The 86,271-nt window shown below is 71.8% G+C and carries 75 protein-coding genes, 1 rRNA gene and 1 pseudogene; 38 read left to right on the forward strand and 39 right to left on the reverse strand.

Going from position 1 to position 86,271, the window contains the following annotated elements; all coding sequences use genetic code 11:
- Window positions 1-113: 113 nt before the first annotated feature.
- The 3 genes and pseudogenes from ABD944_RS32160 to ABD944_RS32170 form a co-directional block, all read right to left on the reverse strand.
- Entirely contained in the window at window positions 114-1,763 is a 1,650-nt protein-coding gene (locus ABD944_RS32160) for an RNA polymerase sigma factor (RefSeq protein ID WP_345183063.1), read from the reverse strand.
- 253 nt (window positions 1,764-2,016) lie between these two features.
- A pseudogene (locus ABD944_RS32165) lies at window positions 2,017-4,106 on the reverse strand (SpoIIE family protein phosphatase).
- Window positions 4,107-4,486: 380 nt separating this feature from the next.
- Window positions 4,487-5,068, reverse strand: coding sequence for an HhH-GPD-type base excision DNA repair protein (locus tag ABD944_RS32170; protein ID WP_345183065.1), 582 nt, complete (start codon window positions 5,066-5,068; stop codon window positions 4,487-4,489).
- A gap of 117 nt (window positions 5,069-5,185) precedes the next feature.
- On the opposite strand from ABD944_RS32170, the gene ABD944_RS32175 reads away from it, so the two are divergent.
- The 9 genes from ABD944_RS32175 (at window position 5,186) to ABD944_RS32215 (ending at window position 15,336) form a co-directional block, all read left to right on the forward strand.
- Window positions 5,186-5,890 carry a molybdopterin-dependent oxidoreductase gene (locus ABD944_RS32175; protein ID WP_345183067.1) on the forward strand — a complete coding sequence of 235 codons (705 nt, stop codon included), beginning with the start codon at window positions 5,186-5,188 and terminating at the stop codon, window positions 5,888-5,890.
- Window positions 5,877-6,656, forward strand: coding sequence for a cytochrome b/b6 domain-containing protein (locus ABD944_RS32180; RefSeq protein WP_345183068.1), 780 nt, complete (start codon window positions 5,877-5,879; stop codon window positions 6,654-6,656). Before ABD944_RS32175 ends, ABD944_RS32180 begins: the two co-directional genes overlap by 14 nt.
- 587 nt (window positions 6,657-7,243) lie before the next feature.
- Entirely contained in the window at window positions 7,244-8,782 is a 1,539-nt protein-coding gene (locus tag ABD944_RS32185) for a hypothetical protein (RefSeq protein WP_345183213.1), read from the forward strand.
- Between the two features lie 97 nt (window positions 8,783-8,879).
- The gene (locus ABD944_RS32190; RefSeq protein ID WP_345183070.1) at window positions 8,880-10,553 is read left to right on the forward strand and encodes an SseB family protein; all 1,674 of its coding nucleotides are present in this window, start codon (window positions 8,880-8,882) and stop codon (window positions 10,551-10,553) included.
- Window positions 10,554-10,613: 60 nt separating this feature from the next.
- The gene (locus ABD944_RS32195; RefSeq protein ID WP_345183072.1) at window positions 10,614-12,638 is read left to right on the forward strand and encodes a TY-Chap domain-containing protein; all 2,025 of its coding nucleotides are present in this window, start codon (window positions 10,614-10,616) and stop codon (window positions 12,636-12,638) included.
- Complete coding sequence (locus tag ABD944_RS32200; RefSeq protein ID WP_345183074.1) at window positions 12,635-13,003, forward strand: hypothetical protein; 369 nt, start codon at window positions 12,635-12,637, stop codon at window positions 13,001-13,003. The genes ABD944_RS32195 and ABD944_RS32200 overlap by 4 nt, the downstream gene beginning before the upstream one ends.
- A 124-nt stretch (window positions 13,004-13,127) precedes the next feature.
- Window positions 13,128-13,880: a LamB/YcsF family protein gene (locus tag ABD944_RS32205; protein ID WP_345183077.1), complete on the forward strand. Its 753-nt coding sequence runs from the start codon at window positions 13,128-13,130 to the stop codon at window positions 13,878-13,880.
- Window positions 13,877-14,491: a 5-oxoprolinase subunit PxpB gene (pxpB, locus tag ABD944_RS32210; protein WP_345183079.1), complete on the forward strand. Its 615-nt coding sequence runs from the start codon at window positions 13,877-13,879 to the stop codon at window positions 14,489-14,491. Before ABD944_RS32205 ends, pxpB begins: the two co-directional genes overlap by 4 nt.
- Complete coding sequence (locus ABD944_RS32215; RefSeq protein WP_345183081.1) at window positions 14,488-15,336, forward strand: 5-oxoprolinase subunit C family protein; 849 nt, start codon at window positions 14,488-14,490, stop codon at window positions 15,334-15,336. Before pxpB ends, ABD944_RS32215 begins: the two co-directional genes overlap by 4 nt.
- A gap of 24 nt (window positions 15,337-15,360) precedes the next feature.
- On the opposite strand, the gene ABD944_RS32220 is transcribed toward ABD944_RS32215, so the two are convergent.
- The 3 genes from ABD944_RS32220 to ABD944_RS32230 are packed head-to-tail and all read right to left on the reverse strand — an operon-like array spanning window position 15,361 to window position 19,785.
- Window positions 15,361-16,056 carry a histidine phosphatase family protein gene (locus ABD944_RS32220; protein WP_345183083.1) on the reverse strand — a complete coding sequence of 232 codons (696 nt, stop codon included), beginning with the start codon at window positions 16,054-16,056 and terminating at the stop codon, window positions 15,361-15,363.
- 27 nt (window positions 16,057-16,083) lie between these two features.
- On the reverse strand, window positions 16,084-17,169 hold the full coding sequence (locus tag ABD944_RS32225; RefSeq protein ID WP_345183086.1) for a winged helix DNA-binding domain-containing protein: 1,086 nt from the start codon (window positions 17,167-17,169) through the stop codon (window positions 16,084-16,086).
- A gap of 54 nt (window positions 17,170-17,223) precedes the next feature.
- Entirely contained in the window at window positions 17,224-19,785 is a 2,562-nt protein-coding gene (locus ABD944_RS32230) for an AAA family ATPase (protein WP_345183088.1), read from the reverse strand.
- A gap of 257 nt (window positions 19,786-20,042) precedes the next feature.
- Here ABD944_RS32230 and ABD944_RS32235 point away from each other — a divergent pair, with 257 nt between their 5' ends.
- Together ABD944_RS32235 and ABD944_RS32240 are read left to right on the forward strand one after the other, a co-directional pair.
- Entirely contained in the window at window positions 20,043-20,792 is a 750-nt protein-coding gene (locus ABD944_RS32235; protein ID WP_345183215.1) for a ribonuclease HII, read from the forward strand.
- Window positions 20,793-20,873: 81 nt separating this feature from the next.
- Complete coding sequence (locus ABD944_RS32240) at window positions 20,874-21,506, forward strand: HhH-GDP family DNA glycosylase (protein ID WP_345183090.1); 633 nt, start codon at window positions 20,874-20,876, stop codon at window positions 21,504-21,506.
- A gap of 16 nt (window positions 21,507-21,522) precedes the next feature.
- On the opposite strand, the gene ABD944_RS32245 is transcribed toward ABD944_RS32240, so the two are convergent.
- The 3 genes from ABD944_RS32245 to ABD944_RS32255 form a co-directional block, all read right to left on the reverse strand.
- A complete protein-coding gene (locus tag ABD944_RS32245) occupies window positions 21,523-22,185 on the reverse strand; it encodes a nitroreductase family protein (protein WP_345183092.1) in 663 nt (220 codons plus the stop codon).
- Between the two features lie 96 nt (window positions 22,186-22,281).
- Window positions 22,282-23,799, reverse strand: coding sequence for a TerD family protein (locus tag ABD944_RS32250; protein WP_345183095.1), 1,518 nt, complete (start codon window positions 23,797-23,799; stop codon window positions 22,282-22,284).
- Between the two features lie 119 nt (window positions 23,800-23,918).
- Window positions 23,919-24,554 (reverse strand): TetR/AcrR family transcriptional regulator, encoded by a 636-nt coding sequence (locus tag ABD944_RS32255; RefSeq protein ID WP_345183097.1) that lies wholly within the window; start codon window positions 24,552-24,554, stop codon window positions 23,919-23,921.
- Window positions 24,555-24,674: 120 nt separating this feature from the next.
- On the opposite strand from ABD944_RS32255, the gene ABD944_RS32260 reads away from it, so the two are divergent.
- Window positions 24,675-26,099 carry an MFS transporter gene (locus tag ABD944_RS32260; protein ID WP_345183099.1) on the forward strand — a complete coding sequence of 475 codons (1,425 nt, stop codon included), beginning with the start codon at window positions 24,675-24,677 and terminating at the stop codon, window positions 26,097-26,099.
- 41 nt (window positions 26,100-26,140) lie between these two features.
- Here ABD944_RS32260 and lplAB read toward each other — a convergent pair whose 3' ends face one another.
- Window positions 26,141-27,190: a lipoate-protein ligase LplAB gene (gene lplAB, locus ABD944_RS32265; protein ID WP_345183101.1), complete on the reverse strand. Its 1,050-nt coding sequence runs from the start codon at window positions 27,188-27,190 to the stop codon at window positions 26,141-26,143.
- Window positions 27,191-27,305: 115 nt separating this feature from the next.
- Between lplAB and ABD944_RS32270 the strand changes: the two genes are divergently transcribed.
- The 3 genes from ABD944_RS32270 (at window position 27,306) to ABD944_RS32280 (ending at window position 29,474) form a co-directional block, all read left to right on the forward strand.
- Window positions 27,306-27,641, forward strand: a complete 336-nt coding sequence (locus tag ABD944_RS32270) for a winged helix-turn-helix transcriptional regulator (RefSeq protein ID WP_345183103.1) — start codon at window positions 27,306-27,308, stop codon at window positions 27,639-27,641.
- Between the two features lie 134 nt (window positions 27,642-27,775).
- Window positions 27,776-28,363 carry a carboxymuconolactone decarboxylase family protein gene (locus ABD944_RS32275; RefSeq protein WP_345183105.1) on the forward strand — a complete coding sequence of 196 codons (588 nt, stop codon included), beginning with the start codon at window positions 27,776-27,778 and terminating at the stop codon, window positions 28,361-28,363.
- Between the two features lie 145 nt (window positions 28,364-28,508).
- Window positions 28,509-29,474: a pirin family protein gene (locus ABD944_RS32280; RefSeq protein ID WP_345183107.1), complete on the forward strand. Its 966-nt coding sequence runs from the start codon at window positions 28,509-28,511 to the stop codon at window positions 29,472-29,474.
- Between the two features lie 17 nt (window positions 29,475-29,491).
- On the opposite strand, the gene ABD944_RS32285 is transcribed toward ABD944_RS32280, so the two are convergent.
- The 3 genes from ABD944_RS32285 to ABD944_RS32295 all read right to left on the reverse strand — a co-directional run bounded on the left by ABD944_RS32285 (window position 29,492) and on the right by ABD944_RS32295 (window position 32,963).
- Window positions 29,492-30,634: a hypothetical protein gene (locus ABD944_RS32285; protein WP_345183109.1), complete on the reverse strand. Its 1,143-nt coding sequence runs from the start codon at window positions 30,632-30,634 to the stop codon at window positions 29,492-29,494.
- 83 nt (window positions 30,635-30,717) lie between these two features.
- Window positions 30,718-31,839, reverse strand: a complete 1,122-nt coding sequence (locus tag ABD944_RS32290) for an alpha/beta hydrolase (protein ID WP_345183111.1) — start codon at window positions 31,837-31,839, stop codon at window positions 30,718-30,720.
- Window positions 31,840-32,060: 221 nt separating this feature from the next.
- Window positions 32,061-32,963 carry a LysR family transcriptional regulator gene (locus tag ABD944_RS32295; protein ID WP_345183113.1) on the reverse strand — a complete coding sequence of 301 codons (903 nt, stop codon included), beginning with the start codon at window positions 32,961-32,963 and terminating at the stop codon, window positions 32,061-32,063.
- Window positions 32,964-33,089: 126 nt separating this feature from the next.
- Between ABD944_RS32295 and ABD944_RS32300 the strand changes: the two genes are divergently transcribed.
- Together ABD944_RS32300 and ABD944_RS32305 are read left to right on the forward strand one after the other, a co-directional pair.
- The gene (locus tag ABD944_RS32300; protein ID WP_345183115.1) at window positions 33,090-33,986 is read left to right on the forward strand and encodes a serine hydrolase; all 897 of its coding nucleotides are present in this window, start codon (window positions 33,090-33,092) and stop codon (window positions 33,984-33,986) included.
- Between the two features lie 98 nt (window positions 33,987-34,084).
- Entirely contained in the window at window positions 34,085-34,780 is a 696-nt protein-coding gene (locus ABD944_RS32305; protein ID WP_345183117.1) for a DoxX family protein, read from the forward strand.
- 92 nt (window positions 34,781-34,872) lie between these two features.
- Here the strand turns inward: ABD944_RS32305 and ABD944_RS32310 are convergent, their stop codons facing one another.
- From ABD944_RS32310 to ABD944_RS32320, 3 genes are all read right to left on the reverse strand, one after another.
- Entirely contained in the window at window positions 34,873-35,808 is a 936-nt protein-coding gene (locus ABD944_RS32310) for an NAD-dependent epimerase/dehydratase family protein (protein WP_345183119.1), read from the reverse strand.
- Window positions 35,809-35,894: 86 nt separating this feature from the next.
- Window positions 35,895-36,836, reverse strand: coding sequence for an RNA polymerase sigma factor SigJ (gene sigJ, locus ABD944_RS32315; protein WP_345183122.1), 942 nt, complete (start codon window positions 36,834-36,836; stop codon window positions 35,895-35,897).
- 113 nt (window positions 36,837-36,949) lie between these two features.
- Window positions 36,950-37,537, reverse strand: coding sequence for a TetR/AcrR family transcriptional regulator (locus ABD944_RS32320; RefSeq protein ID WP_345183124.1), 588 nt, complete (start codon window positions 37,535-37,537; stop codon window positions 36,950-36,952).
- Window positions 37,538-37,639: 102 nt separating this feature from the next.
- Between ABD944_RS32320 and ABD944_RS32325 the strand changes: the two genes are divergently transcribed.
- Window positions 37,640-39,112 carry an MFS transporter gene (locus ABD944_RS32325; protein WP_345183126.1) on the forward strand — a complete coding sequence of 491 codons (1,473 nt, stop codon included), beginning with the start codon at window positions 37,640-37,642 and terminating at the stop codon, window positions 39,110-39,112.
- A 177-nt stretch (window positions 39,113-39,289) separates the two neighbouring features.
- Here ABD944_RS32325 and ABD944_RS32330 read toward each other — a convergent pair whose 3' ends face one another.
- From ABD944_RS32330 to ABD944_RS32340, 3 genes are all read right to left on the reverse strand, one after another.
- Window positions 39,290-42,106: a vitamin B12-dependent ribonucleotide reductase gene (locus tag ABD944_RS32330; protein ID WP_345183129.1), complete on the reverse strand. Its 2,817-nt coding sequence runs from the start codon at window positions 42,104-42,106 to the stop codon at window positions 39,290-39,292.
- 118 nt (window positions 42,107-42,224) lie between these two features.
- Window positions 42,225-42,698 carry a transcriptional regulator NrdR gene (gene nrdR, locus ABD944_RS32335; protein ID WP_141583086.1) on the reverse strand — a complete coding sequence of 158 codons (474 nt, stop codon included), beginning with the start codon at window positions 42,696-42,698 and terminating at the stop codon, window positions 42,225-42,227.
- 618 nt (window positions 42,699-43,316) lie between these two features.
- Window positions 43,317-43,652 carry a LysM peptidoglycan-binding domain-containing protein gene (locus ABD944_RS32340; RefSeq protein ID WP_345183131.1) on the reverse strand — a complete coding sequence of 112 codons (336 nt, stop codon included), beginning with the start codon at window positions 43,650-43,652 and terminating at the stop codon, window positions 43,317-43,319.
- Window positions 43,653-43,828: 176 nt separating this feature from the next.
- On the opposite strand from ABD944_RS32340, the gene lexA reads away from it, so the two are divergent.
- The gene (gene lexA / locus ABD944_RS32345) at window positions 43,829-44,515 is read left to right on the forward strand and encodes a transcriptional repressor LexA (protein ID WP_345183135.1); all 687 of its coding nucleotides are present in this window, start codon (window positions 43,829-43,831) and stop codon (window positions 44,513-44,515) included.
- Window positions 44,516-45,460: 945 nt separating this feature from the next.
- Here the strand turns inward: lexA and leuS are convergent.
- Together leuS and ABD944_RS32355 are read right to left on the reverse strand one after the other, a co-directional pair.
- Window positions 45,461-47,923, reverse strand: coding sequence for a leucine--tRNA ligase (gene leuS / locus ABD944_RS32350; protein WP_345183217.1), 2,463 nt, complete (start codon window positions 47,921-47,923; stop codon window positions 45,461-45,463).
- A 228-nt stretch (window positions 47,924-48,151) separates the two neighbouring features.
- Window positions 48,152-48,766, reverse strand: coding sequence for a hypothetical protein (locus ABD944_RS32355; protein ID WP_345183137.1), 615 nt, complete (start codon window positions 48,764-48,766; stop codon window positions 48,152-48,154).
- A gap of 291 nt (window positions 48,767-49,057) precedes the next feature.
- On the opposite strand from ABD944_RS32355, the gene ABD944_RS32360 reads away from it, so the two are divergent.
- Window positions 49,058-50,602 carry a long-chain-fatty-acid--CoA ligase gene (locus ABD944_RS32360; protein WP_345183139.1) on the forward strand — a complete coding sequence of 515 codons (1,545 nt, stop codon included), beginning with the start codon at window positions 49,058-49,060 and terminating at the stop codon, window positions 50,600-50,602.
- 21 nt (window positions 50,603-50,623) lie between these two features.
- Here ABD944_RS32360 and ABD944_RS32365 read toward each other — a convergent pair whose 3' ends face one another.
- On the reverse strand, window positions 50,624-51,466 hold the full coding sequence (locus ABD944_RS32365) for a helix-turn-helix transcriptional regulator (RefSeq protein WP_345183141.1): 843 nt from the start codon (window positions 51,464-51,466) through the stop codon (window positions 50,624-50,626).
- A gap of 114 nt (window positions 51,467-51,580) precedes the next feature.
- On the opposite strand from ABD944_RS32365, the gene ABD944_RS32370 reads away from it, so the two are divergent.
- Entirely contained in the window at window positions 51,581-52,312 is a 732-nt protein-coding gene (locus ABD944_RS32370) for an SDR family oxidoreductase (RefSeq protein WP_345183144.1), read from the forward strand.
- 6 nt (window positions 52,313-52,318) lie between these two features.
- Here the strand turns inward: ABD944_RS32370 and ABD944_RS32375 are convergent, their stop codons facing one another.
- Together ABD944_RS32375 and ABD944_RS32380 are read right to left on the reverse strand one after the other, a co-directional pair.
- Complete coding sequence (locus ABD944_RS32375) at window positions 52,319-53,566, reverse strand: cytochrome P450 (RefSeq protein ID WP_345183146.1); 1,248 nt, start codon at window positions 53,564-53,566, stop codon at window positions 52,319-52,321.
- A gap of 146 nt (window positions 53,567-53,712) precedes the next feature.
- Window positions 53,713-55,104 carry an aspartate aminotransferase family protein gene (locus ABD944_RS32380; RefSeq protein WP_345183148.1) on the reverse strand — a complete coding sequence of 464 codons (1,392 nt, stop codon included), beginning with the start codon at window positions 55,102-55,104 and terminating at the stop codon, window positions 53,713-53,715.
- Between the two features lie 162 nt (window positions 55,105-55,266).
- Here ABD944_RS32380 and ABD944_RS32385 point away from each other — a divergent pair, with 162 nt between their 5' ends.
- Window positions 55,267-56,148 carry an alpha/beta fold hydrolase gene (locus tag ABD944_RS32385; RefSeq protein WP_345183150.1) on the forward strand — a complete coding sequence of 294 codons (882 nt, stop codon included), beginning with the start codon at window positions 55,267-55,269 and terminating at the stop codon, window positions 56,146-56,148.
- Here the strand turns inward: ABD944_RS32385 and ABD944_RS32390 are convergent.
- Complete coding sequence (locus ABD944_RS32390; RefSeq protein ID WP_345183152.1) at window positions 56,129-57,685, reverse strand: GMC family oxidoreductase; 1,557 nt, start codon at window positions 57,683-57,685, stop codon at window positions 56,129-56,131. The genes ABD944_RS32385 and ABD944_RS32390 overlap by 20 nt on opposite strands.
- Before the next feature lie 179 nt (window positions 57,686-57,864).
- On the opposite strand from ABD944_RS32390, the gene ABD944_RS32395 reads away from it, so the two are divergent.
- Window positions 57,865-59,355, forward strand: a complete 1,491-nt coding sequence (locus ABD944_RS32395; protein WP_345183155.1) for a tetratricopeptide repeat protein — start codon at window positions 57,865-57,867, stop codon at window positions 59,353-59,355.
- A gap of 30 nt (window positions 59,356-59,385) precedes the next feature.
- Here ABD944_RS32395 and ABD944_RS32400 read toward each other — a convergent pair whose 3' ends face one another.
- Window positions 59,386-59,958 (reverse strand): TetR/AcrR family transcriptional regulator, encoded by a 573-nt coding sequence (locus ABD944_RS32400; protein ID WP_345183157.1) that lies wholly within the window; start codon window positions 59,956-59,958, stop codon window positions 59,386-59,388.
- Window positions 59,959-60,047: 89 nt separating this feature from the next.
- Here ABD944_RS32400 and ABD944_RS32405 point away from each other — a divergent pair, with 89 nt between their 5' ends.
- Both ABD944_RS32405 and ABD944_RS32410 read left to right on the forward strand, forming a co-directional pair.
- Entirely contained in the window at window positions 60,048-60,419 is a 372-nt protein-coding gene (locus ABD944_RS32405; RefSeq protein ID WP_345183159.1) for a DUF4267 domain-containing protein, read from the forward strand.
- 34 nt (window positions 60,420-60,453) lie between these two features.
- Window positions 60,454-60,948, forward strand: a complete 495-nt coding sequence (locus ABD944_RS32410; RefSeq protein WP_345183161.1) for a cupin domain-containing protein — start codon at window positions 60,454-60,456, stop codon at window positions 60,946-60,948.
- 69 nt (window positions 60,949-61,017) lie between these two features.
- On the opposite strand, the gene ABD944_RS32415 is transcribed toward ABD944_RS32410, so the two are convergent.
- From ABD944_RS32415 to ABD944_RS32430, 4 genes are all read right to left on the reverse strand, one after another.
- The gene (locus tag ABD944_RS32415) at window positions 61,018-62,283 is read right to left on the reverse strand and encodes a class I SAM-dependent methyltransferase (RefSeq protein WP_345183164.1); all 1,266 of its coding nucleotides are present in this window, start codon (window positions 62,281-62,283) and stop codon (window positions 61,018-61,020) included.
- 89 nt (window positions 62,284-62,372) lie between these two features.
- Window positions 62,373-63,740 carry an FAD-binding oxidoreductase gene (locus tag ABD944_RS32420; RefSeq protein WP_345183166.1) on the reverse strand — a complete coding sequence of 456 codons (1,368 nt, stop codon included), beginning with the start codon at window positions 63,738-63,740 and terminating at the stop codon, window positions 62,373-62,375.
- A gap of 228 nt (window positions 63,741-63,968) precedes the next feature.
- Window positions 63,969-64,487, reverse strand: coding sequence for a DUF1707 and DUF4870 domain-containing protein (locus ABD944_RS32425; RefSeq protein ID WP_345183168.1), 519 nt, complete (start codon window positions 64,485-64,487; stop codon window positions 63,969-63,971).
- Between the two features lie 35 nt (window positions 64,488-64,522).
- Window positions 64,523-65,305 (reverse strand): polysaccharide deacetylase family protein, encoded by a 783-nt coding sequence (locus tag ABD944_RS32430; protein ID WP_345183170.1) that lies wholly within the window; start codon window positions 65,303-65,305, stop codon window positions 64,523-64,525.
- Between the two features lie 200 nt (window positions 65,306-65,505).
- On the opposite strand from ABD944_RS32430, the gene ABD944_RS32435 reads away from it, so the two are divergent.
- Together ABD944_RS32435 and ABD944_RS32440 are read left to right on the forward strand one after the other, a co-directional pair.
- Window positions 65,506-65,877: a hypothetical protein gene (locus tag ABD944_RS32435; protein WP_345183172.1), complete on the forward strand. Its 372-nt coding sequence runs from the start codon at window positions 65,506-65,508 to the stop codon at window positions 65,875-65,877.
- Window positions 65,878-66,010: 133 nt separating this feature from the next.
- Window positions 66,011-66,880 carry an alpha/beta fold hydrolase gene (locus ABD944_RS32440; RefSeq protein ID WP_345183174.1) on the forward strand — a complete coding sequence of 290 codons (870 nt, stop codon included), beginning with the start codon at window positions 66,011-66,013 and terminating at the stop codon, window positions 66,878-66,880.
- Between the two features lie 137 nt (window positions 66,881-67,017).
- Here the strand turns inward: ABD944_RS32440 and ABD944_RS32445 are convergent, their stop codons facing one another.
- Window positions 67,018-68,004 (reverse strand): DUF4192 domain-containing protein, encoded by a 987-nt coding sequence (locus ABD944_RS32445; protein ID WP_345183177.1) that lies wholly within the window; start codon window positions 68,002-68,004, stop codon window positions 67,018-67,020.
- 180 nt (window positions 68,005-68,184) lie between these two features.
- On the opposite strand from ABD944_RS32445, the gene ABD944_RS32450 reads away from it, so the two are divergent.
- The gene (locus ABD944_RS32450; RefSeq protein WP_345183219.1) at window positions 68,185-70,236 is read left to right on the forward strand and encodes an ATP-dependent DNA helicase; all 2,052 of its coding nucleotides are present in this window, start codon (window positions 68,185-68,187) and stop codon (window positions 70,234-70,236) included.
- On the opposite strand, the gene ABD944_RS32455 is transcribed toward ABD944_RS32450, so the two are convergent.
- From ABD944_RS32455 to ABD944_RS32465, 3 genes are all read right to left on the reverse strand, one after another.
- Window positions 70,233-71,444, reverse strand: coding sequence for a pyridoxal phosphate-dependent aminotransferase (locus tag ABD944_RS32455; RefSeq protein ID WP_345183179.1), 1,212 nt, complete (start codon window positions 71,442-71,444; stop codon window positions 70,233-70,235). The genes ABD944_RS32450 and ABD944_RS32455 overlap by 4 nt on opposite strands.
- Window positions 71,445-71,592: 148 nt before the next feature.
- Entirely contained in the window at window positions 71,593-74,103 is a 2,511-nt protein-coding gene (locus tag ABD944_RS32460; RefSeq protein ID WP_345183181.1) for an ABC transporter permease, read from the reverse strand.
- Entirely contained in the window at window positions 74,100-74,876 is a 777-nt protein-coding gene (locus ABD944_RS32465) for an ABC transporter ATP-binding protein (protein WP_345183183.1), read from the reverse strand. The genes ABD944_RS32460 and ABD944_RS32465 overlap by 4 nt, the downstream gene beginning before the upstream one ends.
- A 210-nt stretch (window positions 74,877-75,086) precedes the next feature.
- Between ABD944_RS32465 and ABD944_RS32470 the strand changes: the two genes are divergently transcribed.
- From ABD944_RS32470 to ABD944_RS32485, 4 genes are all read left to right on the forward strand, one after another.
- On the forward strand, window positions 75,087-75,761 hold the full coding sequence (locus ABD944_RS32470) for a TetR/AcrR family transcriptional regulator (RefSeq protein ID WP_345183185.1): 675 nt from the start codon (window positions 75,087-75,089) through the stop codon (window positions 75,759-75,761).
- 58 nt (window positions 75,762-75,819) lie between these two features.
- On the forward strand, window positions 75,820-76,821 hold the full coding sequence (locus ABD944_RS32475; RefSeq protein ID WP_345183187.1) for an AurF N-oxygenase family protein: 1,002 nt from the start codon (window positions 75,820-75,822) through the stop codon (window positions 76,819-76,821).
- 200 nt (window positions 76,822-77,021) lie between these two features.
- Entirely contained in the window at window positions 77,022-77,840 is an 819-nt protein-coding gene (locus ABD944_RS32480; RefSeq protein ID WP_345183189.1) for an SDR family NAD(P)-dependent oxidoreductase, read from the forward strand.
- A gap of 123 nt (window positions 77,841-77,963) precedes the next feature.
- Window positions 77,964-78,455: a 2-thiouracil desulfurase family protein gene (locus ABD944_RS32485; protein ID WP_345183191.1), complete on the forward strand. Its 492-nt coding sequence runs from the start codon at window positions 77,964-77,966 to the stop codon at window positions 78,453-78,455.
- Between the two features lie 30 nt (window positions 78,456-78,485).
- Here ABD944_RS32485 and ABD944_RS32490 read toward each other — a convergent pair whose 3' ends face one another.
- Window positions 78,486-79,001, reverse strand: coding sequence for an Lrp/AsnC family transcriptional regulator (locus tag ABD944_RS32490; protein ID WP_345183193.1), 516 nt, complete (start codon window positions 78,999-79,001; stop codon window positions 78,486-78,488).
- A 77-nt stretch (window positions 79,002-79,078) separates the two neighbouring features.
- Here ABD944_RS32490 and ABD944_RS32495 point away from each other — a divergent pair, with 77 nt between their 5' ends.
- Window positions 79,079-80,140: a Glu/Leu/Phe/Val dehydrogenase dimerization domain-containing protein gene (locus tag ABD944_RS32495; RefSeq protein WP_345183195.1), complete on the forward strand. Its 1,062-nt coding sequence runs from the start codon at window positions 79,079-79,081 to the stop codon at window positions 80,138-80,140.
- Between the two features lie 90 nt (window positions 80,141-80,230).
- Window positions 80,231-80,785: a DinB family protein gene (locus ABD944_RS32500; RefSeq protein ID WP_345183197.1), complete on the forward strand. Its 555-nt coding sequence runs from the start codon at window positions 80,231-80,233 to the stop codon at window positions 80,783-80,785.
- A 72-nt stretch (window positions 80,786-80,857) separates the two neighbouring features.
- Here ABD944_RS32500 and ABD944_RS32505 read toward each other — a convergent pair whose 3' ends face one another.
- Window positions 80,858-81,487 carry a TetR/AcrR family transcriptional regulator gene (locus tag ABD944_RS32505; protein WP_345183199.1) on the reverse strand — a complete coding sequence of 210 codons (630 nt, stop codon included), beginning with the start codon at window positions 81,485-81,487 and terminating at the stop codon, window positions 80,858-80,860.
- 78 nt (window positions 81,488-81,565) lie between these two features.
- Here ABD944_RS32505 and ABD944_RS32510 point away from each other — a divergent pair, with 78 nt between their 5' ends.
- Window positions 81,566-82,282: an SDR family NAD(P)-dependent oxidoreductase gene (locus tag ABD944_RS32510; RefSeq protein ID WP_345183201.1), complete on the forward strand. Its 717-nt coding sequence runs from the start codon at window positions 81,566-81,568 to the stop codon at window positions 82,280-82,282.
- A gap of 10 nt (window positions 82,283-82,292) precedes the next feature.
- Here ABD944_RS32510 and ABD944_RS32515 read toward each other — a convergent pair whose 3' ends face one another.
- Both ABD944_RS32515 and ABD944_RS32520 read right to left on the reverse strand, forming a co-directional pair.
- Window positions 82,293-82,631 (reverse strand): STAS domain-containing protein, encoded by a 339-nt coding sequence (locus ABD944_RS32515; RefSeq protein WP_345183203.1) that lies wholly within the window; start codon window positions 82,629-82,631, stop codon window positions 82,293-82,295.
- A gap of 183 nt (window positions 82,632-82,814) precedes the next feature.
- Window positions 82,815-83,723 (reverse strand): helix-turn-helix transcriptional regulator, encoded by a 909-nt coding sequence (locus tag ABD944_RS32520; RefSeq protein WP_345183205.1) that lies wholly within the window; start codon window positions 83,721-83,723, stop codon window positions 82,815-82,817.
- Window positions 83,724-83,890: 167 nt separating this feature from the next.
- On the opposite strand from ABD944_RS32520, the gene ABD944_RS32525 reads away from it, so the two are divergent.
- The 3 genes from ABD944_RS32525 to ABD944_RS32535 all read left to right on the forward strand — a co-directional run bounded on the left by ABD944_RS32525 (window position 83,891) and on the right by ABD944_RS32535 (window position 86,130).
- Window positions 83,891-85,357: an MFS transporter gene (locus tag ABD944_RS32525; RefSeq protein WP_345183207.1), complete on the forward strand. Its 1,467-nt coding sequence runs from the start codon at window positions 83,891-83,893 to the stop codon at window positions 85,355-85,357.
- 67 nt (window positions 85,358-85,424) lie between these two features.
- A complete protein-coding gene (locus ABD944_RS32530; protein WP_378188805.1) occupies window positions 85,425-85,706 on the forward strand; it encodes an ArsR/SmtB family transcription factor in 282 nt (93 codons plus the stop codon).
- Window positions 85,707-85,740: 34 nt separating this feature from the next.
- Window positions 85,741-86,130 carry a VOC family protein gene (locus ABD944_RS32535; RefSeq protein ID WP_345183211.1) on the forward strand — a complete coding sequence of 130 codons (390 nt, stop codon included), beginning with the start codon at window positions 85,741-85,743 and terminating at the stop codon, window positions 86,128-86,130.
- A gap of 62 nt (window positions 86,131-86,192) precedes the next feature.
- Here the strand turns inward: ABD944_RS32535 and rrf are convergent.
- A 5S ribosomal RNA gene (gene rrf / locus ABD944_RS32540) occupies window positions 86,193-86,271 on the reverse strand; the annotation flags it as partial.

Consider the following 86,271-nt stretch of genomic DNA (forward strand, 5'->3'; position numbering starts at 1 on the left):
GGGGGGGCAGAGCGCGGGGGGGCAGAGCGCGGGGGGGGGGGCAGAGCGCGGGGCGGCAGGGCCCCGGCGCGATCGCCGGGGCCCTGCCGTCGGTCGGTCCGCGGTGCGGCCGGTCAGTCCAGGTAGTCGCGCAGGACCTGCGAGCGGGACGGGTGCCGCAGCTTCGACATGGTCTTGGACTCGATCTGCCGGATGCGCTCCCGGGTCACCCCGTACACCTTGCCGATCTCGTCCAGCGTCTTCGGCTGCCCGTCGGTGAGGCCGAACCTCATCGACACCACGCCCGCCTCGCGCTCGCTGAGCGTGTCGAGAACGGAGTGGAGCTGCTCCTGCAGCAGCGTGAAGCTGACCGCGTCGGCCGGGACGATGGCCTCGGAGTCCTCGATGAGGTCGCCGAACTCGCTGTCGCCGTCCTCACCGAGCGGCGTGTGCAGCGAGATGGGCTCGCGGCCGTACTTCTGGACCTCGACGACCTTCTCCGGGGTCATGTCGAGCTCCTTGGCCAGCTCCTCCGGGGTGGGCTCGCGGCCCAGGTCCTGGAGCATCTGCCGCTGCACGCGCGCCAGCTTGTTGATGACCTCGACCATGTGCACCGGGATGCGGATGGTGCGGGCCTGGTCGGCCATGGCGCGGGTGATGGCCTGCCGGATCCACCAGGTGGCGTACGTGGAGAACTTGTAGCCCTTGGTGTAGTCGAACTTCTCGACCGCGCGGATCAGGCCGAGGTTGCCCTCCTGGATCAGGTCGAGGAACAGCATGCCGCGGCCGGTGTAGCGCTTGGCCAGCGAGACCACCAGGCGGAGGTTGGCCTCCAGCAGGTGGTTCTTGGCGCGGCGGCCGTCCTCGGCGATCCACTCGAAGTCCTCGAGGTCCTCTTCGGACATCGAGGGGCCGGTGACGGCGAGGCGCTCCTCGGCGAACAGGCCGGCCTCGATCCGCTTGGCGAGCTCGACCTCCTGCTCGGCGTTCAGCAGCGGCACCTTGCCGATCTGCTTGAGGTAGTCCTTGACCGGGTCGGCGGTGGCGCCGGCGGCCGCGATCTGCTGGGCGGGCGCGTCCTCGTCGTCGTCGCCGAGGGTGAACCCCTCCTCCTCGGAGGTCGGGGTGTCGCCCTTGGCGCCCGGAGCGGCCTTCGCGACGGGCGCGGCGGCGGGCTCCTCCTCGGCCTCGGCCTCGGGCTCCTCGGCCTCGGCCGTGTCGTCCACGAGCTCGGCCTCGAGGTCGGTCAGGTCCTCGTCGAGGTCGACGTCGACCTCGTCGTCGACCTCGGGGTCCTCACCCTTGTCGGCCCTGTCGGACGGGGCGGCCTTGACCGGCTGCGCGCCCTTCTTCGCCGGTCCGGCCTTCTTCGCCTTGGCGCCCTTGGGCGGCGCGGCCTTCTTCGGCGGCGCGGGCTTGGGAGCCGCCGGGCGCGGCGCGGCGGCGGCCTCCTCCGGCGCGTCGTCGCCGACGACGGCGGTCACCGTGTCGGGCTGCTCCTTGGCGGCGGCGGCGGTCTTGGGCCTGCGTGCCGGCGGCGTCGCGCGCTTGCGCGGACGCTTGGGCGCCGCGGAGTCGGCAGCGCTCACCATGACGGTCACACCCTCCTTGCTGAGGCTCCGCAGAATGCTGGAGGCCTTCGACACGGGGATGTCGGCCTCCTCGAACGTACGTCGTACGTCGTCGGCTTCGAGGTAACCCTGGGACCGTCCACGCTCGATCAGTTGCGCGATGACGTGATCGTGCAGATCTGACGCTTTCGAGGTCGAGCTAGCAGGCGACACAAATACCTCTCGAACGAACGTGTGGCTTGGTTGACCCAAGTGCCCTGACGGGCTCGGCCTCACACTGGGTGGGACCACACACGGAGCGGACCTCCCGGTGCGGGACCGCAGCGTACCCGCTCTCTCTGGGTCAAGCATTCTGGCACTGCTGCGCATTCCGCCTTGGAGTCCTACCCGGTAACACTCCACCTTAGAGGGCGCGGGGCGGTCCTTCGAACGTCGCGGACCGTCTCGGCGCCGTCTTCGGCGGGGTTCACTCGGACTTGGGCGGGACGTGCAGCGCAAGCACGGTCACATCGTCTACCTGCTCATATCCGGCAAGCATCCGATCGACCAGGAAGTCGACGAGTCTCTCGGGATCTCCTACCACTTCAGGTGGGGCGTCCGCCGCGACGGCGACGAGCTCCTCAAGCCCGGCGTCCACCCCACGCCTACGGTTCTCCACAAGTCCATCGGAATAGAAGACCACAGTGTTGCCGGTCCTGATGGAAAAACTTGTCTGCTGCCGCTGGCTCGGCCAGCCGAGGGGGGTTCCGGGTTCGCGCTTGCTCACACGCGCGGGCGTGTCGGGCGAGATCAGCAGGGCCGGAGGGTGGCCCGCGTTGCTGAGCTCTCCCTGCCCGGTCTCAGGATCGATGACCGCGTAGACGACGGTGGTGAACTGCTCCTCGTCCTCCGTGGCGCTGAACAGCCGGTCGAGGCCGGCCAGGACCGCGGCGGGGCGCGGGTCGTTCAGCGCGAGGGCGCGCAGGGCGTTGCGCACGCGGCCCATTCCGGCCGCGGCGAGGACGCCCTTGCCCATCACGTCGCCGACGGCCACGGCGAGCCGGTTGTCGGCGAGGCGGAAGACGTCGTACCAGTCGCCGCCCACCTGCACGTGGCGCGTCGCGGGGTTGTAGCGGGCGGCGAGCGCCATGCCCGGCAGCTGCGGCAGGTCGCTGGGCAGCAGGCTCCGCTGGAGCTCCTCGGCGGTCTTGTGCTCGCGCTCGAACAGCAGGGCCCGCTCCACGGCCAGCGCGCACTGGCCCGCGAGCGCCTCCAGGAAGACCCGCTCCTCCTCGGTGATCTCCCTGGGCCGGGTGAAGGAGAAGCGGAGCGCGCCGATCGGGGCGCCGGCCGCGAGCAGCGGCAGGCCCACCCAGGCGCGCTCCTCCGTGTGCTGGGCGAACAGGTCGCGCTCGCCGTGGCCCAGTTGCAGGCGCAGGCTGTCGGGGTGCTCGGCCAGGAACGGCCGGCTCTCGCGCACCGCCACCGACATCACGGTCTGGTCGCTGACCTTGATCCCGTCGCGGGACGGCGACGGCGTCTCGCTCTCCGTCCCCGGCTGGGACGGTGCCACGATGCTGAGCCGCAGCTTGTCGTCGTCCAGCAGCGCCACCGCGGAGTAGTCGGCGCCGATGGCGGACCGCCCGACCTCGGTGATGACCTGGACCACCTGGGAGACGGTCAGGGCCTCGGCGAGCATGGACGTGGCCTGCTGGAGGCGCGCGGTGCGCAGCGCCGCCGCCGAGAGCTGCTCGGTCAGCCGGCCGCGCATCTCCTCGGCCTCGCGCTGCCCGGTGACGTCGGTGTTGGCGCCGACCCACTCGATCACCGCGTCGCCGCGCCAGATGGGCACGGCCCTGACGTCGAAGTGCCGGTAGGTGCCGCTCTTGGTGCGGATGCGGTAGTTGGTCTCGAAGACCCGGTTCTCTGCCACGCAGTCGCGCCAGTGCGCCTCGATGCGGGCCGGTCCTCGGGATGCACGACCGACAGCCAGCCGCCGACCGCGTAGTCGTCCGGCGTCTGGCCGGTGATGGCGCGCCACTCGGGCGCGTCGTCGATCGCCCCGCCGGCCGGCGCGGCGACCCACACCACCTGGGCGCTGGCCTCCACGAGCGAGCGGTAGCGCTGCTCCTTGCGGCGGATGACCTCCTCGGCCCTGCGCCGCTCGGTCACGTCCAGAGCGGTCAGGACGACGCCCGGCCGCTCGTCGCCGCCGCCCTTGGCGGGCAGCCACGTGCACGCCAGGATGCGCTCCTCGACGGCGGTGGCCACGCCGGGCGCATCGCCGGTCGCATCGCCGGGCGCATCGGCATCCCGGACCGGGACGACGAGTTCGAGGTCGGTCACCGGGCGGTCGTCGGCGATCACCTTGCGGAGCGCCGTCTCGAACGCCGCCGCCAGCGCCTCGGGCAGCACCTCCGACGGCCGGCGCTGCTGGAGATCGCGGACGCGCACGTCCAGCAGCTCCGCGAGCGCGTCGTTGGCCCGGCGGCAACGCAGATCGCGATCGAAGAACGCCAGCCCTTCGGGCGCTTCCCGCAGCAAGGTCGCGTACAGCGCGGCGTCGGACGCATCCATGGGCTGCCCCTCCACCCCTGAGACGCGGGGATGCGGAACGGACGTCTCGGTGCTCAACGACAACACCTCCGCCCCAGAGGGTCCCGTACCGCGCGGCAATTATTCATCACTATGAGTGAATGGGAGCAGGTTAACGCTCCCGCCTCCATCACAACACCGGTCGGAGTCAGGTCTTCATCATCCCGATGGTTCGCCGCGTACGGAAGCCCTGATGAACATCCTTGCCCCTTCGGCCCCGGACGAACTCGTCGGTTTCGGACACCGTCGTGGAGGGCGCGCGCGGCGGCCCGGCATGGACGGCAAGTAGGAGATGTTACGGCGTACATGCGTCACGGGGTGTCAACTCGCCCCGTTCGGCGAGTTCCGTCCTGCTCGCGACCTCACCCGGCCGCCTTGGCGGCGGCCTTCATCTCCTGCTTGAAGGCCCGCACCCTGGCGAGGGAGTCGGGTCCGGTGATGTCGGCGACGGACCGGTGCGAGCCCTCCTCGCCGTAGTCGCCGGCGGCCTCGCGCCAGCCCTCCGGCCGTACTCCGTACTGCTTGCCCAGCAGGGCCAGGAAGATCTGCGCCTTCTGCTTGCCGAAGCCCGGGAGGCCGTTCAGCCGCTTGTAGAGCTCCTTGCCGCTGTCGACGCCTGTCCACACCTTCTCGGCGTCACCCTCGTAGTGGTCCACGAGGTACTGGCACAGCTGCTGGACGCGCTTGGCCATCGAGCCGGGATACCGGTGGACGGCCGGCTTCTCCGCCAGGAGCGCCGCGAACCGCTCCGGGTCGTAGGCGGCGATCTCGTAGGCGTCCAGATCGTCCGAACCGAGCCGCTGCGCGATGGTGTAGGGGCCGGAGAACGCCCATTCCATCGGGATCTGCTGGTCGAGCAGCATGCCCACAAGAGCGGCCAGCGGACTGCGTCCGAGCAGTTCGTCGGCCTCTGGACGCTGCGCGAGGTGAACCTTCGTGGCCATGGGGTCAGCTTAGGGCGGCGCCCGGAGCCGGTCGGAGGCGACGCCGGGATCTGTCAGAAGTCTTACGAGGTCCTCCGCCCCCTGGCGAGCCGCAGGCCGGGGTGCTCGAATGGAGCGGTGAGCGAGGACGAACGACTGGAAGGCAGCCCGGTGGGGCGGAGGGTCGTCCTGGGGATGCTCGGCCTCGGCGTGGCGGGGGCCGCCGTGGGCGCGTCCGTCCAGGACAAGGTGAGCCGGACCCTGGCGCCGGTCGGGCCGATCGGGGACGTCCTGCCTGCTGCCGGCGGGTTTCGCTACTACTCGGTCACGCCCGGTGTGAAGCGGCACAGCGCCGCTACGCACCGGGTGACCGTTTCCGGTCTTGTGGACAAGCCGCAATCATTTGGGATGGCCGATCTAGCGCATTTTCCGCAGACAGCGCTCGACAGGGACTTCCAGTGCGTCACGGGCTGGCGGGTGCCGGATGTGCGGTGGGTCGGCGTGGCGCTGCCCGACCTGCTGGACGCGGTCGGAGTATCCGCCCGAGCCCGCGCCGTGCGGTTCACGTCGTTCGACGGCGTCTACACCGAGTCGCTGACGCTAGAACAGGCGCGACGGCGGGACGTCCTGGTCGCGACCCAGATGGACGGCAAGCCCGTCACCCACGATCACGGCGGTCCCACGCGGCTGTACGTCGCGCCCATGTACGGCTACAAGTCGCTGAAATGGCTGGGCGGCATCGAACTGACCGACCGGGTGAAGCCCGGCTACTGGGAGGAACTCGGTTACGACGTGGACGCCTGGGTGGGACGGTCGAACGGACGCAGCGATGCACCGACCTGAGCCGCCGGGACGGCTCGTGCGCTTCACCCGGGCCGAGCGTTCGATCCACCATGTCACCGCATTGCTGATGCTGGTCTGCCTGCTGACCGCCGCCGTGCTCTACCTACCGCCGCTCTCGACGCTGGTGGGCCGCAGGGAGATGGTCAAGACCGTCCATGTCTGGTGCGGGTTCGCCCTGCCCGTGCCGATCGTGCTCGGTCTGCTGTCCCGGGCGTTCAGGACCGACCTTCGCAGGCTGAACAGGTTCGTGCCCGCGGACTGGGAGTGGCTAAGGCGCGGCGACCGCAGGGCCGTCCGGGACGGGCGCGGGGTCCTGCCAGTAGGCAAGTTCAACGCGGGCCAGAAGCTGAACGCGGCGTTCACGGCGGGCGCGATCCTCGTCATGCTCGGCACCGGCGAGATCATGACCTTCCCCGGCCCGTGGGAAGACCGGTGGCGCACGGGCTCCACCTTCGTCCACGACTGGCTCTTCCTCGCCGTCCTCGCGGTGACCGCCGGGCACCTGTGGGAGGCGCTGAGGGATCGCGAGGCGCTGACAGGGATGCTGACCGGGCGGGTGGACCCCGGCTGGGCCGCACGGCATCACGCGAGCTGGGCCGACGCCGCGCGCAGGTCCCCGGACGCGGCTGGACGGCCGACCGCCGCCGAAGCGAACCCGCAGGTGGACGGGGCCGGCGCGGAGACAGGCGAGGCACCGGCCGGTCCTCGGGGAACGCCCGGTGAACGGGGTCCAGAATTTGCGAAACGACCCCCCAGAACGTCTTGACTCTCTCCGCGTCGGGGCCTGGAATGTGACATCGAGGCAGGGTTCTCGCTGAAGCTCCCAGGCATGGGCCGTCCGAGGGAACTCCGTCTCACCGGCGGCGTCCCCGCCCGCCGGTACCCCGTGCGCGGAGGTGTGCGCTGATGCCTGCACTGGCCGATCACCGGAACGAGACACGTGATGCTCTCGCACAGCGGCTTTGCGACGAGTTCGCGTCCTTCCCCTCAGACGCGGTGCACCGGTGTGTGGCCGACGTCCAGGCCTGCATGGCCCATCTGGGTCTGGAGACCACTCCGGACAGAGTCGAGCGGATGGCCCGGGAGCAGCTCACCGGGATCCTGAAATCGCAGCCGCCCTCTAGGCACTCACCCACCGGCGACGTTTCCGGCTGAACAGACCGCTGAGCGGCCGGTCGAGGCGGCGTGGGTTCGGTGGCGGCCCATTCCGGCCTTCGCCGGTGTCCGGGACACCGTACGCGCCGGATCTGAGAGGCTAGAGGGGTGAGTCCCCGCAGCCGCAGCCGCTCCTCCGGGGACCCGGCCCGGGACGGCCCGAAACCCCCGGACGAGGTCTCGGCGATTTTCGACGGCATGCTCCAGCACGCCCGCGAACTGCTGGCGGTGCGCAGTCCCCTGGACGCGGAGCTCATCGTCAGCGAGATCCTCGGCTCCTGGTGGGGGCAGCGCGTCCCGGACGGCGACGTGGAGGAGGTCATCGGCGAGGCCCTGGTCGGCTACGCCGCGGCCGCCGCCACGCCGGCGGCGCTGGCGCTGCTCACCGGCATCGCCTACATGGGCACCCCTCGCCAGGCGGCCAAGGCCGAGCGCGCGGCGCTGCAACTGATGAGCGACGGCGTCGCCAGGCCCGGCTGGGCCGACCGCGTCGGCATGGTCGAGCCCGAGGCGTGCTTCGCGTCCAGGGACGTCTACGGCGACCAAGACTCCATCATCTGCACCTACACCTACGGGGGCTCCGAAAGGCACGCCCTTGTCATCCTGGTCGACCGCAACAGGGCCGGGGTCGTCCAGCCGCGCGTCGGCCCGTTCGCGCCGGCCGCGCCTGCGGGGCGCCCGCCGGCGAGCGGGATGGTCCGGGACGCCTGGGTCTCCTCCCGGGTGGACCGGCTTCTCGACCACTGCCGCCGCGAAGGCCGCGAGAACCCGCTGATGCGGTTCGAGGAGCTCGACCCGCGCGACACCAAGGCATTGCTGCAGAGCGCCCTGGATCTCACCGACGAGACAGACGACCCGCCGGTGAACGAGAACTTCGGCTCCTACCACGCGTTCGTCCGCGCGCGCGTGGACATCCTTCCGCCGGGCGGACGCCTGCCCCAGCCCCCGGTGTACGGCCGCGACCGGCGCGCCACGATCGCGACGCGGTTCCTCGCCTCGGACGAGGCGGGAGAGCTGTCGGACATCTCCGCGGCGATCCGGTGCGTGGACCGGATCATCGACTACGGCTGCGCGCACGACTTCGGACGGCCCCTGCGGGTCAGCCCGATCAAGTGCGAGATGTTCCTGCTCGACTGGCTGCCGCGCAAGGTCCTGCTCTCCCCGTCGGAGCAGGAGGCCGTCCCCCACGTCCTGGCCGCGTGGATCCGCTGGGCCGGACGGCGGACGGGGCTGCCGGAAGAGGGGATCAGGGCGACCCTGGACGCCCTCTGGGACGCCACCGCGAAGTTCTCCGCGGCCTACCGCGATCCGGCCGCCTTCGGCCTCGACCGGGGCCTGGTCGACCGGCTGCTGCCCGACGGCGACCTGGAGGCCCTCCCCCGCCGCGCGTTCGCCCTGCCGTTCCTTTCTGGCACGCACCGGCGGGCGGGGCGCGACGACATCCTCGACCTGTCGGAGCTCGACCCGGCCGACCCGGGCGACCGCCGCGCCCTGCTGGAGTTCGAGCACCCCGGCGGCGACGAGGAGCACCTCGACGCGCACATGCGGCTCGCGGCGATGCTGTGGGACGGCGAGCCGCCCCACCTGTGGGACACCGCGCAGTCGCTGCTGGACGTCGGCTACGAACGCCACGAGATCCTGCACAGGCTCATCGGCGTTCTGGACCGCTGCGGGGGCGACCCTGAGGCCCTCCGGGAGGCCCTGCGTGTGCTTCGTCACGAACCGCCGCCCGACTGAACTCCCGGTTTGCGCGTCGCGCTCCCGGCGACAATCATCGGGTCCCGGGCGCGGTCTCGCGGGGGTCGGCACCGGCCCCTGGTCGTAGGGAGTGATCTTGTTGGAGTGGTCCGAGTTCGCCCGGCGGCTGGGACGTGAGCTGGCAGGTCTCGAACGGGACACGATCCTGATCGTGCGCGAACGCGACGAGAGCCGTCACTACGTCCAGGCCATGCGCGAGCCCGACCGGCTCTACGCCGAGGCCGTCAGCAACAACTTCCTCGAAGGCCCCCTCCTGCTCACCCTGGCCGACGAGGAGGTCATGAGCGAGGTGGGCTGGCGCCCGCCCGCCGACCCCGCGCCGCGCAACTGGTGGACCGAACTGCCCGAGGCGGGCATGCCCGGCGGGATGCTGAGCGTGACCGAGGCCGACTTCTCGCGCCTGGCCGACGTGATGGTCACGGCGCTGCGGGACGTCCAGGGCGTCCGGCGCCCGTCCGACCTCGTGTACGAGTCGTTCCACCGGCACGGGTCGGGCCTCATCGAGCTGCTCGACTTCGGGATCGAGGTGGCCGACCCGTCGCGGGTGAGCAAGCGCCGCGCATCGTCCGGCGGAGCCCGCCCTGGTGTCGACCCCCTGTCCGGCGCCGATCCGCTGTCGGGCGCCGATCCGCTGTCGGGCGCCGATCCTCTTCCGGCGGGCGCCCCTCCGGCGGGGACGCGGCTGCCGCTGCCGGATCAAGCGCTGCCTGGTATGGACGCGGAACTGCTCGAACCACGTCTCGCCGAAGCCAAGGCGAACGGCGACAACACCGCCTACTTCAAGCTCCTGGAGAACGCCGACCTGGTCCTGCCGGCGACCGCCTCCGCCGTGGAGGACCCCGACCGCGCCGAGTTCCCCACCATCACCATCGGCAGCGGCACCTACGTCACGGTCTTCACCTCGCCCGGGGCACTCGCGCGCACCGGCGACCGGCATCCCGGCCTGTACCGGCGCACCTCGTTCGCCCGGCTGGCCGCTGGCTGGCCCGATCCCGCGTGGCGGCTGGCCATCAACTGGGGCCTGCCCAGCGAAGTGCTCCTGGACTCGTCGGTCATCGGGCGGTTGCAGGGCGGCAGAGTCGGAGCGCCCGATCCCCTCCAGTACGACCCTCTGTCGAACGAGCCCAACCCTTACGGAACTGTCGACCCCAACGCGCTCTCTGGGCCGAACCCCGTCGCCGGCGGCTCGACTCCTCCGGTCAACGGTTCGGCCCCTGGAGCGCCCGCTCCGGGCGGGGCGGCTCCGGGCGGGGCGGCGGACGTCCCCCACGACGACGCTCACACGGCGGTCGACCCGTACTCGGCGGCCGATCTGCGGGCGGCCCTGGAAGCGGGCGGCGCACCGCCGAGGGCACCGGAGCCGGCCGCTGCGGCGCCTCTCGGCGCACCGACCGACGACCCGCCGGCCGACATTCCGCCGGTCAAGACCCCTCCGGCCGAGACCCCGCCGGTCAAGGACCCGCTGGCGAGCAACGGCCCTGCCGAAGACCCGCCGGCCCCGCCAACCCCGTCGGTCCCGCCAGCCCCTTCGGTCCCGCCAGCCCCGGCGACCCGGGCGGCGCGGCGGGCACGGCAGGCGCCCGCTCATGCGCCGCGTCCCGCCGGCGTCCCGATGCGGCCGCCGCACGGCACGCGCCTGTGGCGCTCGGCGGGCGAGGGCGGGCAGGAACCGGTCGCGGTCTACGACGCCATCGGCGGCGTCTGGACACCCGTGCGGGCCGACGCGGTCCCGTCTCCCTGGAGCGAGTGACGCGCCCTTCGGCTACCGTCGAGTACGGAATCCCGCCCCGCACGTGAAAGTGGATCCCCAGTGGACTGGAACGACTTCGCCAGACGGCTGACACTGGAGCTTTCACGGCTGCCGGTCACCTCGTTCCTCATCCTGCAAGGTCCGAGCGGTCTGCCCTACGTGCAGGCGATGCGCTCCGAGGGGACGCTCGACGCGGAGGCCGTCGGCAGCGCGTTCCTGCCCCGCCCCCTCGCGTCGCGTCAGGAGCGGCGGCTGAGGGCGCTCGGCTGGGAGCCGCCAGACGAGGAGGACCGCAAGAACTGGTGGGACCGGTTCACCTTCCGCGAGCGCGGCGGCCGCGGCGGGCGCGCCTCCTCGGAGCTGCTGGAAGCGTGCGCCCTGCTCGCCGGGCAGATGACGGGCGCGTTCCGCGACGTCTACGGCATCGAGTCCCCGCTCGAACTCGTCTACCAGGCGAGCAAGGCCGGGTCCGGCGGCGGGCCCCTGGCCCTGCCCGGTCTCGGCATCGCGCTCGCCGTCCCCGAGGACGAGCGTCCCGCCCAGGCCGCGGCGCGTCCGGCACGCCCGTCCGGGTCGGCCCTGGAGGCGGCGCTGGCCGAGGCCCGCGAACGCGGTGACCAGCACGGCTACCTGGAGCTGCTCGCGCGCGCCACGCTGTACCTGCCCGCGCCCGGCGATCCGGAGGGCGGCGAGCACCAGTTCGCCACGGCGCGTTTCGGCGACGGCACGTTCGTGCTCGCCTTCACTTCGCCCGAGGCCATGGACCGCTCTCTGCAGGGGCAGGCGGTCCACCACCGGCAGGCCTCGCTGGCGGAGCTGTCGCGGCGCTGGCCGCACCCGGAGTGGCAGCTCGCGGTGAACCCCGGCCTGCCGAGCGCGTGCTACCTGGACGCCAACGCGCTCCTCGAACCCGAGGAGCCCCGGACGCCCACGCCGCCGGTGCCGACCGACGTCCACGTGGCCGGTCAGTCGTCGCGCCGCTCCTCGCGCCCCTCGGCGTCCCGCGCCGAGGGGCGCGGTGCCCGGCCGGGCGGCCGCCGGGCCTCCAGGCCGCCTCAGCGCCCCGAACCGGCGCGGCCCCGGACCGACGCACCCCCCGCGCCGCCGGCGCCCGCACAGGCGAGCACAGCGCCACCGGACGGTCCGCCCGCGCCCGGGGTCCGCGCGCCCGTCCAGCGTCCGCCCGCTCCGCCCGTCCCGCCCCCGGCCGCGCCCGCCCCGCCGCGGCCCGAGGTCCCCGCCGCCGGGCAGGCCCCGCCGACCAGGGAGACGCCTGTCGCCAGGGAAAGACCGGTCGCGAAGGAACCATCGACGGCCCGGGAGACGCCTGCCGATCCGCAGGGTCTTCCTGTCGCGCCGCTTTACGGCCAGCGCGAGCGGGCACGGGCCGAAGCCCCGCACCCGCGCACAGACCCAAGGCCCCCCAGCACGGATACCCGGAAGCAGAGCGTCCCGGCCGCGGCCGGGACGCCCTCCCCTGGAAGCGCGCAGACCCGCGTAGAGAGAGCACCCAGCATCGTCGAACGCGGGGCCCGGGCCCCGTCAGGCGCCCGGGGCATGGGGCCTCAGACGCAGGGGCCCGCTGACGCGTCCCAGGTCGTGATGATGCAGAAGGTCGTGCGGCCTGAGCATGTGCAGCACTATCTGGAAGGCGGTTACGACCTGGTCGCCGGTTACGTGCACCGCTTCCAGGACGTTCAGGAGCTGAAAACCCCCGCCGCGCTGATCCGGGCTCTGGGGCTGGTGTACGAAGGGTCGCCGTTCGCGCCCGCCGATGAGCAGATCTTCGTGATCCGCTGGCCGGCCGTGAAGCCCGACCTGTTCCGGCGTCCGCTGGGCGGAATCGACGAGTGGAGCATGGGCATCATCGCGGGCGGATGGGTCATCGAGAAGGCGCCGTTCCCCGGGTCGGGGTACGCGCCGGGCGACGGGCCCGCGATCCCCGAGTTCAAGGTCGAGAGCCAGCGCCTGCCCCACAAGGCCGAGATGCATCGGCTCGACGCGCAGGGCAGGGTCTCCCTCGTGGCGAGCTACGACGCCGACCTGCGCAGGTGGCTCGTGAAACTGCCGGGAGGCCAGGGGTGAGCATCCGGCACGGCTACTACGCGGGCTGGCGGGGCGCCGAGTACGAGGCGAGCCCTGACGGCGACCGGGTGCGCATCTACGCCACACGAGACGCGGAGGGGTTCAGGCAGGTCTCCCCTGACCGGTACGTCCAGGTGGTGCCCTTGGCGGACGTCGACCGCCTCCAGTACGTGACCACCCACTGCACGTGGCGCGGCGAGCCGTTCGTGGTCCTCGGCGAGCACGAGGGCTGGCTGCGCGTGGAGTACAGCGGCGGCAAGGTCCCGGTGGCGGAGCGGCTCGGCCTGGAGCCGTTCGACCGGGGCGTGTACCAGGCGTGGGCGTCCCGGCACGAGATCGAGGATCTCCGCGAGGAGACCGTCTGAGCACGGGAATCGGCGGCAGCGGCTCTGACGGGTCGCGGGGCATGAGGTTGCAGAGCATGACGGGTAGTGGGGCATGACGGGTTGTGGGGCATGACGGGTTGTGGGGCATGACGGGTTGTGGGGCATGACGGTCATCGACGTCAACGCCGACCTCGGCGAGGGGTTCGGGGTCTGGAGGCTGGGCGACGACTCGGCACTGCTCGACGTCATCACGAGCGCGAACGTGGCGTGCGGGTTCCACGCGGGCGATCCGCTGATCATGCGCCGGGTGTGCGCGGCGGCCGTCGAGCGCGGGGTGACGATCGGCGCCCAGGTCTCCTACTGGGACCTCGCCGGCTTCGGCCGCCGGGAGATGGACGTGGCCGCCCCGGAACTGACCGCCGAGATCCTGTACCAGCTCTCGGCGCTCGACGGCATCGCGCGCGCGGAAGGCGGGCGCGTGGCGTACGTGAAACCGCACGGCGCCCTCTACAACAGGGTCGCGCGTGACCCCGTCCAGGCGCGCGCCGTGGCCGACGCGGTGCGGGCCTACGATCCGTCACTCCCCCTGCTCACCCTTCCGGGCTCCGCGGTGCATGACGTCGCCGACGGCCTCACCGTCGTCGCCGAGTGCTTCGCCGACCGCGCCTACACGCCGTCCGGCGCACTCGTGTCCCGACGCGAGCCCGGGGCGGTCGTCCACGACCCCGACACGGTCGTGCGGCGCGCTGTGCGGATGGCCGTGGACGGCACCGTCGTCGCGGTGGACGGCACCGAGGTCGCGTTGAAGGCCCGTTCCATATGCGTGCACGGCGACACCCCCGGCGCGGTCGTCCTCGCCAGGTCCGTCCGGTCCGCGCTGTCCGCGGCGGGCGTCATCCTGGAATCGTTCGCGTGAAGGTGAGGCGGGTCGGCGACACCGCCTTGCTCGTGGAGACCGGAGACCTGGCGACCGCCCACCGGATGGACGCCGCCCTCAGGAACGTCCCGCTGCCCGGTGTCGTGGACGTCGTCCCAGGCGAACGGACCGTCCTGGTGGTGGCGGACCGCTCCGCCGACCTGAACGGTCTGGCCGCGCGCCTCCCGCGGCTGCGCCTGGCCGACGACGTGGTGAGCGACGCCGAGCCACTGGAGATACCCGTCGTCTACGACGGTGAGGACCTCGACGAGGTCGCCTCCCTCACCGGGCTGTCGCGCGAGGAGGTCGTGCGGCGGCACTCCGCCGCCTCGTACACGGTCGCCTATCTGGGCTTCTCCCCGGGCTTCGGCTACCTGTCGGGGCTGGATCCGGCGCTGCACGTGCCGCGCCGCGCCTCACCGAGGAAGGCCGTCCCGGCCGGTTCGGTCGCGATGGCAGGTCCGTACGCGGCGGTGTACCCCTCCCGGTCGCCGGGCGGCTGGCGGCTGCTCGGCCACAGCCGCCTGCCGCTGTGGGACGTGTCGCGCGATCCGCCGTCCCTGCTCCGGCCGGGGACGCGGGTGCGGTTCGTCCCCGAGGAGCGTCCTTGATCGAGGTCGTGCGGCCCGGCCCGCTGGCGACCGTCCAGGATCTCGGCAGGCCCGGTCGCGCGCATCTCGGCGTCCCCCGGTCCGGAGCCGCCGACCAGCGCGCGTTCAGGCTGGCCAACCGTCTCGTGGGCAACCCGGAGGGCGCGGCGGGCGTGGAGTTCACCTTCGGCGGCGCCGCCCTGCGCTTCCACCGCCGCGCCTGGATCGCGGTGACCGGCGCTCCGGTGACGCTGCGCATCGACGGCCGCCCTCACGGGATGAACGCGCCCTGCTTCGTGGGGGGAGGCGCCGTCGTCGAACTCGGCGCACCCACGTCCGGGCTCCGTAGCTACGTCGCCGTGCGAGGCGGCATCGCCGTAGACGAAGTGCTGGGCAGCCGTTCGACCGACCTACTGTCCGGCCTTGGGCCGGCGCCGCTCGCGCCAGGTGACCGCCTGCCGGTCGGCTCTGCGGGGGGTCTACGGCACATCAATGTGGATGTCGTGCCCACAGTGGTCATGCCGGAGACCCCGATCCTGCGGATCCTGCCCGGTCCGCGTGACGACTGGTTCGCCCAAGACGCATTGGCCACGCTCACGTCCGCCCTCTACGAGGTGTCGCCGGACAGCAACCGCGTGGGGGTCCGCCTGAACGGGCCGCCCCTCGAACGGGCGCGCGACGGCGAACTCGGCAGCGAGGGCATGGTCATCGGTTCGCTCCAGGTGCCGCCCAGCGGGCTGCCCATCATCTTCCTGGCCGACCATCCGACCACCGGCGGCTACCCGGTGGTCGCGGTGCTCGCTTCGGCCGCCGTGGCCGACGCCGCGCAACTGCGCCCGGGGCAGAGGCTTCGCTTCCGGCTCTAGCCCCGCCTCCGTGTCGCCCGGTGTCTAGGTCAGCGGTGCGGGGACGGACCAGTCCAGGTGCGAGACGTCGTTGAAGCCGCGCAGCGACGACAGGGCGCCGATCCTGACGAGCCGTGAGATCGAGCCGTTGTCCGCGCCGAGGAACGCGAACGGCCTGGCGCCGGTGGCGGCCGCGAGGGCCTGGGCGATGACCCCGCCGTGGGTGAACACGGCGATCCGTCCACCCGCGTGGGCCGCCGCTAGACGGACGAGCCCCTCCTCAATGCGCGCGGCGAACGCCTCGTTCCTCTCCGCCCCAGGGATGACGTCCCAGCGTTCCTCGGCGAACATCCGCTGCGCCACCGGATCGTTCTCGGCGACCATCTTCCGGAAGAGACCGCCCTCCCACTCGCCGAGGTGCACCTCGCGCAGGTTCCGCTCGACCCGGGGCTCCAGCCCGAGGCGGCGGGCCAGCGGCGCCGCCGTCTGGGACGTCCGGCGCAGGGGCGTCACGTAGATGGCGTCGAGGCGCTCGCCGGCGAGCCGCTCACCGACCCGCTCCGCCTGCTCCCGCCCCTCGGGCGCGAGTTCGGGGTCGCCGTGGCCGTCCACGAGCGGGAACGGCCTGTCGGGGCGCGCCGGCGCGGACGCGCCGTGCCTGATGAGAAGGACTTCGGTGGCGCCGTCCGGCGCCTTGTACGGCGTCTGCCGATACTCGGTCGGCTCATCCCGCTGGTCCACTCTGCGCACCCTAGACGGAGACGCTCGTCAGCCCAGCAACGGGGCCAGCCGGTTCAGTTCCTCCTTCAACGGCCCAGCCGGGATGTCCTCGAACGGGGTCACGGTCACGTCGCCTCCGGCGGCTTCCCAGACGCCGGCGACACGGCCCTCGTGCAGGACGACCGGAGAAATCCATCCCGCCGCTCGGCTCACCTGGCTCTTGTGCTCGGGCGGCACCAGGTAGGGCGAACCTGTCCCGGCGCCAAGGATGTACTGGTCGAACCCACCGAGCAGCCGGACGGACGTGGTGGGCGCGGTGTCGAGGAGTTCGTCCCTGTGCTCGTCAAGGACGTACATGGAGACGCCTTCGACCTCGACAGAGGACAACCCATCCTCGGCGGCGGCGAACCACGCCCTGACGTCCTTCTTCCGGCTCTGCTTGCGCATCAGCCAGTTGTCGAACATCTCGGGGGTCGCGGGCCCGTGGGCGCCCAGATAGGCGCGGATCACGGTACGGGCGGCCTCCTCCATGGAGGGCAGACCCGTCCAGCCCGGAAGCCATCGCGCCGGAGAGGTGAAAGTGACCTTGGTGCCCTGGGGCGGCCCGTAACAGAGCACGCCCCACCAGGCCAGCGGCTTGAGCAGCGTGCCCCAGCCGGACCCGAGCACCTCGGCCAGATGCCGTGAGCCCGTCTCGTCCACGACGGCCCGGGTGAGCTCCTCGCGCGTGAGCGCCGCCCCGTCCGACAACGCGTCGGCGGCGGCAGCGGCGATCGCCTCAAGGTCGGCCGGCGTGGCGCCGAAGGTCCGCTGCCAGGTCCCCTTCTCCCAGTTGCGGATGGACGAGCACAGCATGAGATGGGCGGCGGCCTCGTCGGCGGGCAGGAGATGCAGGGTGCCGCGCGCGGCCCACGTCTTGACGAGCGTCCGATCGTCAAGCAGGGCCCGTGTCACCTCGCCGGAGACGGGCGTCCGCCGGCGCACCGCGACGGCGAACTCGGCGGCGGACGCCACCTGCGCCTGCACGCCCGCCAGCCGCCGGGCGATCTCCGGGGCGGGCACGTGCTCCGGCTGCTCGACGAACTGCCGCCGCATCCGCCAGGCGAGGATCTGCTTCCACGTCACCGAGGCCATGCGCCGATTACATCGCGGCTCACCGACATTCCACGAGGCGCCCCCGGCGGTGGGTCAGGCGAGGCGGTGGGACAGCTCGGCGAAGGCGTCCCGGACGTCGTCGGTGGTGAGGAGCGTGAGGTCGGCGGCGGTCGCCGCGGACCCGAGCCGTGCCGCCCGAAGCGCCCGGCACGCGCACGCCTTCTCGTACATGGAGCGGGCGAAGCGTCCGTTGCCCAGTTCGTCGATCCGGCCCGTTCCGCATGCGCGCTGGAACACGAGGGCCAGATCGTCCAGGGCGCGCTCCTCCCACTGGTCGCCGCCCTGCTCGGCCATGAGCTGGGCGATGCGGAGCAGTTCGTCGGGCCCGTAGGAGGGGAAGTCCACGCGCACGTCGAACCGGGAGGCGAGCCCAGGGTTGGAGGCCAGGAACCGGGTCATGTCGGCGTCGTATCCGGCCAGGATGACGACGAGGCGGTCGCGGTCGTCCTCGGCCCGCTTGAGCAGCGTCTGCACCGCCTCCGCCCCGAACGCGTCGCCGCCCGAGTAGCCGGAGTTGCTCAGCGCGTACGCCTCGTCGACGAACAGGACGCCTCCGAGGGCGGAGTCGATGATCTTGTTCGTCTTCAACGCCGTCGCGCCGAGGTGCTCGCCGACGAGGTCGGCGCGCTGTGCCTCGACCACCTCCGGGCGGGCGAGGAGCCCCGACGCGGCGAAGATGCTGCCGAGAACACGCGCGACGGTGGTCTTGCCCGTGCCCGGCGGCCCCGTGAACACGAAGTGGCGGGTCGGCGGGCGCGTGACCAGGCCCTGCTCCTGCCGCATCCGGGCCACCTGCAACTGGGCGGCGATCTCACGGACCTGCCGCTTCACCGGCTCCAGCCCGATCATCGCGTCGAGGGACCCGAGCGCCTCGTCCAGGGTCGGGGTCTCGGCGTAGCCGCGGAACCGCTCGGTGACCTCGGCGAAGGCGGTCTCCACGTCCTCGGCGCGCACGGTGACCAGGTCGTCGGCGGTGGGCCTGGCCGGTGCGCCCGACGACGAGACGGCTTCGACCACGCGCACGTCCCGCGCGCGCGCCGCCGCCTCGGCCAGCGACCTGACGAACCGGCCGTTGCCCAGGTCGTCGATGATGCCGCGCCGTTCGACCTCCTCGAATCGGGCGGCGAGCCTCCGGCGGGCCTCCGGGTCGAGCCTGTCCTCGCGCAGGGCGGTGTGGAAGTCGGCGATCTGCAGCAGTTCCGAGGGGCGGTAGGACGGGAAGAGCACGCGCGTGCCGAAACGGGAGGCCAGCCCAGGGTTGGAGTCGAGGAACTCCGCCATCTGTGTCTCGTACCCCGCCAGGATGATGACGAGGTTGTCGCGGTCGTCCTCAGCTCGCTTGAGCAAGGTCTGGACGGCCTCGTCGCCGAACCGGTCGGGTTGCCCCTCCGCGGAGTTGACCAGGCTGTACGCCTCGTCGATGAACAGGACCCCGCCCAGAGCGGAGTCGACGAGCCGGTTGGTCTTGATGGCCGTCGCACCCAGGAACTCACCGACGAGGTCAGCGCGGTGGGCCTCGACCAGGGCGGGTTCGGGCAGCAGCCCGAACGCGTAGAAGATCTTGGCGAGCACGCGGGCGACGGTGGTCTTGCCCGTGCCGGAGGGCCCCACGAAGACGAAGTGCCGCATGGGCTTCTCGGTGGGGACCCCGGCGGCGGCGCGCATGTGCGCCGCCTCGATGGACGCGGCGATGGAGCGGACCTGCCGCTTGACCGGCTCCAGCCCGATCATGCTCTCCAGCTCCGCGAGCGCGTCCGCCACGGAGATGTCCGGCGACTCCGTCCGGCGCTCGGGCGGCGCCTTGCGCTCGGGGGCGGCGCCCGGGTCGGCGGCCTGCGCCGCGGCGCGCTGGTCGTGTGCCGCCTGCGCGGAGGTGGCGGCGCCCCCGTCCTCGCCGGAACCGCGCCGGTCGGGCCTGCTCGGCTTGTCCGTCCGCTCCCGCTTCTCCGGACCAGAGGAGTTCTTGCGCGGCCCTGCAATGGCGTCCCCCTTCGGGCTCGCCTGCTCCTGCACCCAGCCCGTTTCGTAAGCCTCCGCCGGAACGGCTCGCCTCGCCCGGTCCCAGCGGTAGGCGAGAACGGCCAGTGCCGCGAGCCACCCTGGCGTAACGCTGGCCTGCGGCAGCGGGTGGGCGCACGCCGCGGTCGCCACACCCGCGGCGGCCAACCCCAGAAGCGTCGTGCTCCACGGCGCGTATCCGCGCAGGCGGAAGGCGATGAATGCGACGGGCACGGCGAGCAGGGCGAGAAGCAGCGACGGATTCAGATAGGGCGGGTGCCCATCGTCCGGGTAGAGCCTGCCCAAAGGCACCGACAGCGCCAGCCAGGCCAGAATCACCGTGACGACGGCCATGCCCGTTGGCGAGCGCAGTGTCAGATGGACGACGACCAGCAGGATCACCGTGAACGCTGCCGCGCCGAGGATCGGCCCGTCCAGGAGGACCGTCGCCACCAGCACAAGCGCGATCAGCAGGACCGCCCCCAGAAACCTCAGCCCGGGAGCGACCTGGAAGTAGCGCCATCTCAGGCGCTCGAAAAGATCCCGCGCCGCGGCGTTCTTCGCCGGGCGGGAGCGAGACCTGCCGAACAAAGCCATCAAGAGCGAGTAAAGCGCAGGACCGCCCGGAACGGGACTACCCGCGCCCTGTTCGTTGACTTACATCGACCCCTGCCTGGTGCGAAGCAGAGCCCACGCCGCGCCTGGGAGCAGGACATTCGTCCTGTCCAGAAGTCGATGTTCTGCTCTGCTTCCGCTTCCGGGCGCGCGGGACGGCGCGCCCCTACGATCGGTGGCGCAGTCCGTTCCCGCTCTAAGGAGACCCCTTGACCGACCCCACCGGCGCCCTGCCCGGGCTGGTCCCCTCTCCCGCCGCAGCCCCGAGCGCGGCGCGCGCCGCAGGTTACGAGATCGAAGAGGAGCTGCGGGCAGCGCCGTCCGGAAGCGGCCGCCCGGTCGTGATCGCGGGAGTGGACGAGGTCGGACGAGGCGCGTGGGCGGGGCCCGTCGTGGTGTGCGCGGCAGTGACGGACGCGAGCCCGCCACCCGTCCTGCCTGGGCGCGGGAAGAAGACGGTCGCGCTGACCGATTCCAAGCTCCTCACGCATGCGCATCGCGAGGCATTCGCAGAAATCCTCCCTGACTGGCTGGCCGGGCACGCCATTGGCGCGTCCAGCCCAGAAGAGATCGACGAGCTGGGCATGACCGCCGCTCTGAGGCGCGCCGCCATCCGCGCGTTGGAATCGCTGCCCGTCCAGCCAGATGTGGTCATCCTCGACGGCAAGCACGATTTCCTCAGCCGTCCTTGGCGCGTCCGGTGCGAAATCAAGGCCGACCAGAGATCGGTCACCGTAGCGGCCGCGTCCGTCCTGGCCAAGGTCTATCGAGACCGTCTCATGGCGGATCTGGACGGCGAGTTCCCCGGCTACGGGTTCGCCGACAGTGCCGGGTATCCCTCCCCCGTCCATCAGAAGGCGTTGGAGGAGCATGGGCCCACGCCGCACCACAGGCTGTCGTGGTCGTACCTGGACGACCTCCCACGCTGGCGCCACATGAAGAAGCACCGCGATCCGCTCGCCGGCGAAGGACAGCTCAGCCTGCTGTGATCCCCTGTGAGCCCTCTCGCGCGCGTGCATGAGTCATCCCCGACGGCCCGGGTAGAGCGGCAGACACGGGAGGTGGATGCCATGGACACCGTCGTCAAGAAGCTGCTGCGGGAATCCGGCGGGACGTTCGCCGAGGAGGCCGGCATAACCCTGAAGGACCAGCCGGCCGCGCTGTTCAAGCTGCTCGTCCTGGCCAACCTGCTGAGCGCCCGCATCTCCTCGGACATCGCCCTCGCCGCCGCCCGCGAGCTGTTCGAGGCGGGAGGCGGCACGGCACGCGGCATGGGCCGGCTCACCTGGCAGGAGCGCGTCGACGCGCTCGGCAGGGGCCACTATGTCCGCTACGACGAGAGCACCGCGTCCCGCCTGGGCGACGTGGCGCAGATCGTCGAGGACAGGTACAAGGGCGATCTGCGGCGGCTCGCCATCGAAGCCGGACGCGACCCCGAGAAGGCCGCGGAACTGCTGCGGGAGTTCCCCGGCATCGGCCCCACCGGAGTGGACATCTTCTGCCGCGAGGCGCAGGCCATCTGGCCGTGGCTCCGCCCCTACGTCGACGACCAGGTGAAGAAGGGCGCCGAACGCCTGGGACTGCCCAGCGACGCCGAGAAGCTCGCCTCGCAGGTGCCGGAGAAGGACCTGGCCCGGCTCACCGCGGCGCTTGTCAGGGTGGCCCGGGACAAGAAGCTGGCCGAGCACCTGAAGGCCGCGTAGGCGAGGCGCGCACGCGTCACGTCCAGACGACGACCTCGTCCATGTGCTTGCGGGTGATGTCGGGCACCATCGCGTCGTCCGCCGGGTAGCCGACGGGTATCACGACGTAGGCGCGTTCTTCCCGCGGACGGTCGCACACCTCGTTCAGGAAGCGCATGGGGCTCGGCGTGTGCGTGAGGGTCGCCAGGCCCGCCTGGTGGAGGCCGGCCAGGAGAAACCCCACGGCGATGCCGACCGACTCCTTTACGTAGTACGGTCGCGGCGTCTCAGGGCCTTTGTGGACTTCGAAGACGATGATGACCGCGGGGGCGTCCTCAAGGAACGGCTTGCGCCAGTCGGTGCCGAGCGGAGCCAGCGCGTCCAGCCACTCCTGAGAGGCGCGCTGCTCGTAGAACTCCCGCTCCTCCCGCTCGGCGGCGTCCCGGAGGCGCCTCTTGCGCTCCGGGTCGGTCACCACCACGAAACGCCACGGCTGCAGGTTGGCCCCGCTGGGCGCCGTCGCCGCGGCCCGGATCGCGTGCTCGATGACGGCGCGCGGCACCGGACGGTCGGAGAAGTCCCGGACGGTGCGGCGCAGCGTCATCGTGTCGGCGAACGTCTGGACGCGCTCGACCGACTGCTCGGGCGCGACGTCGAAACGAGGCGCAGGCACGACGGGGTACTGCGGCTGGGTGCTCATGTGACCGTTCCTACCGTCGGCCCCGGGCCCGGGACAATCGGCAGCATCAGCCAACGTTCCCGGGCCCGTTCCGGCACTCCGCGCGTCGTGGGGTGCTCAGTCCTTGCCGCGCGAGGCGACCCACTCCAGGTTCCAGCCGTACGCCTGGTCGACCGTCATCTTGCCCCAGCGCGGACGGCCGGGCGGCGGCAGGACGTACCGGCCCTCACGGCGGACGACCAGTTCCCCGTTCACGTTCTCGATGAGCGCCAGAACCGCGTCACGGGATGCGTCCATGCAGTCGTTCATGTGCATCTCGATCGGCGGCGCGCCCACCGGGAACAGCGTGGCGACCGCGTCCATGCCCCGGAAGTCGTCGGCGCCTTCGTAGATCTCGGCGAACACCAGGATCCGCTTGAACTCCGCCGTGTGGTCGAGGTTGATATGGAGGTTCTCCCCCGTCTCGATCGCGCCGGTGCGGTCGTCCTTGTCGAGCTTGATGTAGGGCGGGCGGTCGAGCGCGCCCATGTCGCCGAGGGCGTGGATGATGCCCTTCCGGCCGTCCTTCAGCTCCCAGAGGCAGCACAGGTCCAGGTCGAGGTCGACGCCGCGGCGGCGCTTGCCGAGGAGCCCCTTGGCCGCGCCCTCGCGCGCCGTCCAGTTGAGGTTGACGCGCATGTGGCCGCCCGTCGCCCCGTGCTTGGTCAGCGACACCGACGGCGCGTTCTTCGTCAGAGAGATCTTGCCGCCCTGCTGTTGCGGCGGCGTGGCCCCGGCGGGAGGCGTGGCCCCGGCGGGGGGCGGCGGCGCGTACTGGCCAGGCGGCGGGTACTGGCCGGCGGGCGGGGCGTACTGCTCCCCGGGCGGCTGGTACTGGCCGGGCGGCGGCGGGGGCGCGTACTGACCGGGCGGCGGCGGATACTGCCCGGGCGGGGGCGCGTACTGCCCGCCGGCAGGCGGCGGCGGAGGCGTGTACTGGCCGCCGGGCGGCGGCGGCACGTACTGCCCGCCGGGAGGCGCGTACTGCTCCTGCGGCGCGGGCTGCTGCGGCTGCGGAGGGGCGGGCGGCGGAGCCTGCGGCTGCGGGGGCGCGGGAGGCGCCGCCTGGCCGGGGTCGTCGACGCTGATGCCGAAGTCGGTGGCCAGCCCGGCGAGCCCGGAGTCGTATCCCTGGCCGATCGCACGGAACTTCCACGCGCCCTGCCTGCGGTAGAGCTCGCCGAGGACGAACGCGGTCTCGGTGGTGGCGCCCGGGCTTTCGAACCGGGCGACCTCGGCCCCGCCCGCGGCGTCCAGCACGCGCACGTAGAGCCCCTGGAACTTGGAGAACGTCCCTCCGTCGGAGGACGCGGCGATGACGATCTTATCGACGGCGGGCTCGACCCTGTTCAGGTCGACCGCCAGGACGTCACGGACGGTCGGCCCCTGCTGCTTGCCCTCGTGCCTGACGGCGCCCGACCCGTGCACGGGCTGGTTGTAGAAGACGAAGTCGTCGTCCGACCGGACCCGGCCGGTCTCCGCCAGCAGGAGCGCAGAGGCGTCCGCGTCGGGCACGCCGGGGCCGCCCTGCCAGCCAAGCTCGACCCGCACCGAAGGAACCGGAACCGCCGTGTTGGCGCCCTTCTGCATCGACATGAACGCTCCTCGTCATCGACCGACTGTCACCAACCTACGGGCAGCCGCCCGGCCCCGCGACTCGCCATGAGAGGAGGACGCTCGGCGCCGCGGGGGAGTTCCGTTTCGCTCGCGCGGCCTCACCCGGACGAGTCGGTGGGCGGCGCCCCCGGCAGCGGCGCGGGCTCGGGCGTGCGCAGACCGTCCAGGACGATCCGCAGATTGCGGTCCCACTGCTGGTCACCCGCTTGCAGGCCCACCGTGTGGTCGCCGGTGGACACGGACACCAGCAGGAACGCGACGTCCTGCCACGTGATGTCGGCGCGCATGGCGCCGGCGCCCTGCGCCCGCTCCACCAGAAGGCGGATGCGCTCGCGCAGTTCCGCGCGCGCGTGGTCGATGCCACCGCCCAGCGCGTAGTTGATGTCGCACAGTTCGTTTCGAAGCCGGGTGTAGGACGCCGCGAAGTCGCAGAAGCCCTCCCAGGGGTCGGGATCGGCGAGGCCCTCGTCGCCCTTGGCGACGATCTCACCGAGCACCTCGGCGAGGACCGCCTCGAGCAGCGTCTCCAGGGTGCTGACGCGCCGGTAGAACGTCCCGACGCCCACCCCGGCGCGGCGCGCGATCTCGTGGGCCGTGACCTCTCCGCCGATCTCGCCGGTCGCCTCGCGCGCCGCCGCGACGAGACGCTCCACGTTGCGCCGGGCGTCGGCCCGCGGGCGGCGGCCCGTGCCGTCGTCCAGCAGCCGGTCCACCGCGCTCCTGGTACCGCTCATGAATCGGATTCTAGCCACAAGCGGACGCTTCCGGTCCGATTTAAGTGGACAGCTCGCGTCCGGTTGCGCTAGCTTCTCCGGAAGCGGACGCGACCCGTCCGCTTGACGAAGGGACTGGTCATGGCATCCGGACACGGAGGCTCCCCCGCCATGAAGATCACCGCGCTCGCCGCGGGCTTCGTGATGGCGAGCGTGGACGCCACGGTCATGCAGATAGCGGGGGCGACCGTGCAGGAGCGCCTCCATGCTCCGCTGAGCCGCCTGACCTGGGCCGTCGACGGCTACGTGCTGACGTTCGCGGCCCTGCTGATGCTGGCGGGCGGCCTCGCCGGCAGGCTCGGGGCCCGGCGCGTCTACCTGGCGGGCATGGCGGTGTTCCTCGCCGCCTCGCTGGCCGCCGCGCTCGCCCCCGCGATCGAGGTCCTCATCGCGGCACGGCTCGTCCAGGGCGCGGGCGCCGCGCTGTTCATGCCGAGCTCGCTCGCCCTGCTGGTCGAGGCCTTCCCCGACCCGCGGCGCCGCACGCGCGTGCTCGGCCTCTGGTCGGCGATCGTGTCGTCCTCGATCGCGCTCGGCCCGACGCTCGGCGGCGTCCTGGTGGGCACGCTCGGCTGGCGCAGCATCTTCCTGCTCAACCTGCCGCTCGCGATCGCGGGCATGGCGCTGGCCCGCCGCCACATCGCCCCCGTCCCCGGCCGTCCCGGCCCGCTCGCCCTCCCCGGCCACGCCGCGCTGGCCGCCGGCCTCGGCGCCCTGAGCTTCGTGCTGATCGAGGGACCGCACCGCGGCTGGACCTCCCTCCCGGTCCTCGCCGCGATCGCCCTGGTGCCGGGCGCCACCGCCCTCCTCCTGCTGCGGGAACGCCGCGCCCCCGCCACCGTGATGCCGTGGGCGCTTTTCCGCGACCCGCGCTTCACCGGCGCCAACACCGTGGGCTTCCTCTTCAACGCCGCCTTCTTCGGGACGCTCTTCCTGGTCGGCCTGTACTTCCAGCACGGCACGGGCGCCGGCCCGATCCGGGCGGGCCTGATGGTCCTCCCGATGACGGTCTTCCTGCCGCTGAGCAATCTGGCGTTCGCGCACCTGTCCGCCCGCATCGCGACCGGCCTTCTGCTGACCGCCTCCCTCGTCCTGGCGGCCGCAGCGGCGTTCGCCCTGACCGCGCTCACCCCGTCGGGCCCCTACTGGACGACCGCGGCGGCCCTGGCGACGACCGGCATCGCGGGCGGCATCGTCTCCCCCGCCATGACGGCGGTCATGGTCGACGCCGCGGGCCCGGGCAACGGCGGCGTCGCGGGCTCCGTCCTCAACACGGGACGCCAGATAGGCACGCTCATCGGCGTAGCGGTCATCGGCGCCGTACTGGGCACGTCCACCGACTGGACGGCCAGCGCGGCCATCGCGTTCTCACTGGTCGGAGCCGCCTACCTCGCCGCGGCCCTGGGGGCCTGGCGCCTCATAGCCCACCCCCAACGAGCCGCCGGGCGCGAGCAGCGGCACCCCGTCCAAGAATCCTCCCCCTGCACTCACACCCAACCCGCCTGACCGCACCAGAAAGGAACGATGTCGTGAGAGGCGTCGGAGTGTCAGGGGACTCGGGCGGTCCAGTCGGGGGTGGCGAACTTGCCGGTCACGTACTTGTCGGCGAGGCGCCGCTCGTCGTCGGTCACGCGGTCGTCGGTGAGGCCGTACCGGCCGCGGAAATGGGCGATCATGCGATCGATGATCTCTTCGCGGGGCAGGCCGGTCTGGCGGCGGAGCGGGTCCACGCGCTTGACCGCGCTGGCGATGCCCTTGTCGGAGATCTTCTCCCGGCCGATGCGGAGGACCTTCAGCATCTTGTCGGCGTCGATGTCGTAGGCCATGGTCACGTGGTGCAGCACGGCGCCGGCGGCCAGCCGCTTCTGCGCGGCCCCGGCGATCTTGCCGTGGTCGGAGGTGATGTCGTTCAGCGGCTGGTACCAGGCCCTGATCCCGAGCTCGCCCAGCGCGCCCAGCACCCAGTCGTCGAGGAAGGCGTAGCTCTCGGCGAAGGACATCCCCGCCACCAGGCTCTCCGGGGCGTAGAGCGAGTAGGTGATGGTGTTGCCCGGCTCGATGAACATCGCGCCGCCGCCGCTGATCCGGCGGACCACCTCCACGCCGTGCCGCTCGGCCTCCGCGGCGTCGACCTCGTTGCGCAGCGACTGGAAGCTGCCGATGACCACCGCCGGCGACGCCCACTCCCACACCCGCAGCGTCGGCGGGCGCCGTCCCGCGCCGACCTCCTCGGCGAGAACCTGGTCGAGGGCCATGTGCAGCGCCGGGTCCTGCGGCGGCTCATGGACGAGCCGCCAGTCGTGCTCGCGCCAGTCGGACGCGCGCGCGACGGCCCGCCGCACCGCGATCCCCACGGCCTCGGCGGTGATGCCGAGCATCACGGTGTCCCGCGGAAGGGCCGCCTGGACGCGGGCCCCGAGCGCCCGGGCGTCGAGCCCGGCCGGCAGCCCGTCCAGGGCCGCATTGATCGTTTCGAGGGCGTCGTCCGGTTCCAGGAAGAAGTCGCCGCTGATCCTCGGGCCGCGCAGCACCCCGTCCACGACGTCGACGTCGGCGACGACCAGCTTGCCGCCGGGGACCTTGTACTCACCGTGCATCACGTAGACCTGAACCCCGCGGACCCGCACCGGATTCCGCCGCGTGCGCGACGACGGCGCGGCGGCGGGCGGCCACTGCGGCTAGTGTTCCGGGAACCCGACCACAGGAGGGGGCATGCCGAAACCGGGAAGGCCGGTGCGCGGCTCGTCCGGGGGCCGCCCGCTGATGGCGGCCCTCGACCTGTTCGGCCGCCGCTGGACCCTGCGCATCGTCTGGGAACTCCAGGACCAGCCCCTCGGCTTCCGCTCCCTCCAGCAGCGCTGCGACGCCATGTCCTCCAGCGTCCTGCGGCAGCGGCTCCTCGAACTGATCGACGCGGGCCTCGTCCGCCAGACGCCCGAGAACCTCTACGCCCTGACCGAGCTGGGCCGCGACGCCCGGGAGGCTCTCCGCCCGCTGTCGCGATGGTCCGACCGATGGGCCGCCGCGCTCGACGAAGGGCCCGGCTGACACCGCGATCCGTCCTGCGGCCGCTGCCGGCCCGGGGCCCCGGCGGCCGCCTCGACGTCCTCCGCACGCTCCCTTGCGTTTCTTTTTCCGAAGCATCAGACTGCTTCTAAAATCGAAGCACTCCGGAGGTCGCCGTGCCCCGCATCGCGCCGCTCGATCCCCCGTACACCCCCGAAGTCGCCGCCGCCCTGGCCAGATGGATGCCGCCGGACGTCGCCCACGACCCTCTGGTGCTGTTCCGCGTCCTGTACCGGAACCCCGAACTGGCGTCCCGCATGCGCGTGCTCGGCGCCGGCCTGCTCGCCCACGGCCGCCTGCCCGCCCGCGACCGGGAGATCATCATCGACCGGACCTGCGCCCGCACCGGCTGCGAGTACGAGTGGGGCGTCCACGCCGCGGCGTTCGGCGAGGCCGCCGGGCTCGGCCGGGAGCACCTCCGGGCGACCGTGTCCGGCGACGGCGCCCCCTGGTCGCCGAAGGAGCGCCTCCTGATGGGCGCGGCCGACGAACTCCACGACTCGGCCCGCATATCCGACCGGACCTGGACCGCCCTCGCCGAGCACTACGAGGAGCCTCAACTGCTCGAGATCCTGGTGCTCGCCGGCTGGTACCGCACCATCGGCCAACTGATCAACACACTGGAGATCGACAACGAACCCTGGGCCCCGCCCTTCCCCGCCCCGCACCCCCCGCCGAAGACGCCCCCGCCCTCCCTCACATAAGGAACCACCACCTCGCCACGACACCCGCTCCCGAGAACCTCGGAACAACTCGCGCACCGGTGCGGTGACGCGCTTCCTGGCAGGTCGGTTCGATGGGCGGGGCGGGGGCGTTGTTGAATGGCGGCGTTGCGGGGAGGGTGGTCTGGTGAGCAATCTTGACGTCAAGCCGAAGCCGGTCGAGTGCGGAGGGCGGGAGGACGTCCCGGGAGGGCCGGTCCATGAGCTGCTGCCGCCCCGGCGGGTGCCGCTCGGCGAGAGCACGGTCGTGCGGCGGCTGCTGCCCAGCCTGGGCCGCCGGATGGTCGGCGCCTGGTGCTTCGTCGACCACTACGGACCGGACGACATCGCCGACGAGCCGGGGATGCAGGTGCCGCCGCATCCGCACATCGGCCTGCAGACGGTGAGCTGGCTGCACGGCGGCGAGGTGCTCCACCGCGACAGCCTGGGCAGTCTGCAGACCGTCCGGCCGAAGGAGCTCGGGCTGATGACGTCCGGTCGGGCGATCTCGCACTCGGAGGAGTCGCCGCGCGGGCACGGCCCCGTCCTGCACGGGGCCCAGCTGTGGGTGGCGCTGCCCGATTCGGACAGGGACACCGACCCGGCCTTCGAGCATCACGCCGACCTGCCCGTCGTCGACGGTCCGGGGTTCGGCGCCACCGTGATCCTCGGGGAGCTGGACGGGGCCGCGTCGCCCGGCACCGTCTTCACGCCCATCGTCGGGGCGGACATCGCCCTGGCGGACGGCGCGGACGTGCGCCTGCCCGTGGAACCGGACTTCGAGTACGCCGTGCTCACGATGTCCGGCGTCACGGAGGTCGACGGCATGCGCGTGGACCCCGGGTCGATGCTGTACCTGGGATCCGGCCGCCGCGAGCTGCCCCTGAGGGCCGACGTGGCGAGCGGGCTCGTGCTGCTCGGCGGCGAACCGTTCGAGGAGAAGCTCGTCATGTGGTGGAACTTCGTCGCCCGGACGGGTGAGGAGATAGCCCGCGCCCGCGACGACTGGATGGGAGGCGACCGCTTCGGCAGCGTGCGCGGCTACGACGGCTCCCCGATCCCGGCCCCCGCCATGCCCGCGACGCCTCTGAAGCCGAGGGGCCGGACTCGCTGAACGACCGCGCGCCGCTCTCAGCCCTCGCCGGCCTGCGCGTTGCCGGTCTGCACGTTGCCGGACTGCACGTTGCCGGACTGCACGTTGCCGGTCTGCACGTTGCCGGTCTGCACGTTGCCGGTCTGCACGTTGCCGGTCTGCACGTTGCCGGTCCGCGCGTTGGCGGGCGGCGCGTTGCCGGTCTGCGCGTTGCCGGTCTGCGCGTTGGCGGGCGGCGCGTTGGCGGGCGGCGCTTCGGAGGCGCGGAGGGAGGCCAGGAGGGTGCTCAGCATCAGCAGGCCTCCTGCGGCGGCGAGGCCGTTGAGGGCGATGGCCGCGATCGGATACTCGGCGGACGTGTAACCGCCCGGGCGAAAGACCGCGACCGCGAGTTTCCAGCCGCCCCAGGCGAAAAGGGAGCCGGACGCGGTGAATCCGATGGCCGTCGGCAGCCAGGCGGGCGTGTTCGGGCGTGCGGAGCTGACGGCCAGGACGCTCCAGACGCCGAGGAGCGCCCACAGGGCCGAGTCGCCCAGGAGGAGGCGGGTGTTCACGTCGACGAGGTCGCGGTGCGCGGGGTCGAGGCCGAGTTCCGCACCCGCCGACCACAGCGTCCAGAAGGCGGCCGGCACGGCGGTGAGCACGGCGGCCGTGCGCGCGCGTCCGACGGCGGTCCGGTTGCGGTCGGAGAGGCGTCCCAGGAAGGCGGCCGGCCATCGTTCCCGCATGTAGATGGGGAGCGCGATGGCGAGGCCGATGGCCATGCCGGTGAATCCGATGCCGATAAAAGTCATCTCCCACGAGGGCGCCGCGTCACCGCCGGTTTCCTCCCCACCGCCGCCCAGGAGGGCACTGACTAGGCTGTAGGGCATGAGGGGGATCAGGAAGCCGCCGCCCACCCAGGTGAGGAAGACCAGAGGCGCGGCCGGGATCCGCCACCGCATGCCCCGCGCCAGGACGAGCCCCAGCGCTATCCCGGTAGCGGACATACCGACCGTCACCACGTTGAGCACGATCCAGTCCGCGCCGCCGAAATGCGCTGGAACGTGGCCGAACGCCGCGGCCGCTACCCACACGACCTTGACCGCCAGATAAAGCGACAGCGACGCGGCGGCGCCGTACCCGCCGAGCCGTCGCGCCGCCGCCCATCTCGTCCCGATCACTCCGGACATTCCCGTCATGATCGAAGCCTGCCGTCCGCCGGGCGGGCGCCCCTCCCCCGCGCGGGGCGTTCGCCTCACCCGGGGGAGGGAGGGCGGCGGCCCTAGCGATCGGCGGGAAGGAACTCGTCGAGGGCTTCGGCGACCAGGTCGGGACGTTCGAGGGTCTGCATGTGCGGCGTGCCGGGAAGCTCCCGGTAGGTCGAGCCCGGGATGCGCCCGGCGATGCCCGACATGATCTCCGGGGTCGTCGAGGCGTCCAGTTCTCCCGCGAGCACCAGGGTCGGGAAGTCCTTCCCTGCCAGCCGGCCCTGGACGTCCAGGCCCTTGAAGGCCCGCCAGGCCGCGGCCCAGTCGGCGGGGTCGAAGCGCTGGATGCGCTCCCGCGCGTACCGGACGCCCCAGGGGTCGGTGGCGAGCGCGGCGGGCGTGAACCAGCGCGTCAGGGTGGGGACGATCTGCGCTTCCATGCCGTCGGCCTCACCGGACCGGGCTCGGTCCTCGAAGGCGTCGAAGGCGTGGTCGGTGGTGGCGAGCAGGGCCAGCGACGCGACGCGTTCGGGTGCGCGGACGGCGGCGGTCTGCGCGATGCCGCCGCCCATCGACAGGCCGACGACGTGCGCCCGGTCCACGTCGAAGGCGTCGAGGACGCCGAGCAGGTCCGCGGCGAGGTCGTCCATGGTGAACGGGCGGGGCGCCCCGGATGCGCCGCCGTGTCCGCGGAAGTCGTAGGCGAAGACCCGCCGGCCGTCCGCCAGCCGCTCCATGACGGGCTCCCACATGCGCCAGTCCACGCCCAGGGAGTGCGAGAGGATCACGGCCGGTCCGCGGTCGCCCTTCTGCGCGACGACGGTCTCATGGTCGGCGAGCGCGATGCGATGCATGCGCGGCGGCTTGTCCATGCCCTGCTCTTCCAGAACGCCGTTGACGACGGCGAGCGCGTCGAGCGCGCGAGGGAAGCCCGCGTAAACCGAGACGTGCTCGCACAGGGCCAGCAGTTCGGACGGTTCGACGCCCTGCCGCAACGCTCCCCGCACATGGATGGCGAGGCGGCGGTCGGCGCCGCCCAGGGCCGCGATGATGGCGACGGAGGCCAGCTCGCGCGCCCGGCGGCCCAGTTCGGGCCGGGCCAGCGCCCCGCCGAACGCCCCCTCCACCACGGCCTCGAACATCTGCGGGGACGTCTGGAGCACCTCACCGAGCGCCTCTTCGGGCCTGCGCCCCATCAACCCTTCATATTCGCGCCGTCCGCGCTCGCCACGGTTCATGTCCTGCTCCTCTGTAGAAGTCCGCGTTCTGTGGGACGCCTCCATGCTCGTGCCGATAGCGGCAAGATGTCCAAGACCTAGCAAAGCTGACCGTCAGATCTCAGCCTTATTACCCTCGGATCGGCCGCCCGCGTCGCGGACGTCTCGCCATGCCGCTCCGGTTCCCCGACGGTCTGCGGTCACGGTCCGATCGAGGCGAGGTCCGGACGGCGCGCCGCGAAGTCGATGAACGCGGCCAGCGCGGGACTCGGACGGCGTCCGGCGGGCCAGGCGAGGGACGGCGCCCAGGTCGGTTCGGGCTCAAGCCGCACGACGCTCACCGGCTGGCCCGGCTCCTCGGCGACCGAGCGGGGGACGACGGCCGCGGCGAGTCCCACGCTCGCCATCGCCCTGGCCGTGCTGTACTCCCGCGTCTCGAACCGGATGCGCGCCGTCGCGCCGGCGGCCGCCAGGGCGGACAGGACGATCTCGCGGATCACCGAGCCCGGCGAGTAGCAGACCAGGTCGACACCGTCCAGCGCGGCGACGGGCACTCTGTACCGGCCCGCGAGCGGCGCCGACTCCGAAGTGATGAGGACGAGCGGCTCCTCGCCGAGGGGGAGGGACTCCAGCCGCCGCCCTTCCTCCTGCGGCGGCATCCGGACGACGGTCGCCGCGTCGAGGCGTCCTCCGCCGAGGCCCGCGACCATCTCCTCGGTGTTCATCTCCCGAAGTTCCACGTCGACCGCCGGGAACTCCCCGGAGAACTCCGCCAGCAGGCGCGCGAGCCGGGCCGTCAGGCCGCGGGCCCCGCCGAGGCGGATCCGGCCCCGCGTCCCCTCCGCCCAGCCGCGCATCTCGTCCTCGACCGCCGCGATGTCGGACAGGATCCGCTCGGCGTGCTCCAGGAGCGCCGACCCGGCCGGTGTCAGCTCGACCCTGTGGTTGTTGCGCTCGAACAGGGTGATGCCGAGCTGCCGCTCCAGCTTGCGGATCTGCTGGGACAGGGCGGGCTGCGCGATCTGCAACGTCTCCGCCGCACGCGTGAAGTGCAGCTCACGCGCCACCGCCCTGAAGTACTCCAGCTGACGAGAACCCATCATGCGTACATGTTCTCACCACGACGTAACTCATGTGCCGCACCTATTACGCCGTCTCAAGTGTTAACGCAGGGGTAACAGCCCGCTCCCGACACTCCCGATCATGGATCCCGACGCAGGACGGCGTCGATGAGACGGGCCGTGCTCCTCGCCGCCGCGGTGCTCGCCGCGACCGCGACCCTCGTGGCCGGTTCGACGGCGTTCGTCTACGAGCCCCCCGCCGTCCCTACGATGGCCCCGACGACCCCGACGGCCCCGGCCCAGAGGCGGCATCCGACGACGCCCACCCTCACCCGATCGCAGCGCGACGAACTCACCCGCGCGCTCCGCCGGTACCTGGACGGCAGGACCGGCGATCTGTCGATCTCGGTGCGCGAGGCGTCCACCGGCCTCTCGTACTCCTACGGCGACGGCCTGCGCACGGCGACGGCCAGCATCGTCAAGGTCGACATCGTCATGGCGCTGCTTCTCCGGGCTCAGCACGAGCGGCGTGCGCTCACGTCCAGCGAGAAGGCCCTCGCCGAGCGGGCCATCAAGGTCAGCGACAACGACGCCGCCAGCGCGTTGTGGCGTTCCGTCGGCGGCGCGCGCGGTCTGGCCTCCGCCAACAGGAGGCTCGGCCTGCGCGACACCGAGCCCGGTCCCGGCGGCGCCTGGGGGTCGACGACGACGAGCGCCGCCGACCAGATCCGGCTGCTGACCGCCCTCACCTCCGCGGACAGCCCGCTGAGTTCCGCGAGCCGCCGCTACGTCCGCCGCCTGATGGGGGACGTGGCGCCAGAGCAGGCATGGGGAGTCAGCGCGGCGGGGACCGGCGCCGAGGTGAAGAACGGCTGGCTGCCCCGCGAAAGGCACGGCGGCGCCTGGACGGTCAACAGCATCGGAATCGTCGCCATCGCGGGCCGCACCTTCCTGCTCGCCGCTCTCTCCGAACGCGACTCCACCCTGCGGGACGGCGTCGAGACCCTGGAGCACGTTTGCGGAACCGTCGCCGCGGCCCTCGTCCGCGCCTCCATCGAAACCTGAGCGGTCCGTTCACCTGCGATGTTCGCGATATCCGCCCCGGGGCCGTCATACTCTCCGTCAACCAGGGCCCGTCCCCCCGCGCCGAAGGAGCCGCTGGCATGCGCACTCGTCCGCTGTACGACGTCGCCGCCGTCCTGGCGCGGCTGGGCGTGGGCATCGTCTTCATGGCACACGGCTGGCAGAAGATCGAGGCGGGGGTCACCGCGACGGGCCGCTCCTTCGACGCCCTCGGCGTGCCGCTGCCGACCGCCGCGGCCGTCTACTCCGCGTTCGTCGAGCTCCTCGGCGGGGCCGCGCTGATCGTCGGGCTCGGCCTGCCGATCGCCGGTGCCCTCCTCTTCGTCGACATGGCCGGCGCGTTCGTCTTCGTCCACGCGGACCAGGGCCTGTTCCTGGTGGACGGCAAGTCCGTCCAGAACGGCTACGAGCTGGTCCTCGCGCTGGGCATGGCCGGCCTGCTGTTCGCGGCGGGCGGCGGCGGCCGCCTGACCCTCGACCAGTGGATCGTCGCGAAGCGCTTCCACCGCCCCCATCAGGGCGACGAGGACGAGGAGGACGCGGCGAGCTTCGTGGAGTCGCTGCGGCAGGCCGAGACGAAGCCCGCGAAGAAGCCGCGCCGCTCCCCCAAGGCGCCCGCGGCTCCCGCCCCGGACCCGTCCGAGAAGCCGGACAAGCCCGCCGACGACCCCGACGACGTGCTGGTGGCCGGACGCCGGAAGCCGTCCCAGCGCCGCCGCGCCTCGTCCACCCAGCCGACCAAGCGCCCCGCCGACGACACCGGCACACCGACCTGAGCCAGGCGAAGGGACCGACCGAGGCCGGTCCCTCGCTCCGTGAGCACCGGCTGCTCCGCTCGCTCGTGGAGGGCGGGGCGGCGATCACCAACTCACGCCTTGACCTGGAGGCCCTGACGCCAGCTGGGGTGCGCCGGGTTCCAGCCCAGTTCGCGCTTGGCCTTGGCGTTGGACGCGCCACGCAGTTCGGTCATGAGCACGACTCCGGCCTCTCCGGCTGCCAGCCGTCCGATGAACCGCGGCACGCGCAGCGGCTTCTTGGCGCCCAGCATCGCCGCCAGTTCCGGCAGCCATTCGGCGACCGGGGCGGGGTCGTCGTCCACGATGTTGTAGACACCGCGGCCGCCGTTCTCCACCGCCGCGACCGTGGCCTCGGCGGCGTCGGCGATGTGGACGAACGACCACACGCCGCCGCCGTCGCCGACGACCGGGAACTTGCGCTTGCGGATCATCTCCAGCTGCTCCGAACCCGGCGCCATGGAGGTGCCGGGTCCGTAGAACGCGCCGTAGCGCAGCACGATGCCCTCGGTCCAGTCGGCGCTCAGCACGGCCTTCTCCAGGTGCCCGACCGCGGCGATCATCGAGGCCATCTGCGCGACCGGTGAGCGGTCCAAGGGGTCGTGCTCGCTCTTGACCCGCCCGCCGGTCCGATCGTAGGTGAACGCGCCGTTGCTCTGGGCGACGAAGCGCCGTACCCCGGTGGCGCGGGCGGCGGCGAGCAGATTGTCGTTGCCCTCGATCCGCAGCCGGTCGGTCGCGGCGAAGCTGCGTTCGAAATGGCGGGTGTCGATGTGCCCGATGGCGGTCAACTGGTTGACGATCACCTCCGGGGCCGCCTCGCGCACGGCCGCCTCGACCTGGGAGCGGTCGAGCGCGTCGGCGATGACCGGTACCGCGCCCAGCCGCGCCGCCCCGGCCTTGCCGGCTTCGCCGCGGACCATGGCGAACACCTCGTGCCCCGCTTCGACCAGACGAGGCACGAGCTCCTTGCCCATCGCTCCGGTCGCTCCTGCCACCAGTACTCTCATCGTCGGCTCCCTTGCTCTCCGGTCCGGGTTCGCCACTTGAACCGGATGGCCCGCCGATTGCTGACAGAAGTCGAACGTGTCCTACGTCACACCGTGAGCAGGGGCTCCCCATGCTCGGCCGCCGCCCATTGCGCGGTCGCGCGTTCGAGCTTGTCGGGGTTCGCCTGAGTACGGCAGGCGGTGATGCCCTCGGCCGTCACCTCCAGGCACATGACGGCGACGACCCGGCCGTCCACGACGGCCACAACGGCGGGCTCGCCATTGGCGACCCAGGCGTAGATCTCGGACGAGCCGCCGACGATGGCGCGTTTGGCCTCCGCGGGCTTGAAGAGCGCCCGCACGAACGTCGCGACCGCGACGGCTCCCTCGAACGCCTTGGTGCGCGCCGGGACCTTCCCTCCGCCGTCGCCGACGGAGACGGCGTCCTTGGTGAGCAGGCGCACGAGCTCATCCGTCCGGCCGCTGGTGGCGGCCGCGAGGAACTCCTCGACGATCCGATGGGCGGCCGCCTCGTCGATCGCGCCGCGGGCCTTCCCGTGCGCGACATGCTTCTTCGCGCGGTGAAAGATCTGCTGGCTGGCGGCCTCGGTGATGTCGAGGATCTCGGCGATCTCCCGGTGCGGGTAGTCGAAGGCCTCCCGCAGCACGTAGACGGCCCGCTCGTTGGGGGTCAGGCGCTCCATGAGGGTGAGGACCGCGTACGACACCGATTCGCGCTGCTCGGCCGTGTCGGCGGGCCCGAGCATCACGTCCCCCGCGAGCAGCGGCTCGGGGAGCCATCGGCCCACGTAGGTCTCGCGGCGCGCCCGCGCGGAGGTGAGCTGGTTCAGGCAGAGGTTGGTGAGCACCTTCGTCAGCCAGGCCTCGGGGACCTCGATGTGGGCGACGTCGGCGGCCTGCCAGCGCAGGAACGTCTCCTGCACGACGTCCTGCGCCTCGTCCGCGGAACCGAGCAGACGGTAGGCGATGGCCTCCAGGCGGGGCCTCGCCAGCTCGAACCGGTCGACGTCCGTCCCCGTCAAAGGCATGATCCGATCCTAGTCTCCCGCAGTTCCACCTGGTCGCGGCCCGTCTCGTGTGCTCGTGCACTAGAGCAGTGCGCTTGTTCGAAGGGTGCGGTATTCCCGCCCGAATCTCTGTCTCAAGCGCCGCCGTCACCACGTACGGGGCCCTCACCGGAGCGAAGTCCGTCGAAGAAGACGGCCAGGATCTGCTCACGGTCTTCAGGTCCTCGTTCCACGGCCCAGGCGACCGCCGCGACGAGCGAGAACAGCGCGGAGGCGTTGACGTCCGGCCGGACGGCTCCGGCCTCCTGAGCGCGCGCCAACAGTTGCGCCCCACCCGCTTTCATGGCCTGGCAACTGGCGTGCAGGTCCGATTCCGGATCGGCGAGGCTGTCAACGAGGGCGTCGACCAGGCCGCGATAGGTCATCGCATGCTCCACCGCGGCCTCGAACCACTCGACCAGTGCGTCGCCAGGCATAGCGGCGGTGAGCAGTGCGTCCGAGCGCACGCGCAGCCCGCGCAGGCTCTCCCCCAGTAGTGCCTCCAGAAGCGCCTGGCGGTTCGGGAAGTGCCGGTAGAGGGTCACGTTCCCGACGCCGGCTCTGCGCGCGATGTCGTTCAAAGACGCGCCGACGCCCTGCTCGGTGAACGCCGCCCGCGCCGCCGTCAGCAGCCGGTCGTAGTTGCGCTGCGCGTCCTTGCGCGGCGCCCGCCCATTCGCCATGAACCCTCCGCCGGTTGCTAAACGAGGAACCTCCTCATATCGTACCGGACTTGAAGCGAGGAGCCTCCTCGTTTAACTCTCATCGCCGCAGCGAGGAGCACCATGACCGAAGAGATCCTGCCCGCGCCGACGACGGGGGCCGCCCGTGTGCCCGATCCGCCCGGACCGCGGCGCCGACCGGGCCTCGTGCTGGCGATCGTGCTGATCTGCCAGACGATGTTCATCCTCGACACCAGCGTGGTGAACATCGCCCTGCCCCACATCCAGCGAGACGTGGGGTTCTCCCCCGCCGATCTGTCGTGGGTGCTGAACGCCTACATGCTGGCGTTCGGCGGGCTGCTCCTGCTCGGCGGACGCGTCGGCGACGTCTTCGGCCAGCGGCGGGCGCTCATCGGCGGAGTCGCCGTGTTCACCGTCGCCTCACTGGCCGGGGGGCTGTCGACGTCGGCCGGGATGCTGCTCGCCGCCCGCGCCGGGCAGGGGATCGGCGCCGCCGTCGCCGCACCGACCGTGCTCGCCCTGATCACTATCGGCTTCCCCGACCAGGCCGCGCGAGGGCGGGCGCTCGGCGCCTACGCGGCCGTTTCCGGCTCCGGCGCCGCGCTCGGTCTGATCGCCGGCGGAATGCTCACCGACTGGATCTCCTGGCGCTGGGTCCTGTTCATCAACGTGCCGGTCGGCGCCGTCCTGCTCATCTCGGCCCCGCTGTTCATTCCCAAGACCGACCGCCGTCCAGGACACTTCGATCTCACCGGCTCGCTGACCTCGACCCTGGGCGTGACCGCACTCGTCTTCGGCTTCATCCGCGCCGCCGAACAGGACTTCGGCGACCCGCTCGCCCTCGGCGCGCTCGGCACGGCCGTCATCCTGCTCGCGCTGTTCGTGGCCGTCGAGGCCCGTGCCCGGCAGCCGATCACTCCGCTGCGGCTGTTCGCCGACCGCAACCGGGCCACCGGCTACCTCGGCCTGCTGTTCGTCATGGCCGCGGGCAACGGCATGTTCTTCTTCCTCACCCAGTTCCTGCAGCAGATCCGCGGCTACGACCCGCTGAAGGCCGGCCTCGCGTTCGTGCCGCTGACCATCTTGATCCTCATCTCCTCCAACGCTTCCGCTCGGCTGCTGCCCCGCCTCGGCGCGAAGACGCTCACCGCCTCCGGTGCCGCGGCCATCACCGTCGGCCTTCTCTGGCTGGCCCGGCTCACACCGTCGGCCGGCTACGCGGGATCGCTGCTCGGCCCGACACTCATCGCCGGCCTCGGCATGGGCACCCTGCTGGTCGGGATCACCACCGTGCTGACCTCCGGCGTACGCGCGGAGGACGCCGGCGCCGCCTCCGGCCTTCTCAACGTCATGCAGCAGATCGGCGGCGCACTGGGGCTGGCCATCCTCGTCACCGCGTTCGGTGCCGCAACCCGCACGGCACACGGAACAGGCCACCACGTCTTCACCAAGGGGGCGACCACGGCCTTCACCGTCGGAGCGGTTTTCACCGCCTGCACCATCCTGCTGGCCCTGACCATGAAGACCCGCCAAGCCCCCACGCGCGAACCCCTGCCTGGCGAGGAGCCCATCTGATGGCGGTCGCATAACCCCGTCGAAGCATCGCCTCTGGCCCCGGCAAAGGCCGGTCACGACAGGCAGCAGGTCGAATGCCGAGTCGCACCGAACGCAACAAACGCTCACGCGAAAGGGAGAGCGGGGTACCGGCTCATCGCCGATACCCCGCTCTGACCAGGCACTACACAGCCGAGATCAGCTGCAGCCGCTGGTGGAGCCGCAGCCCTCGCAGACGTAGCAGCTGCCCGCCGGGCGCATCTTGGTGCCGCAGGTGAGGCAGAGCGGCGCGTCGGCCGTGCGGCCCTGGCGGCTCTCGATGACCTCCATGGACGAGCGCGCCTCGCCGCCCGCGGCCGGGGCGGGTGCCGCCGGCCGGGCGATCTCGGCGGACTGCGCCAGGGACTCGCGGTCGACCTCCTCCTCGACGTGCAGGGCGGCGGGGTCCTCGCCGTTGGCCTGCATCGCGCGCTCCTCGGCGGTGAAGATGCCGAGGCCGGCGCGCTCCTCGTACGGGAGGTGGTCCAGCGCCAGGCGGCGGAAGATGTAGTCCATCACCGAGGTCGCCATGCGGATGTCCGGGTCGTCGGTCATGCCCGCCGGCTCGAACCGCATGTTGGTGAACTTCTCCACCCACGTCTCCAGCGGGACGCCGTACTGGAGGCTGATGGAGATCGCCATGGAGAAGGCGTCCATCACGCCGGCGAGCGTGGAACCCTGCTTGCCGAGCTTGAGGAAGACCTCGCCGACGCCGTCGTCCGGGTAGGACGAGGCGGTCATGTAGCCCTCGGCGCCCGCCACGGAGAAGCGGGTCACGGTCGCGGGACGCTGCTTCGGCAGGCGCCGGCGGACGGGACGCGGCGCCGTCTCGGCGGGCGCCGCCGCCTTCGGCTCCTCCTTCTTGCCCGCGACGGACAGCGGCTGGCCGACCTTGCAGTTGTCGCGGTAGATCGCCAGGGCCTTCAGGCCGAGCCGCCAGCCCTCGAAGTACACCTTCTCGATGTCCTCGATGGTGGCCTGCTCCGGCATGTTGACGGTCTTGGAGATCGCGCCGGACAGGAACGGCTGGACGGCCGCCATCATCCGGACGTGCCCCATCGGGCTGATCGCCCGCTCGCCCATCGCGCAGTCGAACACCTCGTAGTGCTCGGGGCGCAGCCCGGGCGCGTCCACGACGTGGCCGTGCTCGGAGATGTACTCGACGATCGCCTCGATCTGCTCCTGCTGGTAGCCGAGCTGCTTCAGGGCGCGCGGCACCGTGTGGTTGACGATCTGCATGGACCCGCCGCCGACGAGCTTCTTGAACTTCATCAGCGCGAGGTCCGGCTCGATGCCGGTGGTGTCGCAGTCCATCATCAGGCCGATCGTCCCGGTGGGGGCGAGCAGGCTGGCCTGCGCGTTGCGGTAGCCGTTCTTCTCGCCGGCCTTCAGGCAGTCGGTCCACTGCTTGGCCGCGGCGGCGTGGATCGCCTTGCCCATCGCGTCCAGCGTGCGGACGTCGTCGTTGGCGGCGGCGTGCTTGCGCATGACGCGCTTGTGGCCCTCGGCGTTGCGCGCGTAGCCCGCGTACGGCCCGACGACGCCCGCGATCTCGGCCGAGCGCCGGTAGGCGACGCCCGTCATCAGCGACGTGATCGCCGCCGCGAGGGAACGTCCGCCCTCGGAGTCGTAGGCGTGCCCGGTCGCCATCAGCAGCGCGCCCAGGTTGGCGTAGCCGATGCCGAGCTGCCGGTAGTCGCGGGTCGTCTGCGCGATCTTCTCCGTCGGGAAGTCGGCGAACGTGATGGAGATGTCCATCGCCGTGATGATCAGCTCGGTGAGCTTGACGAACCTGGCGACGTCGAAGGCGTCCTCGGGGGTGAGGAACTTGAGCAGGTTGATGCTCGCGAGGTTGCAGGACGAGTTGTCCAGGCTCATGTACTCCGAGCAGGGGTTGGACGCGGTGATCCGCCCGGTCTCGGGGTTGGTGTGCCAGTCGTTGATCGTGTCGTCGTACTGGATGCCCGGGTCGGCGCACTCCCACGCCGCCTTGGCCATCAGCCGGAACAGCTCCTTGGCCTTGATCGTCTCGACGACCTCGCCGGTCATCCGGGCGCGCAGCGCGAACTCGCCGTCCGACTCCACGGCGTGCATGAACTCGTCCGACACCCGGACGGAGTTGTTGGCGTTCTGGTACTGGACGCTGCCGATGTCCTTGCCGCCGAGGTCCATGTCGAACCCGGCGTCCCGCAGCGCGCGGATCTTGTCCTCCTCGCGCGCCTTGGTCTCGATGAACTCCCCGATGTCGGGGTGGTCGACGTCCAGCACGACCATCTTGGCGGCGCGGCGGGTCGCACCGCCCGACTTGATCGTCCCGGCGGACGCGTCGGCGCCGCGCATGAACGACACCGGGCCGCTGGCCGTCCCGCCCGAGGACAGCAGCTCCCGGCTGGAGCGGATGCGGGACAGGTTCAGGCCGGCGCCCGAGCCGCCCTTGAAGATCACGCCCTCTTCCTTGTACCAGTCCAGGATCGACTCCATCGTGTCGTCCACGGACAGGATGAAGCACGCCGAGACCTGCTGCGGGGACTTGGTGCCGACGTTGAACCACACGGGGGAGTTGAAGCTGAACATCTGGTGGACCAGCGCGTACTTCAGCTCGTGGTCGAAGATCTCGGCGTCCTCGTCGGAGGCGAAGTAGCCCTCCTTGAGGCCCGTGTCCACGTACATCCGGACGACGCGGTCGACGAGCTGCTTCAGGCTCCACTCCCGCTGCGGCGTGCCGACCGCCCCGCGGAAGTACTTCGACGTGACGATGTTGACGGCGTTCAGCGACCAGAAGTCGGGGAACTCGACGCCGCGCTGCTCGAAGTTCACCGAGCCGTCGCGCCAGTTGGTCATGACGACGTCACGACGCTCCCAGCGCATCTCGTCGTACGGGTGCACGCCGGGCGTGGTGAAGATGCGCTCGATCTTCAGCCCTTTGCGGCCCCCCTTGCCGCGCCGCGCCGTCGAGCCGCTCACCGTCTCCGTCATGACCTTCCCCCTCTCGGACCCTCCCGCCGGGCCCTGTCCAGGAACAACCACGCCGCCGCGCGAACGATGCCCGCGCGGAGACGCCTTTACTTGTGCTGATGTGTTTCCGGAACCGTCCCTAACGGGACGGGCCGGGCTCCCCCGAGGAACCGGCCTTCCGCAGTGCTTCGATCTCCTTGGCGAAGTCGTCCAGCGACTCGAAGCTCCGGTAGACCGAGGCGAATCGCAGATAGGCGACCTCGTCGAGTTCGCCGAGCGGCCCCAGGATCGCGAGGCCGATCTCGTGCGAGGGGATTTCCGCGGATCCGGACGACCTGATCGCCTCTTCGACCCGCTGTCCCAACTTCGCGAGCGCATCCTCGTCGACCGGGCGGCCCTGGCAGGCCCTGCGCACCCCGGCGATGATCTTTTCCCGGGAGAACGGCTCGGTGACCCCGCTGCGCTTGGCCACCATCACGAGCACATTCTCCTGCGTCGTGAATCGCTTGCCGCATTCCGAGCACGACCGGCGGCGCCTAATGGCGCCGCCGTCATCGGTCGAACGGCTGTCGATGACTTTGGTGTCAGGGTTGCGACAGAACGGGCAGTGCACGTCCAATCCCTCCCCTGTCGTAAACGAGTTACACCGATGGTAGCGCCATATATAGGGAACTACATCGATGTGACTACTAGATGTTGTGGTCAACCGTAGGGCTCGCCGGACTGCTTCGCAACCTGCTCCCGCGTCCCCTCCGTCACATCCGCCGCGTCCGCGCAGGTCATCTCCGAGACCCGGATTTTCCGTCCGGGCGTGTCGTCACCCACCGCCTCCAGCAGGCCCCTCCCGGTAACCCCCATCACGGCAAAGTCCCAGCAAGAGGCCCCTCTCCCCCACCCGCCGCCTCCAGCAAGGCCCACCGCGCTCGGCCGCGCCGACAGTCGTCGCCTCAACCACTCACACGCACGCCCCACCGCCTCTATCCACTACGGGCGCGACCCGCCACCCCCACCCAAGAACAAGGCCCACCCAGGCCGCCATGCCGCACCCGGCGCCCCCTATCGATCGCGACGGGACCCGCGTGACATCCAGAACGGCGGACGACGCGGCGACGGCGCGCATGATCAACAGGAGCCCGGACCGCTCCTGCAGCCGTCGAGCGAGAGGAAGGAACGTTCGACGGGTGTGACGGGTGGCCGCAGCCGTGGTGACCGAGCGTGTCGGGCGCGCCGGTCAACTTGAGGGCAGCCGGAGCTCCTGGCCCGGGTGGACGGTCGCGTCGCCCGCCAAGCCGTTGAGGTCGATTATGCGCTGCACCACGAGGCGAGGATCGCTGCCAGGATCGGCGGCGGAGGCGATGTCCCAAAGGGTCTCGCCGGGCTCGACGACGACCGTTTCAGAGGGACGCGACGGGCCGCCGTGGCTTTCCCGGGAACCGGCGGAGGCGCCCGAGCCCACGTTGAGCCAGAGCAGGATGAGCGTGACGGTGGCGGCGAAGGCGACCAGGACGGCGCGGCCCCGGCGGGTCAGGCGGATCGGGGGATGGTCACTGCGGGGTGAACCCGGCATCTCTCCCCTCCTCGACTTCGAATGCATTTTCGATCGAACGCCTGTACGATGTTCTACCAGGGGCCCTCCCGAAAAAGCGAGCGCATCTTCGAACAATTGTTTGATCATCGGGCCTGGACGCGATAGCGTTCATGACAAGGAGTGACGGATCCGAGGCGCCCGGGAGGCGACGAGCGATGAGCAAGGTCCGGGACCTGCCCGACGGGCCGATGGACGAGACGGGCCTGACCCAGCGACAGCGCATGGTGCTGGAGGTGATCCGTGACTCGGTCCAGCGCCGCGGGTACCCGCCGTCGATGCGCGAGATCGGCGAGGCCGTGGGGCTGACCAGCACCTCCAGCGTGTCGCACCAGCTCCGGGCGCTGCAGCGCAAGGGTTTCCTGCGGCGCGACCCCAACCGGCCGCGCGCGGTCGAGGTGCGGGTGCCGGGCACGACGCCGGTGCGCACGCACGAGGAGACCTACGAGCCGGCCTCGGGGCAGCCCGCGCCCGCCTACGTGCCGCTCGTCGGCCGCATCGCCGCCGGTGGCCCGATCCTCGCCGAGGAGGCCGTCGAGGACGTCTTCACGCTGCCGAAGCAGCTCGTCGGCGAGGGCACCCACTTCCTGCTGAAGGTCACCGGCGACTCGATGATCGACGCCGCGATCGCGGACGGTGACTGGGTGGTCGTGCGGCAGCAGCCGGTGGCCGAGCAGGGCGACATCGTGGCCGCCATGATCGACGGCGAGGCCACGGTCAAGACGTTCAAGCGCCGCGACGACGGCCACATCTGGCTGATGCCCCAGAACCCCGCCTACGAGCCGATCCCCGGCGACGAGGCCTCGGTGCTCGGCCGGGTCGTGGCGGTCCTCCGCAAGATGTGACGCCGGCCCTCAGCGGCCGCCGGACCACCTCCGGCGGCCGCCCACGCACGCCCAGCTCCCCCGCCCCCAGCCGCAGTCACCAACGCCAAGACGGCCCCCCTGGCACCACCCCAGGCACAAGGCACACCCCGAGGCGTCGCATCACCCCGCCGGGCCCACCACCTCCGGCAGCGCACCCAACCCAATCCACGCATCACCCCCAAGCAGCGCACCCACCGCATAGCGCCCAGCTGTGACGCACAACCCGCATGGCGCACCACCCCAGGTGGCACATGACCCGGCAAAGGGCAGGGGCCGAGGCGGCGCATTACCAGCCGACACACCACCTCAGGCAAGGCACCCAGCCAAGCGGCACATGGCCCTCAGTCGGCGCACTACTCGGCATCTCAAGCAGCGCACTACCTGGCTTGACGCACCGTCTCCCATGGCGCACGCCTCCGAGCGGCGCGTGCCCTGGCACAGGACGTGGCCCGGTGAAGTGCGCCTCGCATTGCGCGCCACCTCAGGCAGCGCACCCGACCAAAGCAGCGCATCACCCTCAAGCGGCGCACCACCCGCAGAACGCCCCAACTCTGACGCACAACCCGTATGGCACCCACCCTGAGCAGCCAAGACCGGCAAAGGCCCGGTCCGAGGGAGCGCATTACCCCAGCGGGCACACCACCTCAGGCGAGGTGCCCGGCCAGGCGCACAGCGACCTCAATCGGTGGCTGCACGACCCGCATGGCGCGCCTTTTCTGGAGGCGGGCTGGCTGGGTGGCGCGCCTGGTTCGGGTGGCGCCTCGGGGGCCTGCTAGCTCGTGCCAAGGGGCATTGGGGCCTGTCTCTGGCGCATGAGCCGCAGGGGGCACGAGCGGTGGCTTGGTTGGACGTGGCGGCGCGCCGGCCGGGCACTGCTTGGGGCAGGGTGCAGTGTCCGGGCGGCGTGCTCGTGTCGCGTCGGGGTCAGCGTTTGGGGACGATGTTGACGATCTTGGGGGCGCGGACGATGATCTTGGCGATGTCGGCGCCGGCCAGGGCGTCCTGGACCTTGGGCGAGGCCAGGGCGCGGCGCTCCAGTTCCTCCTCGGCGATGCCGGGCGGGACGTCCAGGCGGTCGCGGACCTTACCGGCGACCTGGACGACGCAGGTGACCGACTCCTCCACCAGCAGGGCGGGGTCGGCGGACGGCCAGCCCGCGCGGACCACCGGCGCGGTGCGGCCCAGCAGCTCCCACGTCTCGTCGGCGGTGTAGGGGGCGAACAGCGACAGAAGGACCGCGATCGTCTCGGCGGCCTCGCGGACGGCCGGGTCGGCGGCGCCGGGGCCGGAGTCGACGGCCCTGCGGGTCGCGGTGACCAGCTCCATGATCCGCGCGATGGCGACGTTGAACCGCTGCGTCTCGACCAGCGTGGTGACCTCGTCGACCGTGCGGGCCGTGGCGCGGCGCAGGGTCGTGTCGCCGGAGGTCACGTCGACGCCGGGCTCGGAGGAGACCTCGGTGGCGATGCGGTGCACGCGGGACAGGAACTTCGACATGCCGTGCGGGGACACGTCGGCCCAGTCGATGTCGTCCTCGGGCGGACCGGAGAACAGGATCGCCAGCCGGACGACGTCCACCCCGAACTCGCCGATCTGCTCGCCCAGGTCGACGCCGTTGCCCAGCGACTTCGACATCGCCTTGCCCTGGTTGATCACCTGGCCCTGGTTCAGCAGCCGGGTGAAGGGCTCGGTGAAGTCGACCATGCCCATGTCGTGCAGGACCTTGGTGAAGAACCGGCTGTACAGCAGGTGCAGGATGGCGTGCTCGACGCCGCCCGTGTACTGGTCGACCGGCATCCACTTGCGGACCTGCTCGACGTCGAACGGGCCGCCCTCGTAGCCGGGCGAGCAGTAGCGGAAGTAGTACCAGGACGAGTCGACGAACGTGTCCATGGTGTCGGTGTCGCGGGTGGCGGCGCCGCCGCACTTGGGGCACTCGGTGTTCACCCAGTCGGACGCGGCGGCCAGGGGCGAGGTGCCCTTGGGGGCCAGGTCGGCGCCGCGCAGGCCCTCGGGCAGGGTCACGGGCAGCTGGTCGTCGGGGACGGGGACCTCGCCGCACGCCTCGCAGTGCACGATCGGGATCGGGCAGCCCCAGAACCGCTGGCGGGAGACCAGCCAGTCGCGCAGCCGGAAGTTCACCGACGCGCGGCCGGTGCCGCGCTCCTCCAGGATCGCGGTGATGCGGGCGATGCCGTCGGCCTTGGTCAGCCCGTCGATGGGGCCGGAGTTGACGATCGCGCCGTCGCCGGGGGTGGCGACGCCGGTCTCGGCGGGGTCGGCCAGGCCGGTCTCGACGACGACGCGGACGGGCAGGCCGAACTTCAGCGCGAAGTCCAGGTCGCGCTGGTCGTGGGCCGGGACGGCCATGATCGCGCCGTGCCCGTACTCGGCCAGGACGTAGTCGGAGGCCCAGACGGGCAGCCGCTCGCCGTTGACCGGGTTGACCGCGTAGCGGCCCAGGAACACGCCGGTCTTCTCGCGCTCGGTGGACAGCCGCTCGATCTCGCTCTCGCGGGAGACCTCGTCGCGGTAGGCCTCGAACGCGGCGCGGTGGTCGGGGTGGCAGATCTCCTCGGCCAGCGCGGCGTCGGCGGCCACGACCATGAAGGTGGCGCCGTACAGGGTGTCGGGGCGGGTGGTGTAGACGGTGACGGGCTCGTCGCGCCCCTCGATCACGAAGTCGACGTCGGCGCCGGTGGAGCGGCCGATCCAGTTGCGCTGCATCAGCAGGACGCGTTCGGGCCACTTGCCCTCCAGCTGCGCCATGTCGTCCAGCAGCCGGTCCGCGTACTCGGTGATCTTGAAGTACCACTGGGTCAGCACGCGCTTCTCGACCAGCGCGCCGCAGCGCTCGCAGTGCCCGCCGACGACCTGCTCGTTGGCCAGGACGGTCTGGTCCTTCGGGCACCAGTTGACGTGGCCGCCCTTGCGGTAGGCCAGGCCCCGCTCGTAGAAGCGCAGGAACAGCCACTGCGTCCACTTGTAGTACTCGGGGTCGGAGGTGTGCAGGCGCCGCGTCCAGTCGAAGGACGGGGCGTAGCGGCGGAAGGAGGCCGCCTGCGTCTCGATGTTGGCGTAGGTCCACTCGGCGGGGTGCGAGTCGCGCTTGATGGCGGCGTTCTCGGCGGGCAGGCCGAAGGAGTCCCAGCCGATCGGGTGCAGGACGTTGAAGCCGCGCTGGAACCAGTAGCGCGCGACGACGTCGCCGATGGCGAACGCCTCCGCGTGGCCCATGTGCAGGTCGCCGCTGGGGTAGGGGAACATGTCCAGGGCGTAGCGGCGCTCCTCGGCGGGGCCCTCCTCGTCCGCCTTGAACGGGTCGAGCTCCTCCCAGCGGGCCTGCCACTTGTCCTGGACCGCCCGTGGGTCGTACCCGTCGTTCAGGGGGGACGCCCCCCCTGCACCCCCCGGCGTTGCGCGGTGGGGAACGTCGCTGCTCACGCTTCTGACTCCGGTTCCTGCTGCTGGGTCGTGGCCGTCCGCCGACATGAAACGGCCCCTCGCGCAGGAGGGGCCACCACGCTGACGTCAGTGCGTCAACGCGGTCCTTCGAGGAGCAGCCTGGCTGGCATACCTCAAGAGTAGCGCAACCGCAACCCCGCCCGCCGCGACTTAATGCCCCGACTCCTGGCGGGCCATGGACACGACGCCGGTCACCTGCACGCGGGTCAGCTCCAGGTCGGCGCCCACGGCGGACAGCGTCTCCTCCTCGGAGACGGTCAGCGGGCCGTCGACCAGCGCGATCTCGGCGGCGGCGCGCAGGATGCTCTCCCGCGCCTCGGGGGCGAGGGCGGAGGCGGCGCGCCCCATCTCGACGCGGACCTCGTCGAAGGGGCGGCCGAGGTCGGCGTTCAGGGCGGACTCGTCGAACCCGGGCTCGCCGGCCTGGCGGACGACGGCGACCGCGCGGGAGCGGGCGGCCGCGTTGGTGTAGTCGCCGGAGCGCAGGACCTGGGCGATCGCCATGCGCAGCAGCATCGCGGGCATCTGCGCGAGCTGCGCGGTCGTCGGCACGTCGAGCACGGCGGGGTTCCAGCGGCCGTGGCAGGTGTCGCACTCGACGAACTCGCCGCCGGCCTTCGTCAGCGGGATGACCGGGATGAAGAACAGCGTGAAGAAGTTGCGCCCCTGCCTGCGGCGGTACTCGCGGTCGCCGCCGCATCCGGGGCAGTGGAAGACTCCCCTGGTCAGGGTGAAGAACACCACGCGCCAGCCGAAGATGATCAAGATCGCGCACCCTTTCTCGCTGCAGCGGCACATGCTAGCGCCGCGGGGTGACGGGCATCCGGCGCGGGCCCGGCGTCCGTCCGAACCGTCCGGATCCGGTCACAGAGCCGGGAACCCGACGAAGACGGCCCCTCATCCTGCCCGCGGAGGCGCCGTCGCGACGACGAAAACGCCACGTCAAGGCCGGCGAACGATGGCGCCGGACGCGTCCCGTGCAGCAGGATGTGCGGAACGGTCTCATACACTCGCCGGTAACTAACCGGCCGGTCACCTTTCCGCGCGAGGAGTGCCATGCTCAACCTGTCCGTGCTGCTGGAGGACGCCGCCCGGGAGACGCCCGACCGCGACGCCGTCGTGTTCGCCGACCTCCGGCTCTCCTACTCCTTCCTCGACCAGGTCGCGAACCAGGTCGCGAACCTGCTGCGCGAGCGCGGCGTCGGGCCGGGCGACAAGGTGGCGCTGTCCAGCCCGAACCTCCCCTACTTCCCGATGGTGTACTTCGGGGCGCTCAAGGCGGGGGCGGTGGTCGTCCCGCTGAACGTGCTGCTCAAGCCGCGGGAGATCGCCTACCACCTCGGCGACTCCGGCGCCAAGGCGTTCTTCTGCTTCGAGGGCACGCCGGAGCTGCCGCTCGGCGAGATGGGGCGCGCCGGGTTCGAGCAGGCGGAGGGGTGCGAGCACCTCTTCCTGCTGCCCGCCGACCCGTCCGCCGCCGAGTCCCCGGTGGAGGGGGCGGAGGTGTTCTGGGCCGCGCTCGCGGGGAAGCCGGGCACCTTCGAGACGGCGCGGACCGGGCCGGACGACACCGCCGTGATCATCTACACCAGCGGGACGACCGGGCAGCCGAAGGGCGCCGAGCTCACGCACAGCAACCTCCTCATGAACGCCATGGTGGACGACACGCTCTTCTACCGGACGCTGCACGACACGTCGCTGGTCACGCTGCCGCTGTTCCACATCTTCGGGCAGACGTGCGTGATGAACGTCGGCCTCTACCGGCGCGCGACGCTCGTGATGCAGGCGAGGTTCGACGCCCGGCAGGCCATCGAGCTGATGGTCAAGGAGAAGGTGAACATCTTCGCGGGCGTCCCGACGATGTACTGGGGCCTGCTGACCGACGAGACCTCCGACGAGGAGATCGCGGCGATCCGGGAGAACCTCCGCGTCGCGGTGTCGGGCGGGTCGGCGCTGCCGATGGAGGTCCTCAAGGGGATCAAGACCAAGTTCGGCGTGGACGTCCTGGAGGGCTACGGCCTGTCGGAGACGTCGCCGGTGGCCTCGTTCAACCGCCCGGACCGCCCGACCAAGCCCGGCTCGATCGGCCTGCCCGTGTGGGGCGTGGAGATGAAGCTGATCGACGACGACTGGAAGGAGATCGAGGGCGAGGGGCCCGGTGAGATCGCCATCCGGGGGCACAACATCATGAAGGGCTACCACGGGCGGCCCGAGGCGACCGAGGCCTCCGTCAGGGACGGCTGGTTCCGCACCGGCGACGTGGCCCGCCGCGACGAGGACGGCTACTACTACATCATCGACCGCTCCAAGGACATGATCATCAGGGGCGGGTACAACGTGTACCCGCGGGAGCTGGAAGAGGTCCTGATGACCCACCCGGAGGTCTCGCTGGCCGCGGTGGTGGGCGTCGCGCACCCCTCGCACGGCGAGGAGGTCAAGGCGTACGTGATCCGCACGCCCGGCGCGACCGTCACCGAGGACGAGCTGGTCGCGTGGGGCAGGGAGCAGTTCGCCAACTACAAGTACCCGCGGATCGTCGAGTTCCGCGACGAGCTGCCGATGACCGCCACCGGCAAGATCCTCAAGCGCGAGCTGCGCTGACCGCGCGCGGGCCCCGGGGCCTCAGCGGACGCTGAGGTCCTGGGTCCCGACGACGCGCAGCAGCTTCATCGCCTCGTGCGAGGGCGTGCCCGGCGTGGTCGTGTAGAGGACGACCCGCTGGTCGCGTTCCGGCACGTAGAGCACGTCGCAGTGCATGTCCAGCTCGCCGACGACGGGATGCGTCATGCGCTTGCGGCTGCCGCGCCTGATCTCGACCTCGCCCTCGTCCCAGAGCCGGGCGAACAGCGCGCTGCGGCCGGCGACCTCGGCGACCAGCCCGGCGATGCCGGCGTCGCCCGGATACCGGCCGAACGCCGCCCGCAGGTCGGCCACCAGCCCGCGGGCGAACCGCGTCAGGTACTCGTCGGCGCCGTACCGCTCGATGTCGGAGCCGGTGAACAGCCAGCGGACGACGTTGCGGTCACCGGGCGCCATCGCGGCGAACTCGGTCATGAGCGCCGCCGCGAGCGGGTTCCAGGCGATGATGTCCTGCCGGGCGCTCAGCACGTAGGCGGGCGTGTCGTCCAGCCGTTCGAGCAGGTGCACGATCCCCGGCGGGACGTCCCGCGAAGGGCCGCTCGGCGGTTCCGGCGCCTCGCCGGCGAGGCCGTAGAGGTAGGCGCGCTCATCGTCGGTCAGCCTCAGCGCGCGCGCCAGCGCACCGAGGATCTGCCTGGACGGACGAGGCCCGCGTCCCTGCTCCAGCCGGATGTAGTAGTCCACCGACATGCCCGCCAGTCGCGCGACCTCTTCCCGGCGCAGACCGGGGGTCCGGCGGCGCGTCCCTCCCGGGAGCCCGACGTCGGCGGGCTGGATGCGGGCCCGCCGGGAACGCAGGAACGCCGCCGTCTCTTGTCTGTCCATGGCCTCCAGCATGTCCGATACTCCGGAGGGACCGCCGGGCCGAGGGTGGTACGGCCGATCCCAGCTTCGGCCGGTCTCTCCTCAGCCCGGACGCCGCCGGTGAACCTGGACGGCATGACGACACAGATCGCACTCATCACCGGGGCCAACAAGGGCATCGGCTTCGAGACGGCCCGCCTCCTCGGCCGCGGCGGCGTCACCGTCCTGCTCGGGGCGCGGTCGGCCGAGCGCGGCGAGCCGGCCGCCGCCGCGCTCGCCGCCGAGGGGATCGACGCCCGTTTCGTCCGGCTGGACGTCACCGACGCCGACACCGTCGAGGCCGCCGCCAAGGGGATCGACGCCGAGTTCGGCCGGCTCGACATCCTGGTCAACAACGCCGGGATCACCACGACGGGGGCCACCGGCTTCCCGCCGAGCCGGACGGCGCCGGACCTGGTCCGGACCGCGTTCGAGACCAACGTGTTCGGCGTCGTCGCGGTCACCAACGCGATGCTCCCGCTGCTGCGCCGCTCCCCCGCCGGGCGGATCGTCAACGTCTCCAGCGAACTCGGCTCGCTGACGTTGCACGGCGACCCGTCCAGCCCGGTGCACGGCGTCAACCTGCTGCCGTACAACGCGTCCAAGTCGGCGCTGAACGCCGTCACCGTCGCCTACGCCAAGGAGCTGGCCGGCACCTCGGTCACGGTGAACGCCACCACGCCCGGGTACTGCGCGACGGATCTCAACGACCACGCCGGGCACCGGACGCCGGAGCAGGGGGCGTCCGTGATCGCCGGGGTGGCCCTCCTCGGCGACGGCGGCCCGACGGGCGCGTTCCTCGCCGAGGACGGCCCCCTGCCCTGGTAGCCGGGCTCAGATCGTGTAGGGCAGGCGCTTGATCCCGTTGATGAAGTTGGACTCCAGGCGGTCGGGGTCGCCGGAGGCGCGGAGGGCGGGCGTGCGGCGCAGCAGCTCGCGGAACATCACGGTGATCTCGCGCCTGGCCAGGTGCGCGCCGAGGCAGAAGTGCGGCCCGGGCCCGCCGAACCCGACGTGCGGGTTCGGGTCGCGCAGGATGTCGAACCGGTCCGGGTCGGTGAAGACCGACTCGTCCCGGTTGGCCGACCAGTAGTAGAGGACGAGCTTGTCGCCCTCCTTGATCTCGTGCTCGTTCAGCACGGTGTCGCGGGTCGCGGTCCGGCGCATCCAGATGACCGGCGAGACGTACCGGACGATCTCCTCGACCGCGCCGGGCATGCGGCCGTCGAAGTCCTCGGTGAGCAGGGCCCGCTGGTCGGGGTTGCGGGTGAACAGGTCGAGGCCGTGGGCGATCGCGTTGCGGGTGGTCTCGTTGCCGGCGACGACCAGCAGGATGAAGAACGAGCCGAGCTCCTGGTCGGTGAGCGACTCGCCGTCGAGGTTGGCGTTCACCAGGGCGGAGGTGAGGTCGTCGGTGGGGTTCGCGCGGCGCTGCCGCCCGAGGTCCTCGACCAGGCCGCGCAGCGTCTCGCCGGCGCCGAGCAGCGCCATCGCCATCTGCTCCGGCTCCGCCGTCGGGATGAACTCGGGGTCGTTGCCCGCGAGGATGACGTTCGTGGCGTCCAGGACGGTCCTGTACTGCTCCTCGGCGATGCCCATCATGTCGCAGATGATCTTCAGGGGGAGCCGGGCGGCGACGTCGGCGACGAAGTCGCCCGTCCCGCCGCCCGCCGCCACGTTCTCGACGATCTGGCCCGCGACCGCCTCGACCCGGTCCTCGAACCGCTGGATCATGCGCGGCGAGAACGCCCGGGACACGATCCGCCTGATCTTGGCGTGCCGGGGGTCGTCCATGCTGATCATCGAGCCGAAGTACTCGTGCATGTCGCCCGGCATGTCCGGGATGCTGATGGCGCCCCTGCCGGAGCAGAAGTCCTGCGGGCGGCGGGACGCCTCGACGACGTCGGCGTGCCGGGTCAGCGCGTAGTAGCCGGGGCCCTGGGGGGCGATGACGATGTCCGGCTCCTCGTAGCGGATGAGGCCGGCGTGCCAGCGCAGCGCCTTGAAGGCCTCGTGCCGGTAGTCGTGCGGCCGCCGCCAGAAATCCCAGTCGGTCAGGTTGATGTCGTCGACCTTGAGCACGCGCCCACCACCTCGTCATGTCCGAACCCGATTCGGTTTACATGCACCCTCTCAAAGTAAAGATGCAAGCGCACACTGATCGGCGGGGTGACGCGCCTCACACCGGTTCGCCGGGGGCGCGGCGCGCCCGCGCCCCCGGCGTCCGGTCACAACCGTGTCCACGCCTCCTGGAGGACGGAGCGCAGGATCTGCTCGATCTCGTCGAAGTGCCCCTGGTCGCAGATCAGCGGCGGCGCCAGCTGGACGACGGGGTCGCCGCGGTCGTCGGCCCGGCAGTACAGGCCCGCCTCGTAGAGGGCCTTGTCGAGGAACCCGCGCAGCAGGCGCTCGGACTCCTCGTCGTCGAACGTCTCCCGCGTGTCCTGGTCCTTGACCAGCTCGATGCCGTAGAAGTAGCCGTCGCCGCGCACGTCCCCGACGATCGGCAGGTCGCGCAGCCGCTCCAGCGTGCCCCGGAACGCGTCCCGGTTGCGCATGACGTGCCCGTTCAGGTCCTCGCGCTCGAACAGGTCGAGGTTGGCCAGCGCGACCGCCGCCGACACCGGGTGCCCGCCGAACGTGTAGCCGTGCGCGAACATCTCCGTCCCGCCCTTGAACGGCTCGAACAGGCGGTCGGCCACGAGCATCCCGCCGAGCGGCGCGTACCCGGACGTCACACCCTTGGCGAAGGTGATGACGTCCGGCGTGTAGCCGAACCGCTCCGCGCCGAACGTCGTGCCGAGACGGCCGAACGCGCAGATCACCTCGTCCGACACCAGCAGGACGTCGTGCCGGTCGCAGATCTCCCGGACGCGCTCGAAGTAGCCGGGCGGCGGCGGGAAGCAGCCGCCGGCGTTCTGCACCGGCTCCAGGAACACGGCGGCGACGGTGTCGGCGCCCTCGAACTCGATGACCTCCTCGATCCGGTCGGCGGCCCACCGGCCGAACGCCTCGGGGTCGTCGCGGTGCTCGGCGGCCCGGTAGATGTTGGTGTTCGGCACCCGGAAGCCGCTCGGCACGAGCGGCTCGTACGGCGCCTTCAGGCCGGGCAGGCCGGTGATCGACAGCGCGCCGTGCGGGGTGCCGTGGTAGGCGACCGCCCGGCTGATCACCTTGTGCTTGCCCGGCTTCCCGGTGAGCTTGAAGTAGTGCTTGGCGAGCTTCCACGCGCTCTCCACCGCGTCGCCGCCGCCGGTGGTGAAGAAGACGCGGTTCAGGTCGCCGGGCGCGAGGGCGGCGAGCCGCTCGGCCAGCTCGACGGCCTTCGGGTGCGCGTACGACCAGATCGGGAAGTAGGCCAGCTCGGCGGCCTGCTTGGCGGCGGCCTGCGCCAGCTCCCCGCGGCCGTGCCCGGCCTGGACGGTGAACAGCCCGGCGAGGCCGTCCAGGTAGCGGCGGCCCGCCGAGTCGTAGACGTAGGGGCCCTCCCCGCGGACGATCACCGGGATCTCGCCGCCGTCCGGGGCCGCCGAGTGCCGCGCGAAGTGCATCCACAGATGGTCGCGCGCCGCCCTCTGCATCGCGTCGTGCTGCTGGCTGGTCACGTCCGACTCCGTCATCACGATTCCCTCGGTGCGATCGATCCAGTTGCTCTGATGCTATGTGACTGCGGATTCCGCTGTAAATACATGGTGATACGCCGATATCCGAAGAGAGAGGGCCCTGCCGGTCCGGCGCCGCGGAGCCGCGGGTACCGTTCGCCGCGAACCGAGGAGGCGTACATGGGCGACATCACGACCGGATCGGTCAACGCGAACGGGCTCGACTTCGGATACCTCGCCGCCGGCCCCCAGGACGGGCCCCTGGCGCTGCTGCTGCACGGCTTCCCCGACTCCCCGCACACCTGGCGGCACCTCATGCCGGAGCTGGCCGCCGCCGGCCACCGCGCCGTGGCCCCCTTCATGCGCGGCTACGCCCCCACGTCCGTCCCCGCGGACGGCGCGTACCAGAGCGGCGCCCTCGCCGCCGACGCCATCGCCCTGCACGAGGCGCTCGGCGGCGGCCCCGACGCCGTGGTCGTCGGTCACGACTGGGGCGCCTTCGCCACCTACGGCGCCGTCAACGCCGCCCCGGAACGCTGGCGCAAGGCGGTCGCCATGTCCGTTCCGCCCATCTCGGTGATGGCGACCTCGTTCTTCGACTACGAGCAGCTCAAGCGCTCGTTCTACATCTTCGTCTTCCAGACGCCGCTGGCCGAGCTCGCGTTCGGCCGGTCGTTCGTCGAGGGGCTGTGGCGCGACTGGTCCCCCGACGACGGCCGCGACCGGTCCGCGGACGTCGACCGCGTGATGGAGTGCCTCGCCGCGCCGGACAACGCCGCGGCGGCGATCGGGTACTACCGCGCGATGCTCGACCCGTCCCGGCTCGTCGACCGGTACGCGGCCGAGCAGCAGGCGACCACCATCGTGGGCGAGCGCCCCGTGCTCTACCTGCACGGCGCCGAGGACGGCTGCGTCGCCGCGGACGCGGTGGACCTCGACGCCGTCCGGGCCGCCCTCCCGCCCGGATCGCGGGCCGAGCGGATCGGCGGCGCCGGCCACTTCCTCCAGCTGGACCGCCCCGCCGAGGTGAACGAGCGCGTGCTCAGCTGGCTGGCGTCCTGACCAGGTCGGCGGCCTTCTCTCCGATCATGATGGCGGGGGCGTTGGTGTGGCCCCGGGTGATCTGCGGCAGGATCGACACGTCCGCGACCCGGAGCCCCTCGACGCCGCGGACGCGCAGGTCCGGGTCGACGACCGAGCCGGCGTCGGTGCCCATCCGGCACGTGCCGGTGGGGTGGTAGAGCGTCTCGGAGTGCCCCCGGACGTAGGCGGCCAGCGCGTCCTCGTCGTCCGCCCCCACGTAGGGCTGCATGACGTCGCCGACGAAGGGCCTGAGCGCGTCGGCGGCCAGCAGCTCCTCCGCGCGCCGCACGCCGTGCATCAGGCGCCGCAGGTCGCTCTCCTCCGTCAGGTAGGCGGGGTCGATCACCGGCGGCGCGGCCGGGTCGGCGGACGCGAGCGAGACGCGCCCGGACGACTCGGGCCGCAGCAGCACGACGCCGAGCGTCACGCCGTGCTCGGTCGGCGGGGTGAGCCCGTGCGCGACGTAGGGGGCCGGCGCGAAGATGAGTTCGAGGTCGGGGGCGTGCAGGGTGGGGGCGCTCTTGGTGAACACGACCGCCTCGCCCACGTTGGAGGTGAACGGCCCGCGCCGGGCGAGCAGGTAGCGGGCGATGTTCGGCAGCGACTCCGCGCCCGCGAGCGTGACCTTCCTCGGGCAGTGCCGGACGACGCCGACCGACAGGTGGTCCTGGAGATGGCGCCCCACCTGCGGGGACTCCACGACCGGCTCCACGCCCGCGCTCCGCAGGTGCTCGGGGTCGCCGACGCCGGACAGCATCAGCAGGTGCGGCGACCCGACCGCGCCCGCGGCCAGGATCACCTCGCGGCGCGCCGTGACGCGCCCGCCGCCGTACTCCACGCCGGTCGCCCGGCCGTCCTCGATCAGCACCCGCGACACCTGCGCGCCCGTCACGACGGTCAGGTTGGGACGCTTCCGCGCGGGACGCAGGTAGGCGTCGGCCGCGCTGCACCGCCTCCCGCGCCGCTGGCTGACCGGCGTGAGCGCGTACCCCTCGTTGGACGGGCCGTTCAGCTCCGGCAACCTGTTGAGGCCGGTGGCGGCGCACGCCTCCAGGAACGCCCGCGTGGTCACGTTCGGACTGCGCTGCTCGGAGATCGTGACCGGGCCGGAGGTGCCGTACACGTCGCCCTTGTTGCTGCCGACGCGCCCCTCCACGCGCTTGAAGTACGGGACGACGTCCTCGTACGACCAGCCGGGGACGTCCCAGTCGTCGTAGTCGTCGTAGTGCCCGCGCACCCACATCATCGCGTTCAGCGATGACGACCCGCCGAGCGTCCTCCCCCGCGGCCAGTACAGCTCGCGCCCGTCCAGCTCGGGCTGCCCGGCGGTGCTGTAGTCCCAGTCGTACTCGGTCTTGAAGAGCTTCGGGAACGCGGCCGGGATGTGGATCTCGCTCTTGTCGTCCGGGCCGCCCGCCTCCAGGAGGGCCACGGTGACGGAGGCGTCCTCGGAGAGGCGAGCGGCCAGGGCGCACCCCGCGGACCCGGCGCCGACGATGACATAGTCGTGTTCCATGGGGGCTCCAGCACTCCACGGGCCGCGGCACGGCCCGTTCTTCCCCCGGGCTTACCACCGGGAGGGGCCGCCCGTCCATGCGTGCGGAGCGGTTTCGGACGCATGGACGCCGGCGGGAACCCGGATCGGGCGCGCAGCGTCGATCCCGTGAACCTGTGATCACTCAGAGGGGGCGTGCGATGACCGAGTACCCGGCCGGATCAGTCGAACCGTACGAGCGCGGCCTGGAGGCCAGGCGCGGCGGGAACCTCGCGGAGGCCGAGGAGCTGCTGCGGGAGGCGTTCGAAGCCGGGCATCCGGGGGGCGCCCACGAGCTCGGGTCCCTCGCGGCGGAGCGCGGCGACGACCGGGAGGCCCTGGCGTGGTGGCGGCGGGCCGCCGAGGCGGGGCTTCCCGAGAGCGCCTTCGAGGTCGGCTACGGCGCGGAGCGGGACGGCGACCTGGAGACCGCCGAACGCTGGTACCGGCGGTCCGCCGAGGGCGGCTTCTCGGGCGGCGCCCTGAACCTGGGCATCCTGCTGGAGAACAGGGGCGACGTCGAACAGGCCATGGACTTCTTCCGCCGGGCCTGGGAGCTCGGCTCGGACAAGGCCGCGTTCAACCTCGGCCGGCTGTGCGACGACGACGGCAAGGGCGACCTCGAAGCGGCGGAGACCTGGTACCTCCGCGCCGCCGAGCGCGGCAACGGCGGCGCCGCGTTCAACCTGGGGTTCGTGCGCCAGGACAGGGGCGATCCCGCCGGGCGGCTCCAGGCGTGGCGGCTGGCCGCCGATCTCGGGCATCCCAAGGCCGCCTTCTGCCTCGGCGACCACGCGCAGAAGGCGGGCGACGAGAACGCCGCCATCGGCTGGTTCCGCAGATCGGTGCAGGAGGCCGGCGTCGAGCACGCCGCGCGCAGGCTCGGCGACCTCTACCGGCGCCGGGGCGACGAGCGCAGTGCCCGGTTCTGGTCGGAGTTCCTGAGCGGGCTCAGCTGCTACAGCCCGGAGTTCGAGGCGTTCGCCAGTGCGGGGTCGGCCGCGGCGATCCAGCGCCAGAACGTCCTCAACACCGCCGTCGGTGACGGCGACATCGCCTTCGACGTCGACGCGCGCACCATCACCGCGGGCGGACGCACCCTCCACGGCATGACGTTCCTCGGCAGCTTCTCCCACGTGAGCGACACGTGGCTGTGGGCGTGGGCCAACCCGCACTACGGCGTCGGCGTGCCCGCCGTCGCCCCGCTGGCCGCGGTCCGCGAGCACGGCGCGCGCCGCGCCGTTCCGGAACTGACGGCGGGACGTCTGGACCTCTCCGGCTTCCCCGACCCGCACCAGGCCGCGACCACCATGGCCATCGCCGCCGCCGCGCTGCTCGGCGGCAACGGCGTGCAGAGCTGCCGCGTGAACGACGGGCAGGGCTCGTTCTACTTCCACGTCGACGACCCGGCCCTGCCCGCGGCCGAGTTCGACCCGCTCTCGGCGACGCGCCTGATGATGACCGCCGCCGAGGTCTTCCCCACCGAGCAGCGCCGCGTCGTGCGCGGTTTCCTCACCCACCACGGGTGCCGGATCCGAGAGAGCGAGGAGATCATCGAGGGCGTCGCCCCGCAGGGCGGCCAGGTGACGGTCGCCTTCACCCCCGACGGCGCCATCAAGGCCACCAGCGCGGGCCGCACGGCCGCCGGCTGACCGGCCCGCCTCCGGCCGCGGCGGGCGGGGTCAGGCGGAGAAGCGGCGGAGCAGGACGGCCGTGCGAAGCTCGTGGTGCTCGCGGTGCATGCGCCCGTCGCGCATCAGGATGAGCAGGCCGTGCAGGCCGCTCCAGAGCGTCTCGGTGAGCACGTCCACGTCGTCCCCGCCCGCGAACGGCCGGACGGTCTCGCGCAGCTCGCCGAACGCCTCCTGGAGCGCGGGCGGCGCCTCGGGGGTCGCGAACGGCAGGTCGACGTCCCTGACGAACATCACGTCGTAGAGGGCGGGCCTGCGCTCCGCGAAGTCGGTGTAGGCCGCCGCGACCCCCGCCAGCGCCTCGGCGGGCCCGGACGCCGCCGTGCGCGCCCGCCGCAGCTCGTCCGCGAGCTCGGCGCACCCCTCGACCGCGACCGCCGCCATGATGGCGCCCTTGCCCTTGAAGTGGCTGTAGAGGACGGGCTGGCTGTACTCGATCTCCGCGGCGAGCCGGCGCGTCGTCACCGCGTCCCAGCCCTCGCTCTCGGCCAGCTCCCGCGCCGCCGTGATGATCAGCTTCTCGCGTTCCGCCCGCTCTCGCTCCCGGCGTCCCTGGATCGACATGGCAGTGATCCTAGCATTGCTAGCCATCCTGTCGACGCTATGCTAGCGTCGTTCTCGTTCCTAGCGCTGCTAGCACTCATGGAGACGCCATGCTGACCCCCATCGCCTACGGACTGGCCGTCGTGCTCGCCCTGTTCTGCGTTCTCATCGGCGCGCGGTTCCTCACCGCGCCGTACCCGGCGGCCGCCGGCTACGGCGTCCCCGCCAAGGCCGACGGCGACATCGCCTACCTGAGGATCAAGGGGCTGCGCGACCTGACGACCGGCCTCCTCGGCCTCGCCCTGATCGCTTTCGCCGGCGCCCACGCCGCGGGCTGGTACATGCTGGTCGTGGCCATCGCACCGCTCGGCGACACCCTGATCGTGCTGCGCCACGGCGGCACGAAGGCCGTCGCGTTCGGCATTCACTTCGCCACCGCCGTGGCCGTGCTCGCCAGCGCGGTCCTGCTGTTCGCCGTCTGACCCCCTCCCCTGTCCCGGACAAGGAGCCCCTCGCATGTCGCTGATCTCACCGGACTTCGACGAGTCCGTGATCGTCCGTTCCGCCGAGGCCGAGGTGATCGGCCGCTCCCCCGTCACCATCAGGCTGCTGGCCGACAGCGGCTCGACCGGCGGCGCCCTCTCCACCCAGCGCGTCACCCTGGCCACCGGCGCGGACGGCGCCAAACCGCACCGCCACGACGGTTCCGCCGAGATGTTCTACATGCTGGACGGCGCCGCCCAACTCCTCTCGGGCGAGCAGGTGGTGACCGCGGAACGCGGCGACCTCGTCGTCGTCCCGCCCGGCCTGCCGCACGCCTTCGCAGCGGCCCCCGGGGAGAGCGCCGACATCCTCATCGTCATCACCCCCGGCGTCGAGCGCTTCGAGTACTTCCGCCACCTGGAGCGCATCGCCTACGGGAAGGTCCCGCCCGAAAGCCTCCTGGACGTCCAGGAGATCTACGACACCTACTTCCTCACCAGCGCGGCCTGGGAGAAGGCGCGCGCCTGACGGCCCCGAAACGGCGACGAGCCGACCGGAACGTTCCGGTCGGCTCGTCGCCGTCTGAAGCGGCCGTCGTCACGATCCCCAGTCGGGGCGCAGCGGCATGCGGCTCGTGCCGTCGTCCTCCAGCTTCACGCCGAGCGTCTGGTGCAGCTGGATCCAGTTCTGGTTGAAGCCGAGCACGCAGCCCGCCATGTAGACGCGCCACACGCGGGCGGTTCCCTCGCCGACCTCGGCGACGGCCTCGTCCCAGTGCGCGTCGAGGTTCTCGCACCAGCCGGTGAGCGTGCGCGCGTAGTGCTCGCGCAGGTTCTCCTGGTGCCGGATCTCGAACCCCGCGTCGTTCATCTGGCTCTGGACGTAGCCCGGGCCCTCCAGTTCGCCGTCCGGGAACACGTACCGGTTGATGAACCCGTTCTCCTTGCGGGAAGGAGACGTGTTGTCCGGACGCGTGATGGTGTGGTTCAGCATCCGACCGCCCTTCTTCAGCTTCCCGTGGAGGAAGGAGAAGTAGGCCGGGAGGTTCTTCTTCCCGATGTGCTCGGTCAGGCCGATGGAGCTCACCGCGTCGAAGCCGGTCTCGGCCACGTCGCGGTAGTCCATGTGCCGGACCTCCGCGAGGTCGGACAGGCCCCGGTCGGCGATCGCCTTCTGCGCCCACTCGGCCTGCTGCTTGGACAGCGTGACGCCGAGCGCCTTGACCCCGTACTCCTTCGCGGCGTGCATCACCATGCCGCCCCAGCCGCAGCCGACGTCCAGCAGCCGCATCCCCGGCTTCAGCCCGAGCTTCTTGGCCACCAGGTCGTGCTTGTTGAACTGCGCCTCTTCCAGAGTGGCGCCCTCATGCGGGTAGCACGCGCAGGTGTAGGCCATCGAGGGGCCGAGCACCCACTCGTAGAAGGTGTTGGACACGTCGTAGTGGTGGGAGATGGCCCGCGCGTCCCGCTTCTTGGAGTGCCGGAGCCACGACGGGATGCGGCTGAACGGCGCCTCCTGCGGCGGCGGGTCCAGCCGGCGCGACGCCGCCGCGCGCAGCAGCGGATCGCGCAGCACCCCGCCGGCGATCCTCGCCTTGTCGCGCGGTGTCACGTCGCTGAGCACCTGCTGCATCGTGGTCAGCGCCGTGATCATGTCGCCGTCGACGTCGATCATGCCGGTGACGTAGGCGCGGGCGAGCCCCAGCGCGCCCGGCGAGTGCAGCAGGTACGAGACCGCGTACGGTGAGCGCACGTCGAAACGGATGTCGGCGCCGGGCACCCCCGCCCGAGATCCGTCGTAGGCCGTGAACTCCACTGGCGCCTCAGCCCCGGCGAGCTGCTCGAAGACCCTGGCCAGCGTCATTGTGGTTCCTCCTGTCTCTCCGCCCCGGCCCGGGCGGCGGCGGTCGGGCCGCCTCCCGCGCGGGGCTCCCCCGAACTGCGGGCGCCTGGTCAGCGTCCGCGCACGCACTTGTCGTAGAGGTCCAGCAGCCGCCCGCGCGGATCGTAGACCCCCTTGAGCCGCCGGTAGGTCTCCCCGTCGTAGTACCGCCAGAACTCGTCCCGGCCGTAGAAGGCCGTCGAGTACAGGGACTTGTGGCCGTCGAGGGCGGCGACCTTACGCTCGATGAGCCGGTTGTGGTACTCGGGGATCTGCCCCGGCGGGATCCGCACCGTCCCCCAGAAACCGGCGTTCACGTAGGGGCGGCCCACGTCGAGCGGGTACAGCGGCCACCGCTCCTTCGCACGCAGCGGGCACAGCCAGATCGGGCTCATGCCCACCTTGTCGTGGAAGAACTCCAGGAACTCCGGAAGCCGCTCGACCGGCACCTCGATGTCCTGGATGACGTCCTCGCGGGGCCGCAGCCCCCGCCACCGCTCCGCGCGCGCGACGATCTGGTACCGGCGGTCGTAGGCGACCAGCTTGCGGTACACGTCGGAGCGCTTGAACTTGTCGGGCCACAGCCGCCGGACCGTCGGGTTCTGCACGCCGAACGCGCCCGAGCACCAGAACCAGTCGGTGTCCCAGCGCCAGATGTAGTCGCGGATCGTGAGGAAGTCGACCGACCGCTGCTGGATCGACCTGTAGTAGATCTTCTGGCCGGTGTAGTCGGAGGTGTAGGGCGCGGAGTCGGCGAAGAAGCCGAGCGTGATGTACTGCTCGTCCGCGCCGAAGACCGTCCCGTCCATGAAGTCGACGGTCTCGTCCTCGAACGTCCCGGACTCGGTGATCTCCCCCAGGACGCGGGCGAGCTCCGCCGCGTCGGTGAACCGCAGGTGCCGCAGCCGGACGTAGGGCCGGACGGGGCGCAGCTCGATCTTCAACCGGAGGCTGTAGCCGAGCGTCCCGTAGGAGTTCGGGAAGCCGTAGAACAGGTCCTTGTGCTCGTTGTCGCGCGTCGCCGTGACGACCTGCCCGTCGCCGGTGAGGACCTCCAGCTCCAGGACGCCCTCGTGCGGCAGCCCGTCGCGGAACGACGTCGACTCGATGCCGAGCCCGGTCACCGCCCCGCCCAGCGTGATCGTCTTCAGCTGGGGGACGACCGTCGGCATCAGCCCGTGCGGCAGCGTCGCGTCGACCAGGTCCTCGTAGGTGGTCATGCCCTGGACCTGCGCGGTCCGCTCGTCCGGGTCGACGCTCAGCACCTTGTCGAAGCCGGAGACGTCCAGGCCGGGCGCCGCCGAGGGGTCGCGCCACCGGAACAGGTTCGAGGTCCGCTTGGCCAGCCGCACCGGCGTGCCCTCCGGAATGGCCTGGTAGGACCTCCTGAGCGCCTCCACCGCCCGCTGGTGATCGCCCTTGATCGCAAGCTCCGTCATCTACCCCTCCCTCGCATAGTTAATCGATCATCCCATGCATGGTCCACATAACTCGGACGTTAAAGGAGTCACAGGTAGAGAGGGGAATAAACCCACGGGCGTGCGCATAGGCGTCGTTCCATCTCCTGGAGGCGGCCGGTCGCGCTCGACGCGACCACGTCAACCCTCCCCGGAGGGATCCTCCGACAAACCCGAGCCGCGTTCAACGTCAGGCCCGCGCGCCCCGCGTCACTTCACCAGGCGCAGGATCCACGGATAGCGGAACGTCTGGCCGGTCAGCGCGAAGACGGCCGCGATCGCCGACAGCACCCACGCCACCGCGTACACGACCCCGCCGACGCCGAAGGTGACGATCGTGAGCAGCAGCAGCGTCACCTGGAAGTTCACGGCCTCCGCCGCCTGCCGCCGGACGTAGGGCGACCGCTTGCCGCTCAGCAGCATCAGCACCAGCGGGCCGACGAACAGCGTGGGGACGGCGACCGCGTGCGCGGCGGCGGCCAGCATCCGGTCCTCGCCCGTGGCGGCCTCGCCCCCGGCCGGCGCGGGCGCCGCCGGAACGGGCACCAGATCGAGGAGGACGGCGCCGAGGTCGTTGCGCGTCTTGGCCGTCATCGCCAGCTGCACGCGCATGTCGAACTCGTCCTCGTCGAGCCGCCCCTCGGCGTAGGCGTCCTGAAGCCGCTGGATGACCGGTTCCCGCTCGGCGTCCGAGACCCGCAGATCCCCCACCGCGTAGCTGCTGTTCATACGCCCATGCTCCGCGCGGCACCGCCGCGGGGCCATCAGGGAAGACCCTGAGGATCCCCTGAATTCCGCTGGACGTACTCCTTCCCGGGGGTCAGGCGCCCGCCGAACAGCTCGGGCACCGTGACGAACACGTACCCCTCGGCGGCCAGCCGGTCGATGATCTTCGGGACGGCCTTCACGCTCGTCGGATGGATGTCGTGCATCAGCACGATGTAACCCGGCCGCGCCGCCTTCAGCACCCGCTTCTCGACGTAGGCGGTGTCGCGGTGCTCCCAGTCGAGGGGGTCGACCGACCACAGCACCTGGGCCATCCCCAGCTCCCGCGTGATCTTCGTCAGCCGCTCGGAGGTCGACCCGTAGGGCGGCCTGAGCAGGGTGGGCGTGACCCCGGACGCCCGCCGGATCGCGTCCTGCGTCCGGGTCAGCTCGTCCATGATCTTCTTGTGGGACGCCCGCCCGAGGTCGGCGTGGGTGTAGCTGTGGTCGGCGATCTCGTGCCCGGCCTCCAGCTCGCGCCGCACGAGCTCCGGATGCTTCGCCGCGTTCTCCCCCACGATGAAGAACGTCGCCCGGACCTTGCGGGCGGCGAGGATGTCGAGCAGCTCCGCGGTGCTCTCCGCGGGCCCGTCGTCGAACGTCAGCGCCAGGCACTTGGCCCGCGCGCAGTCGGGCGGCGGCGGCTTCGGAGGCGCGGCCGGTCGCGGCGGGGTCTTCGCCTTCGCGGGCTCGGCGCGGGCGATGGGTCCCACCTGGCCCTGGGCCGGGGTGAGGGTGCTCAGGAGCCCGAACACCGCGACCGCGAGCACGGCTCCGGCCACCCGCCGAACAAGGTTCGGCCCGTTCATCGACACCCCCGCGTGATGATCCCCCGAAGGCGCCAGTCTAGGGCGCGGCCCCCCGGCCCGCCGGGGTCGTCGCCGCTGTGTCGGGAACCAGGGCGCCGCCGGTCTCGTTATCGTCGTACACCGCAAGCCCGCTCCGGAGCTCCTCCGGGCGGGACCCGACGACGGGGTGAGGGATGAGGTTCCGGGACCGGTTCGGGATCCGCAGGCACCGCGGGTCCACGGTGACCAGGCTCGACAGGGAGGCGACGGACTCCGACATCGAGGCGCTGATCGCCTTCGCCCGCGCCCGCCGCGGCGTCGAGTTCTTCGTCGAGCCCGAGACGTACGCCACCGACACCACGGCCGTCGCCGTCGCCCACGACGGCGAGTGGACCCGCCGCCGCGTCGGCTCCCCCAAGGTCATCGGCAAGGTGGCCCGCGACCTCGGCCTGCCCGTCTACGACGTCCAGATCGTCGGCTACCCGCCCCGCATGCGCGCCTGGAACGACCGCAACCGCGACCGGCGCATCGACCCCGGCACCCCGGGCCAGGCCGTCTCCTCCTGACCCGCCCGCGGAGTCCCGGAGGCCGGAGGCCGGGGGCCCTCGGGTGGCGCGGGTCGCGGGCTCGTCCCCGTGCTCGGCGTCCTGGTCGATCCGGGGCCGATGAGTCTTGGTAGCGGCCGGAGTCAGTTTGGTCATGACTACGCAGGTACTCGAGACTCCCGAGGTCGACCTCGTCTACGACGTCCACGGGCCGCCGCCGGCCGCCGGCGGGCGCCCGCCGCTGTTCATGGTCGGCCAGCCCATGGACGCCGGCGGCTTCGGTGCGCTGGCGTCGCACTTCCCTGACCGCACCGTGGTCACCTACGATCCGCGCGGTCTCGGCCGCAGCATCCGCAAGGACGGCCGCGTCGACCAGGTGCCCGAGACCCAGGCCGGCGACCTGCACGCCCTCATCGAGGCGCTCGGCGCGGGCCCGGTCGAGATGTTCGCGAGCAGCGGCGGGGCGGTGACCGCGCTCGCGCTCGTGACCGCCCACCCCGAGTGCGTGACCACCCTCGTGGCGCACGAGCCGCCGCTCATCGCGGTGCTTCCCGACGCCCGGGCCGCCGAGCGCGCCCGGGCCGGCGTCCGCGACGCCTACGAGGACGCGGGCTCGGGCGCCGGCATGGCGGCCTTCATCGTGATGACGTCGTGGCAGGGCGAGTTCACCGACGCCTACTTCGCCCAGCCCGCGCCGGACCCCGCCGCGTTCGGGCTGCCGACCGAGGACGACCGGTCCCGTGACGATCCGCTGCTGTCCGACCGGTCGTGGGCGATCAGCGACTACCGGCCCGACGTCGACGCGCTGACCGCGGCAGCGGCAAGGACCGTGATCGCGGTGGGCGAGGAGTCCGGGGATACCTTCACCGCACGCACCTCGGTGGCGATGGCCGAGCTGCTCGGTCAGCGACCGGCCGTCTTCCCGAGTCACCATGGTGGCTTCGTCGGCGGCGAGTCCGGCTACGCCGGGCAGCCCGAGGCCTTCGCGCGCAGGCTCCGCGAGGTGCTCGACGACGCCGGCTGACAGTGGTCCTTCAGAACCCGGCGCCCAGGTGCTCGGCATGCTCACGCTGTCCGCCGCCCTCGCGGCTGCGGTCACCCACGACGCCGCACGCGCCACCGACCTCCGTCTGCACCATGGCTTTCCTCCCGGTAGTCCGGTCACCAGGCCGCTCGCGCTCCGCCGTTCGCCGAACGGTCCAGGTTCTGCGGACGGGCCATGCCCGTCCGCAGTTTGGCGGGTGCGATGCCTGCGTTGACCACTTCGCGGAGGATGACGGCCATGGAGTAGGCGGGGTCGGCGTCCAGGGCGCGCTGCAGGGCGACGTTGGCCAGGCCGCCGTCGCCGGCGGAGTAGGCGGCGAAAGCCAGCAGGGACGCGGGCGCCGGGACGCGGGCGGGGTCGACGCGGCGGACGATGTCGCGCCAGAACGCGATGTCGGCGGCCGATGCGTCCTCTTCGAGGCGGATCCAGGTCTCGTCGCGGACGCGCGGGTCGGTGAGGACGAGGCCGAGCCAGGCGACCTCGTCGTCGGTCGGGCGGGAGCCGGTGCGGGCGCGGGCCGTCAGCGCGAGGACGAAGGCGAGGTCGTCTTCGGCGGACGAGATCGGCCGGGCCAGGTAGCGCCGCTCGGCGCGCTCGGCGGCGCGGCGCATAGCGGTGCGGGCAGGGCCCTCGGGCGGCCGGACGGAGGCGATCAGCTCGGCGCGGTCGGCCAGGGCCACGTGGCCTCCGAAGGTCGCCTCGGCGGCGACGGCGCTGGCGGAGATGTCGTACGGGGTGCCTTCGGGTGGGCAGCAGACGTCGTCGCAGGTGAGCGACCACCAGCGGCCGTCGGCGACGCGGATGGCCTCGGCGACGGGGACGCCGGCGGCGGCCAGGGCCGCGCGCATGGGCCGGGCGGCCTCCGCCACCTCGCCCGGCGGGCCGTACCCGAGCAGGAGCGAGCGGGCGAAGCCGTTGCCGGCCAGGACGGCGGCGACGCGTTCGGCGGCGCCCGGCGCCGGTAAGTCGAGCCGGATCGCGCATGTGCCGCCGGATCGTCCCTCGAAGCCGATGACGACGAGGCTGCGCGAGGGGTGGAAGCCGAGCAGGTAGGGGACGGCCGCGATGGCGTCCTGGGCGGAGCGGATCACCAGTGATGTCATGGGTCGAGGTTGTCAGGGGCGGCGGAGGCGCCGCCGCGACTCTCGGAACTGTGGATAACTCCCGGGTGATTCGGGGCGCGGTCGTGCGGGACGGGACGCGGGTGTCGGCCGCGGGCGGTAGCGTTGGGCGACGTGCCCGCCCCTGATCTGCTGACCGGCAGCGAGACCCAGATTCCCGACATGGCGACCCTGCTCGCCGCGGCCGTCGCGTCCGTCGGGGGCGCCGAGCGCCCCGGGCAGGTGGCGATGGCGCGGGCGGTCGAGAAGGCCATCGACTCCGGGGAGCACGTCGCCGCGCAGGCCGGTACGGGGACGGGCAAGTCGCTCGCCTACCTGGTCCCCGCGATCCGCCACGCCGTCAAGGAGAAGACGACCGTGGTGGTGTCCACGGCGACGATCGCGTTGCAGCGCCAGCTCGTCGACCGCGACCTGCCGCGGCTCGCGGAGGCCCTCGGCCCGCTGCTCGGGACGGAGCTGAAGTTCGCGATCCTCAAGGGGCGCCGCAACTACCTGTGCCTGCACCGGGTGCAGACGGGCGTGCCGGAGGAGGAGGACGGCGGGCCGAGCCTGTTCGACCCGCAGCAGCTGTCCACGCTCGGACGGCAGGTCAAGCGGCTGAACGAGTGGGCCGAGGAGACCAAGACCGGCGACCGCGACGAGCTGGTGCCGGGGGTGGGCGAGCAGGCGTGGCGGCAGGTCGCCGTGACGGCGAAGGAGTGCCTGGGCGCGCAGCGGTGCCCGCAGGGCAGCGAGTGCTTCGCCGAGCTGGCGCGGGCGGAGGCCGGCGAGGCGCACATCGTCGTCACCAACCACGCGCTGCTGGCCATCGACGCCCTGGAGGAGTTCCAGGTCCTGCCCGAGCACGACGTGGTGATCGTCGACGAGGCCCATGAGCTGGTCGACCGGGTCACCTCGGTCGCGACCGGGGATCTGAGCGCGGCCGGTGTGGAGACGGCCGCGCGGCGGTGCGGGCGGCTGACCGAGGAGCACCTCGCCGACCGGCTCAAGGAGGCCGCCGAAGGGCTCGGCCTCCTGCTGGAGGAGATGCCCGCGGGCCGGATGGACGTCCTGCCCGGCGGCCTGGGCAACACGCTGGCGTCCGTCCGGGACGCCGCGCACGCCTGCGTCACGGCGCTCGGGCCCGAGAAGAAGGACGCCGACCCCGGCGACATGGCCGCGCGGAAGGCGGCGCGGTCCTCGCTCGAGGAGCTGCACGACACGGCCGTGCGGATCCTGGAGGCGTTCCAGCCCGAGATGGCGCAGCGCTTCGACGTGGTGTGGCTGGAGAAGCCGTTCGTCCCGGAGGGGCGCCCGAAGCGGCCGCCGGCGCTGCACGTGGCGCCGATCGGTGTCGGCGGGCTGCTGCGCGCGACGCTGTTCGAGCAGCGCACCGCGGTCCTCACGTCGGCGACGCTCACGCTGGGCGGGTCGTTCGAGCCGCTCGCCCGCCAGTGGGGGCTGCCGCCGCTGGACGAGGGCGGCCCGAAGGACGCCAAGACCGCCGCCGAGGGCCTCGCGCGGACCGCGACGGAGAAGGGCGAGGAGACCGAGGTCGTCTGGTCGGGGCTCGACGTCGGTTCGCCGTTCGACCATCCGAAGGCGGGCATCCTCTACGTCGCGCGGCATCTGCCGCAGCCGGGGCGGGACGGCCTCGCCGACGCCTACCTGACCGAGATCACCGAGCTGATCGAGGCGGCGGGCGGGCGGACGCTCGGCCTGTTCTCCTCGATGCGCGCCGCGCGCCAGGCCGCCGACGAGCTGAAGGACCACCTGTCCCACCCGCTGCTGTGCCAGGGCGAAGACTCCACGTCCCTGCTGGTGAAGCAGTTCGCCGAGGACGAGCGCACCTGCCTGTTCGGCACCCTGTCGCTCTGGCAGGGCGTGGACGTCCCCGGCCCCTCGCTGCAGCTCGTCATCATGGACCGCATCCCGTTCCCGCGCCCGGACGACCCGGTGTCGTCGGCGCGGTCCCGGGCCGTCGCGGCGCGCGGCGGCAACGGGTTCATGGCGGTCGCGGCGACGCACGCGGCGCTGCTGCTCGCGCAGGGCGCGGGCCGGCTGCTGCGGTCGATGGACGACCGCGGCGTGGTCGCCGTCCTCGACCCGCGGCTCGCCACGGCCCGCTACGGCGGCTTCCTCAAGAACTCGCTGCCGCCGTTCTGGGCGACCACGGATCCCGCCGTCGTCCGCGGCGCCCTCCGCCGGCTGGACGCCGCCGCGACGTCGTCCTAGCCGCGGTAGGCGGAGAGGAACTCGCCGATGCGCCCGACGGCGTCCTCCAGGTCGTCGGCGTACTGGAGGGTGACGATGCGGAAGTGGTCGGTGGACGGCCAGTTGAAGCCCGTCCCCTGGACGATGAGCAGCTTCTGCTGCTCCAGCAGGTCGAGGGCGAAGCGCATGTCGTCCTCGATCGGGTACATCTCCGGGTCCAGGCGCGGGAAGACGTAGAGGGCGCCCGTGGGCTTGACGCAGCTGACGCCCGGCAGGTCGTTCAGGAGTTTCCAGGCGCGGTCGCGCTGCTCGCCGAGGCGTCCGGTCGGCAGGACGAGGTCGTCGATGCTCTGGTAGCCGCCGAGCGCGGCCTGGATGGCGTGCTGCCCCGGGACGTTCGGGCACAACCGCATGTTGGCGAGGATGTCGAGGCCCTCGATGTAGGACTCGGCGTGCTCCTTCGGCCCGGACAGCACCACCCATCCCGAGCGGAACCCGGCGACGCGGTAGTTCTTCGACAGGCCGCCGAAGGTGAGGCACAGCAGGTCGGGGGCCAGGGACGCGATCGGGACGTGCTCGGCGTCGTCGTAGAGGATCCGGTCGTAGATCTCGTCCGCGAAGATGATCAGGTTGCGGCGGCGGGCGACCTCGACGATGCGCGCGAGCACCTCGCGCGAGTAGACGGCGCCGGTCGGGTTGTTCGGGTTGATGATCACCAGCGCGCGGGTGCGGTCGCCGATCTTGGACTCGATGTCGTCCAGGCTCGGCTGCCACCCGTCGTCCTCGTCGCACAGGTAGTGGACGGGGGTGCCCCCGCACAGCGACACCGACGCCGTCCACAGCGGGTAGTCGGGCGTCGGGATGAGCACCTCGTCGCCGTCGTTGAGCAGCGCCTGCAGCGTCATGACGATGAGCTCGGAGACGCCGTTGCCGAGGTAGACGTCCTCGACGTCGACGCCGGTGACGCCGCTGTCCTCGAAGCGCTGCACGATGGCGCGGCGGGCGGGGAGGATGCCCTTGGAGTCGCTGTAGCCGTGCGCCTCCGGCAGGTTGCGGATCATGTCCTGGAGGAGCTCGGGCGGGGCCTCGAACCCGAAGGGGGCCGGGTTGCCGATGTGCAGCTTGAGGATCTTGCTTCCCTCGTTCTCCAGCTGCTTGGCGCGCTTGAGGACCGGCCCGCGGATGTCGTAACAGACATTGGTCAGCTTGCCCGACTGGTTGACCTGCATGGACTTACCTTAGCCACGGCGCGCCCGCGACACGCGGCCCGCCCCGCGACGGCCTCGCGACCTGGGAGGACGCCCCGTTCCCCCGGCGTGGCGCCGGGGGAACGGGGACGGGTGCGTCACGGTACGGCGATGTCACGGTGCGGCGACGTCACGGGGCGGCGATGGCGGACAGGATCGCCAGCCGCGCCGCGCGCCGCGCGGGACGGATCGCGGCGAGCGCCCCGGCGACCGCGCCGACCACGGCGATGACCGCGACCTGCGCGAGGGGTGGCGCGAACGGGTTGCCGAGGGCGGTGCCGAGGCCCCAGCCCAGGAACACGCCAAGGACGAGCCCGCCGCCGGTGCCGAACAGCGCCACGATGACCGATTCCCAGCGCACCATCGACCGGATCTGCGGGCGCGTCGCGCCGACCGCACGGAGCAGGCCGAGTTCGCGGGTCCGCTCGTGGACGGCCAGCGACAGCGTGTTGGCGATGCCGAGCAGCGCCACAACGATGGCCAGGATCAGCATCCCGTAGACGACGCTGACGAAGCCGGCCATCTCCTCGGTCTGCGCCGCCACGAACTCGTCCCGCGACTCCACCTCGGGCGCCCCGTACGGCTTGGCCAGCGCGGTGAGGGCCTGCCGGGCGGACGCGACCGACGCGCCGGGCTTCAGCTCGACGAACGCCCTGGTGTCCAGCGGCTGCCTGGTGTGCGCGTCCCATACGGTCCGCGGGACGAGGTAGTCGCCGGTCAGATCGGTGTTGCCGTAGACGGCGCCCACGGTGAGCTTCTGCGAGGCGCCGTCCGCGAACGTCACGCCGACCGCGGTACCCACGCGCCAGCCGTTGTCGTCCGCGGCCTTCTTCGAGACGGCGAACGTACCGGCGTCGTCGAGGCCGCCTTGAGTGACGTCCAAGTCGAGGACGCGGCACAGGCTGGACGGGTCGGCGACACTGACGGTGGACGGCGCGCCGTTCACCCGCATGCTGCCCGTCCCCATCCCGGCGACCTCGCCCACCTGGGGCAGTTTCGCCGCCTCCCGCACGAGCGAGGTGGCGAACCCGCCGGTCTCGTTGGTGCCCGCGTCCACGACGATCGGGCCGTCGAACGACCCGGCCACGCCGTCCTCCAGGGAGGCGCGCAGCGATCCGAGGAACACCGTCATCAGCGTGACGACCCCGACGCCGATCATCAGCGCGGTCGCCGCGCCGGCCGTGCGCGCCGGGCTGCGCGTGGCGTTGTCGCGCGCGAGCTTGCCGGACACGCCGCGCAGCCGCGCCGCGGGCCCGCCGAGCAGCGCCGCGACGGGGCCGGCGGCGACGGGGCCGAGCACGACCATCGACACGACGGTCACGACCGCGCCCGCGGCCGCCATCGCCATCTGCCCGGTGGCCGCGCCGAACGCGACGGTCCCGACGGCCACCGCCGCGAAGACGCCGCCGACGATGACGCGGGTCTCCGACGGCCGGGACGCCTCGGCCGAGACCTCGCGCAGCGCGGCCAGCGGCGGCACCCGCGACGCCTTCAGCGCCGGGCCGAGCGCGGCGGCCAGCGTGACCAGCAGGCCGACCGGGACCGCGATCATGACCGTGGTGGCGGCGACGGTGAGGCCCTCCAGCGCGATCCCGATGCGGAAGCGGACGAACAGCTCCCGCAGCAGGGCGGCGAACCCGAGCCCGCCGGCGAGCCCGGCGAGGGTCGCGGCGGCGCCGATCACCAGCGCCTCGACGCCGACGATGGTGACGACCTGGCGGCGCCCGGCGCCGAGCGCGCGCAGCAGGGCCGACTCGCGGGTCCGCTGCGCCATCGTGATCGCGAACGTGTTGTGGATGCTGAACGCCGCGACCAGCAGGGCCACCCCGCCGAACGCGGCCAGGACCGTCCGGAACACGCGCAGAAAGCCGTTCTGGACGAGGCTCATGCCCTCCTCGACCTGCGCCTTCTTCGTGAGCGCCTGGACTCCGGCGGGCAGCGCCGCCCGCACTCGGGACGCCAGTTCCGCCTGGTCGACGCCGTCCTGCGCGCGGACGGAGACGCCGCTGATGCGGTCGGCGCCCTTCGCGACGTGGGCCCGGGCGCCTTCGAGGGAGAAGGCCGTGAACGACGTCTCGCCGAAGGCCTCCTCGTCGCCGAACATGCTGATGCCGACGACGGTCACCGGGACCTTCTCCGGCGTGAGGACCGCCGTCCGGTCCCCCACCTTCAGGCGGCCCTCGTCGGCGAACATCTTGTCGATGACGACCTCGTCCGGCGCGCGGGGCGCCCGCCCTTCGGCGAGCCGGTAGGGGTTGAGCTTCGGGTCGGTCTTCCAGTTGCCCGCAGTCCGGGGGCCCCGCGACTGGATCACCGTGCCGTCCTTGGCGAGGAGCTGCCCCGACCCCTCGATGGTCGGCTCGGCGTTGGCGACGCCCTGCACCCTGCGCACCCGGTCCAGGACGGACGCGTCGATCTGCCCCCGCGCGCCCCACGGCGCGTCGCTCACCCTGGTCGCGTTCCTGACGACCACGTCCGTGTCGCCGTACGCGCTGGAGACGTACCCGTCGATGCTCGCCGCGAGGGTGTCGCCCAGGACGAGCGTCCCGGTCAGGAACGTCACGCCGAGGAAGACCGCCAGCAGGGAGCCGGCCAGGCGGCGCTTGCGTCCCCACAGCTCCTTGAAGACGAGCCCGGTCATCGGTGGTCCCCCAGCCCTCGCATGCGGTCGAGCACGCGGTCGGCCGTGGGGGCGTCCATGACGTCCACGACCCGGCCGTCGGCGAGGAACACCACCGCGTCGGCGTGCCCGGCGGCGACCGGGTCGTGGGTCACCATCGCCACGGTCTGGCCCAGGTGGTCCACGGCGTCGCGCAGCAGCGCCAGCACCTCGGCGCCGGTGCGGGAGTCGAGGTTGCCGGTCGGCTCGTCCGCGAACACGATCTGCGGGCGCGTGACCAGGGCGCGCGCGAGCGCCACCCGCTGCTGCTGCCCGCCCGACATCTCCGCCGGGCGGTGCGACAGCCGGTCCCCCAGCTTCAGGACGCGGACGACCGTGTCCAGCCATTCCCGCTCCGGACCCGCCCCCGCGAGGGTCAGGGGCAGGAGGATGTTGTCGCGCGCCGTCAGCGTGGGGAGCAGGTTGAACGCCTGGAACACGAACCCGATCCGCTCGCGCCTGAGCCGGGTCAGGCGGCGGTCCGACAGTGCCCCGAGCTCCTGGCCCCCGACGTAGACCCTGCCGGACGTCGCGTCCTCCAGGCCCGCGACGCAGTGCATGAGCGTGGACTTCCCGGCCCCGGACGGACCCATGATCGCGGTGAACCGCCCGGCCGGGAACTCCACGCTGACGTCGTCGAGCGCCCGCACCGCCATGGCGCCGGACCCGTAGACCTTGCCGAGGCCCACCGTGCGGGCGCCGCCCGCGCCGGCGTCCTCGGCGATCGATCGCCTTGCTTCCGCTGCGTTTCCCATGACCGGGATCGTGGCCTCACGCCACGGGGCCCGTCGTCGGGCCAGGAGATGCACTGCGCCTGCTCCCCGGGGAGGCCCGCGCCCGCCGCGGGTACGTCCGGCGCGGTACGGCCGGCCGGCGAAGATCAATAAGACCCGGCGTCCAATTGTGATGCGGGCAACATACATGCAGGCTTGATTGCATGTATGTCGCGCTCGTACCTTCGGAGCGTGTCAGTAAGCAGCCGCAGACGTCACCGGCTCGCCTCCCCCGGGCGCCGCACCCAGGAGGAGCGCCGGTCGCGCACGCAGGCCAGGCTCCTGGAGGCCACCACGGAGTGCCTGGTGGACCTCGGCTGGGCCGGGACGTCCACCACGGAGGTGGCGCGCCGCGCCGGCGTCTCGCGCGGCGCGCAGCAGCACCACTACCCGACGAAGATGGTCCTCGTCGCGGCCGCGCTGGAGCACCTGCTGGAGGCGCAGCGCCTGGCCTACGAGACGGCCTTCGCGGTGCTGCCGGCGGAGCGCCGCAACGTGTCGGGGGCGCTCGACCTGCTCTGGGAGGTGTTCCGCGGCCGCCCGGCCAAGGCCCTCATGGAGCTGGCGGTGGCGGCCCGCACCGACGACGAGCTGCGGCCGCTGTGCCGCGACCTGAACGAGCGGATCCTCCAGGTCATCACGGAGACCTTCGAGCGGCTGTTCCCCGACAACACCCTTGCCCCCGACTTCGTCTCGACGACGCTGCGCACCCTGTTCGCCATGTTCGTCGGGCTGTCCATCCAGAACGCGCTGGACGACGACGCCGACGGCCACCAGGCCGCGGTGCTGCGCCAGGTCAAGGACGTCGCGCAGTTGATCGTCCCCGAGCGGGGCCAGGCGGAGGCCCCGCCCCGCACCGGCCCCTAGCCACGACCCGTCACACATCGGCCCCGGCCGACCGCACCACCCCGAGGGAGCGTCCCCCATGCCGAAAGCCCCCACCGAACTCGCCGACGAGGTCCGCGAGCAGGTCAAGGACAAGAAGTCGTACCTCGGCGTCATCGACCGGCTGAACAAGGCCTCGGTCGAGAAGCACTGGGAGGCCTACGCCGACATCCCCTGGGACGACCCCGAGTTCCTCGTCGACAAGAACGACCCGCGCTGGGTGCTGCCCCCGTTCGATCGGCTCGGGGAGACGGAGTGGTACCAGTCGCAGCCCCAGGAGGTCCGGTCGCAGATCGGCCTCTGGCGCGTCGCCACCGCGATGAAGATCGGGCTGCAGTTCGAGAACCTGCTGAAGCGCGGGCTGCTCAACTACGCCTACCGGCTGCCGAACGGCCGCCCCGAGTTCCGGTACGTCTACCACGAGACGACCGAGGAATGTCACCACGGCATGATGTTCCAGGAGTTCGTGAACCGGACGAAGATGCCGATCCGCGGCATGCCGCGCGCGCTCAACCTCATCGCGCAGGCGGCCCCGTGGATCCCGCTGGTCAGCACCGAGATGTTCTTCGTCTTCGTGCTCGGCGGCGAGGACCCCATCGACTACGTCCAGCGCAAGTCCCTCAAGGGCGGGCACATCAAGCACCCCCTGGAGGAGACCATCATGAAGATCCACATCGCGGAGGAGGCCCGGCACATCTCGTTCGCCCGGCACTACCTCAAGCACCGGGTCCCGACCATGCACCCGTTCCGTCGCCGGATCCTCGGCATCGCGACGCCCGTCGTCCTCGGCGTGATGGCGCGGATCATGCTGTCCCCGCCCGGGCCGATGGTGCGGCACTTCGGCATCCCGAAGGACGTCGTCCGCGCCGCCTACAAGAACGACGCGGCACAGGCGGAGATCGCCAACTCGGTCGGCAAGATCCGCGACCTGATGGCCGAGCTCGGCGTCGTCACGCCGGTGAACAAGCAGGTCTGGAAGGCCTTCGGCATCTGGGACGAGCCCAAGCAGCGCCGCGCCGTCGAGCCCGCCAGGGCCGCCTGACCCGCCTCCCGGCCCCGGCCACCTCCAGAGCGAGCGCGAGGACGAGTCGGCGGCGGCGAGTTTGTCGCCGCGGTGAGTACCGGCGGCCCGCACCGCCGCCTACAATCCACGCAATTGAACAGAAGATCCAATTAGCCAGTGCGGTCCGGGCTCGCCCCACCCCCGAGCCCGGACCCGCTGTCGACCGAGCGGAGCGCGCAATGAGCATCGCGATCGTGACCGGAGGAGCGTCCGGCATCGGCCGTGCGATCGCCACGTCCCTGGTGGCGCGCGGCGACACCGTCGTGGTCACCGACATCAACGCCGAGGGCGCCGCGCGGGTCGCCGACAAGCTGAACACCCTCGGCAGGGGCAAGGCCGCCTCCGCGGCGCTCGACGTCACCGACGCCGACGCCGTCACCGACCTCTACAAGGGCGTCAAGGCCGACCACGGGCGCCTCGACCTGGTGTTCAACAACGCGGGCATCGCGGTCGGCGGGCTGGCCGAGGAGCTCACCCTCGACCACTGGAACCGCGCCATCGACATCAACCTGAAGGGCGTCGTGCACGGCGTCCACGCCGCCTACCCGATCATGCTGGAGCAGGGCCGCGGCCACATCGTCAACACCGCCTCGCTCGCCGGGCTCGTCCCGATGCCGATCGGCATCCCCTACACCGCCACCAAGCACGCCGTCGTCGGCCTCTCCCTCGGCCTGCGCGCCGAGGCCGCCGGACGCGGCGTCAAGGTCAGCGTGGTGTGCCCGAGCTTCGTGGACACCCCGCTGCTGCACAACGTCAACCCCGACCTGCCCGAGACCCCGCTGAGCGGCGACGCCACCGGCGACATCGCCAAGGCGGCCCCGCGCCTCTACACGGCCGAGAAGCTCGCCCGCGACATCATGCGCGGCGTCGCCAAGAACCAGGCCCTCATCGTCGCGCCCGCCCACGGCCGCCTCGCCTGGCGCGGCGTCCGCCTCAACCCGGGCGCGGCCGTCCGCGTCGCCCAGATCGCCGTCAACCGCATCCGCGCCGGCCAGTAGGACCGCCACCCGCTTCCCCTTCGACCTGCGACGTCTTCGGGTGTCGCGGGTCGAAGGCGTGGCGCTCGCACCGCTCCGACTTCCGCGAGGGCTGTGGGGCGTGCCCCGCATAGGCTGGGCGACGTGGAACGCATCCTGGTCAGCTCGTGCCTTGCCGGGCGGCCCGTCCGCTACGACGGCGCGGCCAAGCCGGTGTCCGGCGGCCCCTTCGAACGCTGGCGCGCCGAGGGCCGCCTCGTCCCGTTCTGCCCCGAGGTGTCGGGCGGCCTGCCCGTCCCCCGCCCCGCCGCCGAGATCGTCGGCGGGGACGGCGGCGACGTCCTCGACGGCACGGCCCGCGTCGTCACCGGCGGCGGCGCCGACGTCACCGGCGAGTTCCTCCGCGGCGCCCGCCTCGCTCTGGAGGCCGCGCAGCGGTCCGGCGCCCGTCTCGCCCTGCTCAAGGAGGGCAGCCCGTCCTGCGGCGGCCACCGCGTCTACGACGGCACCTTCACCGGCGCGTCCGTCCCCGGATCCGGTGTGACGACCGCACTCCTGCGCCGCTCCGGCATCCACGTCTTCACCGAGGACGAGCTGGACGCGCTGCAAGCCCTCCTGAACGACCTGGAGAACTGACGCCCGCAGACGGCGTCCAGTCCTTGCGGCTCACGGCCGGGAGACCGGCGGTTCGAGGGGCGGCAGGGTCTCCCGCCTGCTGCTCTGCCGTGGCGGCAGAGGGTCGAGCACCGGGTTGGTGAGGTGCTGGTAGATGATCGAGGTGCGGAAGCTGACGATTTCCCGACGGTTGGTGAACTGGTCCAGGAGGAACGCGTGCAGATGGTCGATGTCCTGGGCCGTGACGTGGACGAGGAAGTCGTCGCTGCCGGCCATCGTGTAGACGGAGACGACCTCCGGCAGCCGGGTCACCGACCGTTCGAAGGCGCCGACGACGTCTCGGCGCAGCGGCCGGACCTGGGTGAACACCATCGCCTGGACCGAGCGGTTGAGCGCGGGCAGCGACACCTGGGCCCGGTATCCCCGGATGATGCCGCGCTTGTGCAGAAGCCTGGTGCGTTCGAGGCAGGTGGACGGCGCGATGCCGAGTTTCTCGGCGAGGGCGCGGTTCGACTGCCGACCATCGGCCTGCAGATGATGCACGATCGCCGTATCAAGTTCGTCCACGGTTGCCTCCCCGACGCCGTTCCGAATTTAGTTCGGCGCACAGCCAATTGAGCCGCACAACACTCTAGCTTCGGGCCATGAGCCGAGCATTCACCCACGAAGAGGTCGTCATCCGGTGCGGACGCCGCTCACGGCTGCCGCTGATCGTCGCCGTCCACTCCCGTCTTCTGGGCCCGGCGGTGGGCGGCTGCCGGTTGCGCCGCTACGACACCTGGCAGGACGGACTGACCGACGCCCTGCGCCTGTCGGAGGCCATGACCTACAAGGCCGCGGTGGCCGGTCTGGACTTCGGGGGCGGCAAGAGCGTGATCGTCCTCGACCGGGAGACCGAACTCACCGGGGACCTGCGCGAAGCCGTGCTCCAGGACCTGGGCGAGCTGGTCGGCTCCTTCCAGGGCTCCTACCGGACCGGCCCCGACGTCGGCACCGGCCCAGAGGACATGACGATTCTGCGGCGCTTCTCGCCGTACGCTTACTGCGCGCCCGAGAAGGACGGCGGGACGGGCGATTCCGGCGGCCCCACCGCCGTGGGAGTCCTGGCCGCCCTGCACGCCGGCGCCCGTCACGTGTTCGGCGACGTCTCCTGCGCGGGCCGCACCGTGGTGATCAGCGGATTCGGGTCGGTCGGCAGCGGCATCGCCGCCGGCCTGGCCGCCGAAGGCGCGCACATCGTGGTGTCGGACGTGGAGCAGTCCCGCAAGAACGCCGCCCTGGCGTGCGGCTACGGATGGGTCGAACCCGATCAGGCCCTGTACGCGCCGGCCGACATCCTCGTCCCGGCGGCCGTCGGCGGCGTCCTCGACGAGGCGACCGTCCCCCGTCTCACCGCGCCCCTGGTCGTCGGCCCGGCGAACAACCAGCTCACCGGAGAGTCCGTCGCCGACACCCTCTCGGAGCACGGCATCGTCTGGGTCCCGGACTACGTCGCCAGTGCCGGGGGCATCGTCTACGCTCTCAGCCGGGAATCGGAGAATTGCAGCCACGAGGCCGCCCAGAAGAGGGTGGAGGGTATCGGCGACACCGTCAGCCATGTTCTCGGCCTGGCCCGCACGACCGGAATCACCCCGCTGCGGGCCGCCCGGGAGATCGCCGAACGCCGGCTCGCCTCCGCCGCCTCACACGTCCGCGCCGACCGATGACATGGTCTGGACGACGCCGGGCACCTCGTTCCCGCCACCGAGGGCTTCCCCGGCGCCTTGCCCTGCTCCCCTCCCCCAGGAAGGCAGAAGATGGACGACACGCCCCGCCGCAGGAGAAGCGAGATCTTCGGTGAAGAGGAGGACGGCCGATTCGCCTTCCCCGCCGTCGGGGACGAGCGGGCGTTGCTCACCGGCGTCCTCGCCGCGCAGCGGTCGACCCTGGAAGTGAAGTGCGCCGGCCTGAACGCCGAGTTGGCCCGGCGGTCGGCGGAGCCGTCCACGCTGTCGCTGCTCGGCCTGGTCCGGCATCTCGCCGACATGGAGCGCCGCTGGTTCGGGACGGTCCTGGCCGGCCGGGACGCGCCCGCCCGCTTCTCCTCCGCCGAGGACCCCGACGGCGATTTCGACGGCGCCGCCCCGGACCCCGAGGTCATCGCCGGCGCCTGGCGCGCCTGGCGGGAGGAGGTGGCCTTCGCCGACGCCTACATCGCCGAGGCGCCGCACCTCGACGTCGAGGGCCGCGACGCCTGGCGCGGGCGGGTCTCCCTGCGCTGGGTGCTCATCCACATGATCGAGGAGTACGCACGGCACAACGGTCACGCCGACCTGCTCCGCGAACGCATCGACGGCGCGAGGGGCCTGTGAGCGAGGACGGGACGGGCCCGCGCCCCGGCATCCCCATCGCGGCGCGCACTGGGCGGCCGCCAGCGCACCGGCTCAAGCCATGAAACGGGTGATCTGCTCGGGGGTCAGTGCCGGGACGGGGAGCGGTCGCGCCGCCTCGGAGCGCAGCCCGTCGAGGAAGAACCCGAGGCAGCGCCGCCAGGCGTCGGGCGCGACGTCCGCCGACTCCCGGATCACCTGCGACATCGCCCACATCAGCGTCACGACGTCCTGCGGCTCGAAGTCGGGACGCAGGGCGCCGGCCTCCTTGGCCCGGGCCATGATCGTCACCAGGTGCCCGAATCCCCGATCGCAGGCGGTGTTCAACTCGGGGGCGAGCGGGAAGCGCCGGGCGAGCGCGTCGTTGAGCCCCCGGTCCTCGGCCTGCAGCGCGAACAGTCCCTCGATGTAGACGACGAACCCGCTCCAGGGATCGGGATCGGCCAGGGACCGCTCGACGATCTCGTCCAGCGCGGCCAGGCGGGCGGGGAAGATGGCGTCGAAGAGGCTCTCACGCGAGGGAAAGTGGTTGTAGAGCGTGCCGATGCTCACGCCCGCCCTCCGCGCGACCTCGTCCAGCGGCGCGTCCAGGCCGCGTTCCCCGAACACGGCCGCGGCGGCGGCCACCAGCTTGTCCCGATTCCGCACGGCGTCCGCCCGAAGCGGCCTGCTCTTTCCGGCCATGCCTCCATCCTATGAAGTTGAGGAAAGCCTCAAGTTTCATGCTAAATTGAGGCCAACCTCAACTTACAGGAGTTGCGCATGTCCTCCACGACCGTCGTCATCGGGGCCGGACCGGGTCTCGGCATGTCCGTCGCCCACCGCTTCGGACGCGAAGGCCACAAGATCGTGCTCATGTCCAGGAACGGGGCGCGCCACCCCGGCTACATCGCGGCGCTGGAGGCCGAGGGCGTCGAGGCCACGGCCATCGCGGCGGACGTCCGCGACCGCGACGCGCTGCTCGCCGCGCTCCGCGGGATCGGCCACGTCGACGTCGTCTACTACGGCCCCGGCGCGTCGGATCTGAACGCCCGGCCCGTTCCCATCACTTCGGCGGACGTGCCGGCCGCCCAGGAGGCGATGCGCTCGGTGTATCCCGCGATCGACGTGGTCGGCGCCGTCCTGCCCGGCATGCTGGAGCGCGGCGGCGGCGGGCTGCTGTTCGCGGGCGGCCTCAGCGCGGTCGTCCCGATGCCCATGCTCGGCGGTCTCGCGCTCTCCTCGGCGGCCCTGCGGAACTACGCCCTGACGCTCAACGCGGCCCTGACCGAGAAAGGGATCTACGCCGGGACGCTGACGATCGGCGGCCTGATCGAACGCGGCGACATCCACCGGATGGTGACGTCCCAGCAGGACGGCCTGGACGGTCTGGACGGCCTCAGCATCCCCACCCTCGATCCCGACACCATCGCCGACACCGCGTGGGACCTCTACGCCAAGCGCGACCGCGCCGAGGCGGTCTTCAACGCGCTGGCCTGAACCGGTCCCCTCAGGTCGGCCGGTCCTGCTGGGCTGCGGTGAGCGCCTGCTCCACCGAGTCGTAGAGCGGAATGCCCTTGGTGACCGGCGGCACCGGCTCCGCGATGCCGGTCAGCCGGTGAAGCCTGCGGTGCCGTTCGTGAGTGGAGACGAGCAGAACGCCCCCGCCTCGTTCGAGCAGGCGGTAGTGAGCCCCCATCAGCACGCCCAGACCCGGCGCGTCGACGTGGTCGGCATCGTCAAGGTCGACGATCACGTGGCGGGGGCCCTGCTCGCCCTGCCACCTCATCGCGGCGAGCAGTTCCTCTCGCACACCAGGGGCCGTGTAGACGTCGAAGTCCCCCGCCACACGGACGATGGCGGGGGGCTGGTCTCACGCGTGCTGCATGTGCGATCTCCTCATCTGTCCTTGGCCGACTATGGGACGCGGCTCGCTCTTCGACCGTTCCGCCCAGGCGTTCCCCGTGTGCGAGCATCCGGCCCGCGGGGCGGCCGAGCCGCCACCCCGGCGGCGCCCCCGCGGCCGGGGCCGCTACGCGGGGCGTGACCGCTCCGAAGTGAAGTCGAGCGCGCCGGGGTGAGGGTCGGCGATCTCGTCGGCGATGCCCGTGAGCAGGCTCAGGGCCGCGGCCGAAGGGGTGCCCGGGTCGGCGGTGAACACCGCCATGCGCTGGCCCTCGTCGTTGGACAGCTCCATGATCTCGTTGTTCAGCGTCATCGCCCCCACCAGCGGATGCCTGAACTCGCGAACGTACCGGACGGCGCAGTTCTGGACCGGATACGCCGCCCACAGTGACGCGAACTCGGGGCTGTGCACGGCGAGCTCGCCGATGAGGCCGGTCAGCTCCGCGTCGTGGGGGTGGCGGACAGAGGTCATCCGGACGTCCGCGACCGTGTCCCGGGCCTTGGTCCGCCAGTCGGCGTACAGCTCGCGCGTGTGCGGATCCAGGAAGACGAGGCGGGCGATGTTCGGGCGTGCATGGGGCTGGTCGGGCGCCTCGAAGGGGAGGTGCCCGGCGAGCAGCGCGTGCGCGGCGCGGTTCCAGGCGAGCACGTCGTAGCGGCGGCCCATGATCAGCGCTGGGGTGTCGCCGAACGCGCCGACCATGAGCCGGACGGCCGGGCGCAGCCGCTCCGGCCGCGGGCGCCTGCGCGGTGCGGACTTCTGGCGGGCGAGGCTCCGCAGGTAGGCGTGCTCCGTCTCGTCCAGCTTCAGCACTCGGGCGATCGCGTCGAGGACGGCCTCCGAGGCGTTGGGGCTCTGGCCCTGCTCCAGGCGCGTGTAGTACCCGGCGCTGACGCCCGCGAGCTGCGCCAGCTCCTCGCGGCGCAGGCCGGGCACACGCCGCCGCCCGCCGTAGTCGGGCAGACCGACGTCCTCGGGACGGAGCCGTGCGCGACGGCTGCGCAGGAACTCGCCGAGCGCGGATCGCTGCTCCATGCCGTCCAGCATGCTCGCTTCCGCCCTTTCTCGCCTGCACCTGCCAGGTGTAGGCACCGCAAGCGTGCTCTCAGCGAGGGGCTGGGTAGCGCTCGCGATTCGCCGCAGGGTGGGCAGTGCCGGGACGCCGCCGTGCGCCCCGGCACGACACATCAGGAAAGGCGAACATGACGAACGATTCGATCCGGCTCGCGCGCTCCAGCGCACTCGACCGCCGCGAATGGCTGACCCTGGTCACCCTGTGCGGCGCCACGTTCATGACGGGACTGGACTACTCCGTCGTCACCGTGGCCCTGCCGGAGATAGGACGCGATCTGGGCTTCGCGACCACCGGTTCGCTGCAGTGGGTCGCGACGGCGAGCCTGCTGCCGACCGCGAGCCTGCTCCCCCTGTTCGGCCGCGTCTCCGACATCGTCGGGCGCCGCCGGCTGTTCGCCCTCGGAGTCGTCCTGTTCGGCGGCTTCTCCCTTGCGGCGGCACTGGCGAGCGCGCCCGCACCGCTGATCGCCGCCCGCGCGGGCCAGGGCGCGTCCGCCGCGATGATCACTCCGACGGCCGTCGCGCTGCTGACGGCGGCCTTCCCCGAAGGACCTCGCCGGACGCGGGCGCTGGGCGTCAACGGCGCGGTGCTGTCGCTGGGATTCGTCCTCGGCACCCTGGGCGGCGGCGTCATCACCAGCGGGCTGAACTGGCGCTGGACCATGCTGCTCCTGGCCGCCATCAGCGGCCTGGTACTGCTCGGCACGACCACTCTGCCGCGAGACATCGGCACCCGCGCCACGGCCCGGCTGGACGTTCCCGGTGCCGTACTGGCGAGCGTCGGCCTGTTCGCTCTGGTCTACGCCATCTCGACGGGCGCGGACGCAGGGTGGGCGAGCGCGCCAACGCTGGGGTCCCTCTCGCTGGCCGTGCTCTGCCTGAGCGCGTTCCTCCTGGTGGAGCGGCGGCACCCGGTCCCACTGATCCCGCTGGACCTGCTGAACAGGCCGACGGTGAAGTGGGGCGGCCTCGTCGGTTTCGTCACCCTCGGCATGTGCGGCGGTACGACGGTCCTTCTCAGCCTCTACATGCAGGACGTCCTCGGCTACCCGGCTCTCGCCACGGGCGCCGGTTTCCTCGCGGAAGGCATCGCGGCCCTCGTCGCGGGCCTGCTGGCCGTCCGCCTGATCACAGCGCTGGGCAGGGCACGCGCCATGAGCCTCGGCCTCGCCGTGCAGGGCCTCGGCACAGGCGCGATGATCCTTCTTCCGGTGGAGGGCGGACTCCCTCTCCTGCTCACCACGTCCGGCGCCATGGGCTTCGGTCATGTCCTGACGGTCGTCTCCTTCATCACCGCCATGACGTCCGGTCTGCGGGACGACGAACAGGGCGCCGCAGGCGGCCTGTCGCAACTGCCGCAGTTCCTCGGGGGCATCGGCACCGCCGGTCTGGCGGCCATCGCCACTGCCCGCACGGGCGCGCTCTCGCCCACGACGGACAAGGTCAACGCCACCCTGGGCGGCCTGCATGCGGCCACTCTGGCGGCCGGCCTCATCTGCCTTGCCGCCAGCGCCCTACCGCTGCTCCTCCGGTCGGCACCCCTCCGTCCGGCCGCCGGCACGAGCCGTTCCAGAAGGCAACGCACCTCCTCGTAGCGGAGCCCCGCACGGTCGATCTTGACAGGCAAGCGCATACTTGCCTAACGTTGGGTGAGTGGGAGACATGTTCAAGGCGTTGGCCGACCCCACCCGGCGCACCATCCTCGACGAGCTGACCCGCCAGAACGGCCAGACCCTCTTCGAGATCTGCGGCCGCCTGACGACCACGCACGGGCTCGGCTCGTCGCGGCAGGCGATCTCGCAGCATCTCGACGTCCTCGAGGCCGCCGGCCTGGTCGAGACCAGACGCGAGGGCCGGTACAAGTTCCACTACATCAACACCGGCCCGCTCCAGTACATCGTCGAGCGGTGGCTCCGCAGGGCCACGGGCCCTGAGCGCCCGTGACGGCGGCACCGACGAAGGCCGAAAGGGAACCGAGATGAGAATCAAACTGACGAGCGTGTTCGTGGACGACCAGGAGAGGGCCCTCAGGTTCTACACCGACGTACTGGGGTTCGAGAAGAAGCACGACGTTCCCCTCGGCGAGGACCGGTGGCTGACCGTGGTGTCCCCGAAAGACCCGGACGGCACCAATCTGCTTCTCGAACCGAGCAGCCACCCCGCGGTGAAGCCGTTCAAGGAAGCGCTCGTCGCCGACGGCATCCCGTTCGCCTCGTTCGACGTCGACGACGTCAAGGCCGAGTACGACCGGCTGCGCGGTCTCGGAGTCCGCTTCACCCAGGAGCCCGTCGAGATGGGCCCGGTCGTCACGGCCGTGCTGGACGACACCTGCGGCAACCTGATCCAGATCGCCCACCGGCCCGTCTGACCGGCCACCAGGGCAAATGAGAAAGGCCCCGCCGGTAACGGCGGGGCCTTTCTACAATATGTGTCCGGCGGCGTCCTACTCTCCCACACGGTCTCCCATGCAGTACCATCGGCGCTGAAGGGCTTAACTTCCGGGTTCGGG

The organism is Actinomadura verrucosospora (assembly GCF_039540335.1).
GTDB classification, from domain to species: Bacteria; Actinomycetota; Actinomycetes; order Streptosporangiales; family Streptosporangiaceae; genus Spirillospora; species Spirillospora verrucosospora.

Bases quoted from the DNA above. Each gene is read 5' to 3' on its own strand.
- ABD944_RS32205 (WP_345183077.1), top strand. From the start codon at position 13,128: ATGACGGTCATCGACGTCAACGCCGACCTCGGCGAGGGGTTCGGGGTC.
- ABD944_RS32510 (WP_345183201.1), top strand. From the start codon at position 81,566: ATGTCCTCCACGACCGTCGTCATCGGGGCCGGACCGGGTCTCGGCATG.
- ABD944_RS32400 (WP_345183157.1), bottom strand. From the start codon at position 59,958: ATGTCGATCCAGGGACGCCGGGAGCGAGAGCGGGCGGAACGCGAGAAG.
- ABD944_RS32270 (WP_345183103.1), top strand. From the start codon at position 27,306: ATGCCGAAACCGGGAAGGCCGGTGCGCGGCTCGTCCGGGGGCCGCCCG.
- ABD944_RS32320 (WP_345183124.1), bottom strand. From the start codon at position 37,537: ATGGCGAATGGGCGGGCGCCGCGCAAGGACGCGCAGCGCAACTACGAC.
- ABD944_RS32285 (WP_345183109.1), bottom strand. From the start codon at position 30,634: ATGACGGGAATGTCCGGAGTGATCGGGACGAGATGGGCGGCGGCGCGA.
- ABD944_RS32410 (WP_345183161.1), top strand. From the start codon at position 60,454: ATGTCGCTGATCTCACCGGACTTCGACGAGTCCGTGATCGTCCGTTCC.
- lexA (WP_345183135.1), top strand. From the start codon at position 43,829: ATGAGCAAGGTCCGGGACCTGCCCGACGGGCCGATGGACGAGACGGGC.
- ABD944_RS32365 (WP_345183141.1), bottom strand. From the start codon at position 51,466: ATGGACAGACAAGAGACGGCGGCGTTCCTGCGTTCCCGGCGGGCCCGC.
- ABD944_RS32250 (WP_345183095.1), bottom strand. From the start codon at position 23,799: ATGTCGATGCAGAAGGGCGCCAACACGGCGGTTCCGGTTCCTTCGGTG.
- ABD944_RS32480 (WP_345183189.1), top strand. From the start codon at position 77,022: ATGAGCATCGCGATCGTGACCGGAGGAGCGTCCGGCATCGGCCGTGCG.
- ABD944_RS32505 (WP_345183199.1), bottom strand. From the start codon at position 81,487: ATGGCCGGAAAGAGCAGGCCGCTTCGGGCGGACGCCGTGCGGAATCGG.
- ABD944_RS32245 (WP_345183092.1), bottom strand. From the start codon at position 22,185: ATGAGCACCCAGCCGCAGTACCCCGTCGTGCCTGCGCCTCGTTTCGAC.
- ABD944_RS32330 (WP_345183129.1), bottom strand. From the start codon at position 42,106: ATGACGGAGACGGTGAGCGGCTCGACGGCGCGGCGCGGCAAGGGGGGC.
- ABD944_RS32495 (WP_345183195.1), top strand. From the start codon at position 79,079: ATGAGCCGAGCATTCACCCACGAAGAGGTCGTCATCCGGTGCGGACGC.
- ABD944_RS32255 (WP_345183097.1), bottom strand. From the start codon at position 24,554: ATGAGCGGTACCAGGAGCGCGGTGGACCGGCTGCTGGACGACGGCACG.
- ABD944_RS32405 (WP_345183159.1), top strand. From the start codon at position 60,048: ATGCTGACCCCCATCGCCTACGGACTGGCCGTCGTGCTCGCCCTGTTC.
- ABD944_RS32390 (WP_345183152.1), bottom strand. From the start codon at position 57,685: ATGGAACACGACTATGTCATCGTCGGCGCCGGGTCCGCGGGGTGCGCC.
- ABD944_RS32525 (WP_345183207.1), top strand. From the start codon at position 83,891: ATGACGAACGATTCGATCCGGCTCGCGCGCTCCAGCGCACTCGACCGC.
- ABD944_RS32360 (WP_345183139.1), top strand. From the start codon at position 49,058: ATGCTCAACCTGTCCGTGCTGCTGGAGGACGCCGCCCGGGAGACGCCC.
- ABD944_RS32475 (WP_345183187.1), top strand. From the start codon at position 75,820: ATGCCGAAAGCCCCCACCGAACTCGCCGACGAGGTCCGCGAGCAGGTC.
- ABD944_RS32420 (WP_345183166.1), bottom strand. From the start codon at position 63,740: ATGACGGAGCTTGCGATCAAGGGCGATCACCAGCGGGCGGTGGAGGCG.
- ABD944_RS32260 (WP_345183099.1), top strand. From the start codon at position 24,675: ATGGCATCCGGACACGGAGGCTCCCCCGCCATGAAGATCACCGCGCTC.
- ABD944_RS32435 (WP_345183172.1), top strand. From the start codon at position 65,506: ATGAGGTTCCGGGACCGGTTCGGGATCCGCAGGCACCGCGGGTCCACG.
- ABD944_RS32465 (WP_345183183.1), bottom strand. From the start codon at position 74,876: ATGGGAAACGCAGCGGAAGCAAGGCGATCGATCGCCGAGGACGCCGGC.
- ABD944_RS32535 (WP_345183211.1), top strand. From the start codon at position 85,741: ATGAGAATCAAACTGACGAGCGTGTTCGTGGACGACCAGGAGAGGGCC.
- ABD944_RS32300 (WP_345183115.1), top strand. From the start codon at position 33,090: ATGAGACGGGCCGTGCTCCTCGCCGCCGCGGTGCTCGCCGCGACCGCG.
- sigJ (WP_345183122.1), bottom strand. From the start codon at position 36,836: ATGCCTTTGACGGGGACGGACGTCGACCGGTTCGAGCTGGCGAGGCCC.
- ABD944_RS32460 (WP_345183181.1), bottom strand. From the start codon at position 74,103: ATGACCGGGCTCGTCTTCAAGGAGCTGTGGGGACGCAAGCGCCGCCTG.
- ABD944_RS32290 (WP_345183111.1), bottom strand. From the start codon at position 31,839: ATGGGGCGCAGGCCCGAAGAGGCGCTCGGTGAGGTGCTCCAGACGTCC.
- ABD944_RS32450 (WP_345183219.1), top strand. From the start codon at position 68,185: ATGGCGACCCTGCTCGCCGCGGCCGTCGCGTCCGTCGGGGGCGCCGAG.
- ABD944_RS32425 (WP_345183168.1), bottom strand. From the start codon at position 64,487: ATGAACAGCAGCTACGCGGTGGGGGATCTGCGGGTCTCGGACGCCGAG.
- ABD944_RS32185 (WP_345183213.1), top strand. From the start codon at position 7,244: ATGCTCCAGCACGCCCGCGAACTGCTGGCGGTGCGCAGTCCCCTGGAC.
- ABD944_RS32500 (WP_345183197.1), top strand. From the start codon at position 80,231: ATGGACGACACGCCCCGCCGCAGGAGAAGCGAGATCTTCGGTGAAGAG.
- ABD944_RS32440 (WP_345183174.1), top strand. From the start codon at position 66,011: ATGACTACGCAGGTACTCGAGACTCCCGAGGTCGACCTCGTCTACGAC.
- ABD944_RS32395 (WP_345183155.1), top strand. From the start codon at position 57,865: ATGACCGAGTACCCGGCCGGATCAGTCGAACCGTACGAGCGCGGCCTG.
- ABD944_RS32415 (WP_345183164.1), bottom strand. From the start codon at position 62,283: ATGACGCTGGCCAGGGTCTTCGAGCAGCTCGCCGGGGCTGAGGCGCCA.
- ABD944_RS32180 (WP_345183068.1), top strand. From the start codon at position 5,877: ATGCACCGACCTGAGCCGCCGGGACGGCTCGTGCGCTTCACCCGGGCC.
- ABD944_RS32305 (WP_345183117.1), top strand. From the start codon at position 34,085: ATGCGCACTCGTCCGCTGTACGACGTCGCCGCCGTCCTGGCGCGGCTG.
- lplAB (WP_345183101.1), bottom strand. From the start codon at position 27,190: ATGCACGGTGAGTACAAGGTCCCCGGCGGCAAGCTGGTCGTCGCCGAC.
- ABD944_RS32295 (WP_345183113.1), bottom strand. From the start codon at position 32,963: ATGATGGGTTCTCGTCAGCTGGAGTACTTCAGGGCGGTGGCGCGTGAG.
- ABD944_RS32385 (WP_345183150.1), top strand. From the start codon at position 55,267: ATGGGCGACATCACGACCGGATCGGTCAACGCGAACGGGCTCGACTTC.
- ABD944_RS32455 (WP_345183179.1), bottom strand. From the start codon at position 71,444: ATGCAGGTCAACCAGTCGGGCAAGCTGACCAATGTCTGTTACGACATC.
- ABD944_RS32325 (WP_345183126.1), top strand. From the start codon at position 37,640: ATGACCGAAGAGATCCTGCCCGCGCCGACGACGGGGGCCGCCCGTGTG.
- ABD944_RS32240 (WP_345183090.1), top strand. From the start codon at position 20,874: ATGGACACCGTCGTCAAGAAGCTGCTGCGGGAATCCGGCGGGACGTTC.
- ABD944_RS32230 (WP_345183088.1), bottom strand. From the start codon at position 19,785: ATGGCTTTGTTCGGCAGGTCTCGCTCCCGCCCGGCGAAGAACGCCGCG.
- ABD944_RS32225 (WP_345183086.1), bottom strand. From the start codon at position 17,169: ATGGCCTCGGTGACGTGGAAGCAGATCCTCGCCTGGCGGATGCGGCGG.
- ABD944_RS32370 (WP_345183144.1), top strand. From the start codon at position 51,581: ATGACGACACAGATCGCACTCATCACCGGGGCCAACAAGGGCATCGGC.
- ABD944_RS32380 (WP_345183148.1), bottom strand. From the start codon at position 55,104: ATGACGGAGTCGGACGTGACCAGCCAGCAGCACGACGCGATGCAGAGG.
- ABD944_RS32340 (WP_345183131.1), bottom strand. From the start codon at position 43,652: ATGCCGGGTTCACCCCGCAGTGACCATCCCCCGATCCGCCTGACCCGC.
- ABD944_RS32530 (WP_378188805.1), top strand. From the start codon at position 85,425: ATGTTCAAGGCGTTGGCCGACCCCACCCGGCGCACCATCCTCGACGAG.
- ABD944_RS32445 (WP_345183177.1), bottom strand. From the start codon at position 68,004: ATGACATCACTGGTGATCCGCTCCGCCCAGGACGCCATCGCGGCCGTC.
- ABD944_RS32170 (WP_345183065.1), bottom strand. From the start codon at position 5,068: ATGGCCACGAAGGTTCACCTCGCGCAGCGTCCAGAGGCCGACGAACTG.
- ABD944_RS32310 (WP_345183119.1), bottom strand. From the start codon at position 35,808: ATGAGAGTACTGGTGGCAGGAGCGACCGGAGCGATGGGCAAGGAGCTC.
- ABD944_RS32520 (WP_345183205.1), bottom strand. From the start codon at position 83,723: ATGGAGCAGCGATCCGCGCTCGGCGAGTTCCTGCGCAGCCGTCGCGCA.